Here is a 107,163-nt window from a genome sequence, read left to right as displayed (position 1 = left end):
CAGGGACGACCAAAAGGAGTTGCTGGAGATCATCGAGGAACGCTACGACAGGGCTGCCACCGTCATTACCAGCCAGTTGCCGGTCAAGACGTGGCACGACGCGATGCAGGACAAGACCGTGGCCGATGCGATACTAGACCGGTTGGTGCACAATGCCCACAAGATCGACCTGCAAGGGAAGGACTCGATGCGGCGGAAGAGATCGACGTTGACCTGACACGGGACCTATGAGACAGTGACGACCTCACCTCGCGACTACCCGGTCGCAATTCCCGGAACGCTGGTCGCAATCACAGCGGAACGGCGGTCGCAATCACATCAGTTCACCCGGTCGCAATCATCGGAATACGCAAGAGCGATGTATGGAGACTACTACGGGCACGTGGCCAAATCATTCCTCTCCAGATTCATCTACTTGATACTGACCTGGTCCCCAAGAATTACCCTGTTTGAGCTGATAAATTAATTTCGTAGGCTATCAAAGCTTGCAACAGGTTGTGATAAAAGGCATCGGAAGCATTGGGATTTTGCATCATCAGTAAAATTTCCTCGCATGATGTGTCGCTACAATTTTCAGGTTTTACACCACTCAGTGGCGTATCAGAAAGCAGTGCAATGGCTGTCTTTAACAACAAAACCTCCACCCGTAGTCGTTTCAAGGGTGAAAGTGGTAAATGTTTCAAAAGTTTCACGCATTCTTTTACAACACTGAGCCTGGAATCTGGGAATGAAAAATCCATCTCATCCATCTCCTCGTTGCATGAAGAAAATTGCCCTCGGCTGAGCGCAGGGGGCATTACCTTGTAGTAAGTATTAAATTTACCACATTTTGTTGCTGCCGTCGCAGTTGGGATGCGGGGTAAGACGGATTCAAACTTTGTAGCGAAAACAACTACAAATCAGAATTTAGTAGCAGCAACAGTTAGAAACAGTAGCCATAACTACCGTCAATCTTCTAGTTAGTTCGTGCGTTTGACGGAGAGAAGGCGCGTGATAACCATTTTTAATTGCAAAGTTAAATGGGGCAGTGAGGCGCTTTGTGGTTGTAGCAATATCTGTTGGAAACGACAGCAACACCCCGAAGCCCGGCGAGGTTTCGCTTTCCCACAACGGCGTCCTTTTCCTCGACGAGTTGCCCGAGTTCAAGAAGCACGTGCTGGAGGTGTTGCGGCAACCGATGGAGGACGGCAGGGTCACCATCTCCCGCGCCCTCGCCTCGGTCACCTACCCGAGCCGCATCATGCTGGTCGCCGCGATGAACCCCTGCCCTTGCGGCTACCTTGCCGACCCGGTGCACCAGTGTTCCTGTACCCCGCTCATGATCCAACGCTACCGCTCTCGGGTCTCCGGGCCGCTGCTCGACCGCATCGACATACATATCGAGGTTCCCGCCCTGAAATATCGCGAACTCTCCGATCGGGGAGAGAGCGAGGGCTCGATGGAGATCGCAGCGCGCGTCGCACGCTCCCATGAAGTGCAGAAGGAGCGCTTCAAGGGGACCAAGGTGCACAGCAATGCCCAGATGACGGCGCGGATGATCCGCAAGTTCTGCGAGACCGACGCGGTCGGGAGCAGGATGCTGGAAACCGTCACCGACCGGTTGGGGCTTTCCGCCCGAAGCTACACCAGGATCCTGAAGGTGGCCCGCACCATTGCTGATCTGGAAGGAAGCGAGGGAATAAAGGAACACCACATCTCCGAAGCCATCCAGTACCGCAGCCTCGACCGGAAGACTGCGTAACAAGGAGGGGACTGGCCCCGCAGGTGCCTGTCCCCCTTTTTTACGTCATCCTCTCCAGGCTGCGGTAATCGTGATCGAAATTTCCTCTCTCCACGCCCCTTGAAAATTCGGCAATGCCCAGTACACTGGCGCATGAGTTTTTATTAATCTTCATGGGCCAAGCAGACTGCAAACCCAGCCGACCTGGGTAAAGGAGGTACGATATGACACGGCAATCCCAGTGCAGAATCTTGCGCAACTATCGGATCAAGGCGCCGAGCAGGTTTTACAACATCTTGTTGAGAGTGTGGAAGTGCCTGACGGACAACCCGAAGATCCCGGGATCGGTATGGGCTGCGCATCCTGAACTGCTGTCATCGTTTTTGGCCGAGGCAGCAAAGTACCACGAGGTGTACCAGAGGGCCTCTCTCTACTCCAGCAAGCTTGATATTGCCGCGCGCGAGGTTCTCCAGGCGCAGTTAATCGATCATATGGACGAAATCGCATCGGTTTTGGAAGCGGCTTCTATCCGTTTCCCAGAAGTGATCGTCGTCTCGGGTTTCGAACTCAGTAAGGACCACAGGACCATATCCAGGACGAACGTACCCCAGACTCCGTCTGAAGATGTCAAGGTATCGGACGCCGAACAAACCAACTCCTGATGATGTTGTCCGACCGGAGGAAGCCGATCCCCTGATCCACGGTCGTGATCACACGCTGGCAATCGATACTATAACGAACATCGGGGTTACCGGTCAGGTAGCCCCTTTTATTCATCCACCCCGGTCTACCAACGGGGCATCACCCGCTCTTGACTCTACTCGCGATGCTCCAAACCTGCCATCCGTGACCCGGCCCACAAAGTTTGTTACCCCCGACACATGCTCGCCCTCGCTCTATGGTGCCCCCATTTCACGTTCAATTTGTCACGGCCTCACGACAAATTAGCATGCTTCCGTTTCATTTTGTCACGGCCTCACGACAATTTAGCATGCGCCCGTTTCATTTTGTCACGGCCTCACGACAATTTAGCATGCGGCCGTTTCAATTTGTCACGTCCTCACGACAAATTAGCACGCGGCCGTTTCAATTTGTCACGACCTCACGACAAATTAGCACGCGGCCGTTTCAATTTGTCACGACCTCGCGACAAATTAACACGCGCCCGTTCCAATTTGTCACGGCCTCATGGCAAATTAGCATGCGCCCATTTCAATTTGTCACGGCCTCATGACAAATTAGCATGCGCCCGTTTCAACTTGTCACGGCCCGGGCATGTAGGGGATTTTGTGTAAATGCCTTTTCGGCCCGGGAGGGATCCAGTTGGGCGGGATCCAGTTGAGCATGCGCTTGTTTTGGATTTACACCGCTTTGTTGTAAGTTCTCAGGGCAGGTGACAATCTGTCAACCACTGCTATGCTGACCTGCGGTCCCTACGCATTCGGTCCAGATAACCGATTACAGGTCAACGACTGGAACTGGGGAGAGTTGGAAGAGCACGGAGGCAAGGAGGGCTCTTGTGTCGGTTCGATCGTATCTCCAAAAGGAGCCCTCCCCCATGAAGTATGTGCGCATTCCGCTGATTAAGGCGCGGCCCGACCCGTTCCAGGAACTCCTGTTCCGGCTGGCCGAGCGATTCCGGTGCGCGATCTTGAGGAGCAATCCGCGGATGGGCCGCTTGATAACCCTTCGGGGCTTCCCCGTCGGCGCTTGCGGGGATGCATCACTGCTGTTGGCAAAATATCTACAGGTTAACGGGTGCGGACGCTCTCACTACGTGCTCGGAAAGAGGAACGGGCGTACCCATGCATGGCTTCAACTTGGGGATTTCACCATAGACATAACCGCCGACCAGTTCCACGACCAGAGCGCCGGCGTGATCGTGTCCGCAGATAGTGCCTGGCACTCCTCCTTTCAGGGAAAAATACAAAACATCGCAGACTTCTGTTTGTATGACCAGCGCTCAGCCTTCGAACTCACCACTGCGTATAAGGCGATCACGGCCTGCCTTTGAGAGGAGAGGTAAGCCTCGATCCGCCACGACAGGAGGTTCTGTATGCTCTCTAAAGACGATGCCAAAAAGAAACGGGAACGCAGCCATTCCCCCTACGCTTGGACCTGTCCCCTTTGCGGCAAGGCATGTCACGGCAACGGCGGCCAGATGGCCCACCAGAGCTGGCATCTAAAAAAGGAAGGGAGTCCCAAGGGGGAGTGGGGGGACTTGGTCCAACGCTTACAAGCCAGGCGAACCGAGAGCTGAGCTGATGCAAAATCCTGTCTCCATCTTCATGTGCGGCGACGTCATGGTCGGCAGGGGGATCGATCAGATACTGCCTCACCCGGTCGACCCGCACCTCTACGAGTGGTTCGTAACCGACGCCCGCCGTTATGTGGATCTGGCAGAAAAGGTCAGCGGCCCGATACCAAGGCCGGTACCATTCGACTACCTCTGGGGTGACGCCATCGAAATCTTCCGCCGGCTTCGCCCGGACGTGAAACTGATCAACCTGGAAACCAGCGTGACAACGTCGGAGGAGTTCTGGCCCGACAAGGGGATCAACTACCGCATGCACCCGCGCAACTTCCCGGCGATAACAGCCGCCGGGATTGATGTCTGCGCTTTGGCGAACAACCACGTCATGGACTGGGGGTATCGGGGGCTGGAAGAGACGCTCCGGACGCTAAAGGAATCCGGAGTGCGATGCGCCGGGGCCGGCCTCGACCTTTCGTCGGCGGCGGGACCTGCGACCGTTTCAGTTCCGGGCAAGGGGAGGGTGCATGTCTTCTCCTTGGGGGATGCCTCCAGCGGCATCCCCTCCGAATGGGGAGCAGGAAAGGAAATGGCTGGCGTGAACCTGCTGCCGGACCTTTCAGATCGGACGGCGGACAGGTTGAGAGAGTCGGTGCGGCAGGTGAAGCGGGAGGGGGACTTGGTGGTCGCCTCCATCCACTGGGGAGGCAACTGGGGATTCGAGATCCCGCCTGAACAGGTAGCCTTCGCCCATCGTCTCATCGACAGCGCCGGAGTCGACCTGATCCATGGCCACTCCTCCCATCATGTGAAGGGGATTGAGGTGTACCGGGGCAAGCTGATCATCTATGGTTGCGGTGATTTTCTGACCGACTACGAGGGGATAAGGGGGAAGGAAGCGTATCACGGCGACCTCGGCTTCATGTACTTTGCGGATGTGGAAGGGAAGACAGGCGAGCTGAAGGAACTGAGGCTGATACCAACGCGGGTGCGAAAGTTCCAGGTGGTCCGCGTAAGTGGCGCCGACTCGCGCTGGCTGCGTGACACCATGAACCTCCAGGGTAAGGGGTTCGGGACTCATGTCGAAGAGACCGAAGATCAGACGCTCTTGCTAAGATGGGCTCAAACTGTGAAGGGTTAGCCTTCCGCGATTGCTTTCTTCAATATCTTTTGGCAATAGCTGTTCAGGCTTTCGCCGGATCTGAGGGCACGGATGGCTACTTGGCGATGCAACTCCTTGTCGACCCTCAGCACAAACCGACCGGAGTACTCCTTATTTGCCGTGGCAGGTGGCAGCGGCTTGCCATCGGCTTCGTACAGCTCTATTGCCTCCGCCACCGTTTCACAAAGCTCACGGTAAACCTCTGCCTCATTATCTCCATGGACCCCGCCGTAGATAAGACCTGGACAGGTCCCGACATAACAACCATCCTCCTCGGACCACTCGACCAGTTTCAAGTACTTGTCTGTCTTCTTCACTTTTTGCACTCCTTGATTGCAGCTTCGACCTGCCGTTGCTGGTAAGGTTTCGCGTCGTCACCGAGGTTGCCGGATAATGTTATCGGTTTGGCGCAATCGGGATGGGTGAAGTTCCGATGGCTCCCTTTGCCGCCCCGGTCGACAAATCCAGCTTTCTTTAGACGCTCTATGAGTTCCCGGATCTTTGGTGGCAGTGAGTGATGATACTACGGTGATACTACGGTGTCAATTTCGCCTAAGGATGGTGGCGCACCCGCTGCTTCACGGGCTTTCTGTGAAAAAAGCGGGGCGTCCTAGACGCCCCGCTTTTTTTTTAAGCATTGGAAATAAGGCTTTACTTCTTGTGACCCGATTCGCGGATCATCGCTGCTGCATCGGCCTTGATATCCACCAGGTCCTTCTGCATTTCGGCCAGACCGTACCAGGTGACGTAGTCGGGGTTCATGTGGAACGCACCCTGGAAGGCACGCATGCGGTGCTCCAGGAACATCACGTACAGGGTCTGCTCGATGGGTGTCCTGGTGTCGTAGAAGGTGAGCAGGTCCGGGTAGGCCGGCTGACCTTTCTGTGGCTTGATGATCCCCTTGTCGTACAGGTCGGCGACTATGGTGATCGCCTCGGCCATCAGCTTGTCGGCTTCCTTGATCATCTTGTCGGCGTTGCCAAGGCTGGTCTTCGCGTAGCTGGGGCTGTGGCACTTGCTGCAGACGCCCACCATCTTGTCGCGGGACGCCTGCCACTCCTCCTTGGTCAGGCGGGCTACCTTGCCTGCCTTCACGAGATCCAGGCGCGGGGTCGGCTTGCCGGCTGCGTCGAGAACTCCCAGACCCTTGAGGATGGTCACGCGGTACCCCATCCACTCGGCGTCCTCTTCCGGCAGGCGCAGGGCGAGGAAGCCCCAGGAGGTCATTACGTTGTGGTCGCCGTCACCCATGTGGCAGGTCTGGCAGGTGGGGGCCCGGCCGGTGTCGCCTTCCATCTGGTAGATGGAGCCGTGCTTGGAGTTGGACCACATCTCCCACTGCGGATGGTCGAAGCCCATGTGGCAGGTGCGGCAGGCTTCGGGTTTCTTCGCCTCGGCCTTGCTGAACTTGTGGCGGGTGTGGCAGGAATTGCAGGGCGAGCCGTAGCGACCCTCGTCGCGGGACTTCTCGTCGCGGATGCCGACCTTGTGGCAGCCGCCGCATCCCTTCATACCCTGGATGTAGGCGTGGGGCTGGATCTTGTTGGTCGGCATGGCGTCCATGGCGACCCAGGCCAAGGCGTGCTTGCCGGAGGCGTACTGGTCATGCTCCTTGGTGTGGCACTGCTTGCAGGTCTTCTCGGTCGGCATGGTGACCTTGGCCACGTCTTTCGCGCTTTGGTGCTCTTTGCCATGGCAGTGGAAGCAGTCGACGCTGCCGCTTTTGCCCATCTCGCCTTCGAGGAAGTCTTTGACGATGTTCGGGGTGATCTTCTTGTGACAGGTGATGCAGTTGCTTTCGGCAGCCAGTGCAGGCACAGCCAACATGAGCATCAAGGCCATACCTCCGGCCAGTTTTTTGAGACAGTGAAGCATTGAAACCTCCTTGGGAATATAAAAATGGTGCTCATGTAAACCATATGCCCGAGGGGATTTCTTTGATCCAGATCAAAAAATGAGCCGAAAGCGCCAGAAATGCGAAGGGCCGCCATGGGCGGCCCCTGCTATTTTGATGGTGGTTTTTGAGGTGGGGAGATCCCCTTTCTGCTCGTCTGAGTGATTGTCAGCCGATCTGCACCTCGATACGTCTTGGCTTCGCGATCTCCGCCTTGGGAATCCTGAGGGTCAGGATGCCGTTGACGAAGTCTGCCTTGGCCTTTTCGTGGTCCAGGCTCTCGGGAATGGTGAACTGACGGTAGTAGTTCCCCAGCTGGAATTCGCTGTAAACCGGGGTCCCCATAAGGGTCGATTTCGCCAGCGCCGTGATGGTGAGGATCCCTTTTTCGACGTTGACGTCGATATCCCCCTTGGCCACGCCCGGTAGGTCGGCGGTCAGGAAGAGTCCTTCTTCTGTCTCCACGATGTTAACCGCGGGGCGGATATACCTTTCGTTAGACCTGGTTTCCTCACGGGTCTGGGCGTTGCGCTCGTCGTTTCTTTCGGTCAAGCTGTTGGGTGCCATTTCTAAGACCTCCTTCGTGATGGAATGATCCTTACGAGAGTTTGATATCTATCTTCTTAGGTTTCGCGTGCTCGGCCTTGGCCAGCTTGATCTGCATCATCCCGTCCTTGCACTGCGCCGTTATGTTGTTCGGGTCGATGTCGACCGGGAGTTCCAGCGTTCGGGTGAACCTGCCGGATCCGAGCTCGGAGCGGTGAATTACGCCTTTCACCTCTGCGAAGGGTTTCCTTTCGCCGCTTATGGTCAGGGTGTTCCTGAGGACGGAGAGGTCGACGTCCTTGGGGTCGACGCCAGGTACCAGTGCCTCGACGTAGACGCTCCCTTCATCCTCGCTGAAGTTCACCAACGGGAACCGGCGGGTCGCCACCGGCGAGAGGAACGCCGGGCCGAAGGGGCGGTTGTACCCTGCGCCGCGAAATGCTTCGTCAATTTCTCTTCTCAGGCTGTCCAACTCTTTGAATACATCCCAGGTTGCCATGTCGGTTGCCTCCTTTTCAGAGTGATGGAGTGATTCTCTGATGGGAAAATAAGCATTGTTTTTGCGTTGTCAAGGGGGGATGATACGTGCGGAAAAGACGAGTGGAATCGGTGTGTTGGCTGACAGTGGAGCCCCCGCGCCTTCTTGTGGGGCGCGGGGGCTAGGTGCTACGAGAACCTGCTCTTGATGAACTCAAGTCCCTTGTCCAGGATGCCCCCTTCGGGCACAGTCCCCTCCGGCGTCGCCTTGTCCACCATCTCCGGCAAAATGTTGCTCAGTTTGTTGGCCGTTTCGTCCGTAGAGGTTCCTGCCTGCGTTGAAAGCTGCTGCATACGTTCGTTCCCCAGTCCTTCCTTCACCTGGTTAGGCGAGATGGGGGCGTTGGGACCTTTGCCGATCCACGAGGAGATGATGTCCCCCAGTCCCTTTTGCTGGAACGATTGGATGATGCCTCCCAACCCGCCGGTTTCCCTGTTGGAGAGCATTTCCACGATCCCCTTGACGAGGCCGGAATTCTCCCCGCCGCTCATGCCGCGAACCTTGCTGGTAACGTCATCGATTATTCCCATTTTTGTTCCTCCTTTTGGCTGTCGCCTGTCTTGACCGTCTGCCCGGACCGATGAGGCGGTTCGAGTCACGGCCCGCTTGAATGCGCTGCGTCACGGTAAGTATTGGCGCCGATTAATCCGCCGCAGAAGTTTACCACCCGTGGCAAGGGTAAGGAACTAGGCGAAGCCGGTTAAAAAAAGGAGGGGAAGCGGGGAGCAAGGCGGCGGCTACGCAGCTATACTTGGGGCTGCTCGCGGGGAAGGTAATAAAGGGGGCGGCAATGTATTCGATCGGAAACGAAGAAATCTTGATGCAGCACAAGGTCGCATTCCTTTGTTCCCGCCAGGTTCCCGAGGGAGTTGCGGCGAAGGCGTGCCGGTGGGCCGACGAGCAGCGGGAAGAGGGGAGATGCGTCATCTCCGGCTATCACTCCCCCCTGGAGAAGGCGGTGCTTTGCCGCCTCCTGCTGGGGACACAGCCGATCATTGTCGCCATGGCGCAGGGGCTCGGGAGGATCGACGCCGAATGGGGAGCGCACATCTCGGCGGGGCGCCTGCTGGTGATCTCGCGCTACGCCGAAAGTGTGACCCATCCCTGCGAATCCAAATGCTATCAACGCAACAAGATGATGATGGATCTTGCCGACCAGGCGGTCATTGGCCATGCCTCTCCAGGAGGAAAGCTGGAGCTGCTCTGTGCAGCGTACCCAGGAAAGATCCTCTTTTTGTAGCAGCTACCGTAGGAGTGCCCACCCTCGTACCTGTCACAAAAAAAATGTTGACAACTCACAGAACCTCCTTTATAAACGACTTCAACTTTCAAAACCAACTGATTCCTCTGTCATTATTAAAAAGCTGGAACAATCAGCCAGTTTGCAGTGGTGCTGGATGTCTGGGCAGGGCAATCCAGTGAGTGAACCTTGGTCATGCAAAACGATGTAGTGTGGGTGAAAGTGACATTCTTTTTTATATATGTGGCAAAAATGTCACGCTGATACAGTCGGGGCAAGCGGCATGCAAATGAAGCAGCAAGTGAAAGAGCGGTTCAACCATTTCCTTTCCAGAAAACATCTCAAGACGACTTTGCAGCGCAACCTTGTGGTCGACGCGATGGTCGAACTGGGCCGTCACACCCACGTCGACGAGCTTTATCTGCTCTTGCGCGCGAAGCATCCCTATATCGGCCATGCCACCGTTTATCGCTCCTTGAGGCTCCTTGCCGAGTCCGGTCTCGCCCGCGAGATCAATCTTGGTGATGGGTTCACCCGCTATGAGTTGGCCCGGCAGGGCGAACGGCATGACTATCTTGTTTGCAGCGACTGCGGCACCGTCACCGAGTTTGAAAACGGCGCGGTCGAGAAAGAACAGCTAAGGCGTGCTCATAATCTCGGCTTCGCCATCGAGACACTGAAGATCGAGCTCAAGGGGCTTTGCCGCCACTGTCAGGGACGTCATCCCAACGCTAACTGATTACTTGCAGGACCTATAAAGCCTGCTGCGATTGATTCGCGCTGATGGCTATAGGATACGCCAGATACACCTCTGCGGAACATTTATGCCGCTTCGGAGCTATCTGCTGCTAAGGGAGTAGTATTTTTTTTCTCCAATGAGTGAAATTAACTTTCAGTTTTACAGCTGCTAGCCGATACGTCAAATGCCGATGCCTAAAGCAATAAGCCAAATAGAATAATCCGTTTTTACAGAGTGAGGAATGGCAGCCGCAACAGTTGAAGAGGGGGGTGAGATGGGTATCAAGAAGATTTCGGTAGCAACTGCATTCTTGGCGGGGAGCCTTTTGCTTTCTTCCGAAGCAGCGTTCGCGCTGCATCCGGATCTGGTGGTTCCGGAAAGGGTGGAACTGAAGCACAAGGCCTGCCAGGAGATTGTGCGGCTCGGAGCGAAGTACAAGGTCGAAGGGCTCTTCACTCCGGAGTTCCTGGAGGGAAAGCAACACGAGTGCACCCGGATAGATGTCGCGCTGGCGGTACAGCTTTTGACCGAGAAAATGGCGGAAAAAGCGGTGAAGGAGGGAAACCAGGCGGTGGACAGGGAAGACCTGCTGCTGCTCGCCGACTTGAAGGAGGAACTGCGCGCCGAGATGCTGCTGGTCGGCACCCGGACCTTTCAGTCCCGCTATCAGGACCTGGGCACCAGGTTCACCGCGCTCACCAAGAACATCTCCCTTAGCGGCGGTATGGTCGGCGTGCTCCAGGGGACCGTCGGTCATACCCCTAAAAACCACGCGGACACCGTAGGACGCGCCGATCTGGTCTTCAACTTCAAGGTGGGGGAGAACACTATCGCCGTCCTCGACCTAGAAGCGACCGGCGGCGAAGGGATCGACAAGACCGCTGGCATCAACTCCTTCTCGGGCCTGAACGGCCTGGCCGGATCCACCAGCGACCGGGTCAGATTCCGCGAGGCGTGGGTCGAGCATTCAGCCTTCGACGACCGGATGGTGCTGACCGCCGGCAAGGTCGACCTTTCCAACTACTTCGATTCCAACGCGGTCGCCAACGACGAGACCGGGCAGTTCCTGGCCGGCGCCTTCGTCCACTCCGCCGTGCTCCCCTTCCCTGCCAACGGGCCGGGCGCAAGGGTGGCAGCGAAACTGACCGATTCCCTCGTCGTTGGCCTTGGCTATGGCAGCGGCGATGCGGGCAGCGAAGACAGCTCCGACTCAGCCGACATCTTCAGCCACGGCTTCGGCATCGCGGAACTCGACTACAAGGTGAAGGCAGGGAATCTGGAAGGGAACTACCGCCTTTACGCCGCCCTGGACGGGGCACTCACAGGCAAGCTGGAGCAGAAAAACGCCTGGAACTTCGGAGCGAGCCTCGACCAGCAGCTGACCGAGAAGCTGACCCTCTTCGCCCGCTACGGCCAGCGCGACAAGGATGTCTACGAGGTCCAGCAGGCCTGGAGCGCCGGCGGGCAGTACGCCGGGCTTTTCCCCTCCAGAAAGGACGACGTTCTCGGCGTAGCCTACGGCCAGATCAAGGCGCACGGCTCCATCGCCGATACCCAGGAGAAGCTGGCCGAGGTCTACTACAAGTTCAAGGTGAACGACCAGATCGAGATCGCGCCGGTGGCGCAGTACCTGGTCCACCCGGCCGGGCTGCGCGGCAACGACGACGTGCTGGCGCTCGCGCTGCGCGCCCGGATCAGCTTCTGATCGAATAGGGCAGGGGAACTTTCCTGCCCGTCTTTTTGTCTGTTGAGTGAAAATGAATATTAAGATTATGGAGAGGAGCGTCTCATGATACCACTCGGAATTTTAGGTGCAGGCGAATGCGGCGAGATAGTCGAGATCCTTTTGGGCAAGACGGAAACTTCCGCGGTGCGAGGCGAGCTGGAAAAGACGGCGATCCGGGTGGAGGACATGGGGATCCGGGTGGGAAGGAGCGTGGAGATGCTGAAAAACGGCGGCGGCACGGTTCTGCTCAGGGTGGACGAATCGAGAATCGCCATCGCCCGGCGCATGGCAATGAAAATCATGGTGAGGAGGTAGTGCGATGAATCTGGCAAAGCTGAGGCCGGGGGAAAAAGGGAAGATCACCGCCATCGGGTCCATCGGGCCCCTGAAGCGGCGCCTCATGGACATGGGGGTGCTGGTGGGCGAAGAGGTGAAGGTGCTCAAAGTGGCCCCGATGGGGGATCCGATTGAGGTCAGCATCAAAAGTTACAGCCTGTCGCTGCGCAAGAAGGAAGCGGAAGGCATCGCGGTGGAGGTGGCAGGGTGAGCACGCAATTGAAATGCAAGGAAAGCCTGGAGGAGACGGAGGGTAACATCGACGCGGCGCAGCAAACCGCGCAGGGTAGAGTCATCACGGTGGCCGTCGCCGGAAACCCCAACTCCGGGAAGTCGACCCTCATCAACGCCATCGCCGGGACCAGGCTTCACGTCGGCAACTGGGCCGGGGTAACGGTCGAGAAAAAGGAGGCCCAGCTCGAGTACGCCGGCAGGAAGATCAGGCTGGTCGATCTCCCAGGCACCTACTCGCTCTCCCCCTACACCCAGGAGGAGATCGTGGCGCGTGACTACCTGGTCAACGAGCGTCCCGACCTGATCGTCAACGTGGTCGACGCCACGAACCTCGAGCGCAACCTCTACCTCACCGTGCAGCTTTTGGAGCTGGGCATCCCGGTGGTGATGGCGCTCAATATCTACGACGAGGCGCAGGCGAAAGGGTATGAGATCGATGTCGAGGGGATCGAGAAGATGCTGGGCGTAGCCGTGGTCCCCACCTCGGCCACCAAGAAGACCGGCCTCGACGAACTCTTCAAGTCGGTGCTGGCCGCGGCCGACGACCTGGCCGGGCATATGCCGAGGAAGCTGATCTACGGCGAGGACATCGAGGCTGCGGCGGAGCAGGTGGCGGACGAACTGCGCCACCGCAACTTGCCCCTTTCGGGGCGCTACCCGCAGCGCTGGCTTTTGCTGAAGCTGATGGAAGAGGACAGCCACGTCCTGGAGCAGATGAAGCTCGACCGTCTCGATTTCCTGTACCAGGCGCTGCATCACCTGAAAAAGGCCCACGGCGACGACATGGAATCGATCATGGCCGACGCCCGCTATTCGCTCGCCTCCGGGCTGACCCGCGAGGTGCTGCAAAAGCCTGAGCTCAGGCAGATGGAGCTGACCGAGAAGATCGACCGGATAGTGCTGAACCGCTTCCTGGGTATCCCCATCTTCCTGGGCGCTATGTGGCTTCTGTTCAAGCTGACCTTCGATCTCTCCGCCCCCTTCGGGGGATGGATTGGCGCCATGACCGAAGGCCCGTTCAAAAGGTGGGCGTCGGCGCTTTTGCTGCCGCTGGGAGCGCCGGATTGGACCGTCTCGTTGGTGAACGACGGGGTCATAGCCGGCGTGGGATCGGTGCTGGTGTTTGTCCCGGTCATTTTCGCAATGATGTTCTTCATCACCTTCCTCGAAGGGAGCGGCTACATGGCCCGGGCCGCCTTCGTCATGGACCGCACCATGCATTCCATCGGCCTGCACGGGAAGTCCTTCATACCGATGCTGCTCGGCTTTGGCTGCAACGTGCCTGGGATCTACGCCACCCGGACTCTGGAGAACCCCAAGGACAAGGTGCTGACCGCTCTTTTGGTACCGCTCATGTCGTGCGGCGCGCGCCTGCCGGTGTACGTTGTCTTCGTATCTGCCTTCTTCCCGAACAACTCGAGCACCGTTATCTGGTCGCTCTACGTGATGGGGATACTGCTCGCCGTGCTGATGGGGCTCCTCTTCAAGAGGACGCTCTTTCGCGGCGAAGCGCCCATGTTCATCATGGAGCTCCCCCCCTACCGGATGCCCTCTTTCAGCAGCCTCTGCGTGCACACCTGGGAGAAGGGAAAGCACTTCCTGTTCAAGGCCGGCACCTACATCTTCGCCGTCTCCATCCTGGTCTGGTTTCTTTTGAACCTCCCCTGGGGGGTGCAGCACAAGCGCGATTCCTATCTTGGGCAGGCGGGCGCGGTGGTGGCGCCGGTGTTCCAGCCCCTGGGCTTTGGCAACTGGGAGGCGGCCTCGTCCCTGATCTCCGGGGTCATTGCCAAAGAGATCGTCGTTGGCACCATGGGCGAAATCTACGCGCCGCAGAAGGACGAGAAAGGGGAGGTGCCGACCCTGAAGGAGGACCTGAAGGAGATTGCAGTTTCCTTTGGAGCCGCCTGCAACAAGGCCGTGAAGACACTGTTCTACCTGCCGGTGCCGGAGGAGAAGGAGAAGGATCGTTCTTCGCTGAGACACGCGCTACAGGGGGTTTTTACTCCTCTGTCCTCCTATGCCTTCATGGTCTTCGTCCTGCTCTACATGCCGTGCGTGGTGGCGATCGCGGCGATGCGCCAGGAGTTCGGCACCTGGAAATGGGCGGTCGTGGGGCTCGTGTATCAGACAATGCTGGCCTGGTCGGCGGCACTTATCATCTACCAGGGGGGGAGCTTCCTGGGGTTTGGAGGCTGACATGGGAATTGCGGATATCATCATTGCGACGGTCATCGTGGCGGGCGCGCTTTACATCCTTTATCGGACTCTCTGGAAGAAAAAGGGATGCTGCGGCTGCGAAGGGGGGAGCTGCTGCAAGAAGTAGCTTAGAGGTAAAACGACGGCGGGCCGGGGAGAAATCCCCGGCCCGCTTTCCGTTAAAGCTTCCAGCCGCTGGAGCTACAGGGACTTCAGGCGTAGACGGAGAAACCCTGCTGCTGATTCACAGCCGCTGCTTGCTGGGCGACGATGTTCGCCATCTGCATCTGGGCCTCCGCCGCGGTCTTCATCAACGCCATCGATACGGTCTGCTGGGCTAAGGCGGCAGCGCCTGCGATCTGCATGCTTGCTATCTGACTTACCTCCATGGCCTATCCTCCCGTAGATTATTTATCGGCGCGACGCGCGGCAACTTGAGCCAAAAGTGTCAACCGTTCTCCCGCAGCCTGGTATCGATGCGGATCTCCCCGGAAAGGGTGCGATGCACCGGGCACTTCTCGGCGATCTCCAGTAGCCTTTGCCTCTGCGACTCGTCGAGCTCCCCGAAGAGCTCGATCTCGCGGCTGAACATGTCGATGCGTCCCTCCCTGGTTTCGCACTCCCGGCAGTCCTCGGCGTGGATCTTGTGGTGGGACAGGCGAACCAGCGCGTCCCGCAAAGGCCAGCCCTTTTGGCGGGCGTACATCTGCAGCGTCATCGTGGTGCAGGCGCCGAGCCCTGCCATGACGTATTCGTAAGGGGAGGGGCCCTCGTTGCTCCCGCCGTACTGCAGCGGTTCGTCCGCCACCATGCTGAAGCCGTTGGCGAATATTTCGGTGCGGAAACCCTGTGCGGCGGTGCGGGCGGTGAGCCGGTTGTCCGCCGGCTCGCGCCGCTGCACCCCTTGCGCATTTTCCGCGGGGGGAAGGTAGCGCGAGGCCCAGGTGGCGATGACCTCGCCGGCATAGCGGGAGTCGGCGGGATCGGTGAGGAGGTGGTCGGCCTCGCCCAGGGAGATGAAGCTTTTGGGGAATCTTGCCGCCTCAAAGATCCTGGAGGCGTTATCGATCCCCACTATCTTGTCTGCCGGCGAGTGCATCACCAGGAGCGCCGCCTCGAGACGGTCCAGGAACTCCTCGGGGCGGTGGGCCTCCAGGTCGTCGAGGAGGCTCTTCCTGATGGTGAAGTCGCTTCCCCCCAGGTGCACCGTGGCCTCCCCCTCGCGTTCGATCTGCTGCGCGGATTCACCCAGCAGTTGCCGCAGGTGCGCCGGGGTGAAGGGGGCTGCTATGGTGGCGATCCCCTGCGCCGAAGGGATTTCGCCCGCCGCGGCCAGCACCGCCGCCCCCCCCAGCGAGTGCCCGACCAGTATTTTCGGCGCGGCGTACTCCTGCTCCAAAAAACGCGCCGCCGAGACCAGGTCGCTCAGCTCCGAGGAAAAGGTGGTCCGGGAGAAGTCCCCCTCGCTCTCCCCCAGCCCGGTGAAGTCGAAGCGGAGCACGGCGATGCGCTTGCTGCTCATGGCGCGGGTGATGTTGACCACCGCCTTCAGGTTTTTGGTGCAGGTGAAGCAGTGGGCGAAGATGGCGTAGGCAATCGGCTGTTCGTCATCGGGCAACTCCAGTCGTGCGGCCAGCTGCTCCCCGCGCGAATTGGGAAAACTGACTTTCTTGGTGTTCATCCTGACCTCCTTTTCCGTAACCTCCGCCTTGCGGCTTCGCATAGGCGAGCCTGTTCAAAGGTAATGTTACGGCGCGGCCAAGTCAAGAAAACGGCTGCGTCCCTATGCGCGCTCCGAGCCCGGCGCGCGCTGCAGATCGAGCCAAACATCCCGGTGCAAGCTGTCTGCTTTACTTCTTTTCTCTTTGGCCGATATAGGATATAAAACCGTACACTGCAGAATCATGTCTCAACTTCGGGAGTCCATGATGCTTGCCGAGTGGTCGATAAAGAAACGCATCATCGTCACGGTCCTCAGCCTCTGTCTCGCCAGCATCGCCATCCTCGGCGTCTTCGCCTATGATCACCAGAAACAGCAGATGCAGGAGGGGCTCAAGGATCAAGCATCCAAGGACGGGCGGCTTTTCGAGGCGATCCTGAGAGGGGACGCCGAGGGGCTGGCCAGGGCGCACGCCGGGATAGACAAGCTGGACTTCCTTCTGGCGCCGTTCGCCGCCGGAAACAAGAGCGCCCTCCTCGCCGCGGCCCAGCCGGTCTTTAACGAGATCCGGCAGCGCAACAACATCACCCACATGTACTTCATCGAGCCCGACGGCGAGGTGCTCCTGCGGGTGCACAAGCCCGAGCAGGATGGCGACATCTTGAAGCGCGAGACCTTCCTCAAGGCGCAGGCGACCGGGCAGACCGCGAGCGGCCTGGAGATGGGGAAGAACTTCTTTTCCCTGCGCAGCGTCCGGCCGGTTTCCTACCAGGCAAAGGCGATCGGATACATCGAAGTCGCCGAAGAGATCGATCACGTCTTCCAGCAGATGAAGCAGATCACCGGCAACGAGGTGAGCGTCTTTTTGACCGACAGCTTCCTGAAGAGCAACAAGACGGAACTGCAAAGCGCGCAGATCGGCTCCTTCAGGATCCTCTACCCCACGCAGAAAGAGGTCGCACTCGGACTTGCGGCCGAATCGCTCCCCGAGATGCAGAGCGCGCTCAAGGAACCGCAGCTTAAAATCGTCTCCTACAAGGGTGGGAAGTATCTGGTTGCCGTCGGGCCGCTCAAGGATGCCTCGGGGGCGACAGTCGGGGTGCTCTTGTCGCACAAGGAGATCACCCCGCAGTTCGCCTCCTTGTGGAAAGGGGTCGCCGCGCAGGTCGGGATATTCATGCTGATCATCCTCGCCGCCTCTTTGCTGCTCTACCTTTCCCTCAGGAAAAGCCTCAACCTCTTCAGGATGCTCAGGGAGCACATCGTCTCCGTTACCACCACCTGGGACCTCACCCGCAGGATCGAGATCGACACCGAAGACGAGATCGGCGCCTTGGCCGCCGACTTCAACGCCATGACCGGGAAGCTTGCGAAGATGGTGCAGCAGGTGCATCACTCCAGCGGGGAACTGGCGCGGGTCTCGGCGAACCTGGTCCAGGTCTCCGGCACGGTGATGGGTGGCGTGGAGCAGCAGTCGGCCTCGGTGCACGAGACCTCCTCCGCCATGACCCAGATCACCTACTCCATCAAGGGGGTGGCCGAGGCGGTGGAGAGGTTGTCGCAGTCGGCGACCGAGAGCTCGTCGTCCGTCCTGGAAATGGCGTCGGGCGTGGAGGAGGTCGCCCTGAACGCGGAGGCGCTGGCCCGGTCGGTAGGCGAGGTGGGGGCCGCCATAGTGCAGATGGCCGGCTCCATCACGGATGTGGGCCTCTACGCCGACCTCCTCATGGCCGAGGCGAGCGTCAACTCCTCTGCCATCATGGAGATGGACAGCTCCATCAAAGAGGTGGAGAAGAACGCGCTGAACACGGTGAACATCTCCGAAGCGGTGAAAAATGACGCCGTGGTCGGCAAGCGCGCCGTCGACTCCACCATCCTTGGCATCAACGCCATCAAAGCGTCCTCAGCCATCACCTCGGAGGTCATTACCAACCTTTCCCAGCGCGCAGGCGACATTGGAACCATCCTCTCGGTCATCGACGACGTGGCGGCTCAGACCAACCTCCTGGCGCTCAACGCAGCCATCATCGCGGCACAGGCGGGCGAGCACGGCAAGGGATTCGCGGTCGTGGCCGGAGAGATCAAGGAGCTTGCCAACCGCACCAGCGCTTCGACCCGCAAGATCGGCGAGGTGATCCATGGGGTCCTGGAGGAAACGGAACGCGCCGTTGCCGCCATCGGACAGGCCGAGCAGAACATCGCCGAGGGAGAGGCCCTTTCCAGGAAGTCGGGCGAGGCGCTGGAAAAGATCGTGCAAGGCGTCCAGCAGGCAACGGAGCAGGTGAACGGGATCGCACGCGCCACCGCGGAACAGGCCAAGGGGAGCATGATGATCCGCGACACCACCGAACGGGTGACGGCGATGGTGCGGCAGATCGCCGACTCGACCCGCGAACAGGCGGAGGGAAGCAGCCTGGTCCTTGGCGCGGTAGAGAGGATGAAGGACCTTACCGAACAGGTGAAGGACACCACCCGCGAGCAGAGCAACGTCGGCAACTTCATCGCGGAAACCACCGAGAGGATCTCCAACATGATCCGCCAGATCCAAACGGCGTGCGACGAGCAAAGCCGTGGCGCGGACATGGTGCTCCCGGCGGTGGAGAACATAAGATCCGTCAACGAGAGCAACCTCGGCGCGGTAAAGGTCCTGGGCGAGACCATGTCGGCGCTTTCAGGGCAGATAGCCGTGCTGCAAAACGAGATCGACCGTTTCAACGCTGCCGGCAGCCGCGACTGAAAAGGGGACAGGCTACTTTTTGATTTCAAAAAGTAGCCTGTCCCCCTTTTTGAAAATGTGTATAATCTTGAACGACCTCTAATGGGAGAGTGCAGCGACCCATCGCCCCGCAGGTGCGCCATGTCCGACGAAGACCGCTCCTTCACCATCATGACCTACAACGTGCACCGGCTGATCGGCAACGACCGGCACTCCTCCGCCCCCCGCATAGCCGAAGTCATCCATACCTATCAACCCGACATCGTCTGCCTGCAGGAACTCCCCGGCGCCAGGGTGCGCCCGGAGGTCGGCGGGGCCTGCCAGAACCTGGTGCATGAGCTTGCACTCCTGGAGACTGGGGGACGGCATTTTTTCCTGGAACGTGAGCGCTGGGGGAAGGTGGTGTTGAGCCGCTTCCCGATGCGGCTGGTCCAGGCCGGCGGGCTGCACCCGCAGAACAGGTACCGCACCGTGGTGCCGCGGGGCGTGCTCTGGGTCGAGATCGACCTCTTCGGGCAGAAGCTGCAGGTGGTGAACGTCCACCTGGGACTGACCCCCCAGGAGCGGAATTCCCAGGTGAAGGTGCTGACCGGCCCCGAATGGCTCTCGCATCCCGACTGCCGCCCGCCGGTCGCCCTTTGCGGGGATTTCAACACGCTGCCCAGCTCCACCATCCATAAGCAGCTCAAGAACGCGCTCATGGACGAACAGGAGAAGCTCAAGTTCGGGCACAACCATTTCACCTTCCCGAGCAAGCTCCCCATGGTGCGGTTCGACCACGTTTTCGTCTCCCCCGATCTCGTGGTGGAAGAGGAACTTATCCCCCGCAGCAAGCTAACCGGCGCCGCCTCCGACCACCTCCCGTTGGTGGTCAGGCTGCGCCTGGCATAAGCTGCTGATCAAATACATCTTGCACGACATCGGCGGAAAATCCTAAAGTCTCGGGCGCCCCGTCCGAAGAGAACGCAATAAAGAACAACCGTCCCCAGGGATGAAAAAACGGAGAGAGGCCATGAGCGAATACACGGAGATGCCGGCAGGTATGGAGGTTCAGGAAGTAATCATTGACAGGGTCCTGCAGAATACGGGCGCTTTGCTGGAAATCTGCCTGGTAAAGCACGGCAAGCAGTATGAGGCCGCTATCTTCGTCGACAGAAGGTATAAGCCCGGTCCGCCTCTGCCCCGACCGCTGGAGTCCCCTTCCGGGACCGCGACCCACTGGATGGGCGTGCGCCCCAAGGTGGGCCTGTCGGCTGAAGAGACGGAAAAAATCGTCTACGAGGTGACCGGGCTCAACGCCTTGCACCGCATCACCATGAAAGACAACTGGGGGAACCTGCTGGACGCAGTCTAGGCCTTCCAGGCATCGAAACCGAAAAGGCCGCATCGTTATTGGCGATGCGGCCTTTCTTTGTCTTTGCTTTACCGTATTGATCTACATCTCCACCCGGGTCATGACCCCCTGCAGCTTGGTCGCGGGAAGCTTGTTGAACTGCACGAAGTTCGGGGTCAGCTTCTTCATCAGTGCGAACAGCTTCCAGACCGGGTTCCTGGTCTCGATGTCCTCGATGCCGTAGAAGATCACCTTCTCCACGATACCGTGCTCCTTCAACTGCGTCTCTATGTCGAGTAGTTCCATGTAGCCGGCGCTGATCTGGAAGAATTCGAGCCCGGTCCCTACGTCCTTTTTGTGCCGGGCGATGTTGCCGAACGGCTCGTCGGTGCGGACGATGGAGATGAGGATGTTCCGCTCGTAGATGATGTTAGAGCGGATCATGCAATGGACGATGTAGGGGGGGATGACGTCGAGCGCCTTGAGGAAGAAGAGCGCTGTCCCCGGGATGTTCTTGTTCTTGCCGTAGATCTGCTCGTAGGAAAGCATGAAGATGTCGAGGTCCAGCGGGCGCAGTGCGCGGTACAACTGGCGCTGCCCCTTGGTCCAGACCTGGATGGTGATGAACGGCACCGAGGCGAGCGCGATGGACCAATAGGCGCCGTGCACGAATTTGGGGAAGGTCGAGGTGAAGTAGATGAGGTCGATGACGGCGATGACGGCCACGACCGGGACCTTCCATTTCTTCGTGGTCTTGGAGAATACCATGATCATCATCAGCGCCGTGATGGTCATCGAACCGGTGACGGCCATGCCGTAGGCGGCGGCGAGGTTCACCGATTTCTGGAAGAAGAACATGACGAAGATGACCGCGCACATAAGCGTCCAGTTGACCACGCCGATGTAGATCTGGGACTGGATGTGCTTTGAGGTGTAGTCCACCTTGAAGAGGGGCATGAGCCGCGTGGTTATCCCCTGGTAGACGATGGAGAAGACGCCGCTGATGATCGATTGCGACGCGATAATGGTGGCCATGATGGTCAAAAGCAGGAACGGGATGTAGAGCAGGCTTGATTGCTCCTGGATCATGCCGAAGAGGATGTTCTTCGCGTCCGGGTGCTTGAGCAGGAAGGCGCCTTGACCCAGGTAGTTCAGGTAGAGTGCGGCGAAGACGAAGTACCAGGCCCGGATGATGGGCTTCTTCCCCAGGTGCCCCATGTCGGCGTAGAGCGCCTCGCCGCCGGTGGAGCAAAGGATCACCTCGGAGAGGACGAAGTAGCCGGCGATGCCGTTTTCGCGGAAGAAGTCGATGGCGTACATCGGGTTTATCGCCGCGACGATGCCGGGGGTGCCCGAGATGGAGACGAGCCCCGACACGAGGAGCGAACCGAAATAAAGGATCATGATCGGCCCGAAGACCCCGGCCATCTTGTCTGTGCCGCGCGATTGGAAGAAGAAGAGCGTGAAGGCGATCAGTGCCGCGATGACGACCAGCACCCCCTGTCTCGTCGCCTCCAGCCCCGGTATCAGCAAAAGACCCTCGACGGCGGAGAGTATGGAGATGGCGGGGGTGATGACCCCGTCCCCCAAGAGAAGCGAAACCCCGAGGAAGGAGAGAAACCCCGCGAAAGCCAGCACCCGCCCCTGCTTGAAGAGCTTGATGATGATCTCCCGAAGCACGATCTCGCCGCCTTGCCCCTTCTTGCCGAGGCTCATGGCGAGCCAGGCGTACTCCGCAGTCACCAGAATGGTCATGGTCCAGAAAACAAGACAGAGGATGCCGTAGACATTGGCATGGGTCGGCTTGGTCAAGGTGAAAACGACGGTGAGTGTGTATATGGGGCTCGTGCCGATGTCACCAAAGACGAGGCCCAGTGCTTTCACGATGCCGCCCCAGAATGAATCCTGAGTTTTGTGGGTCATAGAACTCCTTTGAGACAGTGACACGCTGGCGGCGTAAGGTAAAAGCAGTGCCAAGTGCCCCGGTGCCAACGCTTTATACACTATTCCGTCTGCGTTTGCCACCTTCGCATGGAAATCGCCCTCTCAAGCCGCCTCCACAACCCCCTGAAACTGGCGGAAATCCCCGTTTGGCATTGACATTCTGCGACATAGCTTGTAGTTTATGTCGTTTCTCTCAGGGCTTTAACTGACAGTGCGGAGGCCGTTACATGGACTACAAAGAAACATTGAACCTGCCCCAAACCAACTTCCCTATGAAAGGGAATCTTCCCCAACGCGAGCCGGAGATGCTCAAGCATTGGGAGCAGGTGGAGATAGACAAGAAGATCGAAGAGGCCGGCAAGTCGAAGCCGCGCTACGTCCTGCACGACGGACCTCCCTACGCCAACGGCCACATCCACATCGGCCACGCCCTCAACAAGATCCTCAAGGACATCGTCCTCAAGAGCAAGAGGATGGAAGGTTTCGCCGCCCCCTACGTTCCGGGGTGGGACTGCCACGGGCTCCCCATCGAGCTGCAGGTGGAGAAAAACTTAGGGAGCAAGAAACACGAGATTTCCAAGCTCGAGATGCGCAAGCTTTGCCGCGAGTATGCCGCGAAGTTCGTCGCCATACAGCGCGCCGAGTTCGAGCGCCTGGGGATCTTCGGCGAGTGGGACACGCCGTACCTGACCATGAACGCGAGCTACGAGGGGGCCATCGCCCGAGAACTCGCGCGCTTCGCCGAAAACGGCGGCCTCTACAAGGGTAAGAAGCCGGTGCACTGGTGCTCCTCCTGCGGCACGGCGCTCGCCGAGGCCGAGGTGGAGTACGCCGACCACAAGTCCCCCTCCGTGTTCGTGAAGTTCCCGCTCAAGGAGGAGCTGGGCAGCGTCGTCCCCGAGCTTGCCGGCAAGAAGGGCTCCATGGTGATCTGGACCACCACCCCCTGGACGCTCCCGGCCAACCTCGCCATCGCCATCCACCCGGACCTCGACTACGTGGCGCTGAAGCTTGAAAGCGGCGACGTCGTCATCGTGGCGGACGGCCTGAGGGAGAGCTTCCTGAAGGAGATCGGCGCCGAGGGCGAGCTGCTGGCGAAATTCCCCTCCAGGATGCTTGAGAAGCGGCTTGCCCGCCATCCGTTCTACGAGCAGGACTCCGTCATCCTCCTGGGCGAGCACGTGACCCTGGAAGCAGGTACCGGCTGCGTCCACACCGCTCCCGGCCACGGCCAGGAAGACTACGAGCTGGGGCTAAAGGAAGGGCTCGACATCTACAACCCGGTCGACAACCGCGGCCGCTTCTACGAGAACATCCAGTTCTTCGGCGGCCAGTTCGTCTTCGACGCCAACAAGAACGTGATCGAGAAGCTGATCGAGGTCGGGGCGCTTCTCGCCCAAAAGGAGATCTCCCACTCCTACCCGCACTGCTGGCGCTGCAAGAAGCCGATCATCTTCAGGGCCACCGAGCAGTGGTTCATCTCCATGGAGAGAAACGACCTGCGCGGCAAGGCGCTTACCGAGATCAACAACGTGAACTGGATCCCGAAGTGGGGGCGCGAGCGCATCTACGGCATGATCGAAAACCGCCCGGACTGGTGCGTCTCCAGGCAGCGTTCCTGGGGCGTTCCCATCACCGCCTTCTACTGCAAGAGCTGCGGCAACGTGCTCGCCGACGGCAAGATCATGCACCAGATAGCCGACCTCTTCGCCGAGCACACCTCCGACATCTGGTACGACTGGGATGCCGCAAAGTTCCTCCCGGAGGGAACCTGCTGCCCCTCCTGCGGCAAGGGCGAATTCGACAAGGAAACCGACATCCTCGACGTCTGGTTCGACTCCGGCGTCTCGCACGCGGCGGTCCTGGAATTGCGCGACAACCTCTCCTCCCCGGCCGACATGTACCTGGAGGGAAGCGACCAGCACCGCGGCTGGTTCCATTCCTCGCTTCTGGCGAGCGTCGGCACCCGCGGCCGTGCGCCTTACAAGAACGTGCTGACCCACGGCTTCGTCATGGACGGCGCCGGCAGGAAGATGAGCAAGTCGGTTGGCAACGTGGTCGCCCCCGAGGACGTCATCAAGAAATTCGGCGGCGACGTCTTGAGGCTCTGGGTGGCGGCGCAGGACTACCGCGACGACCTGCGCATCTCCCAGGAGATACTCACCCGTCTCTCCGAGAGCTACCGCCGCATCAGGAACACCTGCCGCTATATCCTGGGGAACATCCACGACTTCAACCCGGACACCGACCTCGTGGCTTATGCCGACATGCCGGAATTGGACCGCTGGGCCATGCACCAACTGGAGCTTTTGAAGGAAAAGGTGCTCGCCTCCTACAAGGACAGCGAGTTCCACATCCTCTACCACGCGGTGAACGGCTTTTGCACCGTCGAGATGAGCGCCTTCTACCTCGATATCCTGAAAGACAGGGTCTACACCAGCAAGAGCAGCTCGCAGGCGAGAAGAAGCGGCCAGACCGTGATGTACCTGATCCTCGACGCCCTGGTGCGCATGGTCGCGCCGGTACTCTCCTTCACCGCAGAAGAGGTCTGGGCGGAGATGCCCGGCACGCGCGAGTCGAGCGTGCACCTGGCGCAGTTCCCGGCGCTCACGCCTGAGGTCAAGGACGAGGCGCTCGCGCAGCGCTACGACAAGATCATCAAGATCCGCTCCGAGGTCTCCAAGGCGCTTGAACTGGCCCGCGTGAAGAAGGTGATCGGCCATTCGCTGGACGCCGCCGTCGCCATCAAGGCCAGCGGCGACACCGAGGCGCTTTTGAAGGAATTCGCCGGGGAACTGGCGCAGATCTTCATCGTTTCCAAGGCGGAGCTTGCCGCGGAGGTCGGCGGCGAGGTGTACCAGGCTGAAGGGATCGAAGGGCTGGAAGTCGGCGTCACCGCCGCCCCGGGCGAGAAGTGCGAGCGCTGCTGGTGCTACGACGAGCAGATCGGGCAGGACAGCGAGCATCCGACCCTCTGCCCGAAATGCCTGGCTGCGGTGAAATAGGGCGTTTTTCGGACAGAACTTCTAAGGACTCTATGAAAGCAAAGTACATCATACTGCTCGCGGTCTCCGTGCTGGTGCTGGTCCTGGACCAGGTGACCAAGGTCTACATCGACAAGACCATGCGGTTGCACGACTCCATCACCGTTATCGAGGGGTTCTTCAACATCACCTACCTGCGCAACAAGGGGGCGGCCTTCGGCATCCTGGCTAACTCCTCCTGGCGGCTCCCCTTCTTCCTGCTGGTCTCCGCCGTGGCGGTCGTGGTCATCCTGGTGGTGGTGAGCCGCCTGCGGGACGACCAGAAGGTAAGTGCCCTCTCCCTCTCGCTCATATTCTCCGGAGCGTTAGGCAACCTGATCGACAGGGTGAGGCTCGGCGAGGTGATCGACTTTCTCTACGTCCACTGGTACGAGCATTACTGGCCCGCCTTCAACGTAGCCGACTCCGCCATCTGCGTAGGCGTCTTCCTGCTCGCCATAGAGATGGTGCTGGAAGAGAGAAGGGAAAAGGCGCAGAAGAACGGCTAAAAGCGAGGCAAAATCTTCGCCACAGAGGTCACAGAGGACACAGGGGCTTCACAGAGGAAAAACAAAAACCGGAAGGCTTAGGGTTTAAAACCCAAACGCTTTCCGGTTTTTTGCTTTCCTCGTTTTGCTTTCCCCCAGTGAACCTCTGTGACCTCTGTGACCTCTGTGGTAATGCTTTGCTTTTTATGCCCCTTCTTCCATAAGCGAGCTGAAAAGGTCGCGGATCTCCTGCGGCAGGCGCCTGGGGCGCATCTCCGGGTTCACGCAGGCGAGCGTCACCTTCGCTTCGACCAGGAGCTTCCCGTCCTCTTTTCGCACCACCTGTTGTGCTGCGGTGAAGGAGCTGTTTTTCAGCGCCGCTATCTGCGTCCGCACTTCCAGAAGATCGTCCAGCCGCGCCGGCGCCCGGAAGTTAGCCTCTATCGACACCACGGGGAAGATGATCCCCATGTCGTGCATCTCCCGCACCGAGAGGCCGTGCTTTCTGAGGAACTCGGTCCTCGCGCGCTCCATGTAGCTGATGTAGTTGGAGTGGTACACCACCCCCCCCGCATCGGTATCCTCGTAGTAAATACGTACTTCCATCGCTCCTCCATTGAAAAGGGGGACAGGCTACTTTTATTTCAAAAAGTAGCCTGTCCCCTTTTTAGTCATAGCCCCTCCCCCTCTGTGGGAGGGGACATACCTTCGCTTCCCAGCACCCGCCCGTACACCTCGCGAACCGCGCCGGTGACACGCTCGTAGTCGGCCATGAGCGCCTCCCCAGGGTTTTTCAGCATCGGGTCGTAGCCGAGCCTTCTGGCCAGCTTGTTCAGGTACTTGAGCGGCCCGCCAAGGTCGTTCATCGAGTAGTCGTGGATGATCCGCAGGCGGTTCTCCAGGCGGCGCAGGAACTTGTAGCCATCGGAGAGGGCATGGTAATCATGCCCGGGAAGGATCCCCAGCTGGTGCATGGCATCCATGGCGCGCAGCGTGCTGGTGCTGCGGATCTCACGGTACTCACGCCCGTGCTTCAGCTGCAGGAACTGGATGATGAACTCGACGTCGACCATGCCGCCGCGGCCTGTTTTGATGTTGTAGCTCCCGCTGGTCTCCTTGGCTAGCTCGTTCTCCATGCGCATGCGCAGCCGGTGGATTTCGCTGCGGACCGTCTCGTCGGCGCCAGCGCCGTACACGGTCTTCTCGATGATCCCCTCGATCTTCTGCTTCAGGTCGGGGTCGCCGTAGGTCACCCTGGCCTTGGTCAGCGCCTGGCGCTCCCAGATCTGCGCCTCGGCCTCGTGGTACCCCTGGAACGCCTCAAGCGAGGTGACCAGCGGGCCGGCGTTCCCGGAAGGGCGCAAGCGGGTGTCTATCTTGTAGGCGTACCCCTCGCGGGTCTGGGTGGTGAGTACCAGGATGATCTTCTGCCCCAGCTTGGAGAAGTACTCGCGGTTGGTGATGCTCTTCTCGCCGTCGGTGTACCCCTGCCCCTCGTAGATGTAGATGATGTCCAGGTCGGAGTGGTAGTTGAGCTCGAATCCGCCGAGCTTGCCCATGGCGACGACGGCGAAGGCCGCCTCGCGTTCGGAGCCGTCTTCGTCTTTCACTATCGGGCGTCCGTAACGGGCCAGTTCTCCGGTGGCAAGGCAGCAGGCAGCGGCCAGGCAGACGTCGGCCAGGTCGGTCAACTGCCGCGCCACCTCGGGCTGCTTCATCTTGCCATGGACGTCGTTCATGCCGATGCGCAGGAACTCTTCGTGCCGGTAGCTGCGCATGGCATCGAGCTGCTCCTCGAAGTCGTCCGCCTGGGTCAGGAAGTCGTCCAGCTCGTGCGCCATGGTGGCGCGCTCCTTCTGCAGGTAGGCGTAGCCGCGCGTGGTCATGCTGTCCAAGAGTTCCGGGTGCCCGATGAAGATCTTGGAGAGGAACTCCGACATCCCGAACAGCGAGGTGAGGAGCTTCAGTATGTCGCGGTTTTCGGCGAGGAGCGCGTAGATGGAGGCGCGGGTCCTGGTGGAGGAGAGGAAGCGCTCCAGGTTGACGAGCGCGAGGTCCGGGTCGGGCGCCGCGAACACCTCCTGCAAAAAGAGCGGGGCGATCTTCTCAAGGGTGCGGCGCCCCTGGTTGGTGAGGTTCACCTTGGCCGGCCCGTCGCGCAGCACCAGGAGGTTGTCGTAGGCGACGTCAGGGTTCTCGAACCGCCGCTCCTCCAGCATGTCCTTGATCAGGTCGGGGTCGGCGTTGTGGTCGAAGAAGTAGTGCACCTCGGGGAGCACCTCCTCCTTGATCTTCTCGTCCCGTGAGAGGAAGAGGTCTCCGTAGATGGCGGAGACTCCCTGCCGGTGCAGTTCCAGGGTCTCGCTGAACCGGTGCAGCCCGTCCTTTCTCAGGTAGCCGCAGCGCCTGGCGAGCGCCCGCAGCTCTTCTTCTTTCCTTGGCAGGGCGTGGGTCTGGCGCTCCTGGACCACCTGTATGCGATGCTCCACGGTGCGCAGGAACCGGTAGGCGTCCGAAAGGGCGACGCAGTCGGCTTCCTTGATGATGTGCGACTGCCTGAGCGTCTGCAGGGCGGCCAGCGAGTTCTTCACGCGCAGGTTGGGGTTCTTCCCGGCATATACCAGCTGCAGCGCCTGGATGAAGAACTCGATCTCGCGGATGCCGCCGCGCCCGAGTTTGATGTTGACCTCCCCCTCCTGGCTTCTCGCCAGCGAGGCGTCGATCTTCTTCTTCATCGCCATCATGTCTTCGACGAGGTTGTAGTCGAGGTAGCGGCGGTAGATGAACGGGGTGAGGGCCGCGAGTATCGCCTCCCCGAGTTCGATGGATCCTGCAACCGGGCGCGCCTTCATCATGGCGGCGCGCTCCCAGGACTGCCCCCAGGACTCGTAATAGACCTCGGCCGAGCGCATCGAGGTGGCGAGGTCGCCGGCCTTGCCGTCCGGTCGCAGCCCCATATCCACCCGGAAGACGAAGCCGTCCTCGGTGACCTGGGAGATGGCGCGGCTCACCATCTCGGCGAGCTTCACGAAGAAGGAGTGCAGGGAGAGCTTTCCCTTGAAGCCCCCCCTCCCGTCGGGAATGCCGGTGCTCTCCCCCTTGTCGGAGGAGTAGAAGTAGATCAGGTCGATGTCGGAGGAGAAGTTGAGTTCGCGTCCCCCGAGCTTTCCCATGCCGATGATGGTGAATTCCGCCTCCACCTGGCCGTCCGGTGTGGTCTGCATCGGCGTGCCGTGCTCACGGGCCAGCTCGGCAAGGGCCGCCTCGTAGGCCAGCTGCAGCGTCACTGCGGCGAGAGAGGCGAGCTCCCCGGTCACCTCTTCCAGCGGGGAGAGCCCGTTCAGGTCGCGGGCCGCGATGCGCAGCATCTCCGCGTACTTGAAGCGGCGCAGGTGCGCGAAGAGGTCTGCGTACCCCGTCCCCTCGGGGACGCGGCTGCGCAGGGTGGCGAGCATCTCGGGCTCGGAGCGGCTGCACATGATCTCGCGGTCGAGGAACAGCCTTTTGAGGGACGACGGGTCGCGGCAGATGAGGTTGGTGAGGAAGGGGGAGGAGCCGCAGATGTTCATCAACTGGGTGAGGAGCGCCCGGCGGGAGCAGAGTTCCAGGAGGATATCGTTGGGGACGGCGGTGCTGATGCGCTCCAGGCCGTTCAAGGCCATGTCGGGAAGGGGGGTGGCCAAGGCGGCGATGGCGACCTCGATCAGCCGCTCGCCGGGGAGCAGTTCGGATAACAGGCGCAGGTTTTCCACCGAGCGGGCGCCGTAGCTGTAGCCTCCCTGTTCGAGCAGCTGCGCGAGCCCGCTCCCCTGGCGCTGCGACAGCGCGGCGAGGAGCGCCCCCGCCAGATCCGACTGGCGGCGCGTCATTGCCCGACCAGCGCCTTCAGCTCCCTTTCGTAATCGCCGCGCACCACCCCTTTTTCTGTGATGATTCCGGTGATGTAGCGGGCGGGGGTGACGTCGAAGGCGGGATTTCTTACCTTAACCCCTTCGGGCGCGATCTGGTTCCCCTTGATCTGGGTCACTTCCTCGGAGGCACGCTCCTCGATCGGGATCAGGTCGCCGTTGGCAAGCTTCAGGTCGAGCGTGGATATCGGGGCCGCGACGTAGAACGGAATCCGGTTTTCCTTGGCGAGGACGGCGACCGAGTAGGTGCCGATCTTGTTGGCGGTGTCGCCGTTCGCCGCGATGCGGTCGGCGCCGACCACGCAGAAGTCTATCTGGCCGGTCTTCATGAGCCAGCCTGCCATGTTGTCGGAGATCAGCGTCACCGGGATCGAGTCCTTCATCAGCTCCCAGGCGGTGAGACGCGCGCCCTGGAGCCAGGGGCGGGTCTCGTCGGCGAAGACGCGGATTCCCTTGCCCGCCTCGTGCGCGCCGCGGATCACGCCGAGCGCAGTACCGTAACCTGCCGTCGCCAGCCCCCCTGCGTTGCAGTGGGTGAGGATGGAGGCCCCCTCCTTGACCAGGGCGGCGCCGTGCCTGCCGATCTCCCTGCAGATGGCGAGATCCTCGGACTCGATGCTGATCGCCTCAGCCTTCAGGAGTTCGCGGATGGAGTTTAAGTCGAGTTCCTTATGTTGCAGGGCGACCCGCTTCATCCGCTCAAGGCCCCAGAAGAGGTTGACCGCGGTAGGGCGGGTGCGTCCGATCACGTCGCAGACGTTTTCGAGCTGGCGGTAGAAGGTGTCGAAGCTGTCGGCGATGATCTCGCGCGCCCCGAGAGCGACCCCCATGGCGGCGGCGATGCCGATGGCGGGAGCCCCGCGCACCACCATGCCGCGGATGGCCTGGGCCACACCCTGGAAGTCGGTGTACTCGTTGTAGACCTCCTCGGCCGGGAGCCTGGTCTGGTCTATCATGATCACCTTGTTGTCGCGCCACTCTATGGTTCTGAAGGACATCGTCTACCTCGAAAAAAGTTCAAAGGCTGTTGCACACGGATTTTACGGATAACGCGGATAAAATCGGATCAACCAAAAATCCTTTTTCTGGGTTTAATCCGTGCTTTTTCCGCGAAATCCGCGTCATCCGCGTGCGGCGCCTTTGACGGGTTTATCCCTGCAACTTCTTGAGCAGCAGTTCGTTTACGACGGCGGGGTTCGCCTTCCCTTTGGAGGCACGCATGACCTGGCCCACGAAGAAGCCGAACAGGGTCTCTTTGCCCCCCCGGTACTCGGCCACCTGCCCGGCATTCTTCTCCAGCACCTCGTCCACCATGGCCTCGATGGCTCCGGTATCGGAAACCTGCACCAAACCCTTCTCCTCGACGATCTTCTCCGGCGTCTTGCCGGTCTTGTACATCTCGTCGAAGACCGTCTTGGCGATCTTGCCGGAGATGGTCCCTTTCTCCATCAGCTTCAAGAGGTCGGCCAAGAGGGCCGGGGTGACCGGGCATTGCGCGATGGAGCGGTTGTTGTCGTCGTTGAGGGCGCGGGTGACCTCGCCCATGACCCAGTTGGAGACGGTCTTCGCCTGCGGGAACAGGGCGACGGTGTCCTCGAAGTACTGCGCCAACTCGCGGCTTGCCACCAGGACCTCGGCGTCGTACTCGGAAAGCCCAAGCTCCGACATGAAACGCGCGCGCTTTGTCTCGGGAAGCTCGGGTAGCCCGCCGCGCACCTTCTCGATCCAGTCGTCCGAGATGATAACCGGGACCAGGTCGGGGTCCGGGAAGTAGCGGTAGTCGTGCGCCTCCTCCTTGCCGCGCATGGAGCGGGTGGTGCCGGTGTTCGGGTCGAAGAGTCGGGTCTCCTGGACCACCTTGCCGCCGTCGTCGAGGATCTCCGCCTGGCGCTCGATCTCATACTCGATCGCCTGCTTGATGAACTTGAAGGAGTTGATGTTCTTCAGTTCCGCGCGGGTGCCGAAGACGGTCGAGCCGACCGGCATGAGCGAGACGTTCGCGTCGCAGCGGAAGCTCCCTTCCTCCAGGTTGCCGTCGCAGATCCCCAGATACATGACGATCTGGTGCAGCTTCTTCAGGTAGGCGATCGCCTCGTCCGGGGAGCGCATGTCCGGCTCGGAGACGATTTCGAGAAGCGGGGTGCAGGCGCGGTTAAGGTCGACGCAGGAGTCGTCCACCCCGGGGATGTCGGCGTGCACCAGCTTGCCGGCGTCCTCCTCCATGTGGATGCGGGTGATCCCGATCCGTTTCTTTTCCCCCTCCACCTCGATGTCCAGGTGGCCGTGCTGGCATATGGGGAGGTCGAACTGGCTGATCTGGTAACCCTTGGGGAGGTCCGGGTAGAAGTAGTTTTTCCGGGCGAAGACGTTCCTTTTGGTGATGGAGCAGTTGGTGGCGAGCCCGGCGCGGATGGCGTATTCCACCACCTGCCGGTTCAGTACCGGGAGCGCGCCTGGTAAGCCGAGGCAGACCGGGCAGGTCTGGGAGTTCGGCTCCGCCCCGAAGCGGGTCGAGCAGCCGCAGAAGATCTTGGTGTTGGTGGTGAGCTGGGTGTGGACCTCGAGCCCGATGACGACCTGATATTTCATAGATAGCTCCAAAAAACCTAAAACCGTTAGCAAGGAGAAAATCTGAGGAAATCTGAGCAAACCAAACAACGGCTTTTGGTCTTAACCGCTAAAGGCTTTGAGTCTTAAATTCTCTGGTTCACGGTTTTCTCAGAAGTCCTCAGACGTTCTCCGTGCCAACGGTTTTGACTTTGTTTTACAGCGGCGCCTTCTTCAGGTGCCACTTAGTCTCCCTTTCGAAGGAGTACGCGGCGGTGAGGATTTCCTGCTCGCCGAACGGTTTCCCTACCAGCTGCAGCCCGATGGGAAGTCCTGCGGCGCTGAACCCGGCAGGAACAGAGATGCCGCAGGTTCCGGCCAGGTTCACCGGAATGGTGAAGATGTCGGAGAGGTACATCTGCAGCGGGTCCTCGAGCTTTTCCGCGATCTTGAAGGCCGGGGTGGGCGCTATCGGGGTCAACAGCACGTCGACTTCCTTGAAGGCGTTCAGGAAGTCCTGCTGGATCAGGGTGCGCACCTTCTGCGCCTTGACGTAATAGGCGTCGTAGTAGCCGGAGGAAAGGGCGTAGGTTCCCAGCATGATGCGGCGCTTCACCTCGGGGCCGAACCCCTCGGCGCGGCTCTTGGAGTACATCTGCGCCAGGCCCCTGGCGTCCTCCGCGCGGTGCCCGAAGCGGACGCCGTCGTAGCGGGCCAGGTTGGCGCTCGCCTCTGCGGTGGCGATGATGTAGTAGGTGGCGACGGCGTATTCGGTGTTGGGGAGGCTCACCTCACGGATGTCGGCGCCGAGGCTCTGGTACAGGGCGATTGCCTCGTCCATGGCGCGCTTCACGTCCGGGTCGAGACCCTCTATGAAGTACTGCTTGGGAAGGCCGATCTTCATACCCTTCACGCCTTTGGCGAGGGAGGCTAGGTAGTCGGGGACCGGGGTGTTGACCGAGGTGGAATCCCTCGGGTCGTAACCCGCCACCGCTCCCAAAAGGAGCGCCGAGTCGGTAACGTCGCGGGTGAGCGGCCCTACCTGGTCCAGCGAGGAGGCGTAGGCGATGACGCCGTAGCGTGAGACCCTGCCGTAGGTCGGCTTCAGTCCCACGCAGCCGCAGTGCGAGGCGGGCTGGCGGATGGAGCCGCCGGTATCGGTTCCTAGTGTCGCCGTCGCCGTGCGTGCGGCGATGGCGGCGGCGGAGCCCCCGGAGGAGCCGCCCGGCGTGCAGGAGAGATCCCAGGGGTTCTTGCAGGGGCCGAAGTAACTCGACTCGTTGGAGGAGCCCATGGCGAACTCGTCCTGGTTCAGCTTGCCGACGATGACCGCGCCCTGCTCCTTGAGCCTCGCGACAGCCGTGCCGTCGTAGGGGGGGACGAAGTTTTCCAGGATGCGCGAGCCGCAGGTGGTGCGGATCCCCTTGGTGACGAAGATGTCCTTGAGGCCGACGGGGATCCCGGTCAGAGGCGCGATCTCGCCTGCGGCGATGCGGCGGTCGGCGTCCTCTGCCTGCACCAGCGCCTGCTCCGGGGTCACGGTGATGTAGGCGTTCACCTGGCTGTCCACCGCCTCGATCCGGTCCAGCATGGCGCGGGTCGCCTCGACGGAAGAGACCTCCTTCGCCTTCAGCTTCTCATGCAGCTCGTGTATGGTTAGGTCGAAAATTTCCATTGATAACACTCCGGAACCTGAACTGGGAAAAAAAGATAGATGCGACTACTCGATGACCTTGGGAACCCTGAAGAAGCTCTCGGCGCGCAGCGGGGCGTTGGCCAGGGCCGCCTCGACGCCTATCGAGCCGGTCGCCTCGTCCGCCCTGAAGGCGTTCTCCATCGGGACCGCGTGGGAGGTCGGCACGATCCCTTCGGTGTCCAGCGCGTTCAGCTTCTCCACGTAGGAAAGTATCGAGTCCATCTGCCCGGTGAAGGTGTCCAGCTCGGCTTCGGAAAGCTCCAGCCGGGCGAGCCGCGCCACATGCTCCACCTGTTCTCTTGTGATCTTCATGACCGCTCCAAAAGGCGCCCAGACGGCGCCTGAAAAGGTTAATTCGTGCCCTCGGTTATTATCATGAACCTCTTAAAAAGGCAAGGAGAGGGGGTTATTCAGGAAGCGTCAGGGAACCTTCCGCCACGTTTGAGGGTGCGCTCTCTATGGTCTCTTCCCCTACCGTGGCGACGCTCGTGACCGCATAGCTGAAGGGAACGCCGAATTGCGGGAGGTGGTCTACGTAGTTGTTGGCGGTGACCGGCGTCGCGTTGAGGGGGAAGAGGGGGAACTCTTCCCCCTTCTTGCTGCGGTAGATGTTGTACCCGGCGGGCGTTCCCTGCTCCGGGGGGAGCCCCACAAAGGAAAGAGTCACCGCTTCGGCGGAGGATGCGGCCTCCAGCACGGGTGGCAGCGGTGGGATGGCCGCGGTGCGGCGCGCCCGGTTGGAATCCTTGCTCTGGACACCTGCCGTCGTGAAGGAGCGGAGCTTGTACTGGTACAGCTTTCCCGCGGTCAGGTCGCGGTCGTCGTAGATCCAGAAGTTCCCGGATCGCTTTGCCGCCTTGGGGTACTCGATTTCTATCTTCACCGGTTCGCCGTAGGCGGTCGCGCACTCCTCGCAGTCGTCGTTGGGGGGGAGCACGACGCGCTTGAACAGGAGAAAGCCGGCCAGGTCCTTAAGCGCAGCCCCCCCTTCCTGCTTCGAAGGCGCGGACCATCTTACCTGGAACCGCCCATCCTTCTGGGCCAGCGCCAGGTTCGTGACCGGCGCCGGCACCAGTGCTTCCGGCGGCACCAGCGGACCTTTCTTGCCGCAGCCGGAAAGAAGCGCCAGCGTCGCGGCCAGGATCAAGCCGCAGCAAATTCCCCTCAAAGACGCCACCGTTACCTTCCTTCCTTGGCCCGGGCGATCTCCGCGCGCACCCGCTCCAGCGCGGTGCCGCCGGTCGCGCGACGGGCGTTGACCGAGGCCTCCAGGGTGATCGATTCGAAGATGTCCTCCTGTATGCGCCCTGAGAAAAGCTGCCACTCGGCAAGCGAAAGCGCGGGGATGTCCATCTCGTTCTCGATGCAGTAGCGCACCGTCTTACCAACGATCTCGTGGGCGTCGCGGAAGGGGATTCCCTTACGCACCAGGTAGTCGGCCACATCGGTCGCGGTGGAGAAACCCGCGGCGGCGGCCGTCTTCATCCGCTCCGGGTTGATCTTCATCTCGCGCACCATGTCGGCGAAGACCTTGAGGCACCCTTTCACCGTGTCGATGGTGTCGAATAACGGCTCCTTGTCCTCCTGCATGTCCTTGTTGTAGGCGAGCGGGAGCGATTTCATCAGGGTCAAGAGGGCCACCAGGTTGCCGTTGACGCGGCCGGTCTTGCCGCGCACCAGCTCAGGGACGTCCGGGTTCTTCTTCTGCGGCATGATGGAGGAACCGGTGCAGAAGGAGTCGGAGAGCTCCACGAACTTGAACTCGCTGGTGGACCAGAGGATCAGCTCCTCCGAGAAGCGGGAGAGGTGCACCATCAGGATCGACGAGGCGGCGCAGAACTCCATGGCGAAGTCGCGGTCGGAGACCGAGTCGAGCGAGTTGCGGGTGACCCCGTCGAAGTCGAGGAGTTCCGCCACATACTCGCGGTCGATGGGGAAGGTGGTCCCGGCCAGGGCGCCTGCGCCCAGGGGAAGCACGTTGGTCCTTTTCAGGCAGTCCTCCATGCGCGCCTTGTCCCGCTTGAGCATCTCGTGGTAGGCCATCATGTGGTGCGAGAAGAGGATCGGCTGGGCGGTCTGCAGGTGGGTGAAGCCGGGCATGATCACGCCGAGGTTCTCCTCCGCCTGGTGGATGATGGCGTCGATCAAGAGGTCGATGTAAGCCGAGACCTCCACCAGCTCGTCCCGCAGGTAGAGCCTGATGTCGAGCGCCACCTGGTCGTTTCTGGAGCGGCCGGTGTGGAGCCTCTTGCCGGCGTCGCCGATCTTCTCGGAGAGCCGCGCCTCGATGTTCATGTGGATATCTTCCAAAGAGACCGAGAAGTCGAACTCGCCCGCCTCGATCTGCTCCAGGATAGTCTTCAGCCCCGAGACGATGTCCTCCACGTCGGCAACCGGGATGATCCCCTGCTTGCCCAGCATGGTGGCGTGGGCGATGGAGCCGCGGATGTCCTGGTGGTACAGGCGCTTATCGAAGTTGATGGAGGCGGTGAATTCTTCTACGAACTTGTCGGTGGGTTGGGTGAAGCGCCCGCCCCACAGCTTGTCTTTGGACATGTTTATCTCCTGCTGGATTGTGAATAGCAACCCTTCCGCCGGGGGAGGGTAGGTGCGTCATAAAAGGGTTCCTCTGGGAGTTCCGGGAACCTGGGAGTATATCTGCCCACGAAGCGCTGATCGTGAACTTGCGTTCCCCCCTTTGCGAAGGGGGGACAGGGGGGATTTTCCGTTGAACCAACTGCAGATCAGGTCGGGGCAGGCCCCTCGCCGTCCCCCACCTTAACCCATCCCTCGCCGGCCCAGCGCATCACCGCGTGCACCTTGAGGGGGACCCTGGAGGTTCGGGGGTCCAGCTCGTGGTTCAGGGGGAGGTTGAAATAGAAGAGTCTCGTTCCCGAGCTGAAGCGCAGGCGGCAGACCGGCGCGCCGTCGAAATCGTCGCTGGAAAACTCCTGCTCCTGGTAAGGGAGCATCTTGTGCTTTGCGCTGATGGCCACGAAGGAAATCCCGTAGCACGGGGCGCAGCGGACCCCCTGGATCTCGCTTTCGTCGGAACAGTTGCCGAACAGCGTCACCGTTTCGCGCACCCCCGGCGTGTCCTCAAGGTATTCGCCGTAGAAGCCCGAGAGCACCTCGCGATAGGAGCGGTGCTCCGGTTTCGGGTTGCACTGGATCACGAAGAGGGCGTCCAGGGACTGCCTCATGGTGAAGAAGAGCCGGTTCGAGTGATCGATGATCTGCTTGATGTTGGACGAGTAGAGGTCGCGGTAGAGGTAATCGAGGCAGATTATCGTCATGAAGTTGAAGCAGGCCGGTTCCCCCCGGAAGAGGTAGAAATGGCGCCCGCGGTACAGGTCGTGGTCCTTGTCCAGGAACTCCTCGCCGCGGAAAGGGTGCGTCTTCGCTTCGAGGAAGACCCGGACCCTGCCGGTCGATTCCTTGATGGCGATGCAGCACCAGTTGACCGGCATGCCGAGGATGTCGCCGGAATCCACGTCGTGCTCAACGCATTCCAGGGCGTCCGCGTTGTCCGCGTGGAACCGGATCAGCAAGCTGCGGTACTGCTCCAGGGTGATCTGCTCCAGGCCGAACATGGTCACCGTGTTGGGACGGAACTTGTGCTCGATGATCGAGAGCATCTCGTCGAAGTGCGACATCGGCACCGAGATTTCCGGAAACATGAGAAAGTGCAGCCGCTTCAGGTTCCCGTCGCCCGCCGCCACGAGATCGAGCACGCTTTGCACCATGCGCCACTGCTCTTCGGGCTTTTCCAGCGTGAAGAGGTGGTCCCGGCGCCTCAGCCGGTTAGGGATCTGGGCGATGAGACAGTGCAGGTGATGACCCAGGGGGAAATCGAGCTGGACATGTTTCTCGATGATCTTGACCACACTAACCCCAATTGACAACGAACGGCGAAAACCAATTGACAATTGATAATTGACAATTGACAACGAACGTCTGAACACCAATTTACAACGAACAACTTGACACCACTAACAAGTAGCTGCATTGAATGATGACAAAGAACTGCGGCAGTTGAAGATAGACAAGTGACAGTGGAGCTGAGAAGGGGTTCCCATTGTCAATTGTCAATTATCAATTGTCAATTGGTTCTAAACGGTTCTAAACGTCTTTCCTAAAATGAACCGTGCGCCGGCGGGGATCTTGTACTCGGCCAATTCTTCGGCCGCTACCCAGCGCGCCTCGGCCACTTCGTCCCGGTTGTGCTTCACGTCGCAGTAAAGCGGGGTGCAGCGGTAATAGATGATGATGAAGTGATAGTTGTCTTCGCCTGGCGTCACATGCTCGAAGACGTCGATCAGCTCGCCAACCTCCACTTCGAGCCCTACTTCCTCCCACACCTCGCGCTTGAGTGCGGCTACGATGGGCTCCCCGAGATCGATCTTCCCACCCGGCATCACCCATTCCCCCTGGAAGGGAGGGACGTTGCGCTTGGTGAGAAGCACCCGGTCCTCGGTGTCGATGATGACCGCTACCACCGAGGTGACGATATGGCCCGCCTTGAATCCGTTTTGCTCCATATAAAGCGAGATAGGGGCACGAAAGGTTTCGTGCCCCTATGGACCCTCCTGTACTGCCAGTTGCCTTACTTGTTCTTGTTGGCCAGCATGAGCGAACGGATCCTGAGCCTCAGGGAGTTCAGCTTGATGAAGCCCTCGGCGTCCGCCTGGTTGTAGACCTGATCCTTCTCGAAGGTGGCGAAGTCGAGGTTGAAGAGCGAGTCGCTCTCGGATTTCCTGCCCACGGTGCGGCAGTGACCTTTGTAGAGCTTCATCCTTGCCACGCCGTTCACGGTCTTCTGGGATTCGTCGATCATGCACTGCATCATCTCGCGCTCCGGGGAGAACCAGTAGCCGTTGTAGATCATCTCGGCGTAGCGCGGGATCAGGGAGTCCCTCAGGTGCATGACTTCACGGTCCATGGTGATCTGCTCGACGGCCATGTGCGCCTCGCGCAGGATGGTGCCGCCCGGGGTCTCGTACACGCCGCGGGACTTCATGCCGACCGAGCGGTTCTCCAGGAGGTCTACGCGGCCGATGCCGTGCTCGCCGCCGATGGTGTTCAGGTGAGCCAGAAGCTCGGCCGGGGACATGCGCACGCCGTCGACAGCCACCGCGTTCCCTTTTTCGAACTCGATCTCGATGTACTGCGGCTTGTTCGGCGCCTTCTCCGGAGCCTTGGTCAGCACGAACATGTTCTCGGGGGGCTCCAGCCAGGTGTCCTCCAGGATGCCGCCTTCGAAGGAGATGTGCAAAAGGTTCCGGTCGGAAGACCAGGGGCGCTTCTTGGTGATCGGGATCGGGATGTCGTTTCTCTTCGCGTAGTTGATCAGCGCCTGGCGGGAGTTGAGTTTCCATTCCCTCCACGGGGCCACGACGGTGATGCCGGGGTTGAAGTGGTAGTAGGCGAGCTCGAAGCGAACCTGGTCGTTACCCTTGCCGGTGGCGCCGTGGGAGACCGCGTCGCACCCCTCGATCTTGGCGATTTCCATCTGGCGCTTGGCGATCAGCGGGCGCGCGATGGAGGTGCCGAGGAGATAAGACCCTTCGTAGATCGCGTTGGCGCGGAACATCGGGTACACGAAGTCGCGCACGAACTCTTCGCGCAGGTCGTCGATGTAGACCTTGTCGGCGCCCGTCTTGAACGCCTTCTCGCGGACCGGCTCCAGCTCGTCCCCCTGTCCCAGGTCAGCGGAGAAGGTGACCACTTCGCAGCCGTACTCGTTTTTGAGCCATTTGAGGATGATGGAGGTGTCAAGCCCGCCGGAGTAGGCGAGGACGATCTTTTTCACTTCTTTCTTTGCCATGGGTTCTCCTTATGCGTTGTTTTTTACTAGTTCTTCGAGGACAGGTAGCAGGTCCAGAGTATGTCTAAACCACATACTGGACTTCTTGCAGGATTGTCTTGCCGATGTACGGCTTGAGAGCTTTCCGCGAGACGAGATCGACCTTGGTGCAGCCGAAGAGTTCCTCGAGGTGGTACTCCAACCTCATGAACTTCATGAGACCGATGGGGCTGCTGAAGTCGACGAGTACGTCCACATCGCTGTCCTCGCGCGCCTCTCCCCTTACCACCGAGCCGAAGACGCCGATCTCCGCGACGCTGAACTCCTCTGCGAGTTCAGCCTTGTGATCCCGGATGATCTCTTTTATCTCTTCCAGCTGTTTCATCTCAAAGCCTCCTTCAGCTTTGAAACTACTTCATCAAGATGGCCATGATGGCCTTTTGCACGTGCAGCCGGTTTTCCGCCTCGTCCCAGACCGCGGAGTGGGGGCCTTCGATGACGTCGTCGGTGATCTCCTCGCCACGATGGGCCGGCAGGCAGTGGAGCACCATGGCGTTGCCGCGGGCCAAGTCCAGGAGCTCCTCGTTCAACTGGAAACCTACGAAGGCCTTCTCCCTGATCTTCTGCTCCTCTTCCTGTCCCATGCTGGCCCAGACGTCGGTGTTCAAGACGTCTGCGTCCTGGGCCGCTTCCTTCGGGTCGCGGGTGACGACGATCTTGGAGCTGGCGTGTTTTTGCGCCCACTCAAGCACCTGCGGGTTCGGATCGTACCCTTCGGGGCAGGCGAGGGTCAGGTCGAAGCCGAAGATGGCCGCGGCCTCGATCCAGCTGTTGGCCATGTTGTTGCCGTCGCCGATCCAGGCGAACTTGAGCCCCTGGTACCCCCCCCTGTGCTCGATCACGGTGAAGATGTCGGCCATGATCTGGCAGGGGTGGTGCAGGTCGGTGAGGCCGTTGATGATGGGGACGGAGGCGTATTTGGCGAACTCCTCCACCGTCTCCTGGGCGAAGGTGCGGATCATGACGCCGTCGCAGTAGCGCGCCATGACGCGGGCGGTGTCCTTGATCGGCTCGCCGCGACCCATCTGCGAGTCCTTGCTGGAGATGAAGAGCGGGTGCCCTCCCAGCTGGTACATCCCTATCTCGAAGGAGAGCCTGGTGCGGGTGGAGGACTTCTCGAAGATCATGGCGAGCGACTTCCCTTTCAAAAGGTGGTGCTCGACGCCCTTTTTTTGCTTTTCCTTGAGCTCTTTGGTCAACAGGAAGATCGCGTCCAGTTCAGCCTTCGAGAACTGGCTCAGCGCGAGGAAGTCTCTTTTCATGTGGTGTGGTCTCGTTTCTAGTTTTAATGGTGCCGGCCGAGCCGGCACCTCATATCAACTTCCCCCTCCCGTCAAGGGAGGGGGAGGGAGCAGTTACAGTTCCTGCAGAATCCCGGTCAAAATGCTGAGCATGTCGTCCACTTCTTTCTTTCCGACGATCAAGGGGGGCACGAAACGGAGCACCTTTTCCTGGGCGCAGTTCAAGAGCAGCCCCCGGGAGAGGGCCGTCTTCACCACGTCGCCGCCGGGGATGGAAAGCTCGACCCCGATCATGAGGCCGATGCCCCGCACGTCGATGATGAAGCCGGGGAACTTATGCTTCAGCGCCTCCAACTCGCCCATCAGGTACTCGCCGATCTCCTCGCAGTGGTTCAGGACCCCTTCTTCCATGATAGCCCTGATGGTGGCGACGGCGGCGGCGGTGACCAGCGGGTTGCCGCCGAAGGTGGAGCCGTGGGTTCCGGGGGTGAAGGCTGCCGCCAGCTTCTCGGTGGCCAGCATGGTCCCGATGGGGGCGCCGCCGGCCAGCGCCTTGGCCAGCGTCATGATGTCGGGGGTGATGCCGAAGTGCTCGTGGGCAAACATCTTCCCGGTCCTGCCCATCCCCACCTGCACCTCGTCGAAGATGAGGATCAGGTTGTTGTCGTCGCAGATCTGGCGCACCTGCTGGAAGTAGGCGGCGTCCGGGACCACCACGCCACCCTCGCCCTGGATCGGCTCCAGCATGATGGCGCAGGTGCAGGGGCCGATGGCCTCCTTCAGCGCCTTGGCGTCGTTGAACGGCACGTGGCGGAACCCGTGCAGCAGGGGATCGAAGAATTTCTGCACCTTCTCCTGGCCGGTCGCCGAGACCGTCGCCATGGTGCGGCCGTGGAAGGAGGATATGGCGGTGATGATTTCGTAGCGGTCGACGCCGTACTTCTCGCGGCTGTACTTTCTGGCCAGCTTGATGGCCGCCTCGTTCGCCTCGGCGCCCGAGTTGCAGAAGAACGCCTTGTCCGCGAAGGAGAGTCTGCAAAGGAGCTCGGCCAGCTCGATCTGCTGCGGGATATGGTAGTAGTTCGAGCAGTGGATCAGCTCCGCCGCCTGCTTGGCGAGGGCCGCCGTAACCTTCGGGTGGCAGTGTCCCAGGTTGTTCACCGCGACCCCCGCGAGGAAGTCGAGGTACTTCTTGCCGTCCGCGTCCCACAGGTAGCATCCCTCGCCCTTTACCGGGACGAGCGGATAGCGGCCGTAGGTCTTCATGATATATTTGTCAGCTTTTTCCATCCATGCTGCTGAATTCATAGAATCTCCTAGAAACCGTTCAACGTTCCGGGTTCAACGTTCGAGAGGCGGCGTCTGCAGCGTTGTCTCGTCATTGTGACGGCGCCGTACGGTGAGGCTTCCACTGGCTCGAATGTTGTTGAACGTTGAACGTTGAACGGCAGTTGGCAGTTAGCAGTTAAGCCTGTATTTCCGTTCCGATCCCGACGTTGGTGAAGATCTCCAGCAGGATCGCGTGCTCGATCCGGCCGTCCACGATGTGGGCCTTCTTGACCCCGGCGACAAGCGCGTCGGTGCAGCAGGTGACCTTGGGGATCATCCCGCCGGTGACGGTGCCGTTGTCGATGAGGGCGGGTACATCGGCGAGCGGGATGCTGGAGAGGAGTTCCCCCTCCTTGCTCTTCACTCCCGAGACGTCGGTCAAAAGGATCAGTTTTTCGGCGTTAAGGGCGGCCGCGACCTTGCCGGCCACGACGTCGGCGTTGATGTTGTAGCTCTCCCCGGCTCGACCTACTCCTACCGGCGCTATGACCGGTATGAAGCCCCCCTTTTCCAATGCCTGTAATATGGCCGGATTCACCTCGACTACGTCGCCGACGAAACCGATGTCGACCGTCTCGGTGCTGCCGTCTTCGCTCTTCACTTCCTGCAAGAGCTTCTCGCAGATCAAGAGGTCGCCGTCTTTGCCGGAGAGCCCGGCCGCGCGGCCGCCGTTTTGGTTGATGTATCCCACCACCTCGCGGTTGACCTGCCCGGTCAGGACCATCTCCACGACGCCCATGGTCTCTTTATCGGTGACGCGCATCCCCTTGACGAATTCCGACACTATGCCGTAGCGCTTCAGTGTCTCGTTTATCTGCGGACCGCCTCCGTGTACTACCACGGTGTTGATGCCAATGTATTTGAGCAGGATGACGTCGAGTGCGAAAGACTTCCTGAGCTTCTCATCAGCCATCGCGTGGCCGCCGTACTTGATGACGATAGTCTTGCCGGAAAAACGTCTGATATAAGGGAGCGCCTCCATGAGTGTGCTCGCCTTTTCTATGAGTTGCTGCATTGGCGCCTCTTTCATAATTATGGCCGTTTTGAAAGACGTTAATATAGCAGATAGAGGGAAATAATCAACTTCAAAGAGGGTTTGACTGAAAGGCCGACGCCACGATCTATCAGGGGCTTTGACTGGTAGTGTGGGGGATGCTGAGGAGGACGCGGGTGCCGACATTCAGCTCGCTTTCGATGCTGATGCTGCCGCCGTGCATCCTGATGAACTGGCGGGCGTAGAAAAGGCCGAGGCCGAAGCCGCGGACCTGCCCGGTCCGGTCGGCGTCCACCTGGTAGAACTTCTCGAAGATCTTGGGCAACTGCTCCTTGGGTATGCCGATGCCGTTGTCTTCCACGGAGATCTGGCAACTGCCGGCGCGGTTTCTCAGGGTGACGCAGACAAGCCCGGTATCCTTGGAGAACTTGATGGCGTTGTCGATCACCTGCTGCAGCGCGAAGGAGATCTTCTCGCGGTCGAGCATCAGCTCGGGTACCTCTTCAAGGTCGCTGTGCGGGGCGACCCCCGGTTTGGTCAGCCACTCCTTCGAGTCACTGATGAGCGAGGGGATGAGATCCTTCAGGTCGCACGGCTCCAGGTGCAGATCGCTGTTGCCGTCCATGAACGAGGAAAAGGCGAGGAGTTCGCTCACCAGGTTGCCCAGGTAGCACGCCTCGTCGTACACGAGGCCAATGTGCTCCCTGGCCCCTTCGTCGCGCGTGTCTATCACGCCGGAGGCGAGGTTTTGCAGGAAGAGCGAGATGGAGGTGATGGGGGTGCGGAACTTGTGCGAGATCATGGAAAGAAAGAGCGTCTTGAAGCGGTCGACGCTCTTCAGGTTGGCGATCTCCTCCTTGAGGGCCTTTTTCACCAGCGCCTTGTCGACCGCGCTCTTTAGCTGCAGCAGGTTGAGCGGCTTGGTGATGAAGTCGTCCGCATCCGCTTTGAGCGCCTTCAGGATCAGTTCCTTGTCGGCGAAGCCGGTCATGATGATGACCACCACGGTCGGCTCCCGCTCCTTCAGGTTTTTCAGGAGCTCAAGCCCGTCCATTTCCGGCATCATCACGTCGGTGAGGATGACGTCGATCCCCCCCCTGTGGAAGATCTCCAGCGCCTCGGCCCCGTCCCCCGCCTCGATGACGTCGTAGTCGTGCAGCACCCGTTTGCAGAGGTCGCGGATCACCGCCTCGTCGTCGACGATGAGCACGGTCTTCTTCTCGACCTCCAGTTGTTGGGACTGGTTCGGGTTTGGGGTCAGTTGCAGCATCGGCATGTCCCGGGATGATCTTGTTTTTGTAACTGGCAGTGCCTTACGGGGAGTTTTTACCCCACTATCTGATAAACCGCTTCGAGCGCCTCGGCCAGGTGCTCCGGCTTGGAACCTCCCGCCTGCGCGAGCTCGGGCTTTCCTCCGCCGTTGCCCCCGACTATCGGGGCGATGGCCTTGATGATGTCCCCCGCCTTCCAGCGCGCTGAGAGATCGGCCGTCACCGCCACCAGGAGGTTCGCCCTCGCCGCGTCGCTGGTCCCAAGGACGATGATGCCGGAGCCGATGCGCTGCTTAAGGGTGTCGGAGAGTTCCCTCAACCCCTTGGCGTCCCCTTCGACCTTAACCGACAGGATCTTGATGCCGTTTTGCTCGCGCACCTGCTGGATGAGGTCGGCGGACTTGGAGGCGTTCAGGCGCGCCTGCAGCGTTTCGAGCTCCTTTTGCAGCTCGCGCTGGCCGGCCACAAGTTTCTCGACCTTGTCCAGGACGGTCCCCCCTTCAGCCTTCAGAAGGGTGGCGATGCCGCGCTGCTCGTCTTCCATTCCGTGCACCACCGCCAGCGCGCCGCTGCCGGTCTGGGCCTCGATCCTCCGGACCCCGGCGGCGATCCCCGCTTCGGAGATGATCTTGAAGAAGCCGATCTCGCCGGCGCCGTGCACGTGGGTGCCGCCGCAGAGTTCGCTGGAGACGTCCCCCACCTTGACCACGCGGACGACGTCGCCGTACTTCTCGCCGAAGAGTGCTGTGGCGCCTGCGGCAAGCGCGTCTGCCGCCGGCATCTCGCGGGACTCCACCGCGGAGTTCCCCATGATGTGGCCGTTCACCAGGACCTCGACCCTGCGGATCTCCTCCTGGGCCATCGGGGTGAAGTGGGTGAAGTCGAAGCGGAGCCTGTCCGGGGTCACCAGGGAGCCTGCCTGCTTCACGTGATCGCCCAGCACCTCACGGAGCGCCGCCTGCAAGAGGTGGGTCGCCGTGTGGTTTCTGGCGGTTGCGGAGCGGTTCCCAACCGAGATCTTCAGGTCCGCCGCCTCGCCGGTCCTGATGGCGCCGGAGACCACCTTGCCGCGGTGCACGATGAGGTCGGTGAAGGGGCGGGTGGAGCCGGTCACTTCCACATGCCCGGAGCCGGTGGAGATGGTTCCGGTGTCGCCTGCCTGCCCCCCCGACTCGCCGTAGAAAGGTGTAGCCGCGGTGACGATCTCGATCTCGTCGCCGGCGCTTGCCTCTTCGACCAGGGTCCCACCCTTGACGATGGCGCTGATGGTGGAGAAGGCGGTCTGCTCGCTGTAGCCCAGGAAGTCGGTGGTGATGCCGGTGCCGTGCAGCTCCTTGTAGATGTCGGCCAGCCCCTGCTCGCCGGACCCCTTCCAGTTCTCCCTCGCCTTGACGCGCTGCTTCTCCATGCAGAGGGCGAAGCCGTCCTCGTCGAGGGTGAACCCTTCGGACTCGACGATGTCGGCGGTCAAGTCGACCGGGAAGCCGAAGGTGTCGTAGAGCTTGAAGATGACCTCGCCGGAGATGACCTTCTCCCCCTTGGCCCTGAGTGCCGCCGTCTCCTCGTTCAGGATGGCGAGGCCGCGGTCCAGGGTCTCGATGAAGCGCTCCTCCTCGGCGAGGATCACCTTCTTCACGTAATGCTCGCGCTCCAGAAGCTCCGGGTAGGCGTCCCCCATCATCGTGTTCACCGCGTCGACCACGCGGAAGAGGACCGGCTCGGCGATCCCCAGCATCTTCGCGTGGCGGGCGGCGCGGCGCATGATGCGCCTGAGCACGTAGCCGCGCCCCTCGTTGCTGGGGAGGACGCCGTCGCAGATGAGGAAGGTGACGGCGCGGGCGTGGTCGGCGATGACGCGCATGGAGACGTCGTCCTTCTCGTCGTCCCGGTACTTCTTGCCGGAGACCTGCTCGATGTGGCGGATGATCCCCTGCAGGAGGTCCGTGTCGTAGTTGGAGGTGACCCCCTGCATGACGGCCGAGATGCGTTCAAGGCCCATGCCGGTATCGACGGAGGGTTTCGGGAGCGGGGTCAGGACGCCGTCCTTGCCGCGGTTGAATTGCATGAAGACGTTGTTCCAGATCTCCATGTAGCGGTCGCAGTCGCAGCCTACCGCGCAGTCGGGGCTGCCGCAGCCGGTTCCCGGGCCGTTGTCCCAGAAGATCTCGGTGCAGGGGCCGCAGGGGCCGGTGTCGCCCATGGACCAGAAGTTGTCCTTCTCGCCGAAGCGGTAGATGCGTTCGCGCGGCACCCCTTCCTGGTTGTGCCAGATGTCGGCCGCCTCGTCGTCGTCGGTGTAGACGGTGACGTAGAGGCGGTCCTTGGAGAGGCCGAGTTCCTTGGTCAGGAATTCCCAGGCAAAGCCGATCGCCTCTTTCTTGAAGTAGTCGCCGAAGGAGAAGTTCCCCAGCATCTCGAAGAAGGTGTGGTGCCTGGCGGTGCGACCCACGTTCTCGAGGTCGTTGTGCTTGCCGCCGGCGCGCACGCATTTCTGGGAGGAGACCGCCCTCAGGTAATCCCTTTTCTCCATGCCGAGGAAGACGTCCTTGAACTGGTTCATGCCGGCGTTGGTGAAGAGGAGGGTGGGGTCGTTGCGTGGGATGAGGTTCGAGCTCTCCACAAGGGCATGCCCTTTTTTCTGAAAGAAGTTGAAGAACTGAGCCCGGATCTCTTTGCCTGTCATAAAAAAACCTCAAAAAATGGAATGTAGATCAATCTGAAACCAAAAATTCATTAACAGGGATGAAGGGGAGGCGGGGGATAAAGTCAAAAAGACAGTAATGTCTTTGCCACTTGTTTGGGTGTTATCCCCTTTATCCCTTTTATCCCTGTTAGACGGCTTTCGCCGTTAATCGTCGCCGCAGGCGCGCCCGTCGAGCTTCTTGAAAATCGCTCCGAGCGAAAAACCCTTCCGCTGCAGGTAGCCGATCACCTTGCGCTTTTCCTTGTCCGTCGCGGTCGTTGGGTCGAAGGAGGCGTAACGGCGCTCCATCACCTGGGCCAGCAACTCGCTCTCGCCGTACTCCTGTGCCAGTTCCCCCAGCACCTCGTCGACGATGGCTGCGGCGACGCCGCGCCGGGCGAGCTCCATCTTCAGCCTCACCCCGTACCCCTTGCCGTTTCTAAGCTGCGAGGCGGCGAAGCTGCGGGCGAAGCGGAGGTCGTCGAGGTAACCAAGTTCCTTCAGCCGGGCGACGCTCGCCTCGACCTCTTCCTCCTGGTAACCCTTCCTTTCCAGTTTCCTGCGCAGTTCCGCCTCGGCGTGGTCGCGCAGGGCCAGCACCCTCAGGCAGCAGTCGAAAGCGCTTCCCCGCTGCACCTAGTACTTCTCGATATTCATCTCGCCGTCGTCTGCGGAGGGCTCTTCGCTGGTGAACTCGTCCCAGTTGGAGTCGGAGGTGGAAGAGATGCCGGAGACCTTGAGGGCGAAGTCGTCGGGGTTGCTCGACTGCCTCATGGCTTCCTCGTAGGTGATCAGGTTCTTGGTCATAAGCTGCATGAGCGACTGGTCGAAGGTCTGCATGCCGTAGGTCGTGAACCCCTGGGCGATCGCCTCGGGGATCTGCTTGGTCTTCTCCTTGTCGTCGATGCAGTCCCTGATGCGCGCGGTGCCGATCAGGACCTCGACCGCCGGGACGCGACCCTTGCCGTCGGCGCGCGGCACGAGCCTTTGGGAGATGACCCCTTTCAGTATCCCCGACAGCTGCATCCTCACCTGCCTCTGGTGGTAGGGGGGGAAGACGGAGATGACCCTGTTGACGGTTTCGGCGGCGTCCAGGGTGTGCAGGGTGGAGAGGACCAGATGGCCGGTCTCGGCGGCGGTGAGCGCCGTCTCGATGGTCTCGTAGTCGCGCATCTCGCCTACGAGGATCACGTCCGGGTCCTGGCGTAGCGCCGAGGTGAGCGCCTTGCCGAAGGTCAGGGTGTCGAACCCGACCTCGCGCTGGCTGATCAGGCTTTTCTTGTCCTTGTGCAGGTACTCGACCGGATCCTCGATGGTGATGATGTTGCAGGTCCGGTGCTCGTTGATGTAGTCGATGATGGAGGCAAGCGTGGTGGACTTGCCGCTCCCCGTGGTGCCGGTGACGAGGATCAGGCCGCGCTGCTCCAGGGCCAGCTTTTTCAGTACCGGCGGCAGGTTCAGCGTTTCGAGCGTCGGGATGGCGATCGGGATGGCGCGCAGAACCAGGGCGACAGTGCCGCGCTGGGCGAAGACGTTGACGCGGAAGCGCCCGAGACCCGGGACCCCGTAGGAGAGGTCGACCTCGTAGTTTTCCTCGAAGATCCGTTTCTGGCGTTCGTTCATGATGTTGAACGCCATTTTCCTGACTCCGTCCGTCGAGAGCCGGTCGGCGTTGGGGATGGCGCGCAAGGCGCCGTCGATCCTGACGATGGGGGGAAGCCCCGCCTTCAGGTGGATGTCGGACCCCTTCGCCTTCATGGCTATGCCGAGGATCTCGTTAAGTTCCATGGTTTAGGCTGCGCCGGAAGTTGCGGCGTCTTGTTGGGGGGTGACCAGCTTTTCCCTGATTTCGGCGGTGATCTCCGGGTGCTCCTTGAGGAACAAGCGGGAGTTCTCGCGCCCCTGACCGATGCGCTCCTTGCCGTAGGAGAACCAGGCGCCGCTTTTCTCAACCACGTTGCGCTCCACGGCGAGGTCCAGGATATCCCCTTCCTTGGAGATCCCTTCGCCGTAGAGGATGTCGAACTCGACTTCTTTGAAGGGGGGGGCGACCTTGTTCTTCACCACTTTGACGCGGGTGCGGGAGCCGATCATGTCGTTGCCCTGCTTGAGCGCCGCGATCTTCCTGATGTCCATGCGGACCGAGGCGTAGAACTTGAGCGCGTTGCCGCCGGTGGTGGTCTCGGGGTTGCCGAACATGACGCCGATCTTCATCCTGATCTGGTTGATGAAGATGACGCAGCAGTTGCTCTTGGAGATGATGCCGGTCAGCTTCCTGAGCGCCTGGGACATGAGGCGTGCCTGCAGGCCCATGTGCGAGTCCCCCATGTCCCCCTCTATCTCCGCTTTGGGGACCAGGGCGGCCACGGAGTCGACGACGAGGACGTCGATGGCGCCGCTTCTTACCAGGGTCTCGGCGATTTCCAGCGCCTGCTCGCCGGTATCCGGCTGGGAGACCAGGAGGTCGTCCGTCTTCACGCCGAGCTTTCTGGCGTAGCCGATGTCGAGGGCGTGCTCGGCGTCCACGAAGGCGGCGATTCCGCCCAGCTTCTGCGCCTCGGAGATAACGTGCAAGGCCAGCGTGGTCTTGCCGGAGGATTCCGGTCCGAAGATCTCGATCACGCGGCCGCGCGGCACCCCTCCCACGCCGAGCGCGATGTCGAGCGAGAGCGAGCCGGTCGGGATGGAGGCGATGTCGGGAAGCGCCTCTTCATTGCCGAGCCTCATGATGGCCCCTTTGCCGAACTGCTTTTCAATCTGGCTCATCGCCAGGTCCAGGGCCTTTTCCGCTTTATCCTTGTCGAGCATCGTCTATATCTCCTGTAGCCTGCACAAAAGCAGGTCGTTGTCCGGTAAAAAATCCCATCACCAATAGCACAACCCGGAGCGGGTTTTCAACGAGTAAAAACCGTTCGAGGTTCAACGTTCAAGGTTCGAGGCGCCTTTCCGCCAGATCGTCCACCCTGCTACGGCCCCTTCTCCATATCGGATTCAACGTCCAAACGTTGAACCGTTTCTTGCTGTTCATGCCTGTTCGCCTTCACTTAATCTCAATCTCAATCTTAATCTCGATCTTAAACGTCGAACGTTGAACGTTGAACGGCCTTTCGGCCGTTCAGAACAGCGCCGGCTGGATCGCTTCCTGCTCCAGGGGAAGGACCAGGAAGAAGGAGCTTCCTCCCGCACTCTCCACCCACACCATCCCGCCGTGGGCCTCCACCATCCCCTTCACCATGGCGAGACCTAACCCCGCCCCTCTTCCCTGCTCGCGGCTCATGCCGCTGGAGTGGTGCCTTATCTCGCCGACCTCGTAGAAGATCCCGAAGATCCCCTGCTGCTCCTCGGGGGGGATGCCGATGCCGCTGTCCCGCACCTCCACTTCCAGATAGCAGCGCTCCCCGCAGCGCCTGAGGAACTCGGGGTTGAAGCGCTCCAGGGTTTTCCTGCGCTCCAGGAGCGCAGGGCGGTCCACCACCCTCCCGGTCACCAGGATCTCCCCTTTGTGCGGGCTGAACCTGATGGCGTTTTGCAAAAGCTCGCCGAAGACGCGCTCCAGGTAGTTGCGGTCCGCATCGAAGAACGGGAGTTCTTCCAACCCCGCCAGGGTGACGCGCTGGCCCCGCTCTTCCAGCTGCGGCTGCAACTGCGCCGCGAGTTCGTCCAGGAAATGCAGCAGGTGCACCGCCGAGGTCTCCAGCGCACCACGCCTGGCCTCCACCTTGATCAGCTTCAAAAGGTCGGCGACCAGCCCCTTCAGCCTGAGCCCGCCGTCCCGCACCAGTTCCAGCACGGAGCGCGCCTCCTGCTCGCTGTGCCAGCCGTTTTGCAGCAGATGCTCGACGCCGGAGATGATGCTGGTGAGCGGGGTGTTGAACTCGTGGGAGACCATCCCCAGGAACTGGTTCTTCATCCGGTCCAGGCGGTTCTGCTCCAGGTTCGCCTGCTCCACCAGGGCCAGGTTCTGCTTGAGCCGGATCTCGGAAACGGAGAGGTTGTGGCTGCTCTTCTCCAATAGGCGGTGCGAGCGGAGCAGTTCGCCGCTTTTCCAGTTCAGCTCCGCGAAGAGCCTCCCTTTCTCGATGATGTTACCCATCTGCTTGCCGACGCTTTCCAGGAAGCGGAGTTCCTCGGCGCTGTAGCGGCAGGGGTCGCGATGCATGAGGTGCATCACGCCGACCAGGTGCTCCTGCGCGCTGATGGGGACCGAGGTGAGGCATTGCCACCCCTCGGCGGCGACGCCCAGATCCTTGATCTGCGGCGCCTTCAGCCTCTTTACCTTCAGGAAGCGCTCCGGGTCTTGGGCGAGGCTTTGGGAGAGGCGCTGCTCCAATTCGGCAGAGACGCCGCAGCTGGCGCAAAGCCGCGCGCTTCCCTGGTCGCCGCGGTACAGGTGCATGGTGCCCCCCCCTGCGTCGAAGAGCTCCATGATCTCCCACAGGGTTCTTTGCTGCTCCTGTTCCAGGTCGGCGGAATGGTTCATGCCGGTGAGTATGTCGTTGAGGATGGAGAGTTCGCGGTTTCTCTGCCAGATCTCTTTTTCGGTGCGCCTTTTCTTGGTGATGTCGCGCATGAGGCAGTGCGCCACCTGCTCGTCTCCCAAGTCGATGAGCCGGGCATTGATCTCGGCCAGGAAGAAGGTGCCGTTTTTCTTCCTGATCCGGACCGAGTCCAGTTCTCCGCGCCCGTTGCGCTTCACCTGGTAGAGGAAGCAGCGGAACCGCTCATGCTCGTCGGGATGCAACAGGTCGCGCGCCTGGATGGAGTCGAGCTCCTCCTTGCTGAAACCCAAAAGCTCCCGTCCCACGCGGTTTTCTTCCTCCAAAAGACCGGTGTCGGCGCTGAAGATGAAGATGGCGTTGCCCGCCCCCTCCAGGAGGCTCTTGTAGCGGCGGGCGCTTTTCACCGCTTCCAGCCGCATCCCCTCCAACTCGCGCTGCAGCCCTTCCTGCACCTGAAGCTGCCGCTTCCAGGCCCGGGCGGCGATAAAGAGGAGCACGGCGGCAACGGTAACCGAGACGGCCAGGTGCAGCCACCCCGGCAGCGGGGTGCGCCTCCCGATGAAGAGCAATATCAGCTCGCAAACGGCTATGAGCAGGAACGGTGCGAAGTGCAAGAACGTGTCCTCTGTACCGGCAACTTGTTGTGACCGGTCAACCCCGGCCTGGTGTCGTCTTCCGTGTGAGGAGGTAGCGGCGCAGCCAATCGAGCGCTGTGAAGCAGGTGATGGATCGGACGCGGTCGCGGTCGCCCTGGAAGTTGAAGCGCTCCACCCGGCACGAGCCTTGGTCGGCAAGGGCCAGGTAGACGGTGCCGACCGGCTTCTCTAGGCTTCCCCCGTCCGGGCCGGCGATGCCGGTGACCGACAACGCCAAGTCGCTTCCCGCGGCCTCCCTCGCCCCGACCGCCATGGCGCGGGCGACCTCGGCGCTGACCGCGCCGTGCTCCGCTATCAGGGGGGCTGGGACCTGCAGCATCCTGGTCTTCGCCTCGTTGCTGTAGGTGACGTTTCCTTCCAGGAAATAGGCGGAGCTTCCCGCGACGGCGGTGATGCGGGCGGCGATCATGCCGCCGGTGCAGGATTCGGCGAGCGCCAGGGTGAGGCCCTTTTCCCGCAGCAAAAGCGCGAGCCGGTCGTCCATCTCCTCCCGGTCCTCGGCAAAGAGATACGCGCAAAGCCGCTGCCGCAGCTCGCCGGCCGCCTGCTGCAAGATGGAAGCGTCGGTGGCCTCAGCCCGCAGGATCAGGTGGATCTCCGGGAACTTCACGCAGTAGGCAAGCTGCACCGGGGACCCTTCGGGAATCGCCCCCTCCAATAGTTCCGCGATGGCGGCCTCGGCGATGCCGAAAAGCTTCAGCGTCACCCGCTGCCAGCCGGCTTCGAACCTGCCGGTAAGCTCCGGGAGCACCGTATCCTCCAGCATCCGCTCCATCTCGTAGGGGACGCCGGGCATGAAGAAGCAGTCGGCCTGGCCTATGCGGACCACGAAGCCCAAGGCGGTTCCCAAAGGGTTGGGGATCAGCGCGCACCCTTTGGGGAGAAGCGCCTGCCTGCGGTTGGCCGGGTGCAGCTTTCCGGTAATCCTCTGCGCGAAGCGCTCCAGGTGGTCAAGCGCCTCAGATGAGAGCTCCAGTTTCGTTCCGGCGGCCCGCGCCGCGGCCTCGGCGGTCAAGTCGTCCGGGGTGGGGCCCAAGCCCCCGGTGACGATTACCGCGTCGCTGCGCGCGCCGAGCTCCGTGAGGGCGGAAGCGATCGCCTCCGCGTCGTCGGGGACGGTCAGGTGCCGCTCCACCCGCCCCCCCGCCTGGAAGAGCCGGCCGGCGATGTGGCTTGCGTTGGTGTCCACCACCTCGCCGCAGAGGAGCTCGTCCCCTATGGAAAGAACCGCCACCCTCATAGGAACCTCAGGGCCAGGTGCGTCGTCGCGCAGGCGTAGAGCCCCGCCATGACGTCGTCGAGCACCACCCCGTAGCCGTTTTTGAGCGACCGGTCGAACCAGCGCGCCGGCTGCGGCTTCAGGATGTCGAAGAAGCGGAAGGCCGCAAACCCGATCAGCACCCCCTGCCAGGTGGGGGGGACGGCGATCATGGTGACGAGATACCCGGCCACCTCGTCGATCACTATCTTGCCGGAATCGTGCTCGCCCCAGAGTTCCTCGCCGAAGCCGGCGCTCCAGCAGGCGAAGAGGGTGAAGGCGACCAAGGTCAACAGGTAGAGCGCAAGCGGCATACGCGACAGGAGGAGGAAGAACGGTATCGCCCCGAGGGTACCCACGGTCCCCGAGGCGAAGGGGGAAAAGCCGGTGCCGAACCAGGTTGCCGAAATGATGACGAAGCGTTTCATGCCTGACCGCACTCCCTTTCCACGGTGCGGTACACCTCGATGAGCGGGATTCCCTTCTCCAGCGCGATTGTGCGGCAGGAGTCGTACTCCGGCGTCACGCGCCCGGTTTCCAGCACCTTCACCGCGACCTCGCCCAGGGTCGTTTCCCGGGTTTCTAAGCTACGCGCGGCGGTGATGCGGCGGGCCGGGTAGTAGCGCAGGCCGATGGCGGTCGATTCCGAGAGCACGATGGCCGAGAGCTTTTCCAGGTCGGCGGGGTCCGCGATCACGGTGAGGCGGGTGGCGGGGCGGTTCTTCTTCATCTGCAGGGGGGAAAAGGCGACGTCGAGCGCCCCCGCCTCCAGTAGCCTCTCCATGACAAAGCCGAAGATCTCCGGGTTCATGTCGTCGATGTGGGTCTCGACGACCAGGACCTCCTGGTGGCCCTTTGCCTCCGCGCTATCGCCCAGGAGCACCCGGAGCAGGTTGGGGAGTTCGGGAAAGTCCTTTTCGCCCGCGCCGTAGCCGGTTCCAAGCGGCGTCATAGGCGGCGGGGGGCCGAAGCCATCGGCCAGCGCCGCGATTATGGCCGCACCGGTCGGGGTGACCCGCTCCCCCTCGCCGATGTCGGCGGTAAGGGGAATTCCCTCCATCAGCTTCGCGGTAGCCGGCGCCGGGACCGGGAGCCTGCCGTGGGCCGTCTGCACGACCCCCCTGCCGTAGGGTAGTCCGGAGGCGTAGACCGCTTCCACCCCCAGGTGGTCGAGCCCTATGGCGGTCCCCACGATGTCGACGATGGAATCGACCGCGCCCACCTCATGGAAGTGCACCCGCTCCAGGGGGACGCCGTGCACGGCTGCCTCCGCCTCGGCGAGCCTGCTGAAGATCCGCTGCGCGAGCTCCTTCACCCGGGGCTTCAGGCCGGACTCCTCGATCATCTTCGCGATACCGCTGTAGTGCCGGTGCGGCTGGTCCGCCTCGGTGAGGGTCACCTTGAAGGAGGTTCCGGCCACTCCATGCCGCTCCACCTTGCGGCTTTCCAGCGTGTAGCCGGAAAAAGGAAGCCCCGCCAGTTCCCGCCGCAAGACCTCCAGCGGCAGCCCCAGTTCGATCAGCGCCGCGACGGTCATGTCGCCGGCGATTCCCGCGAAACAGTCGAAATACGCCACTTTCATCGATGCACCCTATTCATCAGGCTCGCCGCGTACGCCGCTCCGAAGCCGTTGTCTATGTTCACCACGGTGACCCCGGCGGCGCAGGAGTTGAGCATCCCCAATAGCGCCGCCACGCCGCCGAAGGAGGCGCCGTAGCCTATGGAGGTGGGGACCGCTATCACCGGCTTGTCCACCAGCCCCCCGACCACCGAGGGAAGCGCCCCTTCCATGCCGGCGACCACGACGATCACCGATGCCTCGGCGAGAGCGCCGCGCCGCGCGAGCAACCGATGCAGCCCCGCCACCCCCACGTCGTAGATATGCTCCACCTCGTTTCCCATCAGGCGCGCCGTGAGGACCGCCTCCGCCGCCACCGGGATGTCAGAGGTGCCGGCGCAGACCACCAGGATCTTCCCCTTGCCGCGCAGCTCGACCGGGTGCTGCTCGATGGTCAGCGCCCGCGCGTCGGGGTGGTAGACCGCCTGCGGGAAGCTCTCTTTGAGCTTCGCCCCCTTAGCGGAGTTGACGCGGGTGGCGAGCACGTTCCCCCCCTTGGCGAGGAGGGCGGCGATGATGGTGCGCATCTGGGCCAAGTTCTTCCCCTGGCCGAAGATAACCTCCGGGAATCCCTGGCGCAGCGAGCGGTGGTGGTCCACCGTCGCGCACCCCACATCCTCGAAGGGGAGATGTTTCAGTCTTTCCAGTGCAGTCTGAACGTCGAGCGACCCTGCGCCGACTTCTTGCAGTATATTTTCGATCACCTTGCTCTGCATGAATCGGATCTTGCCTCCGTACATTGAAAAAAACAAAGCTAGCACAAATAATGCGTTTCGCTGCAAGAAAAATACATTCTGTCTAAAGTTTATGTCACTGGAAGGGGCCTCTGACAGCGGGATGCCGATCCTGCGGCAGCCAGATTGCATCCCCGGTTGTGCATTGCCTTACCTGGCTGCGTGTTGTACCTTTTGGGCTGCCGGTGTGACAGATATGGGAGCATTCCTGACAGACGGGGGTTGCGATGACACAGAAGCTAAGAGAGAAGGTGGCGCTGGTGACTGGAGCGGGAAGGGGCTGGATCATTTGGAATAGGGCGCGGGTTTGACATTTAATGAATGGATGTTTCAATGGGTATGTTTTTTTCGGCTGGACCGTCTTGACAGGAGGATTTCCTTGCTGCGCCTAATCATCCCGCTACTATTCATCCTCGTCTCCCTCCCTGCGGCTGCCTTCGGCGCGGGGAAGCCTATCGTCGTCGCCTCGACCACCCAGATCGCGGACTTCGCGCGCCAGGTCGCCGGCGACCGCCTGACGGTCCGCAGCATCCTCGCGCCGGGCGCCGACCCGCACACCTACCAGCCGACCCCCGACGACGTGCAGGTGGTGCTGAGCGCAAGCCTCTGCCTGGAGAACGGCCTGCACCTGGAGGGTAAGAACTGGATGGGGGCGCTGGCCCGCGACGCGAGAAAGGAGCTGGTCACCGTCTCGCAGGGGGTGGCACCGCTGCAGCTGGGCAAGGGGGGGCAGGTCGTCCCCGACCCGCACGCCTGGTTCTCGGTGCAAAACGCGGCCATCTACGTCAACAACATCATCGAAGCTTTGGGGCGGCTCGACCCGGCCCATGCCGGGGAGTACCGCGCCCGGGGCACGCTCTACCTGCAGCAGTTGAGGGTTCTCGACGCCTGGATCAGGGAAGAGGTGGGGCGCATACCCCCCTCGCGCCGCATCCTCGTCACCACCCATGACGCCTTCAACTATTTCTGCCGCGACTACCGCTTCAACCCCAACAACCGTTACCAGAGCATAGCGCCGGTCGGGTGGTCCACCGGGGCCGAGGTGGGGGGAGGGATGACCCCCAAGCGGCACCAGCAGGTGGTTGAATCCATCCGCCAAGCGGGCGCCCGCGCCATCTTCGTCGAAACCACCATAAACCCCAAGCAGATCCGCGAGATCGCCCAGGAGACCGGGGTCGCCATCGGCGGCGAGCTCTACTCCGACTCCATGGGGAAGGCAGGCTCCGCCGGGGAGAGCTATTTAGGCATGATGCGGGAGAACGTCCTTTTGATGGTCCAGGCGCTCAAGTAGAGAAGGAGAAGGAAGCGACATGAGGTTTTTATTGGTGGCGACAATCTGGCTGGTGCTGATCGGGGGGCTTTCCCTGTACAGCTACCAGCGCGACCGGCATAAGCCCCCCGTGGCTGCGGCGGAGAAACTGACCGAGGCGCCGGCTAAGGCCTACACCCTGGAGCTGACGCCAAGCTTCGCCACGGCAGCCGACCCCTTCGCCCTGAAGGGAGACGCGGGCGCGAAGGCGACGCTTTTAGTGCGGGTGGCGGACCGGGAGATCTACCAAAGCGAGCGCCCCCTCCCCGCCGGGGTCGCCAAGTCTCTTACGCCGGTGCCGGGGCTGGTGCTGGGCCATAACGAGATCTATGTCAGGGCCGTCCCTCCGCAGGGGGAGACGCGCGACCATGCGCTGCGGGTGAGGCTCTTGCAAGGGGGGCGGGTGATCGCCGACCAGACGCTCTGGGGGGAGAAGGGGGCGCTGGTGGCGGGCTCGGTCCCCTTCGAGTTGACGGCCGCGGGGGAGGGAAGCCATGAACAACGGTAAAGGGACTCCCGCCATCGAGGTGCGCCACCTGACCGTCTCCTACGGCGCGCGCCCAGCGCTTCTCGACGTGTCGGTCAGGATCGAAAAGGACCAGCTGGTAGGTGTGATCGGCCCCAACGGGTCGGGGAAGTCCACGCTGATCAAGGCCATCCTCGGTTTCGAGAAGCCGGACGTGGGGGAGATCCTCATCGGCGGCGAGGACGTGCAGAAGGCCAAGGGGAAGGTGGCCTACGTCCCGCAGCGCGGCGCCGTGGACTGGGATTTCCCCATCACCGTCCGGGAGGTGGCGCTCATGGGGCGCTACCAGCACGTCCCCTGGTACCGCTCCCCTTCCGCGGCGGACCGCGAGGCGGCACTGGAGGCGCTCTCCATGGTGCGCATGTCAGACTTCGCCGAGCGCCAGATAGGGCAGCTCTCGGGCGGGCAGCAGCAGCGGGTGTTCCTCGCGCGGGCGCTGGCGCAGGGCTCCGACATCCTCCTTCTGGACGAGCCTTTCGCCGGGGTCGACGCCGCCACGGAGCGGGCCATACTCGACGTCCTGGAGCGGGCCAAGGCGGCTGGAAAGACCCTGGTCGTGGTGCATCACGATCTCGCCACCGCGGCCGAGTACTTCGACAACCTGGTCCTCCTGAAGCAGCGGCTCTACGCCTTCGGACCTCCCGCCGCCGTGCTGCAGGAGGAACTCCTGAGCCAGGTCTACGAAGGGCGCCTCAGGGTCTTCACCGACCTGATGGCCAAGGAGGGGGGACGATGAACTTCCTGCTCCATGCATTTTGGGCTCCGCTCACCGAGACCTATTTCCAGAAGGCCCTGATCGGCGGCTGCGCCGTGGCGCTCGTCTCGGGTGCGGTGGGATCTCTGGTGGTGTTGAGGCGGATGGCCTTTCTGGGGGACGCCCTTTCCCACGCCATGATCGCCGGGGTGGCGGGGGGCTACCTCGCCATGAAGCTCCTCTTCGGGGTGGAGGCTTACGCGCCCGCCATGCTGCTCGGCTCGCTCATTGCCGCCATCATCACCGTCGCCCTGATCGGGGTCGTCTCCAAGGTCTCCCGGGTCAAGGAGGACACGGTCATCGGCATCATGTACACCGGCGTCTTCGCCCTGGGCGTCGTTGTGGTCTCCATCTTCCGGCAGTACATCCACATCGACCTGATGCACTTCATCATGGGGGACATCCTGGGGGTGGCCGACACCGACCTTTGGGCCAGCGCCATCGTCTCCGCCTCCGTCCTCACCATCCTGGTCCTCTTCTTCCGCCACTTTCAGCTGGCGAGCTTCGATCCCATCATGGCCGCCTCGACCGGGCTGCCGGTGCTCGTCTTGGACTACGCGCTGACCGGGTGCGTCTCCATGGTGGTGGTGAGCGCGGTGAGCATGGTGGGGGTGATCCTGGTGGTGGGGCTTTTGATCACGCCGGCTGCGACCGCCTACCTTTTGAGCGATCGGCTGGACAAGATGATGGCCTTAGCGTCGCTGTTCGGAGTCACCAGCGTGATCGGCGGGTTGTATCTCTGCGTCTGGCTCGACTCGGCGGGGGGCGGGGCGGTGATGCTCTTTTGCACCCTGCAGTTTCTCGCGGTGCTGGCGGTGGCTCCGCGCTACGGGCTTTTGGCCCGGTGGCGCCGGTTGCGCAACATGATACCGCAGCAGGTGGTGGAGGACGTGCTGATCACGGTCTTGCGCCAGCAGAAGGAGACCCCGCTCAAGGTGCTGCAGCAGTTCGTGCAGGTGCCGCAGCCGGGGACCTTATGGAAGGCGGTGAAACAGATGGAATCGGAGGGGCTGATCGAGGCCTTGCCGCAGGGGTACCGGCTGACCGGGGTGGGGGAGAAGCAGGCGGCTAACGTACTGCGCGCCCATCGCCTGTGGGAGAGTTATCTTGCCTCCATCGGGACCCCCGAGGATGCGGTGCATCCGACCGCTCACCGGTTGGAGCATATCCACGGCGCCGGGATCGTCGATTACCTCGATCAGAAGCTGGGGCAGCCCGAGGTCGATCCCCACGGCCAGAAGATTCCCAGGCGCGGCAACGGCGCGAGGAAAAAGCCTGCCGGCAATGAGCCGGAGGAGCAGTAGCAACCTGAGGTTCTTCGAGAAATTCCGGGGGATTTGCCCGTTAAGCGCTGCAGGTGAATTAAAGTTCCCCCCTTTGCGAAGGGGGGGCAGGGGGGATTTGCCTTGGTCAGACCATACAACCACCAGTTGAAGGGGGCATCGCGCAAACTGCGCAAGCAGATGACAGATGCAGAGCAACTGCTGTGGTCTCATCTACGGGGCAGGCAACTCCTTGGAGTCCAGTTCAACCGGCAGAAACCGGTGGGGCCTTATGTAGTCGATTTCTTTGCTGCCGCAGCACTGCTGGTGATTGAGGTGGATGGCAGCCAGCACCTTCAGGAGGAGCATGGCAAACGTGATGTCGCGCGCGATCTGTTTCTTCAAGAACAGGGGTTGACGGTTCTTAGATTCGACAATCGACAGGTATTATTGGAAACGGCGGCGGTTCTGGAAGAGATATTTCGGATCTGCCAACAAAGAGCAAATCCCCCCTGTCCCCCCCTTCGCAAAGGGGGGGACGCAGTAGCCTCGCCTAACCTTTGAGGGTCCCTCTCTGCCAGCTTCACTGACCTGCCCTAATCGAATCAATCCCTCGCCAGCACCCGCCTCATCGGTAGGTAAACCGCCAGCGGCAGGATCAGGTGCGTGAGCCGGAATTTCCGGTCCAGCTTCTGTGTCATCTAGCGAAGCCGGTTCAGCCTGCGCTGGTACAGGTAGTCCCCTCCCTGGTAGTAGGCCAGCATGTCGCCTAGGAATTCGTCGCTTACCGCCTGCTTTTTCGCCTCGCCGCTTTTCCTGTCCACCTGGTACTGCGCTGCGTACTGCTGCGGGCCCAGCACCAAGAGCCGGTTCTCGGTCAGGTAGCCGAGCTTTTGGTAGGTCGAGATGAAGGCGCGCGGCTCCTGCCCGCTTTCCTTCAGGGCGTCGCGCCCCAGAAAATCGCTTTGGTAGCTCATGTTCATCATCCCGAGCACCGTCGGGGCCACGTCGATCTGGCTCATCAGCTTCTCCACGCGCCCTGGCTGCACGTGCGCCGGGGAGTAGACCAGCATCGGGATCTCGTACTTCTTGACCGGGATATCCGTCTTTCCGGCGCTGCCGGCGCAGTGGTCGGCGATGATGACGAAGACGGTGTCCTTGAACCAGGGCAGGCTGCTCGCCTCGGCGATGAGCCTCCCGATGGCGTAGTCGGCGTACTTCACCCCCCCCTTTCTCCCGGTCTTAGGCGCTATGTCGATGCGGCCGGCGGGGTAGGTGAAGGGACGGTGGTTGGAGGTGGTCATCACCATGGAGAAGAAGGGCTTCTTAGCCGCGTACGACTTGCTCCCCTCCTTGATCACCTTCCGGAACAGGTCCTCGTCGCAGACCCCCCAGATGTTGGAGAAGGTCACCTCGTCCTTGGCGAAGTCGGCGCGGTCCACTATGGAGTAGCCGTTGCCGGAGAAAAAGGCGTTCATGTTGTCGAAGTAGCCGTGCCCGGCGTAGATGTACTTCGACTCATACCCCTTGGCGTTCAGGATCTCCCCCCAGGAACGGAAGCCGGAGTTGTTGGGGCGCTTGACGATCGAGGTGCCTGGCAGGGGAGGGATGGAAAGGGTGAGCGCCTCCAGCCCGCGCACGGTCCGGGTGCCGGTGGCGTAGAGGTTGGTGAACAAAAGCGACTGGGAGGCGAGCCGGTCCAGGTTCGGGGTCAGGTTGTCCTTGTTCCCGAAGGCCCCGAGGTACTCCGCGGAGAGGCTCTCCTCGACTACCACCACGAGGTTCAGGCGCTGTTCTTTCCCCTCGCTGCGGATGCTCCTGGTGAAACGCTCGGAGCTTGGGTTGACGAAGCTGTTGTTGCGCTCGGCTACCAGCGTCCTCAGCCTGCTGTTTACCTGGGCTTGCGGCTTGGTCCGGTAGAATCTGGTGAAGGAGAGTTCGTTGTTCACGAAGGCGGCGAAGAGGTTGTAGATGCCGTTGCCCGCCAGCTCGTTGGCGAAGTTGTTGTAGGAGATGGAGGAGTAAGAGACGTGCACCAGGGAGTAGGAGAGTAGCGCGGGCAGCACCAAAAGCGCGCCGATGCGGCGGTACGGTCCGGTAAAGGTGACGTTGATCCCGCGGTCCAGGTACTTCCTGAGGAGCCAGGCTCCGGCGAGCGCCACGATGCCGATCCCCGAGAAGATGGGGGTGAGGGGATACGACTCGCGGATGTTGCCGATCACCTCCTGGGTGTAGACCAGATAGTCCACGGCGATGAAGTTGAAGCGGGTCCCGAACTCGTCGAAGAAGAGGTACTCGGAGCAGGCGTCGAAGACCAGCACACCCAGGTAGACGGTGAAAAGCAGGCGCAAAAACCAGGCGTGGGAGCGGTGGGTGGCGACGCGGCGCGGGAGCAGGATCAGGTAGAGCGCTATCGGCAGCAGCGCGTAGGAAAGGGTGACCAGGTCGAAGAAGAACCCGGTGGCGGCGGCTTTCAAAAGCAAAACGGCGCCGAGCCCGGCCCCTTTGGGGGTCATGGCCAGGAGCATCAGTCTGATTGCGGTGGATACGGCGAGAAACGTGATTGAGACGAGGGCGATGAGACCCGGTCGGCGTTGCGGCATTTTTGGTAACCTCGATTACGTATTGCCCGTGGGCGACCATAACATACAGGAGTAAGCGTTGCCGGAACATTGCACCAAGATGACAATTCTGTCATCGTTCTCCCGCGTCCAGCACCTCGCGCACCTTCTCCGCCAGGTCCGGCAGCGAAAACGGCTTCGAGATGAAGTTGACCCCTTCCTCGAGCACGCCGTGGTGGGCGATGACGTTGGCCGTGTATCCCGACATGAACAGGACCTTCATTCGGGGAGAGATGGCAAGGAGGCTGCGCGCCAGTTCCCTGCCGTTCATCTCGGGCATCACCACATCGGTCATCACCAGGTCAATCTCGTCTGCGTGGGCGCGGGCGAGTTCCAGGGCCTCACGGGGCAGTCCCGCTGCCAGCACCCGGTATCCCTGAAGCTGCAACAGGGAAACCGTCACCTCCCGGATGGTCGGCTCGTCCTCCACCAGCAGGATAGTCTCGTGGCCGCGGGATACCGGCTGCTCCGCAGGCTCCGGCAACGTCTCGGCCTTTGCCGCATCTTGGCGGGGAAGGTAGATCCTGAAGGTGGTTCCTGCGCCGGGCTCGCTGTAGGTGTTTATGAAGCCGTTGTTCTGCTTGACGATGCCGTACAGGGTGGCGAGACCGAGCCCCGTTCCCTTTCCCAGCTTTTTCGTGGTGAAGAAAGGCTCGAAGATGTGCGCGAGCATCTCCTTATCCATGCCGCAGCCGTCGTCGCTCACCGTCAACTGCACGTACTCGCCGGGGACGAACCCGAAGCGGGCCGCGCAGTATTTCTTGTCGAGCCTTGCATTTCCAGTCTCTATGGTGATCCTGCCGACATCGTCGATGGCGTCGCGGGCGTTGACACAGAGGTTGGCGAGGATCTGATCCAACTGGGTCGGGTCCATCTTGACCCGCCAAAGCTCCTGCGCCGGGCGCCACACCACCTCGATGTTCTCGCCCACCAGCCGTTTCAACATGCTCAGCATCTGTTCCACCGTCTGGTTCAGGTCCAGCATTACGGGGGCGATGGTCTGTTTCCTGGCGAAACCAAGCAGTTGTTGCGTCAGCGCCGCGGACTTCTCCGCCGCCTGCCTGATCCCCTCAAGCCTGCCGCGGACCGGGTCGCCGGGCTCGAGTTCCCCCATCCCCAGTTGCGCCAGCCCCAGTATCACGGTGAGCAGGTTGTTGAAATCATGCGCCACGCCGCCTGCCAGCCGTCCCACCGATTCCAGCTTTTGCGCCTGCTGCAGCTGGGATTCCAGCCGGACCTTCTCCTCCTCGGCGAGCTTCAGTTCCGTCACGTCTGAGACGAGGACATAGAACCCCCTGGTAACGCCCCCTATCTTGTCCGGGATGTAATGCGCCCAGGTGTATCCCTTCTCTCCCCCCGGCTTCACCAGGGTCCTTTCGAAGCGCTGCGTCTCGCCCGCCAGGGCTTTCCGGACGTACTGCTCGTTCAGCGCGAAGAGTTTTTCCCCCAGCAGTTCCGGCAGGGTGATCCCGATCATCTGCTCGGGGTTTTTGCCGAACCACTCCTGGTAGGCCTTGTTGGCGAAGGTGCAGCGCAGGTCGTTGTCCCAGTAGGCCACCATGCCGGGGAGCTGGTCGGTGAGCATCCGCAGGAAGCGCTCGTTGGCGGAGAGCGCGTCCTCGATCAGTTTTCTCTGGGTGATGTCCTCGGTGAAGATGACGATCCCACCTACCCGGTCCACCGCCTCATACCAGGGGCGGATTTCCCAGCGCACCCACTGCACGGTGCCGTCGGCGCGCACGAACCGGTCCGCCTCCTCCCGGAGGATCTCCCCCGACAGCCCGCGCCGGTGCAACTCCTTCCAGCGCTCGGTAATCTCGGGGAAGACGTCGTAGTGCGACAGCCCGATCAGGTTGCGGTCGCCCAGCCCGTACATGCTCTGCCAGCGGCGGCTCACCTGCAGATAGCGCATCTTGTGATCTAACATCGCCAGGGAGGCCGGCGCGTACTCGAAGAAAAAGCGCAGGTGGGCGTTTTTCTCCTTGAGGGCGTCCTCCTGCCTCTTGCGTTCGGTCACGTCCCGGACCACGGCGATTATGGCGAGCTTCCCCCGGGCGGTAGTCCTCCTGAGCGACACCTCGGCCCAGAACTGCTCGCCGTTTTTCCTTTTAGAGAGCCATTGGAACACCTGCGGCCCCTCGTTGGCCGCCTTGCGCACCTTGGCGACCGCCTCGGACTGGGAATAGGGGGCGCTCCCCGCGGAAAACAGGCCGATGTCGCCGGATAGCGTTTCTTCTCGGGTGTATCCGTACATATCCAGCACCCGCTGGTTCACGTCGAGGATGCGGCCGCTGTCGATGTCGTGGAGGAAGATGGCTTCGTTGGTAGCGTTGAAGATGGTCCGGTAGTTGTCTAGGATCTCGAGCCTTTCGCGTTCGGCGGCGCCGAGCCTGTCGAGATAGCGGCTGATCAGGAAATAGAGCAGCGCAGCGGTGCAGAGTATGAAGAGGAAGCCTTTGGTGACGGCGATCCGGAGCAGCAGGGCGCGGTCTTCGAACATCCAGTCCATGACGTGGTCCGACCCGTAGATCCAGGCCAGGCCGAAGATGGCGTAGATACCGACGATTCTCGCCGTCTCGACTCTTCTTTGGTTGGCGTCACCCTGTTTCATGCTGCTCCTGTGGCGGCGGTCTTGTTGTCAGTTTCAAGTGGGCCATGCTAGCCAAATTGCGAGGAAAAGTCTTTCTAAAAGATGTATGACACCCCCGGCAGCCAGCTCGCGTCCCCTCAAAAAGGGACGCAGCATGATCCCGTTTTGCGGAGGTCATCGCGGAATTCCGGGAACCTGAGAGTATGTTGCCCACCAAGCGCTGCAGCAGAACAAACGTTCCCCCCTTTGCGAAGGGGGGACAGGGGGGATTTGCCTTTGGCCGAACCAGTCGCGCCCTCGCTAATCCCCCAATCCCTCTTATTGTGGGAGGGCGTCAACTGCACCCGGCGGGGGAGGTGCAAAACGGAGGGTGACGGTGGTTCCTATCCCGGGAGCGCTGGCGACAGAGACGCTGCCGCCATGCAGGGTCATGATGGAACGGACGATGGCGAGCCCGAGACCGCTCCCCTGGTTGTACACCAGGCGGGCCTGCGGCGAGCGGTAGAAGCGATCGAAGACGCGCGGCAGCTCCGCTTCTTCCACCCCCATGCCGTTGTCGGCGACGGAGATGGCGACCGCCCCGCCCTCCTCATGGTCGATCTTCAGGGAGATGCGCCCGGACTTCGGGGTGTAGTGCAGCGCGTTCGAGATGAGGTTCCCCACGGCGCGTTGGAACAGGTTGGGGTCTACGCAGATGTCGCCGCTCCCCTCCACCGAGATGGAAGTCTGCTGCTCCTCCGCCACGTTGCTGTAGTACTCCGCCAGCGTTTCCAAGGCCTGCCTCGCGTCGATCAGGCGCTTTTCGTGGGCGCGGTCCGGCCGGGCCAGGAACAGGATGTCCCCCACCATGCGGGCCAGCCGCTCGTACTCCTCGATGCTCGACTCGATGATGCGGCGGTATTCCTCTTCGGAGCGTGCCCGGGACAGCGCGACCTCGGCTTCGCCGCGCAGGTTGTTGATCGGCGTGCGCAGCTCGTGGGCCAGGTTTGCCGAAAACTCCGACAGCCGCGCGAAGGATTCCTCCAGCCGGGCCAGCATGGCGTCGAGAGCCGCGGTCAGCTGGTCCAGCTCCTTAGGCCAGCTCGTCGTCGTCCCGACCCGCTGGTGCAGGTCGGCCTCGGTGATCCGGGCCACCTTTGCCGCCATCTCCTGCAGCGGCCTCAAGCCCCGGCGGGCGATGAGGACCCCGAGCCCCGCAGCGAGCAGCAGCCCTATGGCCACCGCGGCCACGGTACGCAGCAGGTACTTGGAAATCAGGGCGTCTTCATTGGTTATCTCCAGCGCCACCTGCAACAGCCGGAAGTGCGGATCGCCCCCCTTCTGGGCCCAGGCTGCGTTCAGGAGGTAGCGCCTGTGATTGGACGTGCGGTACTTGGTGCTGCGGCCGATGTTTTCCTGCGCGGTCACCGCCGGCGGGAAAAGCCCCACCGCCAACTCCGACATCTGCGGCGACTCCAGCAGGGTGCGTCCCTCCGCGTCCTGGATCCGGATCAGGTGCCGCACGGGCTGCCCCGGCCTGTCGATCGGTATCTGGTCCCTCAGCGCGTCCGGGTGCCGGGCCACGATGTCGCGCAGCGAGTTGATCCTTTCCACCACGAACTCGTTGTCTTCGTAGTTGAGGTCCTTGGAGAGCGCCTTGAACTGGAACCAGTTGGTGCAAAGGAGTATCAAAAGGGTGCTGACCAGGTAGAAGGCGACCAGGCGCGCGGTGATGGAGGTGGAGCGGCGGGGTTCAGGCTGTCTCGTCGAGGACATAGCCTACTCCTCTGATGGTTTGGATGAGTTTGACCGGGAAGGGGTCGTCGACCTTCTTCCTGAGCCTTCTGATCGCCACGTCCACCACGTTGGTGTCGGTGTCGAAGTTGATGCCCCAGATCTGCTCGGAGATGGTGGTGCGGCTCAAGACCTCTCCGCGCCGGTGCAGCATCAGGGCGAGGAGTTGGAATTCCTTGACGGTGAGGTCGAGCGAGCGGCCGCCGCGCCGTGCCTTGTGCCGGATCAGGTCCAGCTCCAGGTCGGCCAGCTTCATGGACTCGGACTGCTGCAGCGGGTAGCGGCGCAAGATGATGCGGATGCGGGCCAGAAGCTCGGAGAAGGCGTAGGGTTTCACCAGGTAGTCGTCGGCCCCAAGCTCTAGGCCGTGCACCCGGTCGTGCACCTCGTCGCGCGCCGACAGGAAGATGACCGGGACGTCATTTCCCGCCGCGCGCAGTTCCTTGATGATGGACCATCCGCCGCGTATCGGGAGCATCACGTCGAGGATGATCAGGCTGTACACCTCGGTCAGGGCCAGGTGCAGCCCGTCCTCGCCGTCGTTGGCGATGTCCACGCTGAAGCCGTTTTCGGTGAGCCCCTTCTTGAGGTAGTTGGCGGCCTTTTGTTCGTCCTCGACGATCAGGATGCGCATATCTTCCTTAAACTGCGTTGGCGTTTTGTGCTGGCGGCCGGCGAGGGCGCGCAGCCTCTCATGAATGGCACGTTCCGCAGTATAACGTATCGATGCGACAAGTGCGAAACTAAAATAAAAACGGCTGGTCACGGAGGAAGTCGGAGAAAGAGGATTCTCTCAAATATTCTTCGTGGCAAGCAGTTCGTCTTTCTCTGGTTCCCAAGCTCCAGCTTGGGAACCCAATGCGCGTAAAGCTCCAGCTTTGAGTTTGTGCTTCGGCAGGGTTTTCGTTCCCAAGGTGGACCTTGGGAACGAGAAGAACCAAAAGCCGGGCCACAAGGGGCCCGGCTCGTTGATGGTTCGGGGAGTCGTCACAGGCGGAACTGCCTGACCATGCGCTGCAGTTCGTCGGCGTTGTTGCTGAGCCTTGCCGCCGCTTGCGCCGACTCGTGCGCCCCCTGCGAGGTCTGCTGTACCACCTCGGTTATCTGCACCATGTTGCTGGAGATCTCGCTGGTGGTCGCGGTCTGTTCCTCGGCGGCGGTAGCCACCTGGTGGATCTGCATCGCCACGTCGTTTATCTGCTCCAGGATCTCCTGCAGCGCCTTTCCCGACTTGGCCGCTTCCGCGGTCCCGGCCTTCACCTGTTCCACCCCTTCTTCCATGGCGATCACCGCACCCTTGGTCTGGTTCTGGATGGCCTTGATCATCTCGCCGATTTCCCTGGTGGCCCTGGTGGTCCGCTCAGCCAGCGCCCGAACCTCGTCGGCGACCACGGCGAAACCGCGCCCCTGCTCCCCGGCGCGCGCGGCCTCGATGGCGGCGTTCAGCGCCAGGAGGTTCGTCTGGTCCGCGATGTCCTCTATGGTCCCGATGATGGCGCCGATCTGGTCGCTGCGTTCTCCCAGCGTCTCCACGGTCCTGGCCGTCTCCTGCACCTTCTCGGCTATCTGCCCCATCACGGCAACCGTCTTCTCCACCACGACGGCCCCGTTTTGCGCCGTCTGGGAAGCGCGCCTGGCCCCTTCCGCCGCATGCTGGCAGTTCTGGGCGATATCGCTCGAGGTGGCCGACATCTCCTCGCCTGCGGTGGCGACGGTACCGGCCTGGGAGGCGACCTCTTCCGCGCCGGTCGCTATCTGGTCGGAGGTTGAGTGCAACTGGTTGGAGGCCGCCGCCACCTGGTCCGAGGTGTCGGCGACCTTTGCCATGATGCCGCGCAGATTTGCGGCCATGGCCCGAAGGGTCGCCAGCAACTGCCCCGTCTCGTCCGTGGAATCGGCCTGGATGTCCACCGTGAGGTCTCCGGCGCCGATGGAGTTCGCCTTGGAGACGGCGGTCCTAAGCGGGACCGTGATCGCCCTGGCGATGAACACGCCGCCGGCGACGGCGAGGAGCACCCCAGCCACGACCAGGATTATCATCAACAGGGAAGCCGCCCTGGCGACGTCAGAGTTATGTTCGGATGTCTTTTTCCCCTGGTCGGTCTTCGCATGCATCAGGCGGTTCATCAAATCCTGCTGGAACAGCGCCGCCTTCTTCGCATCGCCGTGCAACAGATGCATCGCCTCAGCCTTCTTTCCCGCGCCCGACAGCTCGAGCACCTTATCGGTTAGCTCCACGTACTTCTTGCGGGCCTGCTTGAAATCGTTGTAGTCCCGGCGCCCCTCCTCCGTGGAGATGGTTTTCTCATAGGCCTCGGAAGAGCCGTCTATCTTGCCGCGCAAATCCTTAATGGTATCGAGTGCCGCCTTTGCTTCCTGTTCGTTTTCCGCTTCCACCGCGTCCCTGACGTTGATGCGGACCCGCTGGAAATTAGTGGACATGTTGGCCAGGTCCTCCAGCGGCACCGTGACACCTTTGTACAACGTGGCGTCGTCCTTGGCGATGCGGTCTATCTTTATCACACCGACCGAGCCGACTACTGTGCCGATCATGGCTATAGCTATGAAGGCGAATACCAATTTTGTTCCGATACTCAAGTTTTTGAACATTGCTTCCTCCATCGTTTTTGGGGAGATATCTATATGGCGGGAGATGCGCGCATCGTCGCCGCGGTGAAGACAAATATGGTCCTGTTTGTTTGTTACATCGGTATCGGTAGTTCGGTCGGTTACTTTATGGAAAAGGGGCATTTTTTAGTTTTAACGAGTTAGGTTGAATCGAAGTTCAGAAGAGTCTCTCGCTGACGCTTGCCTGGGGCCATGGCCGGGAGAGCGCGGAACCACGCGCAAGAAAGAGGGGATCGTGCGGGATGGAAGGCTTTTGCATTGCTCTTTTTTTATGGCAGGATTTTAACCGTTGTGCCGGGGCCCGGGGCGCGGGTGCCGATACCATCTTCCCGGAGAGGAGGAAAAGCGATGCCACGTTCCATCTTCAGCTACATCCATCCTGCTGGATCCTTCGGGCTGCCTGAGTTCAAGGACAGCCGCTGCGCCCTTTGCGGCAACCTCGATATGGACTGCAGTTGCACCGAATGCGAACACCCGGTGGCCGTGGACGGTGGGGAGCAAAGGTGCGGGGTGAGGGGGTGCCTGGAGCATCTGCTCGACCGGGAGCTTTTGGCCCGCATCGAGATCCTGGACGCCCGGCTCGAGAACCTGAGGCAGGAGGCCGCCCGGCGCGAAACGCCGACCCTTCCCTGTCCCGAGTGCGGCGAAGTGCAGACGGTGACCATCTACAACAACGGCCCCTACCTCTGCCACGGGTATTTTTATGCAGGGGAGAAGCACGGCTGGATCAGAAAGGGGCGGTACTGAAAGGCGCTGCTGCATTTTTCCGGTTTAAGAAAAAGGGCTCACAGTGATAGACTGTAGCCCTTTTCCCTTCCCCACCTGCAACCCAAAAGGAGTCTCCATGGAACCCCGCGCCCTGCTGCAGCAGATGTTCGAAGCCGCAGTCGCTTCGGCCCGTCCGCAAGAGTGCATCCCAAAGCATCTACCCGCACCCCCGGCGGGTAAAACTGTGGTGATCGGAGCGGGCAAGGCCTCCGCCGCCATGGCCAGCGCCTTCGAGGAAGCCTGGCAGGGGGAGATCGCGGCCGGCCTGGTGGTCACCCGCTACGGGTACGAGGTTCCCTGCCGCCGTATCGAGATCGTGCCGGCCGCCCACCCCGTCCCCGACCTGTCCGGTTGCGCAGCCGCCGCCCGCATGCTCGAACTGGTGCGGGGGCTCACGCCCGAGGACCTGGTGGTCTGTCTCATCTCCGGCGGCGGCTCCGCGCTGCTCCCGCTTCCCCTTCCGGGAGTGACCCTGGCGCAAAAACAGGAGCTGAGTCGCCAGCTCTTAAACTGCGGGGCGAGCATAAGCGAGATCAACTGCGTGCGCCGCCACCTCTCCGCCATCAAGGGGGGAAGGCTTGCAGCGGCCTGCCATCCCGCACGGGTAATCACCCTGGCCATCTCCGATGTCCCCGGCGACAGCCCTGCCGATATCGCCTCCGGGCCGACCGTCGCCGACGCCACCACCTGCGCCGATGCACTAGCCATCGTCCGCCGCTACGACATACCCCTTCCCGGTACGCTTTTGGAGATCTTTCTTTCCGGGGCTGGTGAATCGGTGAAGCCGGGGGACCCGCACCTTGGCCAGGAGGATTACCGGCTGGTGGCGACGCCGCAACGGGCATTGGAGGCTGCGGCCCAGGTGGCGGCCGGTCGCGGCGTCGCGGCGCAGATACTGAGCGACCGGATCGAGGGGGAGGCGAGGGACGTGGGGAAGGTCATGGCGGCTATCGCCTTGCAGGTTGCCCGGCGCAGCCAGCCCTTTGCCCCCCCTTGCGTCCTTCTTTCCGGCGGGGAGACAACGGTGACGGTGCGCGGCAGCGGCAGGGGAGGGCGCAACGTGGAGTTCCTGCTTTCAGTGGGGATTGACTTGAACGGTGCGGACGGGATCCATGCGCTTGCCGCCGACACCGACGGGGTCGACGGCCGCGAGGAGATAGCGGGCGCCTATCTCTCGTCCGATTCCCTGCAAAGGGGGTGGCAATTGGGGATCAACCCGAAGCTAAGCCTGGACGACAACGACGGGCACGGGTTCTTTCAGGCGCTGGGGGACTCCCTGGTCACCGGCCCGACCTTCACCAACGTCAACGATTTCCGCGCCGTTCTCATAACCTGAAATCGCCCCCCTCAGTAGCCGTACCCCAGGCTCTCGATCCTTTTCACCCGGCCGTCCTCGATGACCACCAGCTGCAGGAATTCCTGGGGGCCGAAGTTGAAGGTCCATTCATCGATGGTCACCGTGCTTGCCAGCGTCCTTTCCCTCCCCCCATCGCGCACCTTCTCGAAGCGCTTCTCCTCTCTGCGTATCTTGGCCGCCGGCTCCCCGCACTTCGCCAGCACTTCCACCTGGTAATCGCCGTCCGAGACGATCCCCTTGGGGCAGATCATGGTGGGGTTTTCCATCGCCCATGCCGGGAGGGCGAGCAAAAAGGACAGGGTCATCGCGCCTAAAAATCTCATCTGTTACTCCTCCTCTTAGCTCTTGTCATCTGCATGGCCGCGAAAAAAGGCTCCCCTTCCCAAAGGGTCGTCGGAAAGCACCGGGGAAAGCCGCTCTTGATCCCCCCCTCCCCTTGCGGGAGGGGGGACTCTTCTCCCCGGAATTCCCAGATGAACCTTCGCAAAGCCATTGTCATGTCGTTAACGGTGCGACACCGCGCGGCCGGCGTTACGGCCTGTTGAGCAGCGAGCAGAAGGCGTCGCCCATGACCGCCACTTCCTTCTCTATGCGCTCATCGGGCGCGCCGATGGAGACCGGTCCGAAATGGCCGGCATCGGTCATTCCCTGAACGACGCAGCCGTGAATCAGGAACGCCTTCAGGATGTCGAGGACCACCAGGTCGCCGCCGCCGCCGATCATCCCCTCCGAAGTGAAAGCGGCCGCCGCCTTCCCGTTCAACTTCTTGTAGTACTTGATGCTGTCGTCGATGAACTTCTTCACCGGCCAGGCCATGGTCCCGAAGTAGTTGGGGGAGCCGACCAGGAAGCCGTCGTAGGAGGGGAGGGTGTCGATATCCACGTCCTGGACCGCGATCAGGTCGGCCTGAACGCCGCGGGACTGGAGGTGGTCTGCTATCAGCTGGGCCATCTTGCGTGTGTTCCCCGACTGCGAATAGTACGTCACCAGCGCCTTTTTCATATTGCCTCCTTGATATTGGGAACCGGGTTCTTGAACGGAGGCTAACCTTACCCGCAAAATTCTTCCATTGGAAGCCAAAACTCCGGTGCTGGAAACATCATCGGGGGGGGCCTGGTGGCGGCGCTGAACCACGCCCAGGTGGTCTCCTGAAAGAGGAGGCGACGGGGACGCAGCGCCTGAGAAATAAGTTTACTCATTAGTCCGGATGGGGTAAAAGAGGACATGCTTTACAAAGTTGCCATGACACTCCTCCTCACCATCTGGTTCTCTTCTTCCGCGCTCGGATACAGCGAGCCGTCAGCGCAGGATCTGGAACAGGAATTCAGCCGTTACAGCGAGTTACTAAGAACCGACGGCAAAAACCCCCGCTACCTGAACGGGCTGGGCTTCGCCTGCTACCGTTTGAACCGGCTCCCCCAGGCCATCGAGGCCTACCAGAAGTCTCTTTCCTACGACCCGCAAGCCACCACCTTCAACAACCTCGGCGCGGCCTACCTGCGCCTGAAGCAATTTGAAAACGCCGAACATGCTTTCCGCAAGGCCCTGGAACTGGATTCCTCCGCGGTAAAGGCGGCTTACAACCTGGCCGTAGCCCTTTACCGGGAAGACCGTTTTTACGCAGCCTACCAGGCCTACCGCCAGGCCAAGCAGATAGACGCAGACTACGTGAAGAAACGGTTTGAAGCCTCGAACGCGCGGGACGAACTGCGCAAAGCGGTCCTGCAGATGCCCGATAAAGATGCGTCACGCCTGGCGCTTAGACGGCTTGAGGCCGAATAGCGTGCGCGCGTGGATACTTTGTCTGGCGGCTTTGGGTGCAGTCTTCTTTTGCGCGCCCTTTGCCTTTGGGGGAGAGTGGGGGCCGTGGTCCGTGTCGCCGGCAGCGCCGGTCTTTGAGCAGCCGCAGCAGGCAGGGCGCCGGCAAGACCTGCCGAAAGCGCGGCTCATCGACGCGCCGTTTCTCGGCCTGCTCAAGTTCTACCAGCTGTTCATCTCGCCCATGGACGGCGACCGTTGCCCCCTTTACCCCACCTGCTCGCAGTTCAGCATCCAGGCCATCCGGCGCCACGGTCCCGTTATCGGCGTGGTGATGACCGCAGACCGGCTCATGCACGAGGCGGATGAGAGCCGCCTTTCCCAGAAGGTAATGGTCGGCAACCGCATCAGGGCTGTCGACACCCTCGATGACAACGATTTCTGGTGGTACAGACATGACTAGAACCATTGCCGCAGTTTTGCTGATCTTAGCCTGCAGCAGCGGCGCCGCCTTTGCCGCGCCGTTGCAAATTACCGCGGAGAGCGCGCTCTCCTTTGGTGACCACCTCTTCGACGAGGGGGATTATTACCGCGCCATCTCGGAATACGAGCGCGTGCTTTACTTCTTCCCGGCCGAACCGGCGGCGAAGGCGGCGCAGTACAAGATAGCGCTCTCGTACCTGAAAGGGGAGAAGTGGGGGGCTGCGGTGGAGAAGTTCCGCACCCTGGCCGGGCGCTACCCCGAAGAGGAAACCGGCCGGAAGGCGTTGTTCATGGTTGGGGAGAGCTATTTCGCCAAAAAGGATTATGCTGCGGCGCTCGCAGCCTACCAGGAGTTCGTAAGCCGCTACCCGCAGGAGCCGCAGGCCGACGAGGCGCGCGTGAAGATGGGGTGGTGCTACCTGTTGCAGGGGCAATGGGAGCAGGGGGCAGGGGCCTTTGGCGGACTCCCCAAGGACTCCGCCCGGCACGAGGAGGGGATGCAACTTGCGAAAGCCGCCGGGCAATTCCCCTTGCTGCAGCACAAATCCCCCTCCCTTGCGGCGGGGCTGTCGGCCGTCCTGCCGGGCGCCGGCCAACTCTACGTCGAGCGCCCCAAGGACGCCGCCATCACCGTGCTCTTGAACGGCCTTTTTCTCTGGGGCGGGCTGGAGGCGATCCACAGGGGGAACAACGTTGCCGGCGGCATCCTCCTTGGTTTTGAATCGGGATGGTACATCGGCAACATCTACAACGCGGCCAGCAGCGCCCACAAGTACAACCGCAGCCGGGAAAGGGATTTCATTGACAAGCTGCAGGGCGAGTTCGGCATGTCTCTTGGTCGCAACGAAAGCGGCAAAGCCATGCTGGCGCTCACCTTCCGCTACTAAAGACGCAAAAAAAAGCGCCCGGCGGGGTTGCCGCGGGCGCCTTTTTGCTGCCGGTTTCTTGCGCTGCCTAGGGTTTGCTCCAGAAGTCGAGACGGATGTCGTTGTCCGTTTTTCCTGCCGCGGCGTCGAACGCCGAGCTTACCTTCACCAGGCAGCAGATCTCGCCCAGAATGCACTCGCCCCAGGGGAAATTTCCCTTGAAATCGCGGTTGTACCACTCGCCCGAACCGGAGAAGACCATGGAGAGGACCGTTGCGGCCCCGGCATCCTTCGCGGCGGAAGCGAAGCTCGGGAAGGTCAACATGGAACAGAGAACTGCCAGATACACCAACTTTTTCATTTCTTTTCCTCCTGTTTGCTGGTTGCTATTTCCACTCCCGCAGGGAGCTCGAACCGAAAAACCTGATCCGCTATCGCCTCGTCGACCCTCACCTCGCTAAGGCTCAGCGCGGTCTTGTAAAATCCGTCGGGGGCGCGGGTGGTGGACGCGATCTCCCGCGGCAGCCAGAACCCGGGAGCCGCCTGGTACAGGGACGACGCTTCCGTGCGCAGGACCAGCTCCCCGTCCGAGTCGTAGATTTCCGTCTTGAGCGGCACCGCTTTTTCCTGGTCGATGTAGACCTGGTAGCGCGGGTTCGCCCCTTCCACCAGCCATGCCTTGTTGTCCCCCACGCGCGCCGGTGTCACCTTCACCGCCCGGCGCAGCATCTCCTGATAGTTCCCAAGCCTCAGCCCGTCGACCGAAACCCGTCCGAACGCCCCGCTCAGCACCATGGCCCGCTTCTGCGGCGAAAGAGAGGCCAGTTCCGTTTTCAGTGCCTTGCCTGCCGAAGGGAGATATTCCAGAAGAGAAGCGCCGTCGGTCACGATCAGCCTGTTGTAAGGCTCAAGGTAGTCGATTCGGACCTTGTCGGGAGACTTGAAGTGGAAGAGCCACCTGTCGCCGGCGGCCTGCTGTTTCGAGGTGGAGAATCTTTTGACCGAGTAGGAGATCGATTGCAGCCTGGCAAATCTGTCTTCCACCCTTTTGAACAGCTCAGCAGCGGAAGGAGCTTCGTTTGCTCCAGCTATCTCAGTCTGATGCAAACAAGCAATGCAGAAAATGTAGAGTATCAGTTTGCGTAAGTTCATTACAGGTTCTGTATCATTTGGAGGCAAGATTGTCAAAAACATAGTGTTATTAACAGATTATTTGTAATCATAAATGTATGTGCGCTTATTGGAGTGCCGCATTGCGACATTTATATACAATCGTCTTCGCGCTGCGTCACAGTTAAACAGAGGACAATGACGCAAGATCAACAGTTTTTGCCTTACCCGCAGTGTCTTTTCCTTTTTGAACTAAACTTTTAGGGCGAAGTTCCGATAAAAGAAGTTTGGTTCACTTTGATGTCAACGCGAAATCGAAGGCTAAGGAGTTGTGCATGAAGAGCTATAAGGACTGGGGGATTTTTTCCAAGATCGTGAGTCTTTCCTTGCTGTCATGGCTGGTGCTGGTGCTGGCTGCGACATTCGTCTTGGTTCCCTATATTAGGGAACTGCAGATTTCCGAGAAAAAGGATTCGGTCCGGTTCCTTGTTGAAGAGGCGTCCACCATACTTGCCAACTACCAGAAACAGGTCGATGCCGGGGCGCTCCCCAAAGAAGAGGCGCAGAAGCGGGCCGCCTTCGACATAAAGGCGCTGCGCTACGACGGCAAGGAGTATTTCTTCATAAGCGACCTCGACAACCGTCTCATAGCTCATCCGCTGCGCCCCGAAAACGAAGGGAAGGACATGAGCTCGTTCAAGGACGCGGACGGGAAATTGATCTACCGTGAGTTCACCAAGGCGGCGTCGGGGGAGAAAGGTGCGGGTTTCGTCGAGTATCGCCAGCTCAAACCGAAAGAGTCCAAGCCGCAGCCAAAACTCAGCTACACCAAACTCTTCAAGCCGTGGGGATGGGTGGTCGGGACCGGCATCTATATCAACAAAGTGGACGAGGACATGGGGAGAGTCAGGTTGGCGATTGGACTGGGCCTTCTGTGCGTCTTGGGCCTGAGCGTCTTACTGGCCCTTATGGTTTCGCGCACCATCACCGGGCCGGTCAAGGAGGTGGTGGACAGCATAAAGGACATCGCGCAGGGGGACGGGGATCTAACCAAGCGCTTGCCGATCCACGGCGACAACGAAATAGGCGACTTGTGCGTCTGGTTCAACACCTTCGTGAGCAAAATGCACGGCATCATCTCGCAGGTATCCGACAGTGCGATTCAACTCTCCTCGTCTTCGGTCGAACTGCAGGCAAGTTCCAGGGAGATGTCGGAGAGCATCGCGACACTTTCCTCTCAATCGACGTCGCTTGCGACAGCCGGCGAAGAGATGTCCGCCACCTCTTCGGACATTGCCGGCAGCTGCCATCTGGCTGCGGACAACGCAGCAGGGGCGTCAGGCAAGGCATCGGAAGGGGCAGGAATCGCGGGACAATCCATTTCGGTCATGCAAGCGATTGCCGCTCGCGTCAAAAACGCCGCAGACAGCGTGGAGCAGCTGGGGAGCCGTTCGGACCAGATTGGCGCCATCGTCGGGACCATAGAGGACATCGCCGATCAGACCAACCTGCTGGCCCTAAACGCGGCGATCGAGGCGGCACGTGCCGGGGAGCAGGGGCGCGGTTTCGCGGTGGTCGCTGACGAAGTGCGAGCCCTTGCGGAGCGGACCACCCGCGCCACCAAGGAAATCGGGGAAATGATAAAGTCGATCCAGAAGGAGACCAGGGACGCGGTGCAGACGATGGAGCAGAGCGTGGTAGAGGTGGAGCAGGGGAGCAACCATGCCGCCGCCTCGGGGAACTCTTTGCAGGAGATTTTGGAGATCATCACCGCCGTTACGGAACAGATAAGCCAGATTGCCACTGCCGCCGAGGAGCAGACCTCCACCACCCGGGAAATCAGCCATAACGTCTTGAGCCTCAACGAGCTTGCCCACCAGAACAGCAGCGCCATCGACGAGGCCGCTAAAGCCGCCACCGGGGTAGCCAGGCAAACCGAAGAGCTGCAGAGGTTGGTGCATCAGTTCAAGCTGTAACCGGGGGAGCGGCTGGCGTTCAATCAAGCCTTTGCCGGTAGGCGTTCAGGAACCTGGCATCCTCCGCGTAGGTGACGGGGTAGATGAATGGTACTGTCTTTGGTTCCATCTCGTTGCCGACGTTGCGGAAGGTGAAGAGGCATGAATTGGAAAGGGCCTTGTTGTGGGCGTCTCGGCTGAAGCGCTCTATGTCGGACTGCACGGCGATGGTCGTCTTCCCGGTGAAAACAACCCGTGCCGTAAACTTCAACTGGTCCCCCAGAAACACCGGCTGGTTGAAGTTGATGCGGTTCACCTGGCAGGGGACCACCCGGTCCGGGGTCACCATTTCGGCGGCGAGCGCGGCGAGCTCGTAGGCCTTGCGGATCAGGTACCCGCCGAAGATCGTCTTCGGCACGTTCTCCTGCTCGGGATAGGCCCGAAGGGCGCTTTCCAGCATGAGCGACCCGGCGCGAACGCCGTCGAAGTCGACGGACTCCTGTTCCTTGTGCAGCTTTTTCAGCAGGAGGTACTCCTCCAGGGAGGGCATTTCCTCCGCCTTCGCCAGACTTTCCCGGTACGCCTGGCGCCGCTGCTCGGCCTTTTGGTGCCTTTTCTGCTCTACCGGCTGCCTGTAGTCGAGCGGGGGGAGCGTCAGGCTCTTTGCCTCTTGATTGTCCGCAGAACGGGCGACCATGGTGAAGTAGCAGCTCGCCAGGTGGCTTGAACAGGTCCCCAGGCACTCAACCCGGATCCCCACCTCCATGGAAGATTTCCCCACATGGTTTATCTGCGCCGAAAAAACAAGATCATGCGTGGTGTCGGCTGGGTTTCTCACCACGATGCTGTCTATGGCGGCGGTCACCACCCGTGCTTCGGGATAAAACTGGTTCACGTACCCGAGCGCCGTGTTTTCGGCGACCTTGTCCAGTACCTCGAGGAGCTTCCCGAATCTTATATTCCCGGGCATGTCGCCGTCCTTCGCCAGAAAGCGCCGTGCCAGCACCCGGTCGGTCGAGAAGGGGAGCACGAACAGGTAACGGGTTTCGTGCGGCGTCAGTTGGAGGACCTCATTTTTATTCGTTTCATCGCTCACTCTAGTCACCATCCTTTTCGCAGGTAGCAAGATCCATAGAAGGTACCACAAGTTTAAGCTGGCAGCATTTCAGGCGCACTGTCATAGACAATTATCCATTCAGTCTCCTGTTTTGCCCAACCGTGCACGGCATCACCATCTACAGCGGCAAGCTCTAAAAGAGCACCAAGCTCTGCCCAATTACGGTGGGAATTCTAATAGGCGGAGAGATCGAGCTCCGCAGTGTCGATACGGGGAAGTCGTTGCCCGAGCCGTTTCTCGATCACCTTGAAGTGCGCCAGATCTTCCGGGCAAAGGAGCGTCACGGCGACCCCGGCGGTTTCGGCCCGGCCGGTTCTCCCGATGCGGTGTTGATAGTCGATAGGAGACCGGGGAAGTTCATAGTTGACCACATGCGGAAGGTACTGTACGTCGATGCCGCGGGAGGCGAGGTCCGTTGCGACCAGCACCCGAAGCTCGCCGGATTTGAACCTGGCCAAGGCGGAGGTCCTGCCGCCCTGGCTCATGCCGCTGTGAAATGCAGAGGCGCTGATCCCGTTGGCGACGAGCTTCCTGGTGACGTTGTCGGCGCGCTTTTGCGACGAAGCGAAGATCAGCACCTGTTTCCAGTCTCCGCTTTTGATCAGATACCTGAGTAGGGGACCCTTGCGGCTTGAGTCCACCAGGTAAATCTGCTGGGTAATCAGCTGCGCTTCGGTTGCCGTCGCCTCGATTTCTATCCGCATCGGGTCGGTCAACAGGCTCGCCGCCAGCCGCTCAACCTCCGGGGGGAAGGTGGCTGAAAAGAGCAGGTTCTGACGTTTGGACGGGAGCAGGGCGAGGATCTGCTGCAGTTCCTCTTGAAAGTCCTCCGCGTAAAGCCGGTCGGCTTCGTCAAGGACCAGGGTGGCGACGGAGGAAAGCTGCACGCTGTTTTGGGCTACGAGTTCGAGTAGCCGCCCGGGAGTGGCGATGAGCAGCTCTATCCCTTTCAAAAGTATCATCTGGGGGTTGATGGCGACCCCGCCGAAGACTGCGCCGGTCTTGACCCGAGGCTTCAGGTGCCCCCCGAGCTGTTTCGCGACCTCCTCTATCTGGGCGGCGAGTTCGCGCGTAGGCACTAGGATCAACGCCCTGAGCCTGCGCCGCTCCCCCGCATCCCGGCAATGGATGAGTTGCAGCAGCGGGAGGATGAAGCTCGCCGTTTTACCCGATCCGGTCCTGGCGATGGCGATCACATCCCTTCCCTTTAAAACTGCCGGAATCACCTTGCTCTGGATGGGGTAGGGACGCTTGTATTCAGGCTGCTCCGCGATCGCGCTCAACAGTTCGGGGTGCAGGCCAAGGGATGCAAATGACATTGATGGAACTCCTGTGCCTAAAAGAAAAACCACAGGAAGAGCCTGTGGTCCGCCTGCATCTTATAGCATGTAGTTGCGCACTGTCACAATCCCTTTCCGGACGAGCCGGAGCCCCCCTTTGACCAGCAGGCTGTCACAGCGGACGGGGTGTAGGCGAAATCGGATGCCTCGCCTGCGGCTTGGGGCGAATCGTGAAGCAAATAAGTGGAATTGACTTGACCCTGTCCAAAGTTAAACTGCGGTAAGGCGATTCGTCATGATAACCCCCCGCCAGGCCCTCACATCTTAAAGCGCGAAACTTCGGGCAGGCTCCCAAGAGGCGAGAATGAAGATTCTACTCGTTTATCCCAAATACCCCGACACCTACTGGAGTTTCCGCCATGCCATGCCCTTTATCGACAAGAAAGCGGCGTTTCCTCCCCTGGGGCTGCTTACTGTCGCAGCGATGCTGCCGCAGAGCTGGGAAATGCGGCTGATCGACCTCAACGTCGAGCCGCTCTCCGACGCCGACCTCTTCTGGGGCGACTACGTATTCGTCAGCGCCATGACCGTGCAGAGGGAGTCCGCACGGCAAGTTCTGGCACGATGCCGCGACAGGCAGGTCAAGACCGTTGCAGGGGGGCCCCTTTTTTCCGCCTGCCATGACGAATTCCCGGAGGTGAACCACCTCCTTTTGGGCGAGGCCGAGGAGACCTTGCCCCGATTCCTGGCAGACCTCTACAAAGAGGCGCCGCAGCGGCTTTACCGCCCCGAGGGGCGCCCCGACCTCTCCAGCACACCCATCCCCAAATGGTCGCTTATCGACATGCGCCACTATGCTTCCATGAATATTCAGTACTCCCGCGGCTGTCCCTTCGACTGCGAGTTCTGCGACATCACCCAGCTCTTCGGCCATAAGCCCAGGACCAAGAATCCGGAACAAGTGATAGCCGAGTTGGAGGCGCTCTATGCGGCTGGGTGGCGCGGCGGGGTTTTCTTCGTGGACGACAACTTCATCGGCGACAAACATAAGCTGAAAAGGGAAGTTCTCCCGACGATACTGTCCTGGATGAAGGTTCATCGGTATCCCTTCGTTTTTTTTACCGAGGCTTCCATAAACCTTGCCGATGACCCGCAGCTCATAGAAATAATGGTCGCCGCGGGGTTCCAGGAGGTCTTCATCGGGATCGAGAGTCCGGAAGAAGATTCGCTGAAAGAGACCGGCAAGTTTCAGAACAACAACCGCGATCTGGTGGCCTCCGTGCATTATCTCCAGCGGGCGGGGCTTCAGGTGCAGGGAGGCTTCATCGTCGGTTTCGACAGCGACTCGCCGGCCATCTTCGAGAAGCAGTTCCGCTTCATCCAGGAAAGCGGCATCGTCACCGCCATGGTGGGGATACTGATGGTCCTTCGGGGCACCAAGCTCCATAGCCGTCTCTGCCGCGAGGGAAGAATCATAAGCACGTGCAGCGGGAACAACACCGATACCGCCCTCACCTATATTCCCAAGATGGGACAGGAGGTGCTGGTCGAAGGATACCAGCGCCTGATGAGAGCCATCTACTCCCCCGAACATTTCTATGCACGGCTGACGACCTTCCTGAAACAGTATCGGCTTTTGGGCCCCTCCCCCTTTTCCATGCTGCAGCGGCGCGATATAAGGGCGTTCTTTCGCTCCGTGCTTTTCCTGGGGATTCTCGGCAAGGAGCGGCTGCACTACTGGAAGATTTTCCTGTGGACCCTCGTCAGGAAACCGCGGCTTCTCCCGTTGACCATAACCCTCACCATCTATGGTTTTCATTTCCGTACCGTAGCAGAAGAAATCTACGGCTCCCACGGCAGAGACCGGTAAGACGGCGGCAAACCGGGCACGAAGTGAGAGCCCATCCGGCGCCGACGGCTCATCGCCATTCTTGCTTCTTCTTCACCCTGCCATGACCCACAACTCGGCCTTCTTAACCATACGCGGCTGCATCATCCGATGCAGTCGCGTTTTAGTCTCCGCCGCAACCACTCCCTGACGGCCAATCGTTCGCTACCAGCGGCAGGAATGGGAAAGCCTTCCCTTTTCTGGCCACGACCAACCCGTTCAAATGTGATCCCAATCAAAATTAATATTCATTGATGTTGGTCTGCTGTGCGTGCTAATCTGCTGCGCGGTTTCCATTACGGATGTGCCCGGAGAAAAGTCCCTTGTTAGAGCGACGAAACAATCGAAGCAAACTCAAATGAAGGATGGCAGCGACAACAGACCGCAGCCAGACGCCGCCCCTGCGCCCTGATCATAGAACCAGCTATTTGGTAAGGAGCCGGCATGAGAACGATGGACAAAAGCTTTAATCTCAAGGTTCATGCGCCTCCTGCCGAATGTGCGAGAGAATCTGCCCCGTCAGTAACGTACTGCTGCAAGCGGGCAAACCAGTCTGGCACGGCAACTGTGAACAATGTTTAGCGTGCATTCAGTGGTGCCCGGCAAAATGCATCCAGTATGGAGGCAAGACAAAGGAGTACGAAAGATACCATCATCCTGAAGTGATGATGAGAGATGTTATGCGCGAGCATGTTGGAACAGACCACCAAACCAACCCTGCCTGAGAAGGTTCGGGATATACCGAGAGCGAGATACCCTGAGCTGAGGAAGAGGACACTGTAATGATAGAAAAATTCGAGGGATTTCCTGCCGCTACTTTTCATTTCCTAAAGGAGTTGAGCGAAAACAACAACAAGGAGTGGTTCGAGCTTCATAAAGTGGATTATCAGGATAATGTCCTGAAGCCTTTGCAGTCATTGGCAGCGGGACTAGGGCCATTTATGCAGAGCCTCGATCCTGATTTGGAAGTAAGGCCTGTGTTGAACAAGACGATTTCCCGCATCTATCGGGATACGCGGTTCTCAAGGGACAAGTCCCCGTATAAGACAAGTCACTGGATTACCTTCAAGCGGCCGAGAATCGAGTGGAAGGATTACCCGGCATATTTCTTCGAGATTTCCCCGGACTCTTACCGTTACGGCATGGGCTTCTACAGCGCCAGCCGCGAAACCATGGACAGGTTCAGGAAATCTATCGACTCCAAACCGGCTAAATTCCACTCGGCCACCTCATTCTTCTCAAGCCAGAATACCTTCATAATCGAGGGCGATGGATACAAGCGCCCATTGAAGCCCGGCATCCCCGACGAGTTGAATGACTGGTACAACAGAAAAAGCATTTACCTTGTTTGCAATCAACCGGTTACAGCCAGCTTTATCGACAAGACGTTGATCTCGGACTTAGTATCCGGCTTCGGAACCATCGCCCCTCTCTATCACTACCTCTGCAAAGTGGCCGCATATTGACCATCCCACTCCGCGCGGCAACAGCTGAAAGGAGAAAAGTATGAGTCCAAGGTACGGATTGATCCTACTTCTCTTATTGCTGTCCGGATGTGGTTGGCTGGGCACGAGGTTAGAACCTGGCATCGGGAAGCCGGCAGAGAGGGACTCCTGAAACTGAGACAAGGTAAAATCAGGAGAAAGTTTTGAGCGCGCATATTGAGCCATTTCACCATGACTCCAAGGAGAGCCATCTTAATTTTAAAAGGAACTTTTAATATGGATGTCTTCCAGTCTCGTCATCAGTCACTGTTTTTAATCTGTTTTCTGCTGGTCGGTTTGCTTAATACCGGTTGCTCGGCGATCAAGGGGGGCTCCATGGTCCGGGGCGGCTCGCCTCAGAGCATCTTGACCAGCGATGAATCTGTCCAGGCAGAGCAGATGGCCCATCTTCTCACCGTAAAGGTCAGGGTCGACGATTCCCCAGAGGATCTGACTTTCATGGTGGATACAGGCGCCCTTACCGTCATAGACGAACAGGTCGCCAAAAGGTTCGCGTTCAAGGACTCGGTGACAAATAAGGTTGCGGACTCCGCGGGGAACAAGAAAGACGTCCGCCTCGTCCAGGCGAACAGAATAAGCGTAGGTAAAGCCGCCGTTTCAGACTGCGCTGCTGCGGTTGTCGATTTGAAAAAATATGCGCCGAATATAGACGGCCTGCTAGGTTCGAATTTCCTGAGGTTTTTTACAGTTCAGCTGGATTACCGGAACCAGCGAGTGACGTTCCTGGGTAAATCGGAAGGACGCTCCTTCGACGGTGCGATGAAGTTGCCGATGTGGAAAAACATGAAATTCGGATTTGCGCCTACCATGAAATGCGAACTGGACGGCTCCGTTACTCTCGATTGCATGATCGACACCGGGCACGATGCGATCGCCTCGTTTCCTCTCTCCACTCTCGACAAACTGCCTCACTTCAAGACAGGAGAATATATCAGCTCCAACGGCTCAATGGGAGCCGGAGTATTTGGCAAAGACACCGAAAGTTATCTGGTCAAAACCGATCGAATAGCATCCGGCCCCATAATCATAGAGAATGCGGCAATTGTCTCTAACCGCTTTGAAGATGTTATGACCCTTGGCGCCGCATATCTGAAGAATTTCATGGTGACCATCGATTACCCAGCCTCTCTTCTGTACTTGAAGCCGTTCGACGATCGGCATCTTGAAAAGGAGATGATGTCTTACGGATTCGCAGTCTCGTATGAGAAGGGTAAGGCTATCGTGAGCGGTTTATGGAAAGGAAGTGCCGCAGACAAAGCAGGATTGTCGGTCGGTGACGAACTTATTGCCTTGAATGGCCGTGTGACAGCAGGAATGTCTTTGTTCGACATCATGCGGATAACGAAATCGAGCGAGACCTTGAGCATTTCCTATATCAAGGGGTCCAGTGGAAATAAATCCGAATTGACCCTCCGCAAGGGGGACTTGACGCTCCTTTTCCCCAGGTCGCCCAGCTGACCTGAGATCAAACGTGAAAGCACTTCTTCAGTACATTTTCGCACTTTACCCGCCATGCCTCGTTGCTGCTGCATTGGTGTGGCTGGTAAGGGGCAAGCCTCGGCACCGGCTTGAATGGGCTCTATCGACCGCAACCTGTGGCAGCGTCGTTGCGTTTGCATTTCTGACTGCCCCCTGGGCGCTTACCAGCTACTACCTTCGTTTTGCTTCCCTGGTTCTGTTTGCCCTCGCAGTTGCCTACTCGATGCGAGGTACGAAGTTCAACGATAAAGCCAGGCATTGGAGCAGGTTGTGCTTTTCTATCTCCCTGCTTGCTCTTCTTCTGTTTCTCGTGCTGGATGTCTTGGCCATTGCAGCGTTTCATCAGCCGGGAAGCGCCCTCAACCTGTCATTCCCGTTAGCTTCAGGAAATTACTACGTGCTCCAGGGGGGAAACAGCATGATTACCAATCCGTTTCATGTGTTAGGCGGAAGCAGGCTCGCCTTTGACGTTGTTAAGTTAAACGGTTTCGGCAATCGGGCCGACGGCATTGCTCCCCGCTCCTTAGCTGCCTATGAAATCTTCGGGGAGAGGATATCCAGCCCCTGCGCGGGAACCATCCTGTTCGCTCAGGACGGGTTGCCGGACAATGCACCCGGACGTCCGGATGTGGAACATCCGGCGGGAAATCACCTGGTCATGAAGTGCGCCGACACGGAACTCTTCATGGCGCATCTAAAGCGCGGCACTATTAAGGTGAAAGCTGGTCAAGTCGTTTCTGCTGGGGAGTTACTCGGTAAGGTGGGAAATTCCGGCAACACGCTGGAGCCGCACCTGCACATCAGCGCGAAAATGGGCGGGGCTGAGAGATGGCTTACCTTTGAAAATCGAAAACTGTCAGTGAACAGTGTCGTCATTGAGTAATCGGCTTCCGGGGAACTCAGGGGGGCGACACCAATCGGAATACCCGGCCGGGTTCATCGGAATACGCATGGCAATTGAGTAAATTCCTGGCTGATCAGCACATTGACAGCTGTCTTTCACCCTCCCCCTATTTCCTGAACAAAATTTGGTTCCCGCCGAAAACCCCGAACAACCCTCCAGAGCCTGAGTTGAAGGCTACATAAAATAAACCTATAAACCTCTGTGTCATAAAAACCTTAGTACCGGCTAAGCAAAAGGAGATACCCGCGGTTCGGAGAAAGCGCACTCCTGCAGGCAACACCTCAGCTTGCATGCCAACGAGACGTCTTCGCCTCCCTTGCCAAGCAACGTTGTTGGATTAACTTTGATAAATCTTCAACCCAAAACAAGGGAGGACCTACGAAATGAGAAAGAAAGCCTTGGTCGCATCGGTAGTATCAGCTTTGGTGATTGGCGCATCCGGAGTGGCGGGCGCGAGCCCGATTTTCCAGGACGACTTTAATGGCGAAAATGCAGGAAACGAAGCCCTTAATTTCAGTTCCTTCAACCAATGGACGGTTGTTCCCGGTACAGGCACTGTCGATCTTATCGGTAACGGAGGAACTTTTGATTTCCTTCCAGGCAACGGTCTGTATGTGGACTTGGATGGATCGACCGGGCTTACGGGGTTGCTGCAATCAAAGTCGATTTCAGCTCCAGCCGGCAACTATGTCTTGAGTTTTGACTTAGCTGGCAGTCATAGAGGCACAACTGAATCAGTATCCTCCTTCTTACCAAATGAACTAGCACCTGCCGCAGTATCTTCTCTTTCTCTTAATTTAGGTAATGTCACCCAAATCCTTAACATCGCATCAAATCAAGGTTTCCAAACCTATGATATTCCTTTTAGTTTAGCTACGCCAGGATCCTTCAGTATCGCCTTCCGGAGCATCGGCGGAAATGGCGACAATATTGGCGCTCTTTTGGATAATGTCTCAATCGCCCCTGTTCCGGAACCCAGCACAATACTGCTTCTCGCTTCAGGTTTCTTCGGCGTAGCGATCTACGGTAAGCGCCGCAAGAACAATACAACTTAAGCCAGAAAGTGACGAGGGGATAGCCGCTGTTGCTATCCCCTCTTTGAGCTTGATGAATGGCTGACACTATTGGTTGACTGGATATTTTCGTCTTGGTCCAGTGTATTTATTTCTTGTGAAATTATGATCATGAAAATGCCTCAGGTCCTTCCGAGCAAGTTCCGAAGCGTTTGTCACTTGCATATACCGTGGCCTATCAGCCGGCTATCCGGTTAGTGAGATGGTCAATATTTGAATTGGAGAGTAGGGAGCTGCTGCCATGGGAACCACTGGAGCGGCAACAATGTCGTATGCCAGGGTTCCCGGTCTTTTGCTAAAGAGAGCGCCGCAGCAGAGATAACCACGTCATCGCTCAAGCTTGGAGAGTGCCGCCGGCGTCACATCCTGAAACCGGAACAGATGCTTTCCCTCATGGTCCTTCAGAAAGTCTTCGGCTTCCGGCCGGTGGGCAAAGGGTATCAGTTCGTGTCCCATCGGGCCATAGACGTCGCTGCCTGCAACGTACAGGGCTTTTTTCCCGTCGATGAGGTTAAGCTCGTAATAGTTGGTGACAAAGATGTAGGTGACATCGGACATCTGCCTGCCGGGAGCATAACGAGGGATGTCCAGATAGAAGGTAAACATATCTCTTGCGCCGTCGAAATGAAACACTTGGCCGTCTTCGAATTTGATTTGGGCGGCAAAGTCGAGATATCTGGCTACGAACATCCCACAGACCGGGCACCTGTCTTTCGGCCCAACCTTATCCGGCTTTATATTGGCAGCCATTCCCAGCGAGGCGAGTAAAAAAGGAGTGATATATACTGAGAAATGGTTGAGGATGCGGCGAATCATCTGGGCCCCTCGCTGCTGCCCCGATGCTTAGCTTTGCGCCGCTCCCTGATCGTCTTCGTGTCTTTGTACATGTCGAGATAGGCAGCGCTGACGGAGTCATCGAATGTGTTAAGCGTCCCGCCATGTATGCCGCAGTAGTTGCAGGTCCGGTATTTATCGAGATCAGGGGGCGCAGCCAGAGCAAACCCGGTAATTGCGGCAATGACCAGGCAAGTGATGATTACTTCTCTCACTACTCTCATGTGCGTCCTCATGCTAATTGACCTGCTGGATCAGCTGCTCTAGCTTGGCTGCCGAGATCTGCCCAAGGACCTTCTGCCTTAGGGTGCCGTTTCTATCCAGTATGAACGCTGTAGGGAAGGCAAAGACCGTGAAGTCTTTCGCCAATGTAGAACCGGCATCCACCATTATCGGAACTGAGAGCCGGTTAGTTGCCGCTATTGAAACTAAATCTTTTTCCTCGTCGAACTCGTTTACCGCGATGACCGCCAGCCCCCTGTCCTTGTTCCTGCAATAGACCGGTTCCAGGTCCTCTTTCAGAGTTTCGCCGCAGCATGAATTAGTCCAGAAGTAAAGGACAACGACCTTGCCTTTCAAGGTCTCAGGCGACACCTGGTTGCCGCGAATGTCCCTTCCCGAGACCGGCGGCGCTTGCTCGCCTACCTGCACCATCTTCCTGTCGCACCCCGATGAAAAGATGGTCACGGTGATGGCGAAGAGCAGGGATAAGCAGCAGGTCAGTCGCGCCATCTGGTGATTCTCCCCCCCACCTCCAGTACCCCTGCGAGAAGCCAGTCCGGAAAATCACCCTCTTCGTTTCTGCCGGCCGCAGCAGCTTTGAGTTCCTCGAATAGATCCATCGGACTCCTAGCGCATCTCCTAAAAGTAGGGGGTGCCGCTTCGAATTGTACCGCAAACTAGCACAAATCCACCGGTATTGGAACGAATTCATAGCGTATACTCAAATAGGAGTGGCATCTTTTCTCAAATGTAAACGACATATTCTCAACAGCAATGTTGGTGTAAGCTGCTTTCGTTTTGCGCAAGATAATCGGATTCGTAGTCGACGACATCAAGGCAGGGAGGGCACCCTCGGCCCTGCTGTTGGCCGCTTTACCCGCGTGAGCGGGAATTCTGGACCGTCGCCCATGACCTATTCAAGAACGGACGCCCAGCAGGACCATATAAATATTTTTACACGCTCGTGGGGATACTCTGATGAAACGTGATGACGAATTGTCTGGAGATGGGGACGTTCAGTTGAAATGCGATGACGAATTGTCTGGAGATGGAGACGTTTAATTGAAACGCGATGACGAATTGTCTGGAGATGGGGACGTTTACTTGAAACACTCGGACGAATTGTCCGGGGGTGAGGGCATTTAGCTGAAACTCGATGGCGAATTGTCAGAAGATGGGGACATCTACTATAAGCAAGATGACGAACTGTCCAGAGATATGGGCCTTTAGTCGAAACACGACGGTGAATTATCAGGAGATGGGGACATTTAGTCAAAATGTCATCAATTCCTGCCACACTGGGGATTTTTACTGAACTGGAAGGCTGATTTGAGATGTTGAGACAACGAAGAGCCCCCGGAGGGGTCGTTCCACTGCATTTGCTGGACCGCCTCCGGGGGCAAATCAAGTAGAGCAACTGCTTCCGCTGACTGAGGCCTTACAAAAAACGAGACTACGACCCTTGTGATTCTGCTGGTGGTACGGTGCCGGTGCCGGTGCCGCGTTTGCCACGTACTCCTTCGCTTCGTAACGCGAACCCGGCTTGCAGCAGTGCCGGCAGATCTTCCTCGCTCGCCACTGCCTGTAGGTAATTCTGGGCCTTCTGGAACATCTCTTTCAGCTCTTTTCGGCTTCGGTTTCGCATGGTGATCTGGATGCGGTCGCCGGTTGCGCCCCTTTCGAAGCACTGCTTGTACTGGTCAAAGGTTTGTTTTAAGAGATCAATGGATGGCGGTGAATCCCCGGTGACACCCTTGTATGCTCCAATATTTTCCAAACCGGTGATGTACCGTTGGCTGTTAGCAATGAAAACGGAATCCCTACCCATCAAGTCGATTTTGATCTTGAACATCTCGACCTCCTTTTACAGCGGTTTACCTCGGTCAGCATCCGAAGCACCCCATGATCTTAGTCGTCGTTTTGCAGGCTGCAAGGGCTGAATAGACAAAGGTTTTATTTGTTAGCGAGGCTGAGTGTATTCATTAGCACCAGATGCGATGGAGAGGAGGCAACTAGGCGATATGCTTAGTTCATTGGTGTGCGATCTTCCCGGGTTAAAGGCGTCGGAGTAAAGACCGATGACTATGTAGTTGGACAACTAGCCCGAGCGATTTTGGGAAGGCAGAATCGGAAGCACGTGATATGCTGCGCCTGGGAAGCGGAAGAGATGAAAACGCGGCAGCCAGAGCGGCAGGCGTAGTAGGTATGCTGACAAAATTTCGATCAGGGAGTCTGGCTTTTTCTCTTTGAAGGGGGACGTTAAAGTTATGTCGTATCTTCGCAAGGCCATAGGGGCTGTGCTTTCATTACTGATTATCTCGACGGGTTCGCCTGCCGCGACCTTTGCCGGACAAGCTGCTCCCCCTGCACGGACCGAACTCGGCGTTGCCAGCAATTCCACCGCCAGGCTTAAAAAGGAAATCGACGCCATCCTCGCTCGTGAGTTCCTTCCCGTCACCAGCGCGGGGATCAAGGTGGTATCGCTGAAGCACGGCGACACCATCTACGAGTTCAACCCGCGGCTTCTCTTGGTTCCCGCCTCCACTCAAAAGGTCTTCACCGCGGTTGCTGCCTTGTCCATCCTGGGACCGGACCGGGAGGTCGCCACCACTGTTGGGGTTGACGCAGCGGGGGGGAGGATCTACCTGAAAGGATGCGGCGACAGTCTGCTCTCCGCGGCGGACTTGGCGACCCTGGCCGCGGCTGCGGCTTCCAAGCTGGACAAGGGGAGGGAGTACACTCTCGCCGCCGATCTTTCTTGTTTCGATGACCTCTACCGTGGCATGGGGTGGATGTGGGACGACGACGAGATGATGATCTCTCCATTGTCGGTCAACCACAATGCCGTCTCACTGCTAGTGCAGCCCGGCGCCAAGGCGGGCGCCCCGGCCGTTGTCACGGCGGAACCTCGCACCTCCTACTACACCGTTCAAAATCTGACTAGGACCGGTAGTGCCAAGGATGAAAGCAGCATCCAGGCCTCAAGGCGCCCCGGCGAGCGGGACAATGTGGTCACGGTGACCGGAGTGATAGCTTTGGGGAGCGCTCCCCAGGTGAAACAGGCGAGCGTCTGGCGCCCGGAATTAATGGCGCTCACCCTGTTCCGGGATGCGCTCCGGGCGCAAGGTGTGAAGGCCACGGATATGACTACGGCTACCACTCCGGCGGGAGCAACCGAGGTGGCCCGCTCCTCCCATAGCCTGGAGGAGATGGTTCGATTCGCGTTGAAGACCAGCGACAACGTGACAGCCGAGAGCCTGTTGAAACTGCTGGGTCTGCATGGAAGCGGAAAGCGGGGATCGGCGGAGGCGGGGAGTGCCGTGGTGCGCCGTTACCTGGAGAGGCAGGGGATAGCCACTGATAACGTGGTGGTCGCAGATGGTTCCGGCCTTTCACGCTACAACCTTTCCAGCGCGGACACCATGATTCAGGTGTTGCGCGCCATTCAACGCGACCCAGGGCTGTACCGGATCTTTCAGGAATCCCTTCCTGTAGCGGGTAAAGACGGCACGTTGAAGAACCGCATGAAGGGGAGCTGCGCCGAAGGGAACGTGCGGGGGAAAACAGGAAACATGAAAGGCGTCTCCGCTCTAGCCGGGTACGCCACCAGCGCCGACGGCGAACCGCTAGCCTTTTCCATCATCATCCAAAATTACGCCGCCTCAGGGAAGCAGGCACGCGAGGTACAGGATCGGATCGCGAAACTCCTCTGCGGCTTCCGGCGCACTCTCTGAGGTCCACGTCTCCCTCCTGGGGGCTTCACAGGGAGCGATTTCCCCAGGTTGTCTTTATTCTTGACAAAGGGCTTCCGTTTTTTTATTGTCGACCAAATGGTCGGTTTTTATAGCGGAGCATGAAAATGACACCTAAGGGTGAGGCAACACGGGATAAAATTCTGGAAACGGCTGCCGATCTTATTCATCGGCAAGGGTTCGGTGCCACCAGCATCAATGATTTGCTGGACGCCACCGGTCTGAAGAAGGGAAGTCTCTATTTTCATTTCCCGGGCAAAGAAGCGTTGGGACTCGCCATCTTAGAGAAGTCGAGTGCTGATTTCCTGCTGTTTCTCGACGCAGCCCTGACCGGCGCTACACCTTTGGCCCAGTTGGACAATTTTTTCGACCGGGTGATGAAGACCCACAGGGGGGCGGGATTCGTCGGCGGCTGTATCTTCGGCAATACCGCCTTGGAAATGGGGGATGCGGAGAGTTCTTTCGCGCCGTTCATCGAAAAAGTGTTCGAGGAGTGGACGCACAAACTGCGGACAGTCATCACGGCTGCCCAGCATAGTGGCGAAATACGCAGCGACATTCCTGCAGAAGTTCTTGCCGGCCATATGGTGGCTGCCATAGAAGGAGGCATCATGCTCTCCCGGCTGAAAAAAGATGCGAAACCGCTACGGAACGCTCTAACAGCGGTGCGATCATTGTTGAAAGGCTGAATTTTTTTCCCTAAAAAATAAACCAAATGGTTGGTTTATTGATGGTGCCGCAGGATGTCGGCGCCGGGACAGATCATGAGAAAAAGGGGGCAGCAAATGGCACGTGTGACCGGTGTGGCAGTTCAGGCAGTTTCAGGGGAAACAGCCGCGATATTCAAAGAGATCGAGGGGGCCTTCGGCATGGTACCGAACCTGTTCAAGACCTATGCCCATCATCTTCCCCTACTTAAAGCCAATTGGGGCAAAGTCAAGGCGGTAATCATGGAGGGGGTTCTGAGCCCGAAGGTGAAACAAACCATTGCGGTGCTGGTTTCCAAGGATAACGGCTGCGCTTATTGCGTGGCTGCCCATACCGGGGCATTGAAGGCGATCGGCGTATCCGATGGGGAGATTGCCCTTATCGAAGAGGATTTGGAACGGGCGGCGTTCACTGCCAAGGAAAAGGCGCTGATCGCTTTCGCCCGGAAAGCCAACACAGCGCCCCTTAGAATAACCGCCGCGGAATTCCAGGTGCTGCGCAGTGCGGGGGTCACGGATGGCGAGATCATCGAATCCCTTGGCGTAATGGAGCTCTTTACCGCCTTTAATAAGTTTCTCGATTGTCTGCAGGTGGAAATCGATTTTTGATGGTTGCTGGAAATGAAAGGGAGGTTTTATGAACTTTCTCGACAGGGAAAAGGAATTCATCAGGGCGAAGGTGCTGCCGAATTTCGATTGGGCGCGGTTCGACCTGCCTACTGAGCCGATGCCGTTGGCAAAGGCGGTTCAGGCGTGCCGGGTGGCACTGGTCACCACTTCGGGGGCATATCTGGCGGCAGACCAGGAACGGTTCGACACGAAAAGCCCTTTGGGAGACGACTCTTTCCGGGTGATCCCAAAAGGAATCGATCCGGGTGCAATCGCCCTTGCCCACCCAGGCTATGATACCCGCCGCGCCAAGGAAGACCTAGATACGGTTTTTCCGTACCAACTACTGAATAAGCTTGCAACACAAGGGATGATCGGTGATGTATCTCCCCGTCATTACTCCTTTATGGGCTTCGTGCCCAGTCCCGAGCGCCTCATCTGGCGCAGTGCTCCAGAGGTGGGCAGGCTCCTCAGGGAGGACGGCGTGGACCTGGTCATCCTGGTCCCGTCGTGACCGGTTTGTGCTCAGTCCGTTGGACTGATCCAGCGAGTATTGGATGTCATGGGGATTGCCACCATATCGCTCACCTTGGTGCGGGAGATGACGGAACTTGTTAAACCCTCCAAGGCGCTTTACCTGAAGCACCCGTTCGGCCTCACCCTGGGGGGCGTCGGCGATTCGGCAACCCATGAGGCGGTGCTTAAAGAGTGTCTTCGCTATGCTGCGCAGACACTTCCCGCCGGATCCATTGTGGAGCTGCCCTATGTCTGGAAGGACGACCTGCGGGAGCGGCAACTGCGCAAGGAAGCCCACTGAGCGGGGCCGGCAGGAGAAAAAGATGCAACAAGGGCTGCAGCCTAGTAGGCTGCAGCCCTTTGTTTATGTTGGCGCGGAGATACGCTCGGCAGCCGACACTATGTCTCCATGCCGAGTCTGGTCATCTTCTTGTACAGCGCGGTGCGGTGGATGCCGAGCATCCTGGCCGTGAGGGCACGGTTACCCTGGGCGGTTTCAAGAGCGGCTTCGATGATGGTCCGCTCGGCGCTCGCCAGCTGTTCCTCGAGGGTGCCTGAGGCCCCGATCATCTTTCCTTCTTCGGTGAATGGGGCAGGCAGGTGGTGGAGCTCGATGGTATGTCCCTGGGTTTTCCAGGTCATCTGCCTCATCAATCCCCGCAACTCCCTCACGTTCCCTGGCCAGTCGTAGCGCATCAAGGCGGCTTTCGCCTCTTCGGAGACGGTCAGCATGGGGAGCTTTTCCTTGTGGGTGATCTCCTCAAGAAAGTGCTTGCTCAGGAGGGGGATGTCATCCCGGCGCGACCGCAACGGGGGGAGCTCGATGGGAAACTCGTTGATGCGGTAGAAGAGGTCGCTGCGGAATTTCCCCGAATTTACCGAGTTTTCCAGGTTGCGGTTTGTTGCGGCCAAGAGACGGAAGTCTACTGAGATGGGGGAGGTGCTGCCAAGCCGGTCGATCTTGCGTTCTTCCAGAACGCGGAGAAGTTTCGCCTGGCTCTCCAGCGGCAGCTCGCCGATCTCGTCGAGAAAGAGCGTTCCCCCGCAGGCTAACTCGAATTTCCCAGGCTTCCCCTTCCGTTTCGCCCCGCTGAAGGCACCCTCATCATAACCGAACAGTTCGGATTCGATCAGATCGTGAGGGAGGGCGCTGCAGTTGATTGCCACGAAGGGCCCTCTCCTGCGGGACGATCCCTCGTGCAGGGCCTGCGCGAAAAGCTCCTTGCCCGTACCGCTCTCCCCGAGGATCAGTACCGTTGCCGAGGAGTCGGCGACCCGGCGTGCCTGGTCGATCAATCCCCGCATGGCCTTGTTGTTGGTGAGAATCTTGTCGAAGTTGTAGCGATTGCCCCGCATCTCGTCGAGCAGGGTCTCGTACCGTTCGACCTTCAGTTCCATGGTGCGGATACGGTTGGCCAGCTTGTCGATCTGGTCGGTACTTTTGAACAGTATGCGCCCGACCGCCCCGATTACCCTCTGCCCTTTCCTGATGGGAAGGTTGACGGTCACCTTGGTCTGCCCCTGAAGATCGACCACCTGGGTGGTGTCGGAGACGCCGGAAAGGGCAATCTCGGCAAGCCGGCTCTCTGGAGCGAACGAGGAAAGGGGCAGACCCACCCCGCCTCCCTCCTCTAACCCAAGCCACTTTTCGTTCACCGGGCTCAGGAAGGTGACCTTGCCCTCGCGGTCCACGGAGGTCAAACCCTCGTACGGGTTATTAAGAAGCATCTGGACCATCCCCTCGTTGATCGCAGAGTCGCCGTAGGGCCCAAGTATCTGGTCTGCGGCCCTGATCCTGCGGAAGAGCAGCATCTCCACCCGTCCCTTCCCCTCCGCCTGCACGAACCAATCGTTATCCAGAAAGACCGATTCCCCCGCATGGAGCAGGTGCAGCTCGGCGGAAAGAGCCTCCCCCGCCTTTGCCTTCATGCCGGCTGGCCAGATGTAATCCTTGCTGGCGGCGGTTATGCGGCCGGCTTCATCGCAAAAGATTACACCGCAGCGGCAATACTCCGCCTTCCTCGTCTTTGCTGCAGTGGCAAGTGTATCCATAGATCTACATGTCTCCTTCCGGGTACGCCGCTGGGATCTAGCGGTTTGATCAGGCTATCGAGTTGTCTGCTCGCTTCGGATGTTTCCGCTCGGCTACACATTCAAATAGCATCAAATTGTTATATTTTCAATTTAAACTGTAAAACTAAGCAACTTCAGACAATTAGCTTCCCATATCCCGCGAAGACTGTCTTGGCATGTTTGGTGAAATAGAAAAACGTTATAAAGTTGTCAGACGCCAATTTACCAGGAGAGAGCCGATGTTTACCGACAGTGAAGAAATCCGTATCGCCACCGAGACCATCCGCCAGGCTGCGAGGGAGCGCATTGCCCCCGTGGCCGCAAACATTGACGCCACGGGTGAAGTCACCCCGGAAGTGCTTTCGCTTTTGTGGGAGCTCGGGTTGATGACCCTGGTCTTCCCGCCGGAGTACGGCGGCGCCGAGCAGGACCAGGGAACGCTCCTTTGCCTGGCTGTCGAGGAGATTGCCAAGCACTGCGCGGCCTCGGCCCTCATGCTGATCATCCAGGCCGTAGGGAGCTTTCCGCTGCTGCACGGCGGAAGCCCGGAGCTTCTCAAGCGGGTGCTCCCGCGCATGCTGGAGAACCGCGAACTGGCCGCTTACCTGGTCTCCGAGCCCGGGGCCGGCTCAGACGTCGCCTCCATCCGCACCACTGCGGTGAGGGAGGGGGACGAGTATGTGATCAACGGCACCAAGGTTTTCTCCACCAATGGCCCGGTCGCCTCCGTCTACACGGTGCTGGCGAGAACCTCCGAGAACGGCAGAAACGGCCTGAGCTTCTTCCTGGTCGAGCGCGGAACCGCGGGGCTGTCGGTCGGCAAGGTCGAGAAGAAGCTTGGCCAGCGCGGCTCGAAAACCTCCGAGATGTACCTCGACAACGTGCGGATTCCGGCCGGCAACCTGCTCGGCGAAGAGAACAAGGGCTTTCATCTGGCAATGAAGGATTTCGACATGTCCCGTCCGGCCATCGGCGCGCAGGCCTTAGGCATCGCCCAGGGAGCCTTCGACCAGATGGTGAGGCACTCCCGCGAGCGCAAGACCTTCGGCCAGCAGCTTTGCGAGCACCAGATGATCCAGCAGATCATCGCCGACAGCGCCACCAAGATAGAGGCCTCCCGCGGGCTTATCTACCGGGCCTCGGCGCTTTACGACAAGGGGCTCAGGAACACCAAGCTCGCTTCCATGGGGAAGCTGTTCGCTTCGGACGCAGCCATGCAGATCACCACGGACGCCATCCAGGTCTTCGGAGGTTACGGCTATATGCAGGACTACCCGGTGGAGCGCATGTTCCGCGACGCGAAGCTGACCCAGATCTTCGAGGGGGCCAACCAGATCCAGCGCCTGGTGATCGCCAGGGAAATCCTCAAGGATGCGGTCTAGGCCGCTGGCAACGACGACTGACGAGGTAAGGAGATAAAGCGATGACACAACTGACTGAAGAACAGAAACTGACCCTGGACATGGTGCGTGACGTGGTGCAGCGGGAGATCGCGCCGCGGGCCTTGGAACTTGACGAAAACTCCCTTTTCCCGGAACACGCACGGGACCTCTTCGCCCAGCTCGAGCTTCTGAATCCGCTGCTCCCCGCCGAGTACGGCGGTTCGGAACTGGGGGTCACCACCCTGGCGCTGGTGCTTGAGGAGATCTCCAAGGCCTGCGCCTCCACGGCGCTTCTTTTGATCGCACAGACCGACGGGATGCTGCCGATCATCCATGGCGGCAGCCCGGAGCTGAAGCAGCGCTTTTTGCCGCGTTTCGCAGGGACCTCCAAGCTTTTGACCGCTATCGCCGCGACCGAGCCCAACGCTGGGTCCGACCTTCTGGCCATGAAGACCAGGGCGGAAAAGAAAGGGGACCGTTACGTCATCAACGGCCAGAAGTGCTTCATCACCAACGGCTCGGTAGCCGACGTCATGGTGGTCTACGCCTACACCGCTCCGGACAAAGGTTCCAAGGGGATCAGCGCCTTCGTAGTGGAGAAGGGGACACCGGGGCTTGTCTACGGGCGTAACGAGCACAAGATGGGGATGCGCGGGTCGATCAACTCCGAGCTCTTCTTCGAGAACATGGAGATCCCGGCGGAGAACCTGCTCGGTCCGGAGGGGACGGGGTTCGCGAACCTCATGCAGACCCTTTCCACCAATCGTGTCTTCTGCGCGGCGCAGGCGGTCGGCATCGCCCAGGGTGCGCTCGACATAGCGATGGCGCACTGCCGCGACCGGGTGCAGTTCGGCAAGCCGATCGCCCATCTCGCCCCGGTGCAGTTCATGATCGCCGACATGGCGACCAAGGTGGAGGCGGCGAGGCTTCTGACCCGGCAGGCCGCGCGGGCCCTGGATGCCAACGACAAGAGCGCCGTCCTCTACGGCTCCATGGCCAAGACCTTCGCCTCGGACAGCGCGATGAGCGTTACCACCGACGCGGTGCAGGTGCTGGGGGGATCCGGCTACATGAAGGAGAACGGGGTGGAGAGGATGATGCGCGACGCCAAGCTCACCCAGATCTACACCGGAACCAACCAGATAACCCGAATGGTCGCCGGCCGGGCGCTGCTCCTCCAATAACGCCATCTCCCGCGAAAGGGGTGAGCCGCCAGTCGGCGGGTGGGGTAACCGGTATTGCGGCTTTCCGCTAGGAGAAAGACATGAACAAAGAAGTATTCATAATCGAGTCCCTGCGCACCCCCTTCGGCTCTTTCGGCGGGCGTCTGTCGGATGTCGAGGCCCCGCACCTGGCCGCGACCGTGCTGAGGAAAATCCTGCAGCGGACCGCACTTCCAGGAGGGCAGGTAGAGGAGGTCATCCTGGGGCAGGTCCTCTCGGGCGCAACGGGACAGGCCCCCGCCAGGCAGGCGCTTCGTTGTGCAGGCCTTCCCGATAGCGTAGGGGCGCTCACCATCAACAAGGTCTGCGGCAGCGGCTTGAAATCGCTGATGCTCGGCATGGGGTCGATCCTTTTGGGGGACGCGGACGTGGTGGTCGCGGGGGGGATGGAGAACATGTCCCTCGCCCCCTACGTCCTTCCCAAGGCGCGCCACGGTTACCGGATGGGCAACGGCAGCATCATCGACCTCATGGTGCACGACGGCCTGCGCGACCCCTACAGCGGCAAGCACATGGGGGTGATCGCGGAAGCGAGCGCGGCCAAGTTCGACCTTACCCGGAAGGAGCAGGACGCCTACGCGGTGAGCTCCTACGAACGGGCGCAAAAAGCGGTGCGCGAGGGGCTCTTCAGGGAAGAGATCGTCCCGGTGCTGAAGCCCGGAAAGGGAGGGGAGGTTACCGTCGACGAGGACGAGGAGCCGTTCAGGGTGGACCTCGCCGGACTGACGAAGCTTCCGGGCGCCTTCACCAAGGGGGGGACCATCACCGCCGGGAACGCCTCAACCGTCAGCGACGGCGCGGCCCTGACCCTTTTGGCCAGCCGCACCGCGGTGGAGCTTTTCGGCCTGAAACCGAGGGCTCGCCTGGTCGCCTGCGCCACGAGCAGTCTGCGCCCTGACGATTTCGCCGAGGCCCCGGTCCTGGCAATCGAAAAGGTCGCGGACAAGGCCGGTCTGAAAGTCGACGAGATCGACCTCTTCGAGATCAATGAGGCGTTTGCCGCGGTCCCGCTCATCGTCATGAAAAGTCTGGGATTGGATCCGGAAAAGGTGAACGTCAACGGCGGCGCGGTGGCGATCGGGCATCCGCTGGGTGCCAGCGGCGGCCGCCTCACCGCCACGGTGGTGAGGGAGCTTGCCAGGCGTCGTGCCCGCTACGGTGTTGCCACCCTCTGCATCGGAGGGGGCGAGGCGGTGGCGGCGCTCTTCGAGCGTGTCTAGCGAGGAAGCGATGATCAGGCGTGACCATACAACGTGAATATAAGGAGCGACAGATATGAACAGTGTGAAGAAGGCCAAGCAGAACTACGAGGCGGAGTACCGCCAGAAGCTTTGCACCCCTGAAGAGGCGGCAGCGGTCGTTAAGTCGGGGGATCATCTTTGTTTTCCCATCAGCTGCGGCGAGCCGACCCTCTTCGTGAGGGCGCTCGCGAAGAGGAAGCATGAACTGGAAGGGGTCGTGGTCAACCAGCAGCATCACCTTTGCCCGGACTATTTCACCGAGGACTCCGCGCCCCACATCAAAGTGAACGCCTGGTTCACCAGCCATGTTTCGCGGCAGGCCGTTCAGGAAGGGTGGGCGGACTTCGTCCCCAACTACTTCCACGAGGTGCCGAAACTGCTGAGGGAGTACTGGCCCATCGACGTCGCCGGCACCGTGGTCTCGCCGATGGATGAGCATGGCTACTTCACCTGCAGCCTCTCGGTAGCCTACACGATGGAGGCGGTGAAAAAGGCGAAGAAGGTCGTGCTGCAGGTCAACCCGCAGGCGCCGAGGACCCACGGCAACTGCCACATCCACATCTCGGAGGTCTCCCACATCATCGAGTGCCACGAGCCGCTCCAGGAGCTGTCGATCCCACCCATCTCCCCGGTCGAGGAGGCTATCGGCGGCTACCTTTCCGAACTCATCGAAGACGGCTCCTGCCTGCAGCTCGGGTGGGGAGGTATCCCCAACTCCATCTGCAAGGCGCTCCTCAACAAGAAGGACCTCGGCATCCACACCGAACTCCTCTCGGACGGGATGGTCGACCTGATGCTGTCGGGGGCGGTCAACAACTCGAAAAAGAAAACCCACCGCGGCAAGACCATAGCCACCTTCGCGCTCGGGACCAGGCGCCTCTACGAGTTCATGCACGAGAACCCGCAGATCGAGATGCATCCGGTGGACTACGTCAACTACCCGCACAACATCGGCAAAAACGACAAGGTGGTTTCCATCAACGCGACCCTCCAGGTCGACCTCCTGGGGCAGTGCTGCTCGGAATCGTTCGGTCACCTCCAGTACAGCGGGACCGGCGGTCAGGCGGATTTCGTGCGCGGCTCGAACATCTCTAACGGCGGCAAGGGGTTCATCACCCTCCCTTCCACCGCGAAGGACGGGACCGTATCGAGGATCGTCCCGACCCTCACCTCGGGGGCATCGATCACCACCGGCAAAAACGACGTCGACTACGTCGCCACCGAGTACGGGGTCGCAAAGCTGAGGGGACAGACTGCCCGGCAGAGGGCGCTCAACCTGATCAACATCGCCCATCCGGATTTCCGCGAGGAACTCATGGCCGCGGCGAGGAAGATGAACCGCATTTAACCGGCAGTTTGAGGAGAATCATGAGAGAGAAAATGGTGCGAAGAGTTTTGGCCGTCGGCATGATCACCGCTTTATCCGCAACCTCGGCATGGGCGCAGGAGCTGTCGCAGGGAGGGGATGCGCCTTACAACTGCGACTTCAACCCTTCATGTGAAGTCGCCCCCGGCATCTATGGGAAGATCTCTGCCCCGGTGACCAGCAAGTTCAAGATGTCTCTGGGGGGGTACGTAAAGCTCGACTACATCTACAACTCGGTGAACCTCGGGACCGCTAACGGGGTGGGGACCGTGGCCACCTTGCAGCCAAACGGCATCCCCAAGAGCAGTTCGCCTGCGGGTAAGCAGGACCAGTCTCTCTTCAGCGCCCGGCAGAGCCGGCTCTGGTTCAAGGCCGAAGGGCCCGCGTTTCGGGGGGCGAAGACCGGTGCCCTCATCGAGACCGACTTCTTCGGTTCCGGCGGGAGCAGCGCCGAGTCCGCCAACATGAGGATACGGCTCGCCTACGGCACCCTCGACTGGGCCAACACCCAGTTCCTTTTCGGCCAGTCCTGGGACGTCTTCGGCCCCGCATCGGCTTCTACCATCGACTTCGGCCAGGGGCAAACCACCGGCAACCCGACCACCCCGCGCGTCCCGCAATTGAGGGTGACCCAGAAGGTTAAACTTGACGACCGGAACACCCTGAAGCTCATCGCAGCCCTCCAGCATCCGACCCAGGATTCGAACACGGCCAACGGCACGGCGGGTGAGACCTGGGGGGCGAAGCCCAACGTCGCCGGACAGGCGATGTGGGTCAGCAAGGCGCTCGGGGTGGCCCCGGGGTTCTGGGGCATCCCGATGAATTCGCTCCAGGCGGGATTCTTCGGGCTCTACGGCAACCAGGAGGTGTCAGGCAACACCCACACCGTCGATTCCTGGGGGTACGGTTTCTACACCTTCGTTCCGGTTCTCAGTTCCTCCGACGGCAAGAGCAGGGCTATGACCGCTTCCTTCGAGGGGCAAGTGTACCAGGCGGCGAACATGGCCTTCAACTACGCCACGCTCGCTCCGCTCGTGGGCCCCGCCGGCGACAAGACGGGCGCCAAGGGGTACGGCATATTCGGCCAGGCGATCTTCTACCCGACCCAGAACTTGGGCCTCACCACGGGGTACGGCATGAGGGGCGCCAAGGACCAGGAGGCATTTGTCGAGAGTGGCATCAAAGACTTCCAGAGGTCGAGCTCGCAGATCTTCGCCAACGCTGCCTACGACCTGAACGCCGCGATAAGGGTAGCTGCCGAGTACCAGTACGTGAGCACCCGCTACGGTAACGTCACCGCCGGCACCTCGGACCTCGGCAAGGCCAACGTCTTCCGGTTTTCCATGATGTACTTCTTCTAGTCAGCCGGCGCTCGAGAAGCACCTGACAAGGTGGAGGTGGTTCAGAAGGGGCTTGTGTCGAGGAGTGAGTTACAGTGAAGTTGGCAGGTAAAGAGATGTAAAAATTGGCTGCGGTCTGAACTCGAGCCGGGTGCAGGGGTGCTTGTTAGGTTTTGAAACATAAGCTTGAAGCCTCGGGCTATGAGGTAGCAGCAGGTCTGAAAGGAAAAATGGGAACCTGTGCACGATTGACAAGCGCTTGCGATTTACGTACGATTTGAATATGTACAAGGTATAGGAGGTCGAGATGCCTAGAGTCGCCGTTGAAGAGAATAATAGGATGTCACTGAGAATACATCCGGATGACAAAGCGTTATTGATGCGTGCCGTTGCCTACGAGCATACCGGCCTTACAGATTTTGTGCTGCGCAACGCCATACAGGCGGCAAAGGCCGTGATTGCCCAGGCTGAACAGGTTTCGCTATCGGAGCGCGACAGCCTGCGCGTGCTGGAGGCTCTGGAAAATCCGCCCGCTCCCAATGCGAAGCTGCTGGCGGCGGCTAATGACTTGCCTGTCCTGTAATCATGACCGTCCCCCTTTGGCATGAAGAGCCTATTTCCAAACGCCATAATCGAGATGCCTTTGATTGTGGTGATACTGCATTGAACGATTTTTTGCGCCGTCACGCGCGTCAAATGCATGAGCAAGGGGGATCGAAGACTTTTCTTGCGGTAAGAGATGATGATGCATCCCTCGTTCTGGGTTTCTATTCCCTTAGTCCCGCCTCTGTAGAATTTTCGCGTACTCCTGCAGTCATCAAGCGAGGTTTAGCACGGCATGACGTGCCCGTTTTCCGTCTTGGCCGGCTGGCTATAGACAAGTCTATGCAGGGCAAGGGGCTGGGCGGGCAACTTCTTCTATCGGCGGGCCGGCGTTGCCTTCGTGCTTCTCAAGACGTGGGGGGCGTGGCATTGTTGATTGATGCCAAGAATGAAGCCGTAGCAAATTGGTATGCCAGCTATGGTGCGTTGCCACTGCTGGACACACCGTTTTCTTTGCTTCTGCCGCTGTCAACTATCCGATCAGTTTTAAAAACCGCGGGGAAATTGTAAAGCTTCCCGTTGTCGTCCTTCTTCACCGACCGCTGCAAGGTAGCAAGGTAGCAAGGTAGCAAGGTAGCAAGTGCCAGGTCTTGAAATATAAGGAAATGAAGTGTCAGTAGGTCTGAAGGCTAAAACGGCGAAGGGGCCGGTCATGGTGACCGGCCCCTTCTGATATGACGAGAGTAGGGATCCAGAAACAGGGGCTCCGCCTAAGCGGTCATGAAGACAAGGGAGTCGCTGCGCCGACGGAGTCTGCTTCATGACATCGGCTACTGCGAGGTGTTCGGATCGCCGGCGCCGTCCACCATCAGGAAGTTCATCTTCGGCACGTCCACCGTTTCCACCTGCTTGGTGGAGGGGGCGAAAAGGTGCTTGAGCCGCTTCTTGTAATCGATCTGTTCCATGGGGCTCTCCTTTGGAAGAGGGTATCTATGCCAGCGGCAGCCAGATCTCGGTGCGCAGGTTGGCTGGTTTGGTGCGGCGGGGATCACGGTTGAGGTATCTCTCGAACGCCGGGCACTCGCGCAGTCGCGCGCCGCTTGCGGGAAGCCAGCCGGCAAAGATTCCCCGCAACGTTTGTCCCATCTCCTCGTATGGTCCTTTATGCAGGAAGACAGCGTACCTTCCTCCGGGGATGGTCAGCGTCCCCACATCCCCTTCCGGCCGCAGGTTTCCGGAAGAGGTGATGCAGGTCGTAACGGATCCGGCTCTCCGGGGTGATTTCGGGATCGTCGTGGGAGATGCCGATCAGCTCCGTCTCTGCGGTAATGATTTTCCTTTGGTAGGCAAACCCCATGAGAGCGCTCCACGCAGCGGCTGCGGCATCAGCATACGGGCCGCTGCGGCGGACGAAGAGGACCTCCTTCTCCGCGATCTGCTTTATCTCAGGTTTCAGCGGGATGGCTTCCGGCAGGATCAGTGATCCAGGAGGGTTCGTTGTTGGAGCGCCTGCGTCCCTGAACTCCGAAGGGGTTTGGCCGAAGTGGCATCGAAAGGCTTTGGAAAATGCTGCGGGCGTATCGAAGCCGGTCGCCATGGCGATCTCCGTGACGCTCTCGGCGGTACGGTCAAGTCGCATCGCCGCCCGTTCCAGGCGCAGCCTCCGCACATGGTCATGAAGGGTTTCGCCAACGTGAGCGGCGAAAATGCGGTGAAAGTGGAAGGGTGAAAAACAGGCCACCTCTGCCAGCCGAGCCAAGGAGAGCGACCGGTCCAGATTCTCCCAGATAAATACCTGCACCCGGTTCAGCCTCTCCAGGTAATCGTTTGCGGTAAGTTGTTTCAAAGCGACTCCTCCTGGGCCAATAGATAGCAACCCCCGGCTCTTTCCGCTATTCTATTCTTGCTGTTTTCGGTTTCGGGTGACTTGTTTATCACTGTGCGAATGTGGTACAAGGCGTGGCGTCTCACACATCACAAAGTACGAACGTGTGCTCGCGGTCTTCGTTATTGAGGATGGTAGTGTCATCGATGGGGCATTGCCGACACCAAAACGAAAGTCGGCGGTAGCCCCTGGATAGAGATACGCCGTGTGAGCGAGGAGAAAACAGATGAACAAAAAAGCAGTGGTTTTAGATAATCCTGAATTTGTTGCCGTTGGTGCTGCCATGAAGCGTGCCGCAAAGGCTGCCCATTCCCTTGCCCGAAAGAACAGGACCCCTTGTTATATCTGGAAAGACGGGGTAATCGTCGATCTGCTGAAGTCAACCAAGATGAAGAAAACGTCCGAGGGCCCCAAATAGTTGAAACAATGGTGATCCAAATAGCAGGCGATGGCGAAAACGGTTTTGTAGGCTGAGGGGGACGCTGGTCAGTTCGTTGCTTACTCCGACCAAGTGAGGGCGCGATCGCTACATATCTGCACATAAAACGCCAAAAAGGCCAGTCGCAATGACTGGCCTTTTTGTAAGGTGGCGGAGAGATAGGGATTCGAACGCGACTTAACTCCTCTGGTATTTTTCTAATTTTACTGTAATTTCAGAAACTTAAACCCACACGCCTACCAGCCAAAGTCCAGTAAAGTCTAGTAAAAACCACCTGAATCAAACAGGTGATGTGAAAGCTCAGTGAAAGTCTAAGCCGGGTTCTCTGCCACATGATTGTCTTCGAAGACACCGCCCGGGTTTTTCGAACAGCCATCCGAGCCTCATATATCTCCTTGTAATCATGGGCTCAGACAGATGTTTTAGGCTGCTAAAAGGTTGTCGGTAGCATTTAGCTGTCCCCTTCGTCTTCGTTTTCGTTTTCCCGGCTTTCTTCCGCTCTGCTCGCGGGGCTGCTTGGTCCTCTGGCGGTAAGATCTGCCCTGTCTAACTTGAACTCGTCGTAGATCCCTAGCTTCTTCATGATGAAGGGCAAAATCTGATGGATCGCTCGCATGCCCTGGAGGAGTTCATTCATGTAAATATCTGGATGTATTTGCGAGGATCTAAAACCGAAGCTCTCGGCTTCTGCTTCGCATCCGAGGTGGTCATGATCATCGTAGACCAACTCAAGAAGCTCGGCTTTGAGCGGTATACCGGCCTTGAAGGCAGCCTCTTTGACTTTGTTCAGCCACTCTTCGTATTCTTTTGTGACTTTGTATTTGAAGCTGTCGAAGTTAGACGTCAATCCTTTGCCATCTTCGATCTTAGAAGCAGCTAACCTTATAAGGTTTGGCTCGATTTCTTCGCCTATTCCTTCTTCAAGGAGCGCGTCTTCAAACAAGGTGGAAGAAAGGTATGCAACGTAGAATCCATAGACATCGTTGAGCGACGTGTAGATCTCGTAGATGAGGGACGAGTACGGGTTCTCCTTGAATAGGATTTCGCAGATGTCTTCGATATCATCTCCGTCATAGTCAATGTCTTTTGGGAACTTTCTCGGTAGTTCAACGCCCATTTCTCTGAGAACGGAGAATGTCTGCTCACACAAAAATCCTTCCTCATCTAGAAGGGGGTCAGTGCGGTATCCAGTTTCAGCATTATCCATTGCTGAATCGGCTATGTAACGTATCAAATTCTCCCACTTATCCACGTCTTCAAGAGAGTCTGATCGCAATACCAATTCAGGATCTCTGTCACCAATATTAGTGATGTCACGGAGCTTTTTCTCCATGTCGTATGACATATACTCTCCCTTCTTCCACTTACTGATTTGGGCAGGTGAAACGCCGAGGCGAAGGGCGAGTTCCTTCTGCTTGCAGGACAGAGTTCGGAGCGCGAGTTCCACCAGAGCTTCACTATCGTTCATTTTGTAGCCTCCTGTCGTGGTGATGATTTATATTATAGCAGCATTAAGTAAATTTACAAGTCAATTAAGTAAATTTGACAGAAGGGGAAGTAGGGGGCTTTTACTCATTTATTAAGGGGAAACGGGATTCGAACCCGCGAGAGTGCAAGTTCCACTCCCCCATTGACGCCTCAGGAAGTTCCTTCCGATAAGGTCAGGATCGAACTGACGACCGCTTGACTGCCAATTACGCAGGCGGTAGGCACCATTGCTAACTGAAAAAGGGTAAGCCAACATTTGTGGCCGTGTGGGAAGTGCTGGATAGGGATATCAACTGGTAGAGGTGCAATATTGCGTATTCCGATGATTGCGACCGGGTGAACTGATGTGATTGTGACCGCCGTTCCGCTGTGATTGCGACCAGCGTTCCGGGGATTGCGACCGGGTAGTCGCGAGGTGAGGTCGTCACTGTCTCATAGGTCCCGTGTCAGGTCAACGTCGATCTCTTCCGCCGCATCGAGTCCTTCCC

Annotated in this window: 101 protein-coding genes and 1 pseudogene; 47 read left to right on the top strand and 55 right to left on the bottom strand. The window is 59.9% G+C overall.

What is annotated here, in order from left to right; all coding sequences use genetic code 11:
* The coding region (locus K419_RS0111105; protein WP_026841649.1) for an ATP-binding protein at positions 1–217 on the top strand (217 nt) is incomplete at its 5' end.
* Positions 218–440: 223 nt separating this feature from the next.
* On the opposite strand, the gene K419_RS23535 is transcribed toward K419_RS0111105, so the two are convergent.
* On the bottom strand, positions 441–740 hold the full coding sequence (locus tag K419_RS23535; RefSeq protein WP_156912203.1) for a hypothetical protein: 300 nt from the start codon (positions 738–740) through the stop codon (positions 441–443).
* A gap of 299 nt (positions 741–1,039) precedes the next feature.
* On the opposite strand from K419_RS23535, the gene K419_RS21975 reads away from it, so the two are divergent.
* The 4 genes from K419_RS21975 (at position 1,040) to K419_RS0111080 (ending at position 5,112) form a co-directional block, all read left to right on the top strand.
* Entirely contained in the window at positions 1,040–1,741 is a 702-nt protein-coding gene (locus K419_RS21975; protein WP_226377683.1) for an ATP-binding protein, read from the top strand.
* A 203-nt stretch (positions 1,742–1,944) separates the two neighbouring features.
* Positions 1,945–2,382 (top strand): hypothetical protein, encoded by a 438-nt coding sequence (locus K419_RS0111095; RefSeq protein WP_026841648.1) that lies wholly within the window; start codon positions 1,945–1,947, stop codon positions 2,380–2,382.
* An 896-nt stretch (positions 2,383–3,278) separates the two neighbouring features.
* Positions 3,279–3,734: a hypothetical protein gene (locus tag K419_RS0111090; RefSeq protein WP_026841647.1), complete on the top strand. Its 456-nt coding sequence runs from the start codon at positions 3,279–3,281 to the stop codon at positions 3,732–3,734.
* A 250-nt stretch (positions 3,735–3,984) separates the two neighbouring features.
* Positions 3,985–5,112 carry a CapA family protein gene (locus K419_RS0111080; RefSeq protein WP_026841645.1) on the top strand — a complete coding sequence of 376 codons (1,128 nt, stop codon included), beginning with the start codon at positions 3,985–3,987 and terminating at the stop codon, positions 5,110–5,112.
* Here K419_RS0111080 and K419_RS0111075 read toward each other — a convergent pair.
* The 6 genes from K419_RS0111075 to K419_RS0111055 form a co-directional block, all read right to left on the bottom strand.
* Entirely contained in the window at positions 5,109–5,450 is a 342-nt protein-coding gene (locus K419_RS0111075; protein WP_012532097.1) for a type II toxin-antitoxin system HicB family antitoxin, read from the bottom strand. The two genes, K419_RS0111080 and K419_RS0111075, sit on opposite strands and share 4 nt — an antisense overlap.
* A complete protein-coding gene (locus tag K419_RS24415) occupies positions 5,447–5,620 on the bottom strand; it encodes a type II toxin-antitoxin system HicA family toxin (protein WP_226377684.1) in 174 nt (57 codons plus the stop codon). The genes K419_RS0111075 and K419_RS24415 overlap by 4 nt, the downstream gene beginning before the upstream one ends.
* Positions 5,621–5,784: 164 nt before the next feature.
* Positions 5,785–7,008: a multiheme c-type cytochrome gene (locus K419_RS0111070; RefSeq protein ID WP_026841644.1), complete on the bottom strand. Its 1,224-nt coding sequence runs from the start codon at positions 7,006–7,008 to the stop codon at positions 5,785–5,787.
* A 187-nt stretch (positions 7,009–7,195) separates the two neighbouring features.
* Positions 7,196–7,594 (bottom strand): Hsp20/alpha crystallin family protein, encoded by a 399-nt coding sequence (locus K419_RS0111065; protein ID WP_026841643.1) that lies wholly within the window; start codon positions 7,592–7,594, stop codon positions 7,196–7,198.
* Positions 7,595–7,625: 31 nt separating this feature from the next.
* Positions 7,626–8,072 carry an Hsp20/alpha crystallin family protein gene (locus tag K419_RS0111060; RefSeq protein WP_026841642.1) on the bottom strand — a complete coding sequence of 149 codons (447 nt, stop codon included), beginning with the start codon at positions 8,070–8,072 and terminating at the stop codon, positions 7,626–7,628.
* 167 nt (positions 8,073–8,239) lie between these two features.
* Entirely contained in the window at positions 8,240–8,641 is a 402-nt protein-coding gene (locus K419_RS0111055) for a YidB family protein (protein WP_026841641.1), read from the bottom strand.
* Positions 8,642–8,901: 260 nt separating this feature from the next.
* Between K419_RS0111055 and K419_RS0111050 the strand changes: the two genes are divergently transcribed.
* The 7 genes from K419_RS0111050 to K419_RS23135 all read left to right on the top strand — a co-directional run bounded on the left by K419_RS0111050 (position 8,902) and on the right by K419_RS23135 (position 14,712).
* The gene (locus K419_RS0111050) at positions 8,902–9,351 is read left to right on the top strand and encodes a hypothetical protein (protein ID WP_026841640.1); all 450 of its coding nucleotides are present in this window, start codon (positions 8,902–8,904) and stop codon (positions 9,349–9,351) included.
* 283 nt (positions 9,352–9,634) lie between these two features.
* Positions 9,635–10,090 (top strand): Fur family transcriptional regulator, encoded by a 456-nt coding sequence (locus tag K419_RS0111045; RefSeq protein ID WP_084154202.1) that lies wholly within the window; start codon positions 9,635–9,637, stop codon positions 10,088–10,090.
* Positions 10,091–10,364: 274 nt separating this feature from the next.
* Positions 10,365–11,795 carry a carbohydrate porin gene (locus K419_RS0111040; protein WP_026841638.1) on the top strand — a complete coding sequence of 477 codons (1,431 nt, stop codon included), beginning with the start codon at positions 10,365–10,367 and terminating at the stop codon, positions 11,793–11,795.
* A gap of 84 nt (positions 11,796–11,879) precedes the next feature.
* Complete coding sequence (locus tag K419_RS0111035) at positions 11,880–12,131, top strand: FeoA family protein (RefSeq protein WP_026841637.1); 252 nt, start codon at positions 11,880–11,882, stop codon at positions 12,129–12,131.
* Positions 12,132–12,135: 4 nt separating this feature from the next.
* Entirely contained in the window at positions 12,136–12,363 is a 228-nt protein-coding gene (locus K419_RS0111030) for a FeoA family protein (RefSeq protein WP_026841636.1), read from the top strand.
* The gene (gene feoB / locus K419_RS0111025; protein WP_026841635.1) at positions 12,360–14,585 is read left to right on the top strand and encodes a ferrous iron transport protein B; all 2,226 of its coding nucleotides are present in this window, start codon (positions 12,360–12,362) and stop codon (positions 14,583–14,585) included. The genes K419_RS0111030 and feoB overlap by 4 nt, the downstream gene beginning before the upstream one ends.
* A gap of 1 nt (position 14,586) precedes the next feature.
* Entirely contained in the window at positions 14,587–14,712 is a 126-nt protein-coding gene (locus K419_RS23135; protein WP_012532086.1) for a FeoB-associated Cys-rich membrane protein, read from the top strand.
* Positions 14,713–14,797: 85 nt separating this feature from the next.
* Here K419_RS23135 and K419_RS23830 read toward each other — a convergent pair whose 3' ends face one another.
* Together K419_RS23830 and K419_RS0111010 are read right to left on the bottom strand one after the other, a co-directional pair.
* Positions 14,798–14,974, bottom strand: a complete 177-nt coding sequence (locus K419_RS23830) for a hypothetical protein (RefSeq protein WP_012532085.1) — start codon at positions 14,972–14,974, stop codon at positions 14,798–14,800.
* Between the two features lie 59 nt (positions 14,975–15,033).
* Entirely contained in the window at positions 15,034–16,266 is a 1,233-nt protein-coding gene (locus K419_RS0111010; protein ID WP_026841634.1) for a bifunctional alpha/beta hydrolase/OsmC family protein, read from the bottom strand.
* 223 nt (positions 16,267–16,489) lie between these two features.
* Here K419_RS0111010 and K419_RS0111005 point away from each other — a divergent pair, with 223 nt between their 5' ends.
* From K419_RS0111005 to K419_RS0110995, 3 genes are all read left to right on the top strand, one after another.
* Complete coding sequence (locus K419_RS0111005) at positions 16,490–18,982, top strand: methyl-accepting chemotaxis protein (protein WP_226377682.1); 2,493 nt, start codon at positions 16,490–16,492, stop codon at positions 18,980–18,982.
* Positions 18,983–19,102: 120 nt separating this feature from the next.
* Positions 19,103–19,852, top strand: coding sequence for an endonuclease/exonuclease/phosphatase family protein (locus K419_RS0111000; protein WP_026841632.1), 750 nt, complete (start codon positions 19,103–19,105; stop codon positions 19,850–19,852).
* Between the two features lie 121 nt (positions 19,853–19,973).
* On the top strand, positions 19,974–20,315 hold the full coding sequence (locus K419_RS0110995; RefSeq protein ID WP_026841631.1) for a hypothetical protein: 342 nt from the start codon (positions 19,974–19,976) through the stop codon (positions 20,313–20,315).
* Between the two features lie 81 nt (positions 20,316–20,396).
* On the opposite strand, the gene K419_RS0110990 is transcribed toward K419_RS0110995, so the two are convergent.
* Positions 20,397–22,217 carry a KUP/HAK/KT family potassium transporter gene (locus tag K419_RS0110990; protein ID WP_026841630.1) on the bottom strand — a complete coding sequence of 607 codons (1,821 nt, stop codon included), beginning with the start codon at positions 22,215–22,217 and terminating at the stop codon, positions 20,397–20,399.
* Between the two features lie 248 nt (positions 22,218–22,465).
* On the opposite strand from K419_RS0110990, the gene ileS reads away from it, so the two are divergent.
* Together ileS and lspA are read left to right on the top strand one after the other, a co-directional pair.
* Positions 22,466–25,243: an isoleucine--tRNA ligase gene (gene ileS, locus K419_RS0110985; protein ID WP_026841629.1), complete on the top strand. Its 2,778-nt coding sequence runs from the start codon at positions 22,466–22,468 to the stop codon at positions 25,241–25,243.
* Between the two features lie 32 nt (positions 25,244–25,275).
* On the top strand, positions 25,276–25,770 hold the full coding sequence (gene lspA / locus K419_RS0110980; RefSeq protein WP_026841628.1) for a signal peptidase II: 495 nt from the start codon (positions 25,276–25,278) through the stop codon (positions 25,768–25,770).
* 183 nt (positions 25,771–25,953) lie between these two features.
* On the opposite strand, the gene ybgC is transcribed toward lspA, so the two are convergent.
* The 25 genes from ybgC to larB all read right to left on the bottom strand — a co-directional run bounded on the left by ybgC (position 25,954) and on the right by larB (position 56,031).
* Positions 25,954–26,355, bottom strand: a complete 402-nt coding sequence (ybgC, locus tag K419_RS0110975) for a tol-pal system-associated acyl-CoA thioesterase (protein WP_026841627.1) — start codon at positions 26,353–26,355, stop codon at positions 25,954–25,956.
* Positions 26,356–26,420: 65 nt separating this feature from the next.
* Positions 26,421–29,618, bottom strand: a complete 3,198-nt coding sequence (glnE, locus tag K419_RS0110970) for a bifunctional [glutamate--ammonia ligase]-adenylyl-L-tyrosine phosphorylase/[glutamate--ammonia-ligase] adenylyltransferase (protein WP_026841626.1) — start codon at positions 29,616–29,618, stop codon at positions 26,421–26,423.
* The gene (mtnA, locus tag K419_RS0110965; RefSeq protein WP_026841625.1) at positions 29,615–30,655 is read right to left on the bottom strand and encodes an S-methyl-5-thioribose-1-phosphate isomerase; all 1,041 of its coding nucleotides are present in this window, start codon (positions 30,653–30,655) and stop codon (positions 29,615–29,617) included. The genes glnE and mtnA overlap by 4 nt, the downstream gene beginning before the upstream one ends.
* A gap of 151 nt (positions 30,656–30,806) precedes the next feature.
* Positions 30,807–32,246 (bottom strand): Asp-tRNA(Asn)/Glu-tRNA(Gln) amidotransferase subunit GatB, encoded by a 1,440-nt coding sequence (gatB, locus tag K419_RS0110960; RefSeq protein ID WP_026841624.1) that lies wholly within the window; start codon positions 32,244–32,246, stop codon positions 30,807–30,809.
* Positions 32,247–32,421: 175 nt separating this feature from the next.
* Positions 32,422–33,879 carry an Asp-tRNA(Asn)/Glu-tRNA(Gln) amidotransferase subunit GatA gene (gene gatA / locus K419_RS0110955; RefSeq protein WP_026841623.1) on the bottom strand — a complete coding sequence of 486 codons (1,458 nt, stop codon included), beginning with the start codon at positions 33,877–33,879 and terminating at the stop codon, positions 32,422–32,424.
* Between the two features lie 45 nt (positions 33,880–33,924).
* Entirely contained in the window at positions 33,925–34,212 is a 288-nt protein-coding gene (gatC, locus tag K419_RS0110950) for an Asp-tRNA(Asn)/Glu-tRNA(Gln) amidotransferase subunit GatC (protein ID WP_015838952.1), read from the bottom strand.
* 94 nt (positions 34,213–34,306) lie between these two features.
* Entirely contained in the window at positions 34,307–35,077 is a 771-nt protein-coding gene (lptM, locus tag K419_RS0110945; protein ID WP_026841622.1) for an LPS translocon maturation chaperone LptM, read from the bottom strand.
* A gap of 2 nt (positions 35,078–35,079) precedes the next feature.
* Positions 35,080–36,456: an argininosuccinate lyase gene (gene argH, locus K419_RS0110940; RefSeq protein ID WP_026841621.1), complete on the bottom strand. Its 1,377-nt coding sequence runs from the start codon at positions 36,454–36,456 to the stop codon at positions 35,080–35,082.
* 188 nt (positions 36,457–36,644) lie between these two features.
* Entirely contained in the window at positions 36,645–37,787 is a 1,143-nt protein-coding gene (locus K419_RS0110935; protein WP_026841620.1) for a hypothetical protein, read from the bottom strand.
* 225 nt (positions 37,788–38,012) lie between these two features.
* The gene (locus tag K419_RS0110930; RefSeq protein ID WP_026841619.1) at positions 38,013–38,441 is read right to left on the bottom strand and encodes an NUDIX domain-containing protein; all 429 of its coding nucleotides are present in this window, start codon (positions 38,439–38,441) and stop codon (positions 38,013–38,015) included.
* Positions 38,442–38,506: 65 nt separating this feature from the next.
* Positions 38,507–39,727, bottom strand: a complete 1,221-nt coding sequence (locus K419_RS0110925) for an argininosuccinate synthase (protein ID WP_026841618.1) — start codon at positions 39,725–39,727, stop codon at positions 38,507–38,509.
* A gap of 64 nt (positions 39,728–39,791) precedes the next feature.
* Entirely contained in the window at positions 39,792–40,091 is a 300-nt protein-coding gene (locus K419_RS0110920; RefSeq protein ID WP_026841617.1) for a nucleotidyltransferase family protein, read from the bottom strand.
* 25 nt (positions 40,092–40,116) lie between these two features.
* On the bottom strand, positions 40,117–41,028 hold the full coding sequence (gene argF, locus K419_RS0110915; RefSeq protein ID WP_026841616.1) for an ornithine carbamoyltransferase: 912 nt from the start codon (positions 41,026–41,028) through the stop codon (positions 40,117–40,119).
* Between the two features lie 93 nt (positions 41,029–41,121).
* Positions 41,122–42,315 carry an acetylornithine transaminase gene (locus tag K419_RS0110910; RefSeq protein WP_026841615.1) on the bottom strand — a complete coding sequence of 398 codons (1,194 nt, stop codon included), beginning with the start codon at positions 42,313–42,315 and terminating at the stop codon, positions 41,122–41,124.
* 157 nt (positions 42,316–42,472) lie between these two features.
* A complete protein-coding gene (gene argB, locus K419_RS0110905) occupies positions 42,473–43,351 on the bottom strand; it encodes an acetylglutamate kinase (protein ID WP_026841614.1) in 879 nt (292 codons plus the stop codon).
* A gap of 109 nt (positions 43,352–43,460) precedes the next feature.
* On the bottom strand, positions 43,461–44,600 hold the full coding sequence (locus K419_RS0110900; RefSeq protein ID WP_026841613.1) for an ATP-binding response regulator: 1,140 nt from the start codon (positions 44,598–44,600) through the stop codon (positions 43,461–43,463).
* Between the two features lie 56 nt (positions 44,601–44,656).
* Positions 44,657–47,284, bottom strand: coding sequence for an alanine--tRNA ligase (alaS, locus tag K419_RS0110895; RefSeq protein WP_026841612.1), 2,628 nt, complete (start codon positions 47,282–47,284; stop codon positions 44,657–44,659).
* A gap of 165 nt (positions 47,285–47,449) precedes the next feature.
* On the bottom strand, positions 47,450–47,920 hold the full coding sequence (locus K419_RS0110890) for a regulatory protein RecX (RefSeq protein WP_026841611.1): 471 nt from the start codon (positions 47,918–47,920) through the stop codon (positions 47,450–47,452).
* Positions 47,921–49,072, bottom strand: coding sequence for a type IV pilus twitching motility protein PilT (locus tag K419_RS0110885; protein ID WP_026841610.1), 1,152 nt, complete (start codon positions 49,070–49,072; stop codon positions 47,921–47,923). It abuts the gene before it with no gap.
* Between the two features lie 3 nt (positions 49,073–49,075).
* Positions 49,076–50,092 carry a recombinase RecA gene (recA, locus tag K419_RS0110880; protein ID WP_026841609.1) on the bottom strand — a complete coding sequence of 339 codons (1,017 nt, stop codon included), beginning with the start codon at positions 50,090–50,092 and terminating at the stop codon, positions 49,076–49,078.
* Between the two features lie 307 nt (positions 50,093–50,399).
* Entirely contained in the window at positions 50,400–52,397 is a 1,998-nt protein-coding gene (locus K419_RS0110875; protein ID WP_026841608.1) for a sensor histidine kinase, read from the bottom strand.
* A 37-nt stretch (positions 52,398–52,434) separates the two neighbouring features.
* Positions 52,435–53,679 carry a competence/damage-inducible protein A gene (locus tag K419_RS0110870; RefSeq protein WP_026841607.1) on the bottom strand — a complete coding sequence of 415 codons (1,245 nt, stop codon included), beginning with the start codon at positions 53,677–53,679 and terminating at the stop codon, positions 52,435–52,437.
* Positions 53,676–54,125, bottom strand: a complete 450-nt coding sequence (locus K419_RS0110865; RefSeq protein WP_026841606.1) for a phosphatidylglycerophosphatase A family protein — start codon at positions 54,123–54,125, stop codon at positions 53,676–53,678. Before K419_RS0110865 ends, K419_RS0110870 begins: the two co-directional genes overlap by 4 nt.
* Positions 54,122–55,279, bottom strand: a complete 1,158-nt coding sequence (gene larC / locus K419_RS0110860) for a nickel pincer cofactor biosynthesis protein LarC (protein WP_026841605.1) — start codon at positions 55,277–55,279, stop codon at positions 54,122–54,124. Before larC ends, K419_RS0110865 begins: the two co-directional genes overlap by 4 nt.
* Positions 55,276–56,031 (bottom strand): nickel pincer cofactor biosynthesis protein LarB, encoded by a 756-nt coding sequence (larB, locus tag K419_RS0110855; RefSeq protein WP_026841604.1) that lies wholly within the window; start codon positions 56,029–56,031, stop codon positions 55,276–55,278. Before larB ends, larC begins: the two co-directional genes overlap by 4 nt.
* A gap of 397 nt (positions 56,032–56,428) precedes the next feature.
* On the opposite strand from larB, the gene K419_RS0110850 reads away from it, so the two are divergent.
* From K419_RS0110850 to K419_RS23130, 5 genes are all read left to right on the top strand, one after another.
* Positions 56,429–57,340: a metal ABC transporter solute-binding protein, Zn/Mn family gene (locus K419_RS0110850; protein ID WP_026841603.1), complete on the top strand. Its 912-nt coding sequence runs from the start codon at positions 56,429–56,431 to the stop codon at positions 57,338–57,340.
* A gap of 19 nt (positions 57,341–57,359) precedes the next feature.
* Positions 57,360–57,866: a hypothetical protein gene (locus K419_RS0110845; protein WP_026841602.1), complete on the top strand. Its 507-nt coding sequence runs from the start codon at positions 57,360–57,362 to the stop codon at positions 57,864–57,866.
* On the top strand, positions 57,853–58,620 hold the full coding sequence (locus K419_RS0110840) for a metal ABC transporter ATP-binding protein (RefSeq protein WP_026841601.1): 768 nt from the start codon (positions 57,853–57,855) through the stop codon (positions 58,618–58,620). Before K419_RS0110845 ends, K419_RS0110840 begins: the two co-directional genes overlap by 14 nt.
* Positions 58,617–59,942 (top strand): metal ABC transporter permease, encoded by a 1,326-nt coding sequence (locus K419_RS0110835; RefSeq protein WP_026841600.1) that lies wholly within the window; start codon positions 58,617–58,619, stop codon positions 59,940–59,942. Before K419_RS0110840 ends, K419_RS0110835 begins: the two co-directional genes overlap by 4 nt.
* Positions 59,943–60,044: 102 nt before the next feature.
* The gene (locus K419_RS23130) at positions 60,045–60,464 is read left to right on the top strand and encodes an endonuclease domain-containing protein (protein ID WP_084154200.1); all 420 of its coding nucleotides are present in this window, start codon (positions 60,045–60,047) and stop codon (positions 60,462–60,464) included.
* A 137-nt stretch (positions 60,465–60,601) separates the two neighbouring features.
* Here the strand turns inward: K419_RS23130 and K419_RS0110825 are convergent, their stop codons facing one another.
* From K419_RS0110825 to K419_RS0110805, 5 genes are all read right to left on the bottom strand, one after another.
* The gene (locus tag K419_RS0110825; protein ID WP_026841599.1) at positions 60,602–62,503 is read right to left on the bottom strand and encodes an LTA synthase family protein; all 1,902 of its coding nucleotides are present in this window, start codon (positions 62,501–62,503) and stop codon (positions 60,602–60,604) included.
* A 91-nt stretch (positions 62,504–62,594) separates the two neighbouring features.
* Positions 62,595–65,132, bottom strand: a complete 2,538-nt coding sequence (locus K419_RS0110820; RefSeq protein WP_026841598.1) for a PAS domain S-box protein — start codon at positions 65,130–65,132, stop codon at positions 62,595–62,597.
* A gap of 297 nt (positions 65,133–65,429) precedes the next feature.
* Positions 65,430–66,866 carry a heavy metal sensor histidine kinase gene (locus K419_RS0110815; protein ID WP_026841597.1) on the bottom strand — a complete coding sequence of 479 codons (1,437 nt, stop codon included), beginning with the start codon at positions 66,864–66,866 and terminating at the stop codon, positions 65,430–65,432.
* Entirely contained in the window at positions 66,844–67,518 is a 675-nt protein-coding gene (locus tag K419_RS0110810) for a heavy metal response regulator transcription factor (RefSeq protein WP_026841596.1), read from the bottom strand. The genes K419_RS0110815 and K419_RS0110810 overlap by 23 nt, the downstream gene beginning before the upstream one ends.
* Positions 67,519–67,871: 353 nt before the next feature.
* The gene (locus K419_RS0110805; protein WP_026841595.1) at positions 67,872–69,494 is read right to left on the bottom strand and encodes a methyl-accepting chemotaxis protein; all 1,623 of its coding nucleotides are present in this window, start codon (positions 69,492–69,494) and stop codon (positions 67,872–67,874) included.
* A 366-nt stretch (positions 69,495–69,860) separates the two neighbouring features.
* On the opposite strand from K419_RS0110805, the gene K419_RS0110795 reads away from it, so the two are divergent.
* Together K419_RS0110795 and K419_RS0110790 are read left to right on the top strand one after the other, a co-directional pair.
* A complete protein-coding gene (locus K419_RS0110795; RefSeq protein WP_026841594.1) occupies positions 69,861–70,259 on the top strand; it encodes a hypothetical protein in 399 nt (132 codons plus the stop codon).
* A 97-nt stretch (positions 70,260–70,356) separates the two neighbouring features.
* A complete protein-coding gene (locus K419_RS0110790) occupies positions 70,357–71,616 on the top strand; it encodes a glycerate kinase type-2 family protein (RefSeq protein WP_026841593.1) in 1,260 nt (419 codons plus the stop codon).
* An 11-nt stretch (positions 71,617–71,627) separates the two neighbouring features.
* Here the strand turns inward: K419_RS0110790 and K419_RS0110785 are convergent, their stop codons facing one another.
* Positions 71,628–71,960: a DUF2845 domain-containing protein gene (locus K419_RS0110785; RefSeq protein ID WP_026841592.1), complete on the bottom strand. Its 333-nt coding sequence runs from the start codon at positions 71,958–71,960 to the stop codon at positions 71,628–71,630.
* A gap of 208 nt (positions 71,961–72,168) precedes the next feature.
* Positions 72,169–72,639: a flavodoxin family protein gene (locus tag K419_RS0110780; RefSeq protein ID WP_012532036.1), complete on the bottom strand. Its 471-nt coding sequence runs from the start codon at positions 72,637–72,639 to the stop codon at positions 72,169–72,171.
* Positions 72,640–72,861: 222 nt separating this feature from the next.
* Between K419_RS0110780 and K419_RS0110775 the strand changes: the two genes are divergently transcribed.
* From K419_RS0110775 to K419_RS0110765, 3 genes are all read left to right on the top strand, one after another.
* Positions 72,862–73,419, top strand: coding sequence for a tetratricopeptide repeat protein (locus K419_RS0110775; RefSeq protein ID WP_026841591.1), 558 nt, complete (start codon positions 72,862–72,864; stop codon positions 73,417–73,419).
* 91 nt (positions 73,420–73,510) lie between these two features.
* Positions 73,511–73,858 carry a membrane protein insertion efficiency factor YidD gene (gene yidD / locus K419_RS0110770; protein WP_226377681.1) on the top strand — a complete coding sequence of 116 codons (348 nt, stop codon included), beginning with the start codon at positions 73,511–73,513 and terminating at the stop codon, positions 73,856–73,858.
* Entirely contained in the window at positions 73,851–74,765 is a 915-nt protein-coding gene (locus K419_RS0110765; RefSeq protein WP_026841589.1) for a tetratricopeptide repeat protein, read from the top strand. Before yidD ends, K419_RS0110765 begins: the two co-directional genes overlap by 8 nt.
* Positions 74,766–74,832: 67 nt before the next feature.
* Here the strand turns inward: K419_RS0110765 and K419_RS0110760 are convergent, their stop codons facing one another.
* Together K419_RS0110760 and K419_RS0110755 are read right to left on the bottom strand one after the other, a co-directional pair.
* Positions 74,833–75,105 (bottom strand): hypothetical protein, encoded by a 273-nt coding sequence (locus K419_RS0110760; protein WP_012532031.1) that lies wholly within the window; start codon positions 75,103–75,105, stop codon positions 74,833–74,835.
* Complete coding sequence (locus K419_RS0110755; protein ID WP_226377680.1) at positions 75,102–75,788, bottom strand: LolA family protein; 687 nt, start codon at positions 75,786–75,788, stop codon at positions 75,102–75,104. Before K419_RS0110755 ends, K419_RS0110760 begins: the two co-directional genes overlap by 4 nt.
* Before the next feature lie 401 nt (positions 75,789–76,189).
* Between K419_RS0110755 and K419_RS0110750 the strand changes: the two genes are divergently transcribed.
* Positions 76,190–77,830, top strand: a complete 1,641-nt coding sequence (locus K419_RS0110750) for a methyl-accepting chemotaxis protein (protein WP_035497155.1) — start codon at positions 76,190–76,192, stop codon at positions 77,828–77,830.
* A gap of 19 nt (positions 77,831–77,849) precedes the next feature.
* Here K419_RS0110750 and K419_RS0110745 read toward each other — a convergent pair whose 3' ends face one another.
* Entirely contained in the window at positions 77,850–78,905 is a 1,056-nt protein-coding gene (locus K419_RS0110745; RefSeq protein WP_026841586.1) for an acyl-CoA thioesterase, read from the bottom strand.
* A 194-nt stretch (positions 78,906–79,099) separates the two neighbouring features.
* Entirely contained in the window at positions 79,100–80,245 is a 1,146-nt protein-coding gene (locus K419_RS0110740; protein ID WP_026841585.1) for a DEAD/DEAH box helicase, read from the bottom strand.
* 325 nt (positions 80,246–80,570) lie between these two features.
* On the opposite strand from K419_RS0110740, the gene K419_RS0110735 reads away from it, so the two are divergent.
* The 6 genes from K419_RS0110735 to K419_RS23120 all read left to right on the top strand — a co-directional run bounded on the left by K419_RS0110735 (position 80,571) and on the right by K419_RS23120 (position 87,037).
* Positions 80,571–82,076, top strand: coding sequence for a B12-binding domain-containing radical SAM protein (locus tag K419_RS0110735; RefSeq protein ID WP_026841584.1), 1,506 nt, complete (start codon positions 80,571–80,573; stop codon positions 82,074–82,076).
* A gap of 515 nt (positions 82,077–82,591) precedes the next feature.
* Positions 82,592–82,819: a hypothetical protein gene (locus K419_RS23825; RefSeq protein ID WP_226377679.1), complete on the top strand. Its 228-nt coding sequence runs from the start codon at positions 82,592–82,594 to the stop codon at positions 82,817–82,819.
* A 57-nt stretch (positions 82,820–82,876) separates the two neighbouring features.
* Positions 82,877–83,560 carry a DUF2461 domain-containing protein gene (locus K419_RS0110730; RefSeq protein WP_026841583.1) on the top strand — a complete coding sequence of 228 codons (684 nt, stop codon included), beginning with the start codon at positions 82,877–82,879 and terminating at the stop codon, positions 83,558–83,560.
* Between the two features lie 255 nt (positions 83,561–83,815).
* Positions 83,816–85,057, top strand: coding sequence for an aspartyl protease family protein (locus K419_RS0110725; RefSeq protein ID WP_026841582.1), 1,242 nt, complete (start codon positions 83,816–83,818; stop codon positions 85,055–85,057).
* Positions 85,058–85,070: 13 nt separating this feature from the next.
* A complete protein-coding gene (locus K419_RS21970; protein WP_035497154.1) occupies positions 85,071–85,961 on the top strand; it encodes a M23 family metallopeptidase in 891 nt (296 codons plus the stop codon).
* A 404-nt stretch (positions 85,962–86,365) separates the two neighbouring features.
* Positions 86,366–87,037 (top strand): PEP-CTERM sorting domain-containing protein, encoded by a 672-nt coding sequence (locus K419_RS23120; RefSeq protein ID WP_084154198.1) that lies wholly within the window; start codon positions 86,366–86,368, stop codon positions 87,035–87,037.
* Between the two features lie 345 nt (positions 87,038–87,382).
* Here the strand turns inward: K419_RS23120 and K419_RS0110715 are convergent, their stop codons facing one another.
* The 5 genes from K419_RS0110715 to K419_RS21965 all read right to left on the bottom strand — a co-directional run bounded on the left by K419_RS0110715 (position 87,383) and on the right by K419_RS21965 (position 89,963).
* Positions 87,383–87,871, bottom strand: a complete 489-nt coding sequence (locus K419_RS0110715) for a nitrous oxide reductase accessory protein NosL (RefSeq protein WP_026841581.1) — start codon at positions 87,869–87,871, stop codon at positions 87,383–87,385.
* Entirely contained in the window at positions 87,868–88,113 is a 246-nt protein-coding gene (locus K419_RS0110710) for a hypothetical protein (protein ID WP_026841580.1), read from the bottom strand. The genes K419_RS0110715 and K419_RS0110710 overlap by 4 nt, the downstream gene beginning before the upstream one ends.
* A 13-nt stretch (positions 88,114–88,126) precedes the next feature.
* Positions 88,127–88,621 carry a TlpA family protein disulfide reductase gene (locus K419_RS0110705; RefSeq protein WP_026841579.1) on the bottom strand — a complete coding sequence of 165 codons (495 nt, stop codon included), beginning with the start codon at positions 88,619–88,621 and terminating at the stop codon, positions 88,127–88,129.
* Positions 88,609–88,731: a hypothetical protein gene (locus K419_RS24280; RefSeq protein WP_264175612.1), complete on the bottom strand. Its 123-nt coding sequence runs from the start codon at positions 88,729–88,731 to the stop codon at positions 88,609–88,611. Before K419_RS24280 ends, K419_RS0110705 begins: the two co-directional genes overlap by 13 nt.
* An 833-nt stretch (positions 88,732–89,564) precedes the next feature.
* Entirely contained in the window at positions 89,565–89,963 is a 399-nt protein-coding gene (locus tag K419_RS21965) for a hypothetical protein (protein WP_051292988.1), read from the bottom strand.
* A gap of 415 nt (positions 89,964–90,378) precedes the next feature.
* On the opposite strand from K419_RS21965, the gene dacB reads away from it, so the two are divergent.
* From dacB to K419_RS21955, 5 genes are all read left to right on the top strand, one after another.
* Complete coding sequence (gene dacB / locus K419_RS0110690) at positions 90,379–91,845, top strand: D-alanyl-D-alanine carboxypeptidase/D-alanyl-D-alanine endopeptidase (protein ID WP_051292986.1); 1,467 nt, start codon at positions 90,379–90,381, stop codon at positions 91,843–91,845.
* A gap of 125 nt (positions 91,846–91,970) precedes the next feature.
* The gene (locus K419_RS0110685; RefSeq protein WP_026841577.1) at positions 91,971–92,552 is read left to right on the top strand and encodes a TetR/AcrR family transcriptional regulator; all 582 of its coding nucleotides are present in this window, start codon (positions 91,971–91,973) and stop codon (positions 92,550–92,552) included.
* Positions 92,553–92,648: 96 nt separating this feature from the next.
* Entirely contained in the window at positions 92,649–93,179 is a 531-nt protein-coding gene (locus K419_RS0110680; protein WP_026841576.1) for a carboxymuconolactone decarboxylase family protein, read from the top strand.
* A gap of 28 nt (positions 93,180–93,207) precedes the next feature.
* Positions 93,208–93,693, top strand: coding sequence for a glycine/sarcosine/betaine reductase selenoprotein B family protein (locus tag K419_RS21960; protein ID WP_051292984.1), 486 nt, complete (start codon positions 93,208–93,210; stop codon positions 93,691–93,693).
* 48 nt (positions 93,694–93,741) lie between these two features.
* A complete protein-coding gene (locus K419_RS21955; protein WP_051292981.1) occupies positions 93,742–93,996 on the top strand; it encodes a hypothetical protein in 255 nt (84 codons plus the stop codon).
* A gap of 98 nt (positions 93,997–94,094) precedes the next feature.
* On the opposite strand, the gene K419_RS0110665 is transcribed toward K419_RS21955, so the two are convergent.
* The gene (locus K419_RS0110665; RefSeq protein WP_026841575.1) at positions 94,095–95,747 is read right to left on the bottom strand and encodes a sigma-54 interaction domain-containing protein; all 1,653 of its coding nucleotides are present in this window, start codon (positions 95,745–95,747) and stop codon (positions 94,095–94,097) included.
* Positions 95,748–96,007: 260 nt separating this feature from the next.
* On the opposite strand from K419_RS0110665, the gene K419_RS0110660 reads away from it, so the two are divergent.
* The 7 genes from K419_RS0110660 to K419_RS23115 all read left to right on the top strand — a co-directional run bounded on the left by K419_RS0110660 (position 96,008) and on the right by K419_RS23115 (position 103,433).
* Entirely contained in the window at positions 96,008–97,150 is a 1,143-nt protein-coding gene (locus K419_RS0110660; protein ID WP_026841574.1) for a cyclohexane-1-carbonyl-CoA dehydrogenase, read from the top strand.
* Between the two features lie 41 nt (positions 97,151–97,191).
* Complete coding sequence (locus K419_RS0110655; protein WP_012532004.1) at positions 97,192–98,334, top strand: cyclohex-1-ene-1-carbonyl-CoA dehydrogenase; 1,143 nt, start codon at positions 97,192–97,194, stop codon at positions 98,332–98,334.
* An 80-nt stretch (positions 98,335–98,414) separates the two neighbouring features.
* Complete coding sequence (locus K419_RS0110650; protein ID WP_026841573.1) at positions 98,415–99,593, top strand: thiolase family protein; 1,179 nt, start codon at positions 98,415–98,417, stop codon at positions 99,591–99,593.
* Between the two features lie 55 nt (positions 99,594–99,648).
* Entirely contained in the window at positions 99,649–100,962 is a 1,314-nt protein-coding gene (locus K419_RS0110645; RefSeq protein WP_026841572.1) for an acetyl-CoA hydrolase/transferase family protein, read from the top strand.
* A 20-nt stretch (positions 100,963–100,982) separates the two neighbouring features.
* A complete protein-coding gene (locus K419_RS0110640) occupies positions 100,983–102,341 on the top strand; it encodes a hypothetical protein (protein ID WP_084154196.1) in 1,359 nt (452 codons plus the stop codon).
* A 286-nt stretch (positions 102,342–102,627) separates the two neighbouring features.
* On the top strand, positions 102,628–102,903 hold the full coding sequence (locus K419_RS0110635; RefSeq protein WP_026841570.1) for a type II toxin-antitoxin system TacA family antitoxin: 276 nt from the start codon (positions 102,628–102,630) through the stop codon (positions 102,901–102,903).
* Positions 102,904–102,983: 80 nt separating this feature from the next.
* Positions 102,984–103,433, top strand: a complete 450-nt coding sequence (locus K419_RS23115) for a GNAT family N-acetyltransferase (protein WP_226377678.1) — start codon at positions 102,984–102,986, stop codon at positions 103,431–103,433.
* Between the two features lie 260 nt (positions 103,434–103,693).
* Here the strand turns inward: K419_RS23115 and K419_RS24275 are convergent, their stop codons facing one another.
* Positions 103,694–103,828, bottom strand: coding sequence for a hypothetical protein (locus K419_RS24275; protein WP_264175611.1), 135 nt, complete (start codon positions 103,826–103,828; stop codon positions 103,694–103,696).
* A gap of 25 nt (positions 103,829–103,853) precedes the next feature.
* Positions 103,854–104,604: pseudogene (locus tag K419_RS21950) on the bottom strand (AraC family transcriptional regulator).
* A gap of 370 nt (positions 104,605–104,974) precedes the next feature.
* On the opposite strand from K419_RS21950, the gene K419_RS0110620 reads away from it, so the two are divergent.
* Positions 104,975–105,166, top strand: coding sequence for a hypothetical protein (locus K419_RS0110620; protein WP_026841569.1), 192 nt, complete (start codon positions 104,975–104,977; stop codon positions 105,164–105,166).
* A gap of 472 nt (positions 105,167–105,638) precedes the next feature.
* On the opposite strand, the gene K419_RS21945 is transcribed toward K419_RS0110620, so the two are convergent.
* The gene (locus K419_RS21945; protein ID WP_198013108.1) at positions 105,639–106,655 is read right to left on the bottom strand and encodes a helix-turn-helix domain-containing protein; all 1,017 of its coding nucleotides are present in this window, start codon (positions 106,653–106,655) and stop codon (positions 105,639–105,641) included.
* Positions 106,656–107,163: the final 508 nt, after the last annotated feature.

The sequence above is a fragment of the Citrifermentans bremense R1 genome, from assembly GCF_000426865.1.
Lineage (GTDB): Bacteria > Desulfobacterota > Desulfuromonadia > Geobacterales > Geobacteraceae > Geomonas > Geomonas bremensis.
The sequence above is the reverse complement of the archived record's forward strand: the minus strand, read 5'-3'. Positions and strand labels throughout refer to the sequence as shown.

Excerpts from the sequence above, each read along its gene's own strand:
- K419_RS23535 (WP_156912203.1), bottom strand. The coding sequence starts at position 740 with ATGGATTTTTCATTCCCAGATTCCAGGCTCAGTGTTGTAAAAGAATGC.
- K419_RS0111095 (WP_026841648.1), top strand. The coding sequence starts at position 1,945 with ATGACACGGCAATCCCAGTGCAGAATCTTGCGCAACTATCGGATCAAG.
- K419_RS0111090 (WP_026841647.1), top strand. The coding sequence starts at position 3,279 with ATGAAGTATGTGCGCATTCCGCTGATTAAGGCGCGGCCCGACCCGTTC.
- K419_RS0111080 (WP_026841645.1), top strand. The coding sequence starts at position 3,985 with ATGCAAAATCCTGTCTCCATCTTCATGTGCGGCGACGTCATGGTCGGC.
- K419_RS0111070 (WP_026841644.1), bottom strand. The coding sequence starts at position 7,008 with ATGCTTCACTGTCTCAAAAAACTGGCCGGAGGTATGGCCTTGATGCTC.
- K419_RS0111065 (WP_026841643.1), bottom strand. The coding sequence starts at position 7,594 with ATGGCACCCAACAGCTTGACCGAAAGAAACGACGAGCGCAACGCCCAG.
- K419_RS0111060 (WP_026841642.1), bottom strand. The coding sequence starts at position 8,072 with ATGGCAACCTGGGATGTATTCAAAGAGTTGGACAGCCTGAGAAGAGAA.
- K419_RS0111055 (WP_026841641.1), bottom strand. The coding sequence starts at position 8,641 with ATGGGAATAATCGATGACGTTACCAGCAAGGTTCGCGGCATGAGCGGC.
- K419_RS0111050 (WP_026841640.1), top strand. The coding sequence starts at position 8,902 with ATGTATTCGATCGGAAACGAAGAAATCTTGATGCAGCACAAGGTCGCA.
- K419_RS0111045 (WP_084154202.1), top strand. The coding sequence starts at position 9,635 with ATGCAAATGAAGCAGCAAGTGAAAGAGCGGTTCAACCATTTCCTTTCC.
- K419_RS0111040 (WP_026841638.1), top strand. The coding sequence starts at position 10,365 with ATGGGTATCAAGAAGATTTCGGTAGCAACTGCATTCTTGGCGGGGAGC.
- K419_RS0111035 (WP_026841637.1), top strand. The coding sequence starts at position 11,880 with ATGATACCACTCGGAATTTTAGGTGCAGGCGAATGCGGCGAGATAGTC.
- K419_RS0111030 (WP_026841636.1), top strand. The coding sequence starts at position 12,136 with ATGAATCTGGCAAAGCTGAGGCCGGGGGAAAAAGGGAAGATCACCGCC.
- K419_RS23135 (WP_012532086.1), top strand. The coding sequence starts at position 14,587 with ATGGGAATTGCGGATATCATCATTGCGACGGTCATCGTGGCGGGCGCG.
- K419_RS23830 (WP_012532085.1), bottom strand. The coding sequence starts at position 14,974 with ATGGAGGTAAGTCAGATAGCAAGCATGCAGATCGCAGGCGCTGCCGCC.
- K419_RS0111010 (WP_026841634.1), bottom strand. The coding sequence starts at position 16,266 with ATGAACACCAAGAAAGTCAGTTTTCCCAATTCGCGCGGGGAGCAGCTG.
- K419_RS0111005 (WP_226377682.1), top strand. The coding sequence starts at position 16,490 with ATGTCTCAACTTCGGGAGTCCATGATGCTTGCCGAGTGGTCGATAAAG.
- K419_RS0111000 (WP_026841632.1), top strand. The coding sequence starts at position 19,103 with ATGTCCGACGAAGACCGCTCCTTCACCATCATGACCTACAACGTGCAC.
- K419_RS0110995 (WP_026841631.1), top strand. The coding sequence starts at position 19,974 with ATGAGCGAATACACGGAGATGCCGGCAGGTATGGAGGTTCAGGAAGTA.
- K419_RS0110990 (WP_026841630.1), bottom strand. The coding sequence starts at position 22,217 with ATGACCCACAAAACTCAGGATTCATTCTGGGGCGGCATCGTGAAAGCA.
- ileS (WP_026841629.1), top strand. The coding sequence starts at position 22,466 with ATGGACTACAAAGAAACATTGAACCTGCCCCAAACCAACTTCCCTATG.
- lspA (WP_026841628.1), top strand. The coding sequence starts at position 25,276 with ATGAAAGCAAAGTACATCATACTGCTCGCGGTCTCCGTGCTGGTGCTG.
- ybgC (WP_026841627.1), bottom strand. The coding sequence starts at position 26,355 with ATGGAAGTACGTATTTACTACGAGGATACCGATGCGGGGGGGGTGGTG.
- glnE (WP_026841626.1), bottom strand. The coding sequence starts at position 29,618 with ATGACGCGCCGCCAGTCGGATCTGGCGGGGGCGCTCCTCGCCGCGCTG.
- mtnA (WP_026841625.1), bottom strand. The coding sequence starts at position 30,655 with ATGTCCTTCAGAACCATAGAGTGGCGCGACAACAAGGTGATCATGATA.
- gatB (WP_026841624.1), bottom strand. The coding sequence starts at position 32,246 with ATGAAATATCAGGTCGTCATCGGGCTCGAGGTCCACACCCAGCTCACC.
- gatA (WP_026841623.1), bottom strand. The coding sequence starts at position 33,879 with ATGGAAATTTTCGACCTAACCATACACGAGCTGCATGAGAAGCTGAAG.
- gatC (WP_015838952.1), bottom strand. The coding sequence starts at position 34,212 with ATGAAGATCACAAGAGAACAGGTGGAGCATGTGGCGCGGCTCGCCCGG.
- argH (WP_026841621.1), bottom strand. The coding sequence starts at position 36,456 with ATGTCCAAAGACAAGCTGTGGGGCGGGCGCTTCACCCAACCCACCGAC.
- K419_RS0110930 (WP_026841619.1), bottom strand. The coding sequence starts at position 38,441 with ATGGAGCAAAACGGATTCAAGGCGGGCCATATCGTCACCTCGGTGGTA.
- K419_RS0110925 (WP_026841618.1), bottom strand. The coding sequence starts at position 39,727 with ATGGCAAAGAAAGAAGTGAAAAAGATCGTCCTCGCCTACTCCGGCGGG.
- K419_RS0110920 (WP_026841617.1), bottom strand. The coding sequence starts at position 40,091 with ATGAAACAGCTGGAAGAGATAAAAGAGATCATCCGGGATCACAAGGCT.
- argF (WP_026841616.1), bottom strand. The coding sequence starts at position 41,028 with ATGAAAAGAGACTTCCTCGCGCTGAGCCAGTTCTCGAAGGCTGAACTG.
- K419_RS0110910 (WP_026841615.1), bottom strand. The coding sequence starts at position 42,315 with ATGAATTCAGCAGCATGGATGGAAAAAGCTGACAAATATATCATGAAG.
- argB (WP_026841614.1), bottom strand. The coding sequence starts at position 43,351 with ATGCAGCAACTCATAGAAAAGGCGAGCACACTCATGGAGGCGCTCCCT.
- K419_RS0110900 (WP_026841613.1), bottom strand. The coding sequence starts at position 44,600 with ATGCTGCAACTGACCCCAAACCCGAACCAGTCCCAACAACTGGAGGTC.
- alaS (WP_026841612.1), bottom strand. The coding sequence starts at position 47,284 with ATGACAGGCAAAGAGATCCGGGCTCAGTTCTTCAACTTCTTTCAGAAA.
- K419_RS0110885 (WP_026841610.1), bottom strand. The coding sequence starts at position 49,072 with ATGGAACTTAACGAGATCCTCGGCATAGCCATGAAGGCGAAGGGGTCC.
- recA (WP_026841609.1), bottom strand. The coding sequence starts at position 50,092 with ATGCTCGACAAGGATAAAGCGGAAAAGGCCCTGGACCTGGCGATGAGC.
- K419_RS0110870 (WP_026841607.1), bottom strand. The coding sequence starts at position 53,679 with ATGAGGGTGGCGGTTCTTTCCATAGGGGACGAGCTCCTCTGCGGCGAG.
- K419_RS0110865 (WP_026841606.1), bottom strand. The coding sequence starts at position 54,125 with ATGAAACGCTTCGTCATCATTTCGGCAACCTGGTTCGGCACCGGCTTT.
- larC (WP_026841605.1), bottom strand. The coding sequence starts at position 55,279 with ATGAAAGTGGCGTATTTCGACTGTTTCGCGGGAATCGCCGGCGACATG.
- larB (WP_026841604.1), bottom strand. The coding sequence starts at position 56,031 with ATGCAGAGCAAGGTGATCGAAAATATACTGCAAGAAGTCGGCGCAGGG.
- K419_RS0110845 (WP_026841602.1), top strand. The coding sequence starts at position 57,360 with ATGAGGTTTTTATTGGTGGCGACAATCTGGCTGGTGCTGATCGGGGGG.
- K419_RS0110840 (WP_026841601.1), top strand. The coding sequence starts at position 57,853 with ATGAACAACGGTAAAGGGACTCCCGCCATCGAGGTGCGCCACCTGACC.
- K419_RS0110835 (WP_026841600.1), top strand. The coding sequence starts at position 58,617 with ATGAACTTCCTGCTCCATGCATTTTGGGCTCCGCTCACCGAGACCTAT.
- K419_RS0110825 (WP_026841599.1), bottom strand. The coding sequence starts at position 62,503 with ATGCCGCAACGCCGACCGGGTCTCATCGCCCTCGTCTCAATCACGTTT.
- K419_RS0110820 (WP_026841598.1), bottom strand. The coding sequence starts at position 65,132 with ATGAAACAGGGTGACGCCAACCAAAGAAGAGTCGAGACGGCGAGAATC.
- K419_RS0110815 (WP_026841597.1), bottom strand. The coding sequence starts at position 66,866 with ATGTCCTCGACGAGACAGCCTGAACCCCGCCGCTCCACCTCCATCACC.
- K419_RS0110810 (WP_026841596.1), bottom strand. The coding sequence starts at position 67,518 with ATGCGCATCCTGATCGTCGAGGACGAACAAAAGGCCGCCAACTACCTC.
- K419_RS0110805 (WP_026841595.1), bottom strand. The coding sequence starts at position 69,494 with ATGTTCAAAAACTTGAGTATCGGAACAAAATTGGTATTCGCCTTCATA.
- K419_RS0110795 (WP_026841594.1), top strand. The coding sequence starts at position 69,861 with ATGCCACGTTCCATCTTCAGCTACATCCATCCTGCTGGATCCTTCGGG.
- K419_RS0110790 (WP_026841593.1), top strand. The coding sequence starts at position 70,357 with ATGGAACCCCGCGCCCTGCTGCAGCAGATGTTCGAAGCCGCAGTCGCT.
- K419_RS0110785 (WP_026841592.1), bottom strand. The coding sequence starts at position 71,960 with ATGAGATTTTTAGGCGCGATGACCCTGTCCTTTTTGCTCGCCCTCCCG.
- K419_RS0110780 (WP_012532036.1), bottom strand. The coding sequence starts at position 72,639 with ATGAAAAAGGCGCTGGTGACGTACTATTCGCAGTCGGGGAACACACGC.
- K419_RS0110775 (WP_026841591.1), top strand. The coding sequence starts at position 72,862 with ATGCTTTACAAAGTTGCCATGACACTCCTCCTCACCATCTGGTTCTCT.
- K419_RS0110765 (WP_026841589.1), top strand. The coding sequence starts at position 73,851 with ATGACTAGAACCATTGCCGCAGTTTTGCTGATCTTAGCCTGCAGCAGC.
- K419_RS0110760 (WP_012532031.1), bottom strand. The coding sequence starts at position 75,105 with ATGAAAAAGTTGGTGTATCTGGCAGTTCTCTGTTCCATGTTGACCTTC.
- K419_RS0110750 (WP_035497155.1), top strand. The coding sequence starts at position 76,190 with ATGAAGAGCTATAAGGACTGGGGGATTTTTTCCAAGATCGTGAGTCTT.
- K419_RS0110740 (WP_026841585.1), bottom strand. The coding sequence starts at position 80,245 with ATGTCATTTGCATCCCTTGGCCTGCACCCCGAACTGTTGAGCGCGATC.
- K419_RS0110735 (WP_026841584.1), top strand. The coding sequence starts at position 80,571 with ATGAAGATTCTACTCGTTTATCCCAAATACCCCGACACCTACTGGAGT.
- K419_RS23825 (WP_226377679.1), top strand. The coding sequence starts at position 82,592 with ATGTGCGAGAGAATCTGCCCCGTCAGTAACGTACTGCTGCAAGCGGGC.
- K419_RS0110730 (WP_026841583.1), top strand. The coding sequence starts at position 82,877 with ATGATAGAAAAATTCGAGGGATTTCCTGCCGCTACTTTTCATTTCCTA.
- K419_RS0110725 (WP_026841582.1), top strand. The coding sequence starts at position 83,816 with ATGGATGTCTTCCAGTCTCGTCATCAGTCACTGTTTTTAATCTGTTTT.
- K419_RS23120 (WP_084154198.1), top strand. The coding sequence starts at position 86,366 with ATGAGAAAGAAAGCCTTGGTCGCATCGGTAGTATCAGCTTTGGTGATT.
- K419_RS0110715 (WP_026841581.1), bottom strand. The coding sequence starts at position 87,871 with ATGATTCGCCGCATCCTCAACCATTTCTCAGTATATATCACTCCTTTT.
- K419_RS0110710 (WP_026841580.1), bottom strand. The coding sequence starts at position 88,113 with ATGAGAGTAGTGAGAGAAGTAATCATCACTTGCCTGGTCATTGCCGCA.
- K419_RS0110705 (WP_026841579.1), bottom strand. The coding sequence starts at position 88,621 with ATGGCGCGACTGACCTGCTGCTTATCCCTGCTCTTCGCCATCACCGTG.
- K419_RS24280 (WP_264175612.1), bottom strand. The coding sequence starts at position 88,731 with ATGGATCTATTCGAGGAACTCAAAGCTGCTGCGGCCGGCAGAAACGAA.
- K419_RS21965 (WP_051292988.1), bottom strand. The coding sequence starts at position 89,963 with ATGTTCAAGATCAAAATCGACTTGATGGGTAGGGATTCCGTTTTCATT.
- dacB (WP_051292986.1), top strand. The coding sequence starts at position 90,379 with ATGTCGTATCTTCGCAAGGCCATAGGGGCTGTGCTTTCATTACTGATT.
- K419_RS0110685 (WP_026841577.1), top strand. The coding sequence starts at position 91,971 with ATGACACCTAAGGGTGAGGCAACACGGGATAAAATTCTGGAAACGGCT.
- K419_RS0110680 (WP_026841576.1), top strand. The coding sequence starts at position 92,649 with ATGGCACGTGTGACCGGTGTGGCAGTTCAGGCAGTTTCAGGGGAAACA.
- K419_RS21960 (WP_051292984.1), top strand. The coding sequence starts at position 93,208 with ATGAACTTTCTCGACAGGGAAAAGGAATTCATCAGGGCGAAGGTGCTG.
- K419_RS21955 (WP_051292981.1), top strand. The coding sequence starts at position 93,742 with ATGGGGATTGCCACCATATCGCTCACCTTGGTGCGGGAGATGACGGAA.
- K419_RS0110665 (WP_026841575.1), bottom strand. The coding sequence starts at position 95,747 with ATGGATACACTTGCCACTGCAGCAAAGACGAGGAAGGCGGAGTATTGC.
- K419_RS0110660 (WP_026841574.1), top strand. The coding sequence starts at position 96,008 with ATGTTTACCGACAGTGAAGAAATCCGTATCGCCACCGAGACCATCCGC.
- K419_RS0110655 (WP_012532004.1), top strand. The coding sequence starts at position 97,192 with ATGACACAACTGACTGAAGAACAGAAACTGACCCTGGACATGGTGCGT.
- K419_RS0110650 (WP_026841573.1), top strand. The coding sequence starts at position 98,415 with ATGAACAAAGAAGTATTCATAATCGAGTCCCTGCGCACCCCCTTCGGC.
- K419_RS0110645 (WP_026841572.1), top strand. The coding sequence starts at position 99,649 with ATGAACAGTGTGAAGAAGGCCAAGCAGAACTACGAGGCGGAGTACCGC.
- K419_RS0110640 (WP_084154196.1), top strand. The coding sequence starts at position 100,983 with ATGAGAGAGAAAATGGTGCGAAGAGTTTTGGCCGTCGGCATGATCACC.
- K419_RS0110635 (WP_026841570.1), top strand. The coding sequence starts at position 102,628 with ATGCCTAGAGTCGCCGTTGAAGAGAATAATAGGATGTCACTGAGAATA.
- K419_RS24275 (WP_264175611.1), bottom strand. The coding sequence starts at position 103,828 with ATGGAACAGATCGATTACAAGAAGCGGCTCAAGCACCTTTTCGCCCCC.
- K419_RS0110620 (WP_026841569.1), top strand. The coding sequence starts at position 104,975 with ATGAACAAAAAAGCAGTGGTTTTAGATAATCCTGAATTTGTTGCCGTT.
- K419_RS21945 (WP_198013108.1), bottom strand. The coding sequence starts at position 106,655 with ATGAACGATAGTGAAGCTCTGGTGGAACTCGCGCTCCGAACTCTGTCC.